Here is a 111,578-nt window from a genome sequence, read left to right as displayed (position 1 = left end):
TCCCAGGTATTGCCCAGGTTAATCCCACGTCCCAGCCGCTGGTTGATAACTGCTGCAGATGCAAACTGCCTTTCCGGTGGTTTTGGGTTATCAGGTACCTGGGCCACTGTGTTTTTATTACAGGCATAACTATTTAAAATTACCGGCAGCAAGTAAAAAACAGCAAATATCTTTTTCATTTCGGGGAGGGCATTGTTTGTTTTGTAATTTAAATCGTTTTCGCCGAAATTTTCCGGTATTATTTGATCGGTTTTCCAAGGCCACTCATCTGCAATACTTAATAACCCGTTGTAAAAACAGTATTTATTCGCCCTTATTTTATCTATTTTTGGCGCATGCAATCATTTGAGGATTTATCAAAGAAGTTTTCGGCACATTTCAGCCGCTCCCATTTCCCGGAGCAGCCCGCGAGCCTGTACGAACCTAATAATTATTTTCTGTCTTTGGGCGGAAAACGTTTCAGGCCTGTTTTGTGCCTGATGGCTAATGAGCTATTAGGGGAAATACATCCGGATGCCTGGCATACGGCCACTGCCATCGAACTGTTTCATAACTTTACGTTGATCCACGATGATATAATGGATAGGGCGCCTTTGAGACGTGGCCAGCCAACCGTTCATAGTAAGTATAATGAGCCTACAGCCATCCTTGCCGGTGATGTAATGCTGGTAAAGGCGTATGATTATATAACCAAACTCAATCCTGAATTTATTCCACGCATTCTTACGCTCTTCAATAAAACGGCTGCAGAAGTATGCGAGGGGCAGCAATACGATATGGATTTTGAGCTGCGCGATAATGTTTCTTATGAAGAATACCTGCACATGATTACCCTTAAAACATCGGTTTTGCTGGCTGCCAGCCTGCAAATGGGTGGTATATTAGGGGGCGGTAGTCTGGGTAACCTGGCTTTATTGTACGAGGCCGGCAAAAGATCGGGCTGGCCTTCCAGATGCAGGATGATTACCTCGATGCTTTTGGTGACCCTGAGAAGTTTGGCAAGCAACCGGGCGGAGATATTCTTTCGAACAAAAAAACCTTCCTGCTCATTCAGGCGCTGGAAGTGGCCAATGCGGCTCAGAAGCAAGAGCTGCGGGAATTGTTAAATGGGAATGCTGCTGATAAGGTAGCCCGGGTATTGCAATTATACCGCGACTGTAAAATAGATGAATGGGCCATCGCTCAAAAAGACCTGTTTCTCAATGACGCTTTGGGTTATATTGAAGAAATTGCCGTACTGGCCAAACGTAAACAACCGCTGAAAGACCTGGCATTGTTGCTGGTGAAGCGTGACTATTAAAAGTTCGAATTAAGGTGTAGTTTTTTTAACTTCAAACCTAAAACCAAAAACTTTAAAGCATAACAATGTCTATACTGCGAAAAAAGAAAATAGAGAATATATTAAAAGATGCGGCAGATGGGTACGGTGATGGACATGATGCCGGGTTGAAAAAGATACTGGGCGTAAAAGATCTTACTTTTCTGGGCATTGCAGCGGTAGTGGGCGCCGGTATTTTTTCTACCATCGGCGGTGCTGCTTTTAATGGGGGGCCGGGTGTTTCGGTACTTTTTATTATTACAGCTATTACCTGTGGTTTCTCTGCGCTTTGTTATGCCGAATTTGCCAGCAGGGTGCCGGTTTCAGGTAGTGCCTACACCTATTCTTATGTGAGTTTTGGAGAAGTAGTAGCCTGGATCATCGGCTGGGCCCTGATCCTGGAGTATGCCATTGGTAATATAGTGGTAGCTATTTCATGGAGCGGCTATTTTAATAACCTGCTTGAACATGTGTTTAATATTCACCTGCCTGACTGGATGCTGGTAGATCCACAAACGGCTATACAGGCCTTTAACAAGGCTACCACCGAGCTGCAGCAAAATGCGGCCAACCTGTCTCCCAAAGACATTGCCAGCTACCAGTTCGCCATTAAAGCTTATAACGAAGCGCCACGCTTTGCCGGTTCACCTGTATTTTTTAACCTGCCTGCTTTTATCATAGTTTGCCTGGTTACCTGGCTGGCCTATATAGGTATTAAAGAGAGTAAGCAATCAGCCAATTATATGGTCATCTTCAAGATCGCTGTGATCATTTTTGTAATTGTAGCAGGTGCTTTTTTGTAGATACTAATAACTGGACACCCTTTATGCCTAATGGTTTTGAGGGAGTGCTAAAAGGCGTTTCGGCAGTGTTCTATGCTTATATCGGTTTCGACGCCATCTCTACTACTGCAGAAGAGTGTAAAAATCCCCAGAGGGATTTGCCGCGTAGTATGATTTACTCCCTGGTGATCTGCACCGTTCTTTACATTGCCATAGCATTAGTATTGACCGGTATCGAAAGCTACAGTAGTTTTGACGGGGTAGATGATCCCCTGGCTTTTGTATTTGAAAAACGAGCGCCCTGGATCGAAAAGATCATTTCTGTAAGCGCGGTAGTGGCCACCACGTCGGTGTTACTCGTTTTCCAGATCGGTCAGCCCCGTATCTGGATGAGCATGAGCCGCGATGGCTTACTGCCCAAAGTCTTCCAGAAAATTCATCCTAAATACCAAACTCCTTCGTTTTCGACCATTATTACCGGGGTAATTGTAGGGGCAGGGGCCTTGTTCCTACAGAGCGGCCTGGTAACAGATCTCACCAGTATCGGTACCTTATTTGCGTTTATATTAGTATGTGGTGGGGTGCTTTTGTTGCCACCTATTGCTAAAGAGCCCGGAAAGTTTAAGATCCCGTACATTAATGGCCGGATAATTATTCCGGCTTTGTATATACTATTTGTGTACCTGTTCAGGGAGCGGTTAATCAGTGCTGTAGAGAACATAGGCACCGAAGCCTACCAGGAAATATTGTTTTTGGTATTTCTGCTGATAGCGCTCATTATTACCATTAAAACCGTTCAGAAACAATATTCATTAATACCTGTTATGGGTGTATTAACCTGCATGTACCTGCTAATAGAAATTCCGGCCATTAGCTGGTTCTGGTTCTTTATATGGATGGCATTAGGCCTGGTGATCTACTTTTTATACGGGTACCGGCATAGCAAGCTGGCCGGAGAGAAATGATTTTTTTGAGATTGAAAAGTCTACTAGTAGCCATACTTTGCAATTTTGTTGCTTATGTGCTTTTTGTTTTAACAAATGGCAATTCTTTGTTGACGTTTTTCAAAGGCGTTTTAATGAATTTTCCGGACTCTGTTGCTTACCTGCTTCCGTTTCTGCTATTCCCATTAGTGGTGCAAATACCGTTTGGCCTGGTGTTTACACGTTTGGGTATAGTTGGTAAAGTGATTGCTGTATTATTACTTTTTGTATTGAATGTTTACATTACATACATAGGTTACGGCGCTCCCAATTTTGATGGTCGGGTATTGATGATCAGGGTTTTTGCAGATGTAATATTCACGGGATTTCTTTTCGGAAGGGCGTTTTTATAAAATCAAGACAATAACAAATTTGCTATCGTATTTATTCATTCAGAAGCATTTTTTAACTCAGACAATACAAGTGTGTATTAATAGTTCCGGACAGCCTTTACATCATTAATTGGTGCATTCGTGGCCATAACTGATGTGCTGTCCTATTCATAGCAGCTTATTTCACTATGTACTTCTTAGAAACTGAATGCCTTTTACTGTTGTGGTGCGTATTCTGTAAATCCTGTTTATCGTTATAATTCAGCAGGATGAAACGAATTCTTGTAGGATTTATTCGGAACCAGGCATGTTGTTATCGCTGTGCCGCGTAGCGGTACCATATTGGTAGAATGATAGTTTCATTATGGAATACAGCCGCGTAGCGGCGACATATTATTATCTGCTGAACATCTGTTAAATACCCTGCCGTTCTGGTAGTCATTCTGTAAATCCTCTTTATTGTTGTAATTTTGCAGGATGAAATATCAGGTAGGCGATAAAGTATTAGTGCTTCATTCAGATGAAGAAGGAGAGATTGTAGAATTTATCAATAAAAATATGGCGATGATAGAAGTGCGGGGTGTTAAGTTTCCTGTACATCTCGACCAGGTTGATTTTCCTTATTACAAACGGTTTACACAAAAGAAAAAAACAACCCGCAACCGGCTCCAAAAAATACATAGACAATATCCGGAAAGAAAAACAAGATAAAGAAGACCGGGTAGAGAATGGCGTATGGCTTAATTTTTTGCCGGTAATGGATACTGATGAGTTTGGGGATGAATATGTAGAAAAGCTGAAAGTGTACCTGGTTAACAATAGCAAAGCTGTTTATAAATTTGATTACAAGCTCACTTTTTTGGAGACGCAGATTTCGAGCTCAAAAATACTATTCAGCCATTCGAGAATTTTTATATCCATGATGTAGATTTTTCTGATATGAGTGATAGCCCGGCCTTTGAATTCGATTTTTCGCTGCCGGTTGCAGAAAAGGGTAAAGCCGACCATTTTGAAACCAGTATCAAACTAAAACCCAAGCAGCTGTTTAATCGCATAGAAGAGCTGAAGAAAAAGAATGAAGCTTCTTTCTCTTACCAGTTACTCGACAGGTATCCTGATAAAGCTCCGGAGGAAATAAAATTGCCATTAGATAAACTCGCCAGCAGGGGATTTAAAATATACAATGCCAAAGAAGCTCGGAAGCATTTGGAGCCGGCAAGAAGCGTAGTTGACCTGCATATTGAGAAACTGGCCGACAGCCATGAGCGCATGAATAATTTTGAAATGCTGACACTGCAGTTAAAGACCTTTGAAAAGTTTTATGATCTGGCAGTGGCCCATATGCAGCCAACACTGGTCGTTATTCATGGTGTGGGAACGGGCAAGCTGAGAGATGAAATTCATGATGCTTTAAAGCTAAAGAAAGAGGTAAGCTATTTCGTTAATCAATACGATTCCCGTTACGGATATGGCGCAACCGAAATATTTTTTAAGTATTAGTTGCGTTGTTATTTTAAAGCACGTTCAATAAATAAAACAATGTTTTATGAAATATTGGATGGCTTTTACTGTAAGCTTGTTGTTTTTAACACAGGCCTGTAAAAAGGAGCGCTTTTACAGCAGCGATGCATTTCATCGGAGCTATAAGACCTGGCTCGATTTTAAAGCCGCTAACAACGACAGTTATTCGTATACACAAACCTGGAGCTCCTGGACGGGCTTCTCTTCATCGATGGTGGTACAGGTCAATAAAGGAAAGGTTACCAGCAGAACTTACAAAAGTGTGGGCCCGGATGAACAGGATAGAACTAAAATAAAACTATACGCGGAGTGGACAGAAAACAAAGAAACACTGAATACCCATGATGGTTATGACGCCTCTTTAACGCTGGACGAAATATATGATAAAGCTAAACATGTGTGGCTGCGCATGGATGAAGATGAAAACCTTATTTTTTTGAAGCTAACAATAAAGGCATGATTTCAACATGCGGGTATTTTCCCAAAAACTGCGCTGATGATTGCTTTACAGGCGTTACTATAACTGAAATAAAAAACTAGCTGCAGTTTAGAGATGCCATATATTCAATAGTACAAGTGAGTGACACAATACCGCTGATTGCTGCAGTTTAGCTGGCTAACAAATAACAACTATCTTTGCATCGTTACAAGCCGGGTTATCGCCTTTTTAAAAGGGAGGAAAGTCTGGACAGCATAGGGCAGCACACCGGTGAATAGCCGGGCTTCGTTTAACGCGGGGATAGAAAGTGCCACAGAAAATAACTACCTGTTTTTTACGGGAAAAGGTGAAAATGTGAGGTAAGAGCTCACGGGAATATTTAGTAATAAGTATTTTGGGTAAACCTTGTGTGCTGAAATGCCATGTAAACCCCGATTTTTTGCCGGCCCGGCAAAATGTTGCAAAACTATCGGGGAGGGTAGGCAGATTGATTCCGCAGAGTAATTTGCGGAACAGATAAATGATAACCACTTTGTCATACTGAGCTTGTCGAAGTATGACAGGGTACAGAATCCGGCTTACAGGCTTGTAACTTTATTTATTTTTAATCTTCGTTACCTCTTGATTCCCTTAGTTTTGTTCAAAACATATTTTGTGCGATCTCTCCTTTTTATAGCGGTATTTGCAACAGCTGTATGTGGTAGTTGTAATGTAGCAAAAAAAATACCGGCACTTCGGTTGAAGTTGCGGGTATAACATCTCTGAAGTTTTTAGATGAGTATGTAATCCCCCATGATCTGCATATACAAAACACCTGGGTAGGAGGTTTGTCGGGTATTGATTACGATGCTGCTGAAGGCAGGTATTTTGTTATCAGCGATGAACGTTCCGCCACCAGTGCTGCCCGGTTTTACACGGCGGCTATTGATATCAATAATTATAAAATCGATTCGGTAAGATTTCTTTCGGTGGAGACGCTTAAGAACGCTCAAAACGACACGTTCCCGGCGCTGAAAATCTTACCCGAGCATGCGGCCGATCCTGAATCCATTCGGTATAATAAAAAACAAAAACCCTTGTTTGGGGCAGCGAGGGCGATAAAGCTATTCGCAGTAACCGTATGGTATATCAAAATCCTTGGATCTATGAAATGGATTTGAAAGGCGGTTTTAAAGATAGTTTCCTGATCCCAGCTAACTTGCACATGTACGCGGGCGATAGTGGCGCCAGGAAAACGATGTTTTGGAAGGATTGAGCTTTTCAAGAGATTACCGGTATTTATGGGCCAGTATGGAAGGGGCTATTCACGAAGATGGCCCACTGGCAAGCGCTGCTTATGCCAATGCCCCGGTTCGCTTTACAAAGTTTGATGTTAAAAGTAAGAGGGCCGTGGGGCAATATGGTTATTTGCTGGACGCTATTGCTGCAGAGCCCATACCTAAAACTGCTTTTAGCATTAATGGTATCCCTGAAATATTGAATATTTCTAACAACCGGTTTTTAGTATTAGAGCGTTCCTTTTCAACAGGAGTAGAAAACTGCGTTATCAAAATTTACCTGGCAGATTTTTCACAGGCTACTAATGTGAGTACTACCAAAAGCTTGTACCGGAATACAAACTACAAGCCTGCCACAAAAAAGCTGCTTTTCAACTTCAATGCTCTCGAAAGATACATAGACAATGTAGAGGGTATTACTTTCGGACCGGTATTGCCTAATGGCCATGCCTCCCTTATTTTAATTGCGGATAATAACTTTAATCCCAAAGAAAAGCAGCAGGTGTTTTTGTTCGAAATTATACCCTAATTTTTCCTTAAAATCAGGCGGTTACTCATTTTCTTTCACATTTTTTTGCATTCCAACTGTAATCATTTTGACTGTTTTTGCGTCTAATAAATAGAAGCGTTTACAGATATAGCAAAAGAGTAGTTTGGTTTGGTAGTTATAAGCAAGAGCCCCCGTTTTCGGGGGCTTTGCTATTAAATAGGGTTGACTATCGCTCAGTAAGGGCTGATCCCTCGAATTGCACACCATCCCATCCCGATTTCATAAATTGCCTGATGTTTTGATGATTTGTGGCCTCTGGCGTTCCTAATACATCATCGTAGTGTTCGGCAAATAATTGAAGCGTTTCTTCCTCAGACAGGTTATTAGCCTGCGCGAAGCTCAATACCTTGGCGCTACCCTGGTTTTCTGTAGCGGCATTATGCTGTTCTCCGTTTTTAAAAGCTGTTCCCGTATGCGTATAGTGCGCTTCAATAAATTGCAGCACTTCCGAAAACTTAATTTCTTTTTTGTTTAGTTGCGATAGGAGATTGTCTACCTCTTGTTTTTGTATAGCCATGCCTGTTTGTGTATTGTTATGTAGTTGTTTTTTATTTTGAATTATTTCTTTTGGCCTCCAGTTCTTCCGTTGCTTTTCGCAGGTCGTATCCCGCTGCAGCAAGGTAATTATTGGCACGTCCCCTGAATTTAATAAACCATTCTGCCCGGTTTTGTGCCGTGGCCGCATTCATTGCGTTTTCCTGGCTTCTTTCAAATACGCCGTTATCTGCAGTTTTTGCTGCGCCGACAGGTTGGGTAACAAGGTGAGATAATGATTATACTCGCGTTGTAATCCGTTTTCAGTCATCTGGTCTTTCAGCATTTCTGTTTCATCAAGGCTAAGCAAAATAGATAATTTACCTAAAAATGCTGCATATAATTTATTCAGCTTTCCATTGGCTGCGTCCCAGGCGGTTCGGGCCCTGCTATCCGCCAGTTCCTTACTACCGGCAGTTTCAGCATTTTGCATTTCCTTTTTCCGGTTGTCAAAAATAGTTTGAAGTTCTTTCAAATGATCGGTAAGTAAAGACTGCGTTTGTTTGCGTTTATGTTCGTCTTTGATATTCAGTTTACTTACGATTGCCGCAGCCCGGGTTGTATGGCTGTCATCTTTTGTGGCTATCATTTCAGCGGAAGTATTGGTTTGGCTGATGGACGGCTGTGTAACGCTCAGCGCAAAAAGGAGCAGACTAGTGTATTGTTTCATTTTTCGTAATTAATGGCATCTTCCTGTTAAAAGAAGCATATCGTTTTTAAAATAGATGATCACGAATTTATTTCGAAAATGGTTGTATGTCTTTCAGGAAGTTGAATCTTATATCAGATAGTAAAATTGTACATTTGTAAAAGAGCTGTTGGAGGTGAATTTCTAAGAGGGTCGCGGGTTCGCGTCCCGTCCGGTCCGCAAAAAAGGATCATCAGCAATGATGGTCCTTTTTGCTTTTTACCTCACTTTACTTTTAAGGGGCTGATTTTCAGTTTGTAATAACAAATCACACAGCGAATCCTTACTACCTTTAAAACAGCTTAACAATTTTAAAAAGTAGGCCAAAAGTAGACCTGATTTCAGGCTACTCGAGTCGATTAAAATTGTTCAGGTTATGTCCCTTCCAATTAAGCTAATTTGTCGAAAAAGCAAAGCACTCACTGATGATAATTGCCCTGTTTACATTCAGCATTGCTGTGATGAAAAACACAAACCTCTGTTCGGCACAGAAGTTAGAATTCCGCTCAATTACTGGAATAAGAAAAAGCGGTGTCTGTCTTCTCAACTTCCCAAAGAGTATGGTGATTATAAAGCAATCAATGACGAGTTGATAAGGCGTAAGAAAATTGTCGAAGATCTTGTTTCCTACGCCCTTTTAAAGAAAGTCCAGAATCGCGTTGAATTTGTAAAGAGATATTATTCTCCCGCTTTTGATATCAGCGAAATCGAAACAAAGGAAAAAGAAATCGCAGCACAACAAGAGACAGAAAAGAAAAACAAGCTTAGTGTCTATTATCAATTTGATGAGTTTATAAAATCGAAAGAGCGGAAAGTAAGTAAAGCCACCCTTACTGTTTATGGAAATGTAAAGTCACATTTGCTGGCCTTTGAAGAGTTCCAGAATCAGGAAATCACCTTCGATAGTTTTGATTTTAACTTTTACGAAGACTTTGTGGACTACCTGTCTTTTGAGCATGTGCACATGCGCCGCAAAACGTTGCTGGCTGGGCTTAAATTAAATACCATTGGGAAAACGATTAAGCATCTTCGGGGATGATATATTCCAGGAAGAGCTAATGGTTCATTTTATAAAATTCAGGCCCATTAAGTGTAATAGTTAGTACTTGATCGTACAGTCAGGGGCTAATTTTTAAATTTTCAAAAGGGATACAGATTAAATTAATTAGGCTGCTGGACTCACTTGATCCAGCAGTTTTTGTTTGGCTAAGGTAAGCGATTCTTTAAAAGTTTGCAGTGGAGTTTTACCAAAGCAAAATCTGCCACTGTGAGGTCGCTCATTGTTGTAATGGTCCAGCCACTCGTCCAGATCATTTTGTAAAGTTTGAAGATCCTGGTAGAGCTTTCTTCGGAAGGCGATTGCATAGAACTCATCCTGCATGGTACGGTGTAAGCGTTCGCAAATTCCATTACTTTGGGGATGGCGCACTTTCGTTTTGCTGTGATCTATACCTTCAATCTGTAGATATAATTCATACTCATGATTTTCGGGTCTTCCGTTAAACTCAGTTCCTCTATCAGTAAGTATTCTGAGCATTGGTATTTCATGTTCGTCAAAGAATGGAAGAACTTTATCATTGAGAATATCTGCCGATGTAATAGCATGTTTGCTTGTATAAAGCTTAGCAAAAGCTACCCGGCTATAGGTGTCAATGAAGGTTTGTTGATAAATCCTACCTACACCTTTAATTGTGCCAACATAATAGGTGTCCTGGGAACCTAGATAACCAGGATGCTCCGTTTCAATTTCCCCATGGGCTTCTTGCTTTTCTTTTTTCGTTCCATCGCTATAACCTGGGCTTCCGTAAGGATCAAACCGTCCTGAGCTACGCGAGCCTCCAGAGCCTTGAGACGTTTTTCAAAAATCTCCAGATCATGCCGTTGCCACACACAACGAACGCCAGCTGCTGAAATAAAAATACCCTGCTTGCGAAGTTCATTGAAGCTCTGGATTGGCCATAGGCTGGAAAATCGAATGCCATTTTAACAACAGCATTCTCAACTGCTGGGTCTACACGATTTTTGGGAATGGGTTTACGGCGACTTATTTCTCTGAGAGCCTCTTCTCCTCCAGTCTCATAGAGTTGTTTAAGACGGTAAAAACTGTCACGGCTAGTACCCATTAATTTACAGGCACGAGTCACATTGTTCAATTGTTCGGCTAAATTGAGTAAGCCAACTCTGGATTTGATTAACTTAGTTGCAGAATTCATAATCTGACTTTTGGGGTTATTAATTTAGTTTGTCGTTACTCTAAATTAACCCCAACTGTCAGATTAAGTCTTAACTTCTACACATTAAGCCTAGAGTCCACATCTGAATGGAAAGGTCGAAAGATCCCAACTCACAGATAAATCAGAGTTTTATTCAACCATTAATCGTAAAGAAAGAACTCTCGATCTTGCTATGAAATTACTTGAATGGCAAAATTTCTATAACTACAAACGCCCTCATGCATCATTGAATGGTAAAACCCCAAACGAAAAACTTCTTGAACTGGAACACCTGATACCTATTCAACCAGATGTAACAACAAAGTATTGGGAAAAGGAAGTCGAAATAATACCAAGAAACAGCAAAATGTACTACAGAAATCGATAGGCATTTTGTCTCACATGTCTTGAAATATAACATATTAAGATAGTCCCTTAATATGTTATATTTCTGACAACTTGAATTACTTGTTTTTCCTGTGTGCAAATTCGCTAAACCCCAAATCAGATTCAATATAGTTTAAGATATTGCACATGATCTTTGCATCCGGAATATTCTTATTGCCAAATGGATCTATCAATTCATAGCTTCTTTTGTCATCTTGAAATACATATTCAACCCGAACTTCATCTGCATCCGTTGGCAAATAGTAATTTTTAATTTCCTGATAACTCTTTAATTTCAATACGCCAAAGGATAATAGCGCATTAGCCTTGGTTTCCCATTCGTCTTTTTTAACCGGCAAATTAACATTTTGGGGAATGTAGCGTGCTTTTTCATCTTTATCCCATTCCAATATATTTAGTGAAGCAGCGAACCCAACCCATTTATTATTTAAATCTTTTTTATAACAAAAAGGTCTATTCCATCATTCTCCAGCCCGTGACTTCTAAATATTCTTATTTCAACATTTGAAGAATCAGCTGAGAGCGTTTCTAAATGGAAAGCATCATCAAAAAAAACGTTTACATTATGAGAATTTGGTACATGAATACGTTCTATTGTATCAGTTAAAACCACTTTTCCATTCATTGCAACGTATTCGGTTTTTCCATTACATCCCACGACCCAAAAAATATTGTAACAACAGTGAATGCTTGGAGCTTCATTACTTAATATTTTAAGCTTGATTTTTATTAAAGTTGAAGAAGTGAACCTAAAGAACGTGAATTTAGCAAATTTTTTGTTTTTTTCTTATCTCCTCTAAATTTCTCCTGTACGCTTCTCCTATTAGAGTAAAATCCTGAGACAATACGTGTATCCCTATCTTCATTTGGATAACTCCGTTCTTCAGGTTTTCGTCTCACATATAAATCCCCAAAAGTTCCAATTACATAAAAGGCCAATCCATCTCCAGCTATATCCATCTGTCTTTCATCACCGGAATTGTTGATTTTCCCACTGAACGACTCGTTTGTTGCCCCATATCCTTGAGGGTGTAAATGTATATGTCCTTCCATTTCTGCACCATCAGGAAGAAGGGGTTTTAACTTTTCAAGTCCTTCTCCTGCCGGACCTGGCGATTTATTCTCTCGACCTTGATCGTCTTTAAGCCCGTTAGTGAAAAAGAAATACTTAACCCCGTTGACTGTAATGCTATATATTAAAGAAGAGTATTCAACATTTTTGTCTTTTAAAGATTTTTTTGCATATATATGTCCCCAATAAGCAGCAGCCTCGTCTCTTGACCTAAAACCGCCTCGCTGAGCTGGTTCTTTTTCCTCTGAGTGAGGCCGGGAAGTTCTTGCTGATTTCAAAAATTCCTCTATTTCGTCAGGTTTATTTGTTGTCCAATTTCCATTAACATCATAATTCCACATTCCATCGGGGTCTATAAATCTTAGCGGGTTATTAAAAGCATAGTTATAAGGGCTATGCCTGCGCATCTGCTCCGCCAACGGGTCTACCACATGCCACCTGCCAACTACCGGATCATAGAACCTAGCCTCATAATCATACTGTTCTAATTCCTCCTGTTTTTCTTTGCCATTATATTTGTAACGATTAGGTATTGCCTGGTAGCGACCAATCTCCAACCCAAACGGTAAATAATCCTGTTGCTGAATAGCAGCTCCTGAAGTGTTAAGCACTACTCTTGTATTACCTAGATGATCTTTCAGGTAAAAATCATAGAGATAAAAACCTCCTCCAAAATGGCGTATCATCCCTTCTTCTGCATGTAAAAGATCTATCGTGCTCTCGTTGTATTCTAAACCGTCTAGATAATGACGTGTTTCACTAACCGTTTGTTTCGTCAGCTTTTGACCATCGGCATTGTAAGTATAGTCAACTGTACCTATCGGCGTCCCTGTTACCTGCCTGGGCAAATTTAATTCATTATATGCAAAGCTCAGTGTTCCGTCGCTTACTACACTACCATAATTGTTATACGAGTAGGTTTTGTTATAACCTCCGCTTACCGACTGCAACTGATTCCCATTATAAATATAATTTAATGTTCCCAGTCCCGGCATGCCAGCAGGTCCTTGCCGGGTCAGCGTCGTTATATTGCCCATTTTGTCATAACCGATACCTGATTCATTATAGTTCTCATCACTCAGTCCTCCCGTAAGACGATTGGCCTTGTCATAACTATAATCATAACTATGAATCTGGCCATTGGTGGCCCAAACCTGACGAGCTATATTACCATTATACTGCGCGCCCTGCGTGGTTTCATCATATGTTAGTTGAAGCGTAAATCGTATACTGCTTTGTTGAGTCAACCACCCTCTTGGATTGTAGGTGTAAGCGGTCATGTGGCCCCCGGCAACTTTTGTTGATAGCTGACCTACCTCATCATAGCTAAGAGTAGTAACAGCAATATCCTGGCCATTTACAGTTTCTGTAGTCTTTGCTTTTCTGCCAGCATGATCATATTCAAATGCGCTGCCATAAGTTAGCGCCAGCGCATTATCTTTATAGTGTTGCCGGGTACTGGATATTACTCCTCCGGCAAAATTGTATGTATTGCTCGTCACATCTACACCCCCAAGATGATGCTGTTTAACTACTTTACTTACCTGGCTCTTTTTATCATAGTAGGTAGCCTCCCATAACAAATTGGCAGTCCCTAAAATATTAGTTGCTGTAACCGTAGGAAGACTATGGGTCTGTTGACTTTCTGTAACTGTTCCTGAGGGTTGAACAAAATACTCCGGATAAGGATTTAAGGGTTTGGTAAGCACACTATAATCATCGTAATAATTGATAGTGAATATCTTTAAATTCACCGCCTCAGGAAAGGTGTGAGTAGTCGTATAGCCATAGGGCTGATTGATATCCACATCTTCAAATAGCTGCACCGTACCAGCAGTCTGAGTTGATGTTACATAAGCCTGAAGATCAGAACGTCCAAGATTGTTCGGATCTTCACCCGTCATAATTACCCGGTTCAGGGCATCGTATTTTATAAACTGCCAGGTTCCCCGGTCTCGCTGTTCAGCGTTCTGAGTATAAATAGGTAAATCACGTATGTTATAGACTGTCTGAGCCCATCCTTTGCCAGGCACTTTCTTTTCGATCAGCCTTTGGCGACCGTCATAATGGTATGCATAAATAAAAGCTCCAAAATTATGGTCGGTTTCTGTAAAGCTGGCAATTCCTTCCACGGCCGGAGGAACTACATAAGCCAGTTGTCCAAAATCATCATAAATATAATCAGTCACCATAAACGTCGGTGCCTGTTCCGTGCCTCCATCCTGCACTTTCTTACATACCACATTACCAGCTTTATCCTTATACTCTATTACCTGGTTCCTGTTCTCGTCTTTTGTTACATTTTTATTTAATTGACCAGCGTCGTAATATCCAGGATTTGTAGCACCTGTATTAACTGTACCGTTATTGTATACATTCCACAGCCTTACCTCCCCGCAACATTGATATCATAAGCTATTGTAATAGTGTGCCCTCCACCTAAAGCCCAGCTTTGTCCTGGAAATGCTTGTTCCAAAGGGCGGTTTAACGGAGATGCTTCAAATGCGGTCTGGGAAAAGGGATTACCAGTGGATGTAATAGGGGACGGTGCGGCAAGGTAGAAAGCAGACTGGTCTGACAGCGCTGTTCCTTTATAATCTCCCGACCCACTAGCAGCATAAGGTAAATACTGTTTATCCTGACGACCCAAAGCATCATAAGTTATCGGGATTATAATATCTTTTCGATCAGGGGAAGCCTGTATACTTATGGCCTGTAAGGGTCTGCCTAAGCCATCAAAATACTGTACACTAGCCCTTACATCTGAAGGCGTTAATGTTTGAAGATCAGCGGGCGTCTTTACACCTTTTTTACAATCACACGCTCATAAATAAAATTTTGACTGCTGGTAGGTGTGTGCTGTGCATAGATGTCACTGCCTGTCCAAAAAGCTAGCAAAATCGTCAATAACAGGCCCAAATTATGGTAGGATGATTTTCTCATAGTTTGCATTTTTATTGGTTACAATCCGCTTGCTGTCCCATATAGTTATAACATGTCTTTTTGACGATATTACCTTCATTATCCCTAATTATGTTCAATCTGCCGAAGCTGTCATACTCATAAAAAATAGTACGGCCCGTAGCATCCGTTTCTGATGTTATACCAATCAAAGGCTTATAGGTATAAGTATTTACTTGTGCTTTCGTTGTTGCCAGACCGTCTCGAATTTTTTCAATTCGGTTTGTATTTGTGCATCAGTGTATTGATGGGCATTATCAAGCATAGTTTGGTTAATAAATGTGCTCACTGTATTATAATTGCTGCCAATAACTTTTGCAAGAAGATATCGCCCACTATAACCATATACAAAACAAATTACGGGGCCATCGTTGTTTTGCATTTCCAGTATATTCCCGTGACTGTCGTAGGTATTATATCTCGATCGCTCTTCAAATTGTGCGGATACCGCATTAAAAGACTTTATAGCCCCTAAAACCGGAAAACCATAAACAGATGTAGTGTATTCATTCATTTGACCTTTCGACTTCCCGTTCATTTTCTCCATAAAAATTATGGGCTTACCAATTATATTTTTTGAAGACATTAACTGATATACCCCAAGAGGGTCATTTGACGCTTGTACCATATCCTGTGGATACTTCATCTCCTGGTCAACAAAACCTCCTTTACTTCTGGTACTGGCAATTCGGGTAGCATATTTATGACTTGGATTATCATAATAATGGAAGCTCTCTGCGATATAAGAGCCGCCTTGATTATCAAAGTACACTTCACTTTGACTTTCCAATCGCATCCATTTAGCTCTACGGACGCTTTTAACAACAAAGCCTGGTTGGTAATTTAAACAAGGGAATGTCGTATAACCGCCATTATCACTTAAATTGATATTTCCCAGATAGGGTGGTAAAGGTTCATATATGTTCGCGCCATCCTGCTGGTTTATTACCGGTTGATAATTATAGCTCTCCGATTTAACCTTTACACCACTGACAGGGTTACCATTATAAAACTCCCTACCGGTTAATACCGGTTGAAAAACATACTCTTCTAAAGGTTCATTGGTCGCATAAGGATTGGGGTCATCGTAAAATTCCACAGTAGTGCTTTCTTTTCCATCTCCGATCTCTTTAATCGTTACTTTTTTATAGAAAAAATTTGCCGGTAAGTGAAGTTGTTGAAATGTGTTTTCCGAAGAATAGCTAAAGCACTGTGGTGCACCAAACAAAGCCGGATCTACCGGATTCTCCAGCATTGCATAGTCCGGGAATTTGATCTTAAGTCCTTCTAACTGTTCATACCCGTAAATTTTAGTATTTACAACGTTACCATTTTGATCAAATAGTTCCACTTTATCGACTTTCAGGCCTGGTGCATAATAGTCTCCAGATTGATTCACAGAAGTGTATAGCCTAATTCCTCCTGAAGTAGGATAAGTAATCTGCCGTAAACTTCCCGCCTTTGTATAAACTTCATTTACCTCCCTCTTAGAATTATGATAACTTTCCGCCGTAATATTCGGAGGTATTATTGTTTTTAATAAAGTTGTATTATTGTCATAGCCATTGTAAAATCCAAAAGCATCCTTACCCATCGTATTTACCAAAGGCATGTTCTTTGTCTCATCATATTGAAATGAATAAACCGATTGTCCCTGACCGCTTGTCGCTTCGAAAATCAGTCTTAATAATTTAAGTCTTTGATCACCGTTAAATAAGGAATATTCGAACCTGATTTTTTTACAATTTCCCCATTTTTATTTTTAACCTCTATCCTGTCCAGTTTCCTCTTCCAGTTAGACGCATTAAGTTCATCCGAATAGAAAAACATTACTGTCATATCCTGTGAGGTTACGCTACTAATAAGTTTATTTGTATTGTTTATGTTGGCGTAGGTTGTAGAAAATATAGTTTTTTCATCAAAACAATTACCGGCATTCCCTACATTTATTCCTGCTATACGATAAAGGGAGTTTGAGCTGGGATATAAATAGTCTGTTGTATAATCTACATATGAAAAATTTATCTTTTTATCGTACATTGTTGAAACTTCACTTAGCTTCCAGGCCGTGGCTCCATACACTGAGCCGTTAAACGATGAAGTTACCTGAGTAGAGTAAGAGGAATTACGGGTATTTTCTTTAACATCGAATTTAAATGTGTTGCCGTAACCATCTTTAGCCAAAAAATAGTTCAGATATTTGGAGTCGTATGAAAAAAACAATTTATTATCATTGAGCTCTTTAAGCTCAAGTTGATTATTAAAGAAAACTCCTCCAGAAAAATTCAGAAAATTATATGAGTAATTGTCCTGATTAATATCTGAATGATTATCTGCAAAGTCTTTAAGCACAGATTGATTTTGCACTGTTGCCTGATTGGAAAAATTGGCCATATAATCGGACATATTATATAAAGGTGACAGGAAAGTAGATATGTTGTGAGCGGCGTATTCGTCTGGGAGGCCATTTATACTCCTGTAAATCCCTCCTCCAACATTTAATGACCAGCCTAATCCAACCGACCCTGACAACTCTGTAACTTTGATACCTGAAGTTTGGTAGGAGAGTGAGATGGGAATTTTTATATCATCACAGATGATTTCATAAAGGGGAATTTCTATAGGAATAGTACCTGTTGCCGAAACCGACGGTGTCAAATAGTAATTAGCAAACTTAGCTCCTTCAGGAGCGAAAGGAACTGTCTGATCAAGCTTAAATGATTCATTAATTTGAGCGTAAGCATTAGAACATAACAATATCCAACACCCAATTGTAAACCCTAAACGTCGTTTATTTAAAACTTTAGGCCAGAAAGTTCTGTGGCAATCTGTTCCAGTTGTAATCATAGGTTTAATTTATTATAGTTTCATAAATGATTTTTCAGGTCATAATTAGATTCTCAACATCCCTTTCGATATTGAGTTTGCAATACTATTAGTGATATTAATATTAGTGAAAGAATAGCGGTGCTATTACTCCGAGCAATTATCCTGCTCCCATTGAATCGTAAGAATATCGCGTTAATCGTTGCTCTCCCAATTGACCTCTTTGTAATAAGCTGAGCTGGATTTTTGCAAACAGTCTCTGGCTAATACATTATTTGCGGAACTCATCTGTGAATAGCGCTTCTCTTATAGCAGTAAGAAATCCCAATATTCTAATGATACCAATCTTTACTTTCAATTTGCGATTCCTAAGGGATAAATACTTTATTTCATTGGTTAAAAAATTATACAAATAGGTTTATTTTTAATGTATCGTATATATTCTATACTTAAATTAGGTACTTTAAGCGATGGGTATTTTTCTTATACTTTTCATAAATTATCTTTCTTAAATAGATATTCTCCTTTCATAAATTTTTAATTTCCGATCGACATAATTATTTCCACAAATGAAAATTAAAATATTGGTTAACCTATTCTCACAATAGCGTGATACCAAAAATACATCTAAACAACAATAAGAAGTTCAATTGCGTAAACGTTTGCACAATTGAAAAGTCGTCGAAACATTTATAACTATAGCTTGGAATTGTTGACTTAAAGTATGTTGTATTTTTAAACATCGTGAATAGCATTTATATCTTCCTAAACCCTATCAGCATGTCTTCTTTTATAGTCCTAATGAATTTTGCTGTTGCCATATTTTAACGATCTCGTTATTCTTTTCGATTTGCTTTTTGATGTTTTGGAGCGATAAGCGCATGTCGCTGCCTTTTATTTTCACGCCCTTGTTATCGACAAAAGAAATTCCACGGCCTTTAATGATTTCATATCCATGATCTTTTACTTTTTGCTGAAGTACCTGGGTTTTTTAACGCCGCGGGTTGCCGCAGGCTTTGGGGTCATAGCGCAAAAAGAGAAGGATGCCTTCCGGCTGCTTCAAAAATCGTATTGCGCAGCGAGGTATGACGAAGGTTTTGAAGTAGGATTTAAAGAGTTGGAGATAGTACGGGAAAAGCTGTCTGCATTAATAAGCCTGGCGCATGCAGGCATTGAAGTTGTTTAAACTTTTTGAAATATCAACTTGTCCCGACCGTTCGGGATAGGTACATAGCTTTTTCATACTATTAAGAGAACATAGCTTATAATAGCTTTCATCGAAGATGGAAAAAAACTATGATGTGCTACTGCTATTCTCAAAAATCCATCATTTCTATGTGTCTATGTGGTTATCGAGCCAGGTAACGGAAGATCTTTTTGAAAGTTTACAAAATGCGGGGTGGTTGCAATGGCAGTGAGTATGGTGTTTGAGGCGGTTTCCCTGGTAAACCTATTTTAAAGCTAAGGTGATGCGCTTTGTGTTAACGGGCAAGCCTGAGGCCGTTTGCCAATTCAATGGGTAGTACACTTTCTTCCAGCGCTTTTGCAGCCTTTTCAATATCATATGCAACCCGCCTGAACGCTACATGAACGCTGTTGGCATCCCGGGCTGAGCTGTTTTCATGTATGGTAAACAGTACATAGCAAGCCCTGGGGTCTCCGTCTTTCGGCTTGCCAACAGAGCCGGTATTGATCACATGCTTATAATTGCCTTCAGCAGTTTGAACTACCCGGTGATAGGGTTTGTGAGAATGACCTACAAATAAAATATCTGCCCCCGCTTCATTCATCATATCCAGCACATGTTGCTGATCCGTGTCAGCCAATACATACTCATCCACCCTGCGCGGGCTTCCGTGCGCCAGGTACAGCTTTAGCACCTCGTTGTTGAGCCGGTATTCCAGCTTTATATAAGAGGGCAAAGTTTTCAGGTAGTCGCGGGCCATATCCGCTATAATATGATAAGCGTAGTTTTTCCCCGGCTGTTGCAGGTCTTCCGGGTTGGTGTGCAGCCCCGTCACTTTTATATCATGATTGCCGGCAATGGTTGTAATCTTACGCTTACGTATTGCTGCAATTACTTCATTGGGCCATATATGGTATCCCACCAGGTCGCCCAGGCAATAAACAGCATCAGGCTGCTGTTGGTCCATATCCCGTAGCATAGCCTCCAATGCGGGAAGGTTGGCATGTACGTCAGAAAAAAAGCAATGGTCACTTTTATGTTTTTATCAATTTATGTTATGGTATTGCTTACGCCGGTTTGTAATACTTGTTCCGCAGCCAAAAAGCCAGGTTCACCAATGCAATAAGGGCCGGTACTTCTACCAGCGGCCCAATAACGCCTACAAAAGCCTGCCCGCTGTTGATGCCAAATACGCCGATAGCAACGGCAATGGCCAGCTCAAAATTGTTGCCGGCAGCGGTAAACGCAATAGCGGCGTTTTGAGAATAGTTGGCTCCCATACGCTTGCCGGCAAAAAAACTTACCAGGAACATGATGGCAAAGTAAATAACCAGCGGAACGGCAATACGTACAACATCCATCGGTATCTGAACGATGAGCTCGCCCTTCAGGCTGAACATTACAACAATGGTAAAGAGCAGTGCAATAAGCGTAACAGGTGAAATAAAAGGAATATATTTATTTTGAAACCACGCTTCTCCCTTAAGTCTGATTAGGGCATACCGGCTCATTATACCTGCTGCAAAAGGAATACCCAGGTAAATGCCAACGCTTTTGGCAATTTCGCCAATGGTAATAGGTATCTCCAGGCCTTTAATACCAAACAACCGGGGCAATACGGTAATGAATACATACGCATAAACACTATATAGCAGCACCTGGAAAATACTGTTAAGGGCAATTAAGCCGGCAGCATATTCCCTGTTTCCTTCAGCCAGCTCATTCCACACCACAACCATTGCAATACAGCGCGCCAGCCCAATCAGTATCAGCCCTACCATATATTCCGGGTAGCCGTGCAGGAATAAAATGGCCAGGGCAAACATTAGTATGGGCCCCACAATCCAGTTCAGAAAAAGGGAAGTGCCCAACACTTTTGTGTTTTTAAACACCTCGCCCATCTTTTCATACCTGACTTTGGCCAGTGGTGGATACATCATTAGTATGAGGCCGATGGCCAGGGGAATATTTGTGGTACCGCTGGAAAAGGAATGAATAAAAACGGGCGCCGAAGGAATAAAATACCCAATGGCAACACCAACGGCCATTACCAGGAATATCCAAAGCGTTAAATAGCGGTCTAAAAAGAAAGTTTCTTACGTTGGTATGCGGGAGCGCAATGGTCTGCAGGCATTATAAGTTGGTTTGAACAAAGTTTTGAGCATAGTCTTTTATCATATCCCTGACTCTTGCAAATTCCTGTTCGGTAGCTGCTTCCGTTCCCTGGAATTTTGCAGGATCAGGAAAATTATAATGGAATTTTACCGCGTTAGTAGGGAAGAAAGGGCATCTTTCTTTAGCATGGTCACATACGGTAATTACGTAGTCAAAATCGATATTGCTATACTCTGTAACGTTGTTAGAAGTATGGCCCGAAATATCAATGCCATCGGCCTCCATAGTAGCTATGGCTTTGGGGTTAACGCCATGCGTTTCTACACCGGCGCTATAGATCTCTGCCTTATCCCCGGCAAAATGCCTTAAATAACCTTCTGCAATCTGGCTGCGGCAACTGTTACCTGTACAAAGCACTAAAACTTTTTTCATGTATTTTTTTGTTTGGATTCAATGATTTTTTATGATGTCAACCCAGGTTGTTATGTTTAACAACATCCGCCTCCGGGAGTGCAGGAGCTTTCAGTATTAACCGGTAATTCTTTTAAAGATAGTTTTTGCTTTTGGGGCGGTACGCCACAGTTGTCTTTGCAAGGCAATCGGTAACGGTAGATACCAAAACAAATGATACCCCGTCAAAATCCAGGGCATACTTACCAACGGTGTCGCCCTGGTATTCCACTTCCACCTCCAGGTTGTCGTTAATGGAGAGTTTCTGCTCGCAGAGGCTGATAATATGTAGCAATTTGCCGGGCTTTAAACGGTTTTCGTAGTCATTGGCATTCCATAGCTGAAAGTTCACTTTGGTTTCGTAGCGGGTGGTTCCGCCACAATCTATAAAGTGTTTATTTACAATTCCCACTTCCGTTACATGAAAATGTTCCGGCACCTGGGTGCCGTTGGGTAACAGAAATGCTACAGTATCCAGGCCCGGCAATATGCTTTTAATTTCAGACAGCTTCATAATTGTTTGTTTTATTGTTTATAATATTGCATTATTACGATGAATGAGCTTAAATTTTTTTAACAGCAGCTTTTTACAGGAGTAAATGAGGTAAAGAATCCTGACAGTTCCTTGCTTACCTGTGCCCACACTTTTTCATCAATACAATAGCAGATACTGGTTCCCTCAATACTCCCCTTAATAATCCCGGTATTTTTTAACTCCCGCAGGTGTTGGGAAATAGTGGCCTGTGCCAGGCCCAGTTCTTCCACAAGGTCATTACAAATACAGGCCTGTGATTTAATAAGGTGCTGAAGGATGGCAATACGCGCCGGGTGAGCCAGCGCCTTTAAAATGGTGGCTAGCCGGTTCTGCTGTTTATTAAATATCTCAGTTTTTGTAATGCCCATATTTTAACTATTAATTGCAATATTACGATAAAGTAGTTGTAAAGAAAAATATATAATATTGAATTAAGGAAAATAGTGATTTTATATTGGTGGCCTCAGGGTTTTGAAATACTAGTGGTGGAAATAAAAATGGGAGTTTCCGATATGTTGATGGAAACTCCCATTTTGGTAGCGCGTACGGGAATCGAACCCGTGATTCCTCCGTGAAAGGGAGGCGTCTTAACCCCTTGACCAACGCGCCTTGTCCGATTTGGGGAGTGCAAATATAAGAAGCTGATTTGAAGAGTGGCGCTAATGAATAAAATTTATTCGTAGCAAATGCCATATTTCAATTTCAATCCCTGATTTTAGTAATACTATGATAATGGTAGCCGAAAGCTGTTGTGGCGCGAGGCTGCAGTCTTAAAGTGGGGGTATTAAAAAAGCCAGCTGAAAAGCTGGCCTTTGTAGCGCGTACGGGAATCGAACCCGTGATTCCTCCGTGAAAGGGAGGCGTCTTAACCCCTTGACCAACGCGCCTTGTCCGATTTGGGAGTGCAAATATAGGAAGCTGTTTTGTCATCGCCAAAACTTTTTCGAAAAAATGTTTTTCCACTTTTATACGTGAACAAAAAATAAGATGTATCAGGTACACTAAATGCCATAAAATCGTTAACTTCACGCCTCCAAAAAAGTACTTATAAATTAAATTACTAAAAAATCATGAGCACAGTAAAAGTAGCCATCAATGGTTTCGGTAGAATCGGACGTTTAGTTTACCGTCAGATCTACAATCAGCAAGGCATTGATGTAGTAGCCATTAATGATCTTACAAGCCCCGCCACACTTGCACACTTATTAAAGTACGACTCTGCACAGGGCCCTTTCAATAAAAATGTTTCTCATACAGAAAACTCTATAACTGTAGAAGGTGAAGAAATTAAGATCTATGCACAAAAAGATCCTGCTCAAATTCCATGGGGTGAGCATGATGTGGATGTAGTATTAGAGTGCACTGGTTTTTTTACAGATAAAGATAAAGCACAGGCACACATTACTGCAGGTGCAAAACGCGTTGTAATTTCAGCTCCTGCTACAGGCGATCTGAAAACAGTTGTATTCAACGTTAACCACGATATTTTAGATGGTAGCGAAACAATCATTAGCTGTGCATCTTGTACAACTAACTGTTTAGCTCCAATGGCTAAAGTATTAGATGATACTTATGGTATCGAAATCGGTATCATGACTACCATCCACGCGTACACTAACGATCAGAACACTTTGGATGCTCCACATCCTAAAGGAGATCTTCGTCGTGCACGTGCAGCTGCTGCTAACATCGTTCCTAACAGCACTGGCGCAGCTAAAGCAATTGGCCTGGTATTACCTAACTTAAAAGGTAAATTAGATGGTAGCGCTCAGCGTGTACCAACCATCACCGGTTCTATCACTGAGTTGAACGTGATCCTGGGTAAACCAACTACTGCAGCAGAAATCAACGCAGCAATGAAAGCGGCAGCTAACGAAAGCTTTGGTTACAACGAAGACGAAATCGTAAGCAGCGATGTAATCGGAACCAGCTATGGTTCTTTGTTCGATGCTACTTTAACTAAAGTAATGACCGTTGGAGACAAGCATATTGCTCGTACTGTATCCTGGTATGATAACGAAATGAGCTATGTTTCTCAGCTGGTTCGTACTGTAAAGTATTTTGCAGGATTGATAAGCAAATAATAGCGATAACAAATTGAAGAGCGGAACCTTTTGTTCCGCTTTTTAGTTTATAAGGCCCGCCACAGGATCGCACAGCATCTGGTTTGCCTGCCCGTTGGGTACAGTCGGGCGTTGCACTTTTGTACTCAGGTGCATGGCCGGGCAATATTTCTTGTCAACTATTCAACTTTAAACTTATCAACTTATTATTATGTCAAAGTTTTCAGAATATAATTTTAAAGGGCAGAAAGCCCTGATACGCGTAGACTTCAACGTGCCTTTGAACGAGAGCCTGGAGATTACTTCTGATGCACGTATGAAAGCCGCGGTACCCACTATCAAAAAATATTGGCTGATGGTGGTAAAGTAATATTAATGTCTCACCTGGGCCGTCCTAAAACCGGTCCTGAAGATAAGTTCTCATTAAAGCACCTGGTAAAACATTTAAGCGATCTGCTGGATGGAGCGCGGTGTTATTTGCCAATGATTGTGTGGGAGAGCAAGCCTACCTTACTGCTGATATGATGCGTGAAGGTGAAGTGTTATTGCTGGAAAATCTTCGTTTTTATAAAGAAGAAGAAAAAGGAGATGAAGCTTTTGCAGAAAAATTAAGCAAACTCGGCGATGTTTATGTAAACGATGCCTTTGGTACCGCACACCGCGCCCATGCTTCTACTGCTGTAATCGCAAAGTTCTTTCCTTCTGAAAAAGAATGTTCGGCTTGCTGATGGAAGCAGAAGTGAACAGCGCACAGAAAGTATTAAGCAATGCTCAAAAGCCTTTTACAGCTATCCTGGGAGGAGCAAAAGTTTCTGATAAAATACTGATCATCGAAAACCTGATGGATAAAGCGACTGATATTATTATTGGTGGCGGTATGGCTTATACCTTCTTTAAAGCAATGGGAGGTAATATAGGTTCTTCTCTTTGTGAAGAAGAGCGCCTGGACACAGCTAAAGAAATTTTAGAAAAGGCCAAAGAAAAGAATGTATGCATTCATTTACCTGGTGAGAGTTTGATCGCCGATAAATTTGCGGCTGATGCTGATACTTCAGAGGCGCCCAGCAACAATATTCCTGAAGGTTGGATGGGACTGGATATTGCCGGCGAATCGAGAGGTCAGTTTGCTAATGTGATAAAAAAATCAAAAACTATCTTATGGAATGGTCCAATGGGTGTTTTTGAAATGGAGAAATTCCAGGGCGGTACCAAAGCTATTGCAGATGCAGTGGCTGAAGCTACAGAAAATGGTGCTTTCTCTTTAGTAGGCGGCGGCGATAGTGTGGCTGCAGTTAACAAATTCGGATATGCGGAGAAAGTAAGCTATGTGTCCACCGGCGGCGGTGCGATGCTTGAGTTTTTGAAGGTAAAACACTTCCGGGTATTGCAGCAGTAAACGAAGCGTAAGAAGCAATAAATAAACTTTGAAATGCGAAGCCTTGTGTTTCGCATTTTTTTATTCTTCTATATTTGAGGGATAAAAATGTACAACGAAGGGACTAGATATTGGTGGCGAAAATCGGTTTACGAATATTAAGCCTCGTAGAGGCGGCATATTATCATTTAGTCTAAAAGTTTAAACAAGTTCAATGGGTAAAAGGATTTTTATATAGTTATAGCCCTGCTCATTGGCGGAATTCCAACGCTTTCTGCACAAAAGATTACCAATGAGCTGCATGGCTATTTTAAGGCCAGTTCCGATACCGCGATGTACGAATATTTTGCTTTTGATGGTAATGGCAGGGTAGATATTATGGGAATGGGAAATGGGTATTATTTTCAAAAAGACGATAGTCTTATTGTGTATCCGGATAAGAGCATCTTCAAATTTGTTATTAAAGGCGATAAGCTATACGGTGCTTCAGAATGGGTAAATGGCTATGTTTGGGAAAAGGTAAAAGACACTACTGTTGAAACCTTACGTACCGATCCCGGGGCATCTGACAGGGTAGCCGGTTTGTTGTACCAGTACTATAATATCAAAAAAGGAGGTAGTGAGCTTTCCTTACTTTTTGAAGGCCCTGATAGCAGCTATGAAAATACACTGAAAAATTTGTGTGATAGCGGACTATCAAAAGCTTGCCTGGATTATGCCGGTTTGAAAACCCTGGAAGACATGGGTGGCATAGCCGCATTGTATAGTTCCCAAAAACAAATGAAGAAAAGGGCGCCCAATCAGGAAATTTTAGATATCATATATCGTGCTATTGAGTTGGGGGATACCAATGGTTATGAAGTCTTGGGTGGCTATTATGCAGCAATTGGGGATATTGAGATGGCCCGCGAATCTTTTGAGTTAGGCGAAGAGTTGGGCTGTGGAAAGTGCAGTATGGCTCTATTTAGCTTGAATTTAGAAGAAGAAACCAAAAGACTGGAAAAAAAGCAAAAGCCGGCGGCTGCCAGGAAATAACAACAGTGCTGTACCGGTTACCTGGCGGGCTTAAAATCCAGTGGCAGCATTTTATCCGTTTTTTCATACGACCAATATGCTCCTGTAATAAAACTATAGGTGCCCGTGTAATATCCATCAGGGAAGATCATAACAGGCTGCGGGCCGGTCATACTAAGTGTGGATTCCTGGTAGCCCGAGTCATTATTTTGTAGTGCATTTTCTTCAATGTATTCCTTGTCCTTGCGTTCTCTTGTATAAGTGATTTGCCAGGTATCGTTAAATTGAAGAAATTTTTTGTCACCCGTTTTAGTGACAAATTGATTAGTGTTCAGCGGCCGGGAGTAAAAGAGTTTTACTTTCAATTGTCCACGTTGATAAGGTGTAATACTCTCATAGCCACTGATCCTGTTCAATGCTTTTTGATCGGGGATAATTGTGCCTGCCGTTTCCCATTGTATGTACCTGATAGCCGCTGTATCGCTTACATCAAACCTGTAAACAGCAACCTGGTCAGATACAACAGATCTTTTAATAAAGAAATAAACTTGCACAGTTCTGTCAGGTGCAGCAAGTGTAATAGTATAGGGCATCCTGTCCCGTTTACTGGCTAACCATTGTTCTGCTTTAACTATTTGTGATGCCGCCAATGCATTGTCTTTTTGAGCATACAGGCCGTTTATAAGTTTAACAATGGCCGATGGGCTATGAATGCTGGTGGTGTCAGTATATGCCGGTATGTAAAGGTTGAGATCTTGATAGGGGATTGTTTTAATGAGATTTACGACAAATCCTTCTGCTTCTGTATTTCCCGCATAAACAGATCGTATAAAATGCGTTAGGGATCCCTGGTACGCCATCAACCGGTTTTTATCCCATTGCTGCATTCTTCTTTTGCTGCCTTTCATTTCGGTAAACTGAGTATTACCTTTATAAAATACTACCTGTGTTGTAAACTGGTGTTCATACTCATTCAGCCAGTAAGTAAGCTCGTAGCCCAATGCATTATTTTTTATTTTCAGCGGTTCTTTCGAGTAGGCTTTTAAGGTATTGTCTTTTTTTATTCGTCTGAACCGGATTGCCGGATAATTAATGATCTCGCATTGTTTGGCAAATGACGAATAGCTAAGAAAATCCTTATTGAACGTGCTGCCATATTGTTTCCAGCCATTTTTTCTACAGATGCTGTTACTACCACCTCGTTCAATAAAGCAGCGTTCTTTTGCATTTGAATGTTTAATGGCGCTGTATTGCCTGCGTTATCAATACTACGGGCTTGTGTTTCGTAGTTTACCGCAGAAAAAATCAGTTCGAAATGCAACAAAGGAATATTAGTCAGCCGGAAACTTCCGTCTTTTTGGGTTTGCGTACTGTAAGTGGTGTTGTTAACATAAACCGATATTCCCTCCAATGCCAGGCCGGATTCTTTATCCGTTACCTTACCTGATACTGTTATTCCGTTCGACTGGCACATTCCTAAAAGGGCCCAAAAACTAAGCCCCAATGTAAGCAGGTACCTGTTAATATGATCCGTCATTTGCTGTCAAAATAAATCATAAATCGCGAATTAATTACTAAGTTTCAACACTTCGGGCAGCTTGTTTTTGTTTTATTCTGAAAAGGAATTTTAGCTTCAACTTCTAACGAAACAACAGGCTACTGGTTGTAATTGTTTAGATTTGTTGTTGATGGTGAAACTGTTGTCAATTAAGAAAATGCTGAAAAGCTTCGGCTACGCAGTCCAGGGTTTAAGATCTGTGGTCAGGTCCGAGCAGAATTTCAGGATACATATACTGGCTGGTGTGGTAGCCATTCTTTTGGGCTTTTATTTGGATATTACAAAGCTGGAATGGGTGCTGGTGATCAGCTGTATTACCGCAGTAATGGGTGCCGAAATTATGAATACGGCAATAGAAAAACTGTGTGATATTGTATCTCCCCAATACCATGAGAAAATTAAAATAGTCAAGGATCTGGCTGCTGCGGCAGTCCTGATTGTTTCTATAGGTGCATTAGTTACTGGTTGCATTATTTTTATACCCCGCATTATACATCAGGTTAGTACGTTTTAGATGAATTACCGCTTTAAATAATAATGAAAACACTTCGGGAAAGCTGCTGGTAAGCACTATTCCATACCCCAAAACGCTGATAAATACCAGTTTTTCTTCAATCAAACCATCGTTTGGTGACGCTAGTTTATTCACTAAATGTGCATAACTGTTAAAAATCGACAGTGCAGGATTGTAATTACGTTAGATAAGTTTAAATTCGCGCCTCAATATTTTAAACAATAATTAATAGGCAATGCAAAGAGTTTACAATTTTTCGGCCGGCCCTTCTGCTTTACCAGAAGAGGTTTTAAAGAAAGCACAAAGTGAAATGCTGTGCTATGGAACAAGCGGAATGAGCGTAATGGAAATGAGCCACCGTTCAAAAGATTTTATGTCCATTCTTGATTCGGCAGAAAGTTCATTGCGCGAGTTAATGCAGGTGCCCGATAACTATAAAGTTTTGTTTTTACAGGGAGGAGCTTCATCGCAGTTTGCTATGGTTCCTTTAAACCTGATGAATAAAAATAAAAAAGCAGATTATGTAAATACGGGCGCATGGTCAAAGAAAGCGATCAAAGAAGCAAAACGTTACGGTGCTGTAAACGTAATAGCCTCTTCTGAAGATAAAACCTTCAGCTATATACCTGAGCTGGATGCATCTAAGTTTGATAAGGACGCCGACTATTTCCACATCACCACCAATAATACGATTTACGGTACCCGGTTTGCGGAACTGCCTGATACAGGTAATGTGCCTTTAGTAGGAGATATGTCTTCCGATATCCTGTCTAAACATTATGATGTTTCAAAGTTTGGTTTGATATACGCGGGAGCTCAGAAGAACCTTGGCCCTGCCGGTGTAACGGTGGTAATCATTCGTGAAGACCTCGCAGGCAACGCAATGGACTTTACTCCAACTATGTTCAACTATAAAGAGCATATTGAAAATGGCAGTATGTACAATACACCGCCCACTTTTGGTATATACCTCATTGGGTTGGTATTAAACTGGCTGAAAGAGCAGGGTGGTGTTGCTGCAATTGAACAAACCAATATCGACAAAGCCAATACTTTATACAACTACCTGGATGAGTCATCGTTATTCAAAAGCACGGTAGCGGGTAAAGACCGTTCAGTAATGAATGTTCCTTTTGTTACCGGTAACGAAGAAATAGATGCTAAGTTTATCAAAGAAGCTACGGCGGCAGGTTTTGTTCAATTAAAAGGGCATAGGTCTGTAGGTGGCATGCGTGCCAGCATTTACAATGCTATTTCATTAGACGGTGTTCAGAAACTGGTTGATTTTATGAAACAGTTCGAAACAAATAATAAATAGTTTTTTGGACCATATTTACCATATTCTAGTAATATCTATTAGAATCTGGTAATATTTACTAATATATAACATGACGTACACAATTAAGACTTTAAATAAAATAGCTAAAACCGGTTTAGATAAATTTGGTGATGGTTATGCAATTATAGATGATGCTCCCAACCCGGATGGCATTTTGTTAAGAAGTGCTTCCATGCATGAAATGGAGTTTCCTGAATCGCTGTTAAGCATCGCGCGTGCAGGAGCAGGGGTAAACAATATACCTACTGATAAATGCGCTGAAAAAGGTATTGTGGTGTTTAATACACCAGGTGCTAACGCAAACGCTGTAAAAGAATTGGCTATTACTTCCATGTTGATCTCTTCCCGCAAAATAGTGGATGGTATCAATTGGGCTAACGGCCTTACGCAGGATGTAGCTAAAGAGGTAGAAAAAGGAAAGGCTCAGTTTGTAGGGCCAGAGATCGAAGGGAAGGTATTAGGTGTTATTGGTTTGGGCGCTATTGGTGTGTTGATCGCTAATGCAGCGGTGAACCTGGGTATGGAGGTATTAGGTTACGATCCGTTCATTTCTGTAGATGCCGCATGGGGATTGTCCAGAGCGGTTAAAAAAGCTACTGATCTGAAAACGATCTTTGAGAAGGCAGATTATATCACCCTGCATATTCCATATAATGCTCAAACAAAGGGTACATTAAATGCAGAAGCCTTTGCCCAAATGAAGAAAGGTGTACGTGTGATCAATTTATCCCGTGGCGAACTGGTAAACGATGATGATATACTGGCGGCAATAGAAGATGGAACGGTAGGTGGTTATGTAACAGATTTTCCCAACGAGAAAATGATCAACAGGCCTGGTGTAATTGCTATTCCTCACCTGGGTGCTTCTACTCCCGAATCGGAGGATAACTGTGCGCATATGGCGGCTATTCAAACTAAGATTTATCTCGAAACGGGTAATATCAGGAACTCGGTAAATTTCCCTAATTGTGAAATGCCTTTATCGGGTGTTCAGCGTATTACTGTAGCTCATAAAAATATTCCAAACATGGTAGGGCAGATATCTACCGCTTTGGCCGATGCACAGATCAATATCAAGGATATGATCAACAAAAGCCGTGGTGATTATGCTTATACTATTTTGGATCTGGAAAGCGTAAGCAGCGAAGAAAGTATCGCGAAAATAAGAGCGATCGAAGGTGTTTTACGCGTGAGAGTGATATAACTGATCTTGTTTTTAAGTTGTTGGAGCCGGTGCGAAAGTGCGGCTTTCTTATTTTAACGCGATTCGATAGTCGAAAAAAGCGGTATCCGGCTCCTGCTTTATAAAACCGATGGATTCGTAAAGCTTTTGCGCTGTATAATTGTCAACCGCGGTAGACAATGCCAGGTAACTAGCGCCATCATTCCGCGCGAAAGCCATAGCCGCTTCGATCAATGCTGCTCCAATTCCCTGCTTTCTTTGACCGGCTTCAACGTATAGGTCGTTTAGGATCCAGTTTTTTGAAACCCGCATGGAAGAATAAGTGGGGTAGAGCTGGGTGAAGCCTGCTGGTTGTTCGTTTATTATAGCTACAAAAATTACGGATTCATTATTGCTCAACCTTTCTTTGAGGAAAGCTTCTGCCAGGGGTATATCTGAGGCTTGTTTGTAAAAAATGCGATATTGGTTAAACAAGTCAGTCACCAGGTCAACCTGCTCTATTGTAATTCTTTGGATAAGCATAAAATAAGGAGTGTAGAAGTTGAAGGTAGATATATTGTCTGATTAATATTCAAATTTTCGCAATGTAGGCGCCTTAAACCAGGTAGTAGCCACAACAGCAACAGTCATACAGCCGCCAATAATGACGGACGGTATCACTCCAAAAGCGCGCGACATTACTCCGCTTTCAAATTGCCCCAGTTCGTTGCTACTTAGCACAAACATGCCACTCACACTACTTACGCGGCCACGCATATGGTCAGGTGTTAATAACTGCATTACGGTGCCCCGTACAACAACACTTACTCCGTCCAGTATGCCTGCCAGTACGAGTACAGAAAAAGATAGCCAAACCCATTTTGATAAGCCAAATAGTATAATGCAGGCGCCAAACCCTGCAACGGCCAGTAGCATTTTCCGGCCCTGGCCTTTTTTCATGGGCCATAAGGTAAGTATAATTACGATAAAGATGGCCCCGATATCTGTCGCTGCATTGAGCCATCCAAAGCCTTTGGGGCCTATTTTAAGTATATCACTTGCAAATACGGGGATCATGGCTACAGCACCACCAAACAGAACTGCAAACATATCCAGAGCCATAGCAGCCAGCAATGCCTTTGTCTGAAATACAAAGGATAGCCCTTCTTTAATACTTGCCCAGGTTTTCTTTTCCGGTGCTCTGGTAAAGCCTATGTCACTGTCTTCTATTGTAGTCTGTATGGGTGGTTTGGGCTTTAACTGGAAAAGAAACAAGAGACTTAAAAAGACAAGACAACTAATTACAATCAAAGTAGAAGAAATGCCCAGAAAGGCGATGAGAAAGCCTCCTGTAGCATGCCCTGTTACTGAGGCGGAAAGCCATGTCCCCTGGTTCCAGGTAGTCGCGTTTTGCAAAAGGTTTTTAGGAACAATAGTAGCTATCATTGCGCTAAAGCAAGGTCCCACAAAAGAGCGCAGGATACCGGTAAAAAAGAAAACACCGTAAATAAACCAGGAGATATGGTTGGTGTGCAGGAAATGTTGGGTTCGTGAAGTAGATAGTATAAATAACACTAATGCTGCAACACAATAGCCCACAACGCCTTTTAAAATGAGTTTCCTCTTATCATTCGTATCCACCATGTGACCGGAATATAAGGCCAGCATGAGCGCCGGTATGACTTCTGAAAGGCCGATCATACCTATCGCCAAAGGGTCTTTCGTTAATTGATAGATCCACCAACCTACTACTGTGGTAATCATTCGCATGGCCATCACAAAAGTGAAACGGCCAACCATCAGGTTTCGGTATTCCGGAATTCGAACTGCTGCAAAAGGGTCATTAACGATCTGTACTTCGGGGGTATTTGCGCTTGCCATTAGGTGAGCAAAGGATGAGTAATCAATGGTGAGTAATAAACGCGTTTCCTATGGCGATGGAATCTTTTAATCAAACGTACAGCGCTATTGTCTGTGAACTATTATTTATCATCCATCAACTATCATCTGAAAACCTTTTAAGGCAATGCAATCGGATGTAGCCCTGGTTCGTAGTGCTGCTCAAGCGCATCGTAAATAACCCGTAAATGTTTATCGTTACTTAAAAGTCTGCATTGGAGGCATCTACAAATAATACAGGCAGATTGAGTTGTTTGATGTATTGCAGGTAGGTTTCCTGAATGCTATGCAGGTATTCATCAGGGATCTTTTGCTCGTATGCCCTTTGTCTTTTTTTATATTTTGCTGTAGTCGCGAAACCGGCGCATGAAGATACACCAGTAGCTGCGGGTGGATAAGCTGTTGCTGTACGATCTCGAACAGCCGCTGATAAAGCTTATACTCGTCTTCGCTTAGCGTTACTTTGGCAAATAGCAACGACTTGGTAAAAAGGTAATCGCTGATGGTTAGCTGGTGAAACATATTTTTTGTACCAGCATTTCCTGCAACTGCTTATAACGTTCTGCCATAAAAAACAGTTCGAGCGGGAAGGCGTACTGTTTAGGGTTTTCGTAAAACTGAGGCAGGAACGGGTTGTCCGCAAAAGCTTCTAATACCAGTTTGGCATTATAATGCCCGCTGAGCAATGTAGCCAACGTAGTTTTACCGGCTCCAATATTCCCTTCTATGGTTATAAACTCGTAACGCAAATCCAATTTAAATAATAATACTTCTTCCAGGCAATCAATAAACGATGGTGCCTGTGTTGGGGCAAATATAGTTCTAGCGATCTTTTGAAATCGTTTTTTTACTCCCAAATGATCCTTGCCGGCCTTCCAGATTTCAGATATAGTTTGATGCATCAGCGGATGAACCAGGTGGGGCGCAATTTCAGCAAGGGGTGCCAATACAAAGTTGCGTTCAACAATCCGCGGATGAGGAATGACTAACCGGTCGGTATCTATAACGATATCCTCAAAAAAAGAATGTCAATATCTATGACTCTTGCTCCGTAACGCTCAGCCCGCACACGGCCCATGTCTTTTTCGATCGCAAGCGTAGCTTCCAGCAGCGCTAAAGGATCCAAAACGGTGCTCACTTTCAATACCTGGTTATAGAAATTAGGTTGATCGGTCAAGCCCCAGGGCTCTGTTTCATAAATAGATGAGCAGTCTGTTATGCTGCCAATACGGTGCCCGATTTCCGTAATAGCCCGTATTAAATTGGCCTGCCGGTCGCCTAAATTGGTGCCCGTTATTAAATAAGTTTCCTTTAGTGGTTGATCCATAAAAACGCTATATACTTTTAAGCGGGGCAACAAATTTACAGAAGCGTTCAATAAAAGGAACAGAATTATGTAGTGAAGGACGTAATACTATGGCTATCCAAAAATTGCATAGGAAATATCTTTAATTTTGACGATATTAAAAGGTAGCCGGTAAATAAGCCCGCGCCTTGTACAAAAAGTCAAATATTTTCTTATGAAATCCTTTTTAAAGATATTTCTCGCATCTTTCCTGGCGTTGATCGTGTTTTGTTTTGTTATGGTTTTCTTTTTTGCAGGCCTTGCGGGAAGCGCCATGTCCAAATCAGTGCCTATAGTGGCCGAGAAATCGGTGTTAGAAATCGATCTGAGCACCAAGTTTGATGAAAGACCCATCACCGATTTTCAATCGGTAATACAGGTTGGAGCGTTGGAAGAAACACCTTCTTTTTATGACCTGATCCGTTTGATTGAGAAAGCAAAGGATGATAAAAATATTGAAGGTATTCTTTTAAAAGCTAATGGTAATGCAAATGGATTTGGTAACAGCGACGAGATAAGGAACGCACTGATCAGTTTCAGGTCGTCAAAAAAATTTATTATAGCTCATGCCGATGTAATGTCGCAAAATGCTTACAGCATAGCAAATGTGGCTGATAAAATATACGTTACACCCAAAGGATTTTTTGAATGGACGGGCTTTAGTGTTAATTACATGTTTCTGAAGGGTACGCTTGAAAAACTGGAGATTAAGCCACAAATATTCTATGCGGGTAAGTTTAAGAGTGCTACCGAGCCTTTGCGCGCAGAAAAAATGACTGACGAAAACAGGTTGCAAACAACCGTTTGGGTCAATGATATTTATAACGACTTCCTGTTAAAAACAGCAGAAGCCCGTAAAACCGACACTGCTACTTTGCATCAGCTGGCAGATGCAGGAACTATCCAAACTCCTGAAGATGCCACAAAGCATCAGCTAATTGATGGTGTGAAGTACGATGATGAAATAAAAGATGAGATCAAAAAGCGTTTGAAGATTGATGCAGGTAAAAAAATCAACTACGTAAGTGTGGAACAATATGCGGCAACCAATAGAGACCTGGGTGGTAAGGGTGATAACATAGCCGTGATACATGCCTCCGGTAATATTGTAGATGGCAAGGGGCAAGAGGACGAGATAGGTAGTGCCGATTATATAGATCTGTTGCGAAAAGCACGGTTAGATCAATCGATTAAGGCGATAGTGGTGCGCATTAACTCTGGAGGTGGCAGCGCACTGGCAAGTGAAAATATATGGCGCGAAATGTTGTTAGCTAAGAAAGCAAAACCACTGATGGTAAGCTTTGGAGATGTGGCTGCTTCGGGTGGATATTATATTGCGGCTCCTGCCGATAGTATTTTTGCTTCTAAAAATACCATTACCGCTCTATTGGAGTATTTGGTATTGTGCCGGATATGAGCACTTTCTTTAAAAATAAGCTGGGGGTTACTTTTGATGGCGTGAAAACAGGGCCTTTAGCAAATGCAGGAAACGTAGATCACCCTATGACCGAACAGGAAAAACAGCTGGTACAGGTAAGTATAGAAAAAATATACGCTGATTTTAAGCAGCGCGTGGCTGAAGGACGTAAGAAGGATACCGCTTATGTTGAAACTATTGCCCAGGGACGCGTTTGGACGGGCCTGAAAGCTAAAAATATAGGATTGATAGATGCCTATGGAGGGCTAACCACAGCAATAGCAGCCGCCGCAAAAAAGCCGGGCTGGATAGCTATGAAGTAAGAGAGTTTCCCAAATCTGGGAGTTTGATAGAAAGATTACTGGGGATAGATAAAGCAGAAATAGCCGGAACAAGAATGAAAACAGAATTAGGCGACAATTACTATAACGTTTACAAGCAACTGTTACAGGTGAAGCAAATGACGCAGGGCGCACAGGCTAAGCTACCTTTTGAATTTACCATTAATTAGCCTGAACTTCGGTCTCTCAATCCATTATTAAATTTAGCATCAGTAAATGTCTTATAGTCAGTCAAGAGCATTGTGGGCGATCACCAAAGCGAGCTTTAAAGCTATTTTCAGTCAGCCTTCGGCATTGTTTTTTAGTTTTCTTTTCCCAATCATTTTTATACTCATCTTTGGGGCGTTCAGTGAACGTCCTCCCGAGGCTTATAAAGTAGCGATCAACCCGCAAAGTGATACTACAAGTGTATTATTTGATAGTCTGAAATTGAACCCCAGGATTAAAATAGTTCCTTACACAGATACTGCCAGGCAAAACGAAGACCTGATTAAAGGCAATATTTCGGCAGTTTTGACTATGATCCCTTACCAGATTGATTCTTCAAAATACTATAAAGTATTGCTGTTGTCAAGCGAAGCCAGCGGGGAGCGGTCTATAACCTGATGCGTACGCTCGATTACCAGGCGCTTAAAATTGAGCTCGATGACGCGCATAAACTACATCGCGAGTATGCATTTATCCCCCAAATCGTTCCTGGTAAAAAATACAGGCAGATTGATTTTGTATTACCCGGGCAGTTGGGCTTTTCAATTTTGTTCGCCACCATGTTTGGAATTGCTTTTGTTTTCTTTAACCTGAGAGAACAGCTGGTGTTAAAAAGATTTTATGCATCTCCGGTTAAAAAAGATCAATATCCTTATCGGAATAGGGGCAAGCCGCATTGTTTTTCAATTGATCAACGTTATTGTACTGATCCTCTTCGGGCATTTCTTTTTAAAGTTTACCTTGATCAACGGGTTTCTCACATTTATAGAGATGATCATTCTCACAGTGTATATGCTGTTTCTGTTGATGGGGGTAGGCTTGATATTTGCCAGCCTCGCTAAAACGGATACCAGCATACCATTACTGATCAATCTTTTTGGTTTCCCCAGATATTATTGTCGGGAACCTTCTTTTCTATCAACGTTTTTCCTCCATGGCTTCAGAACCTTTGCCAGGCTTTACCACTTACCCAGTTTAATAATGCCATGCGTAAAATATCTTTCGAAGGGCTGCATTTGTTCGATTGCTGGAAAGAGATCGGGATACTGGGCATCTGGATCGTTATTGTATACCTTATTGCGATGAAAGTGATGAAGTGGGAATGATAAATGTGTAAAGTTGTATATTTCGGGTTGAATACACACACGCTTAATTATCTTAAACTCTTAATGTTTCATTGGTTAATGGTTTTATTTTTGAACCTGGTTAAAATTACTAATAAATAGTCCCTACCAGTCAAGGTTGTTATTGAATTTGTGTTTTAATTGAACTTTAATTATTTGTTTATTCCTTCATGCGATATATTAAACTCATATTGATCAGCGCTGTTGTTTTTTTGCAATGGCCTGTGTAGTGGCATTTTTATCCCATCCCGTATAAGGGTTTTTAGAATGACCAGCCTTGCTAATGATCGGGACAGTGTTTTAAACCAGGTGAGAGACCTTGCTCAATGGAAGACATGGTATCCTGATTTTGAAAATGTGATACTACGCGATGAGCTGGTAAAAGATGGAAGAGTAGTAAAAGCTAATGCTAACGGCATCCTGCTGACCGTCAGCGAATCAACAGACAGCAGCGTAGTCGTACTCATGCAGAAAGGATCAAGTCCTGTTATCAGTGGCTGGCAGATCAATAAAGATGACCGCAACGATTCGCTGGCATTACAGGGATACATGGATTTTCAATTGAAATGGTACCCATGGGAAAAACTTTCCAGTTTAATGCTGGATAAGAGCTATGGCGACCTTATCAGTCGTGGCCTTCAGGATCTAAAAAAATGATCAGGTGATTTAGGACCGAGTTGAATATTTAAAGTTCCACTTTTTTCTGCGCCTCCCTTTCTCTGTGCGTTTTGGTAGAAACATTACCTGCCTGGAACAGCAATTACCTGATAAAAACGCGTGCAATATTTAAGGTTCCATTTCTCCGCGCCTCCATAACTCTGTGTACTCTGCGGGAAACACTACCTTGGCAGAACAGCAATTACCTGATAAAAATGCATGCAATATCTAAAGTTCCATTTCTCCGCGCCTTTATAACTCTGCGGGCTCTGTGTGAAACATCGGATATTCCTGGTTATTCCTGCCTGATGAAATTCAGGTTTCTCTGAATACCTTTAAACTTGCTTCTTTTTAAAGGAGAGTGTTTGAATATTTTCCGGAAGCTTTCTTCCGTCATTTCCTGCCACTCACTGTTCGACAGATTTAATATTTCAGGTATTGGTGTAAAAGCCGGTTCTGTATGAGGTTTGCTAAACCGGTTCCAGGGGCAAACATCCTGGCAGGTATCACAACCGAACATCCAGTTGTCAAACTGGTTACTCATACCTTCTGGTAAAAGCAACTCTTTTAATTCAATGGTAAAATAAGAAATACATCGACTCCCGTCTACAACCTTATTCGGAAGGATCGCATCAGTAGGACAGGCATCTATACAGCGGGTACAGGAACCGCAGAAGTCTTTCGCAAAAGGATCATCATGATCTAATTCGAGGTCGGTGATGAGGGTGGCTATAAAAAAAAAGATCCATTTTGCCGGGTGATCAGGTTGCCACTTTTCCCCACCCATCCTATACCACTTCTTTTGGCCCAGCTACGTTCCAGCACAGGTGCAGAATCTACAAAACCACGGCCTTGTATATCGCCCAGTTTTTCACGGATTATAAAAAGAAACTCATTGAGCTTGGCTCTTATTACTTCATGATAGTCATGGCCGTAAGCATATTTAGCTATTTTAGAGCATTGTTGCTTTGTTGCTGAGCCGGAAAGTAGTTGAGTAAAAGGGTGATGACAGATCTTGCTCCGGGTACCAGTTTGGTAGGATCAACCCTCAGTTCAAAGTTGTTCTCCATGTACTTCATCTGTCCATGCATACCCTTATTTAACCAGGCCTCCAGCTTACGCGCATCCTCATCCAGCGGCTTCGCTTTGGCAATGCCACAATGTTCAAATCAAGCTGTGCTGCAGTTTGCTTAACAAATAAAGTATGTGCCGATTGCTGTAACAAGCCGCAAAGTTACGAACTCTGGTCCCTGTTGTCCTCATGCTTTTTTACCAGTCCTTTTTCCAGAACAAGATACATCAACAAGCTCCTGACTTATGCTCTTTATTGATTTGGAGTCTTGAAATGTATAAGAAGTTACTATCAGTCGATCCATTGCAGGCAAACCGGCGCGGGTACCCTAATACGTTGTTGAGTATCTGTAAGTAAGCCAGTACGAATATCTCTTTTAAAGATGGTAATGTCGTTTGATTTCTGGTTGGCTGCCAACAGGTATTTCCCTGAAGGATGGAGGGTGAAGTTTCTCGGGAAATTACCATTGGTGGCTTGTTCTGCAACAAAACTGATGCGTCCGGTTTTTGCATCTATTTGATGTATCTGTATAGTGCTGTTGCCGCGGTGCGAAGTATATAGAAAATGTTCATCCGGTGATAGGTGAATATCAGCGCTGGCACCATTATATTGAGCGGGCAGGTTATTAATTTGTTGAACAATAGTGTGCTGCAATCCTTTACGCGCAACTACGGTAATTGCTCCGGACAATTCTTCAATAATATAGCCGAACTTTCCGTTTTGGGTAAATACAATATGCCGGGGACCACCACCTGCCGGTATAATAATGGCACTGCTTTGATCTGTGTTTAACCTTCCTGTTTGCGCATCAAATGGATAGATCATCACCTTGTCGATTCCAAGGTCGGGTGTATATAAAAAGCGGTTATCGGGCGATACGTACGTGCAATGTACATGGGCCGATTCCTGGCGGTTTTTATTGGGCCCGTTTCCTGTATGCTGCACTGTTTGCTGAATAGGGCCGATGCTTCCGTCGGCAGCAATAGCATGCACGGTGAGGTTGCCGCTGCTATAGTTGCCCGCAAACAGCCATTTTCCGGTTTTATCAATGCTTACATAACAGGGAGCGCTGCCATTATTAGGTTGCTGGTTAATTAACGATAGAGACCCAGTTGACGGATCGTACTTAAAAGCAGATATTTTGCCTTCATCGCTTTCATTAACACTGTAAACGAAATGTCTCCTGTTGTCAACAGCCTGGTAGGAGGGGTTGCCTGCTTTAACAGAGCTTAGTTCTTTTGCTTCACCGGTAGCAGCGTTAAAATCATATAGGTAAATGCCTTTGCTCGCGTTGTTATTAGTGTAGGTGCCAATAACCAGGCGCTGCGCTGATGAACTTGGAGTGTAAAGCATAAATCCAACGCTAAGGAGTGAGAGAATTACTGATTTCATATAATCGTTGATCATTTTTAGAATAATGATGGGCTGTTGGCATAAATTTTATTATAAGTTTTTTAACAATGTGCTACAAACCCCGGGCTTTTTTAATACTCTATATATCAAACAAGCAAACAATATTAATTAAAACTACTAAACTTATAAAAATGAAAAGAATTATTTCAATATCGCTGGTGCTTTTTGCCGGAATTGTATTATTGGCAAGCTGTACAAAAAGAGATTATTATGATGACAATCAAAACAATGATGAATCTGGAATAGTAAGATATATTTCTGAAGTTAATTCTCCTTATTCAGTGGTGAAACTGGATTACGATGGTCAGTATGCTATAGTATACAGCGTTGATAATGATACAAGGTTATGGCCGGAGTTTAATGATGTTCTGATTGGTGATTTTTCAATCGGTGGCAGCAGATCGGTATATAATAAAACTTATGGAAGAAGTATACGACTGGAGATAGATGAATTTTTCCGGTTCGAAAATGATGCAATTAACGCAGTTATACGCAGAGAAGATAGCGAAGGATATGTTAGCGCCTTCAAAAAGAATGCTATAAAGTTGCAAAGGCGTACTCCGGTAATCAAATAGTTAGTTTATCCGTTCTCTATAAAACAGGGCCGCAAATTTTGCGGCCCTTGTTCTTAATATCTGCTTAATGCTTGAGAGATCTTTTCTACCTGCTCTTCCTCATTCACTTTTTTGGGTTGAAATGCTTCGCCAATTACCTTTTCATATAGTTCGATATAGCGGTTGGAAATGGTGTTGATCCATTCTTCTTTCATTTCAGGAACCTGTTGGCCTTCCTTACCCATAAAATTGTTTTCAATTAACCACTCCCGTACAAACTCCTTACTCAGCTGCTTTTGCTTTTCGCCCGCCTGCTGTCGTTCTTCAAAGCCTTCGGCATAAAAATACCGGGAGCTGTCAGGTGTATGTATTTCATCCATTAATACAATTTCATCTCCCAGTTTACCAAACTCATATTTAGTGTCCACCAGTATCAGTCCTTGCTTTAAAGCCAGCTCCTGTCCGCGTTTAAACAAAGACAAAGCTAGTTGTTCCAGTTGCTGCCATTCGCTTGCTGTAGCCAGGCCCTGCTCAATAATTTCTTCCTTACTAATGTCTTCATCATGGCCCTCGCTGGCTTTGGTACTCGGGGTAATGATGGGTGTAGCGAATGCATCATTTTCCTTCATTCCCTCTGGAAGCATTACACCACATAAGATTCTTTTACCGCTGCTGTAAGTTCTCCAGGCATGTCCTGTTAAATGCCCGCGCACTACCATCTCTATTTTAAAAGGCTCGCATTTTTGTCCTACAGAGCTATTCACCGTAGGTGTTTCCAGCAGCCAGTTTTTACAAATGTCCTGGGTTGCATTGAGCATGTATGCAGCGATCTGGTTCAATACCTGTCCTTTATACGGAATAGGTTCCGGTAATATTACATCAAATGCCGATATACGATCAGAAGCAATCATCACCAGCAACCGGTCATCTATAGTATATACATCTCTTACCTTACCACGGTAGAAATTAGTTTGTTGGGGAAGTTCAATTCAGACATGGCGCGAAATTAATAAGAATCAGCTGATAATAATATACAGGCAATAAATAGCTGCAAGTGAATGATGATAAATTGCTAATAACAATAATTATAAAGTGCATTTCCGGGTCTTTGGATTGTGTATTTTCGGCTGGACTTTTACCATATTTCAACTGCGCGCTAAATAATCCAGGAGTTCTCGCACCCGTTACCACCTATCTGTATGGAGTAACATTTTATTTTGAAATTAAACTAACAAGTGTTATTTTAACAGAACAATTGTCCAAACAAATCAGTAATTTATGAGAATTGCATTAAGATTGTCCGCCATAACCGGAATCCTATGTCTTGTCGTAACCTTTTCTTTTGCTCAAACTATTAAAGGAGTCGTAAAAAATGTTGAAAACGGAGACGGCATTTCTGCCGCTTCCATTGTTTTAAAAGGCAGTACCCAAGGAGTAGTGGCTAATGAAAAAGGAGAGTTTCAGATCAATGTATCCTCTTTACCTGCTACTTTAACGATCACGTCCGTAAATTTTGAAGCGCAGGATATATCGGTTACAGGCACAACGTTTTTAACGGTGTCTTTAAAGCCAATGCTGGGCCAGGAGATTGTGGTATCAGCTTCCAGGTTTAGCGAACGCTTGCTTGAGTCGCCTGTTACTGTGGAGCGGGTGAGCGCTGCCGCTATTAAAAATGCTCCCGCGGCCAGTTATTATGATATCATTGGTAAGCTAAAAGGTGTAGACGTAGTAAATGCTTCACTAACCTTTACATCTCCCACCACACGCGGATTTGCGGGTAGCGGTAATACCCGGTTTAACCAACAGGTGGATGGCATCGACAACCAGGCGCCCGCATTGAATTTTTCAGTAGGAAGCGTAGTGGGCTTGTCTGAACTGGATGTGGAAAGCATGGAATTGCTACCTGGCGCTTCATCGGCGCTGTATGGTTCGGGCGGCATGAACGGTACCTTACTCATCAATAGTAAGAATCCGTTCAAATATACCGGCTTATCTTTCCAGGCTAAAAGTGGTGTAATGAATGTGGGTAATGATTACAGGGGCACTTCACCTTATTATAATTTTTCTGCCAGGTGGGCTCAGAAGGTGTCTGAAAAATTTGCGTACAAAATTACTTCAGAATATATACATGCAAGGGATTGGCTGGCCAGGGACTACCGCAATTACGGGAGGGTAGGAACTAATGGCGCCATAAAAGACGGTACGCGTGAAACTGATCCTAACTATGATGGTATAAATGTATATGGCGATGAAACCACCATCAATTTACGATCTCTGGTATTAAATGCTATCGGCGCCCAGGTTCCTTTTTGGCAATCTTATATCAGCCAGATGCCCGAAAATATTCCTGTTTCAAGAACAGGTTATACAGAGAATGAGTTAGCAGACCCTAATACCGTTAATTTTAAAGTAGGGGCTGCTTTACATTACAAAATCACCCCTAAAGTGGAAGCTTCATTAATGGGGCAGATGGGAACTGGTAATACCATTTATACCGGCAGCGATCGTTATTCATTAAAAGACCTTAGGATTGGACAGTATAAACTGGAGTTTAAGTCTGATAACTGGTTTCTGCGGGCGTATACCACACAGGAAAATGCAGGCGAATCGCATAACCTCACGGCTACTGCACGACAGTTTAACGAGTTGTGGAAGCCAAGTGCACAATGGTATCAACAATACGGGCTGGCTTACATGAACGCAAAAATGGCTGGTATTGGCGATATAGAAGCACACAATATGGCCAGGGCAACAGCAGATGTGGGACGTCCGCAGGCAGGTTCTGCTGAGTTTACTAAATTATGGGATGAAGTTCGGCTAAAGCCTATTTATCAGAACGGTGGGTTATTTCTCGATAAGTCCGATCTGTATGTAGCAGAAGGGCAGTATAACCTGTCGCCATTGGTTAATAATGCGGTAGAGTTATTGGTAGGAGGAAACTGGAGGCAGTTTGTGTTGAACAGCGAAAATACACTGTTTCATGAAGTAGATGGCCCGATCAAAATAAATGAAGTAGGCGCTTATTTGCAGGTAGGAAGGGAGATAATTAAAAACAGGTTGAAATTGACAGCCTCCGGCCGGTACGATAAAAATGAATATTTTAAAGGAAAGTTTACCCCGAGAGTGACTGCAGTAATTAAACCTGCCGAAGATCATAATATTCGCCTTTCGTACCAGACGGCCTATCGTTTCCCCAGTACGCAGCAGCAATGGATAGACCTGACAGTAGGAAGCGGAACATTGATTGGGGGCAATAAGGTAATATGGGAGTCCTACGATCTGATCAACAATCCTGGTTTATCGGCACCCGAATTTATTGCCAATCCCGCCAATCGTATACCCGTAACTTATAAAGAAGTAAAACCAGAAAGTGTGGTGAGTTATGAACTGGGATATAAGGCCCTCATTGCTAAAAAATTATTTGTGGATGCTTATGTGTATACCGGCGAGTATGAAAATTTTATTGGCCGTCGCGATGTGGTGCAGTTTAATGATCCGGCAAATCCTGCTGCTTACAGGGGTATTTCTGTTGTGGTAAATTCAGATGTGAAGGTGAAGACTTTCGGTTGGGCGGTGGGTCTTGACTGGAGGCTTCCGGCTAATTTTTCGGTTAATGGTAGTGTGTCTTCTGATGAGATCAGGGATATACCGAATAATTTTCGATCTTCCTTTAACGCCCCCAAATACAGAACCGTACTGGGTTTGAGCAATTCTGGTTTTGGTCCTAAAAACCTGATGGGTTTTAACATCAACTGGAGATGGCAGGATAAAGTAAACTTCGAGGGAGATTTTGCTTCAGGTACTCTGGATCCCATTCACATGGTAGATTTTGCATTGCTTTACAGGCTGCCATTGATCAAATCACAATTGAAGCTCGGTGCAAATAACCTGTTTAATCAATACTATACCAACGCAATTGGTAATCCAAGTATCGGGGGATTGTATTATGTTGCATATACTTTTAATTTACTGTAAATTTTTAATGCTTATCCTAAATATCGCAGATATGACTGTTATCAATAAAATATTCAAAAAGAGTACCCTCAAGCTGCTGGCCGCCTTATTTTTCCTGCAAGCCTGTAATAAAGAATTACCAGAGGCAGAACCAGTAGAGCCCGTGCCGCCGGCAGATACAGAAACGATCTTGCAGAAACTGAACGCATCAGACTATTCTATTTTAAAAACTGCGGTAGAAAAAGCCAGTACGTTTACCAGTACAACGGGAAAACTGTCGGATATCCTTGGCAATCCATCTGGTGAAATGACCTTCTTCGCACCTGATAATACAGCAATTTTGCGATCGTTTGCTGCATTGGGCCTACCTGCAGATGCTTCATCATTGAACGTCTTCAGAGCAGGGCAGTTAGATTCAATGTTGAAATACCATATTATCGGCGGATCGCAACTAACCATCAACCGAGTTAATCCGGTTACTCCCGCATTCAATATGTATTTGCAAAGCGCGTTAGTGCTGGCTCCACCTTCTGCTGCATTGCCGCCCGGCTACCGGATGCCGATCTTTTTGGGTAAACAGGGTACTTCAGGTTTCGCCAATAATATACCTATAACGCAGGCTGATATTGCAACAGCCAATGGCGTCATGCATAAAGTGTATGCCGCCCTGTTGCCACCCGATAAAGTGTTATGGCAAACAATAGCTGCCGATGCAGGAGGTACCTACACTTATTTTAAGGCTGCCATAATTCGTGCCGACGGAGGCGTAAATCCCGAGGGTCTGTTTCAAAAAGCGTTAAGCACAGCTAATGCTAATTTTACGGTGTTGGTACCCACCAATACAGCTTTTGAGCAAACGCTGGTACAACTGATAGCCCGTGCGGCCATGAACAGTCAGGGTTTGCCCCAGGCTGAAGCATTGCTATTTGCCCAGGGACTGGTAACTACCTACGGTGTTACCATTATCTCAGATCCGTCATCCATACCGTTTTACGGGGCTTTATTGGCCCAGGAAATAACGCCGCACTTTTACAGGGAGTGGTGGCGTATCATATAGTAGGAAAGCCCGGTCAGGCTAAAACAGACACTACTCCGGAAATACCCACAATAGGCTATAGGAACTTTACGGTAAATTTTCCAACACAGGCCACCAATCTTCCTACATTAGTAAATGCATTTTTGCCAACGCATCCAGGCTTGACTTTTCAAATGACCAATGCTACTACTTTTACCATAAAAGGCATAGGTAATACTACTGCAGCTAAGGTTGTTTTAAGTGCTGCACCTGGTGTTACTAATGATATTAACCAGATCAATGGTGTTATTCAGCGCATCGACCAGGTATTGTTGGCGCAATAATTTTTGAATAAGTACGGATAAAGAAGATGCCATCCCGATTAAGGATGGCATCTTCTTATATGTAATTTTTGTGACGGTCTTATTTAGGAAAAGCAGCATCCGCTTTTATAGCTAAGATCTGTGCGGTATGGCGCCTGGTATGCGCGGTCAAAAATAACAAAAGTTGGTAGGCGTCTACTGTACCTACCGGTGTTTGAGCAAAATGATTTCTTAAATCATCTTTGGTAGATTGTATATACTCATCAAGGCGGGCGCTTTGCTGTTTGAATGTGTGCAGTGCCTTTTCTGTATTACCCAGCTTGCCCATTGGTTTTAATGGTTCGGGCGCCTTGGCTTTATGGTCGCGGCTCTCAATCATGGCCTTAATCTGGTCATCCGTATTTTTTACCTCCGCTCTTTTCGCCGGGTCAGCAGTTTCTTTTAAAGTGCCCATGGCCCAGTCGTAGATGGAATTTTCTGTTAGTGTTATATGCTCAATACAATTAGCAATACTCCAGCTTGAATCATTAGCCTTCCAGTTAAGCTGCTTTTCAGTAAGGCCCTTAACGGAGTTTAATAAGGTCGTTTCGGCAGTCTTTCTATAAGCAAGCAAATCTTTCCTGTCTTTGCCGGAAATAGGGTCTTTGATGGTAAAGCTGAAAAGCGTTACCAGTGTCGCTACGAAAAATAACTGTTTCATTTTGTTGTGGTTTATGTTTGAAATAAAAGCAAAACGCGTTGTTCTATACCTTGTAAAGATACATAACAACGCGTGGTACTATTGATATTATAGCGGTCTGCTACGGAGTGTTTACTTCTTTTTAGGAGCTGCTCTTTTCTTAGCAGTCGTCCCGGCAGACTTTTTCTTTGCTGCTGCTTTCCCGCCTGCGGAACGGGCAGGCTTAAGGGGCTTATCAAAAGCTCCGGGCTCTTCCGCAATGATCATTTTTTTAACGTCCTCCAGAGAAACATTGCTAAGTTCGTCAGCAGAGTACTTTTCTCCGTCTTCTTTTCTTCCCAACTTGATCATTTTTTTGCCAAACCGGATAAAAGGCCCCCATCTGCCATTTTCCAGTGCAATTTTTTCTTCGGGCCATTGCTGAATAAAACGATTGGCTTCTTTTTCCACTTTCGTTTCTATCAACTCGTTAATGTCCTGTGCCGAAAGATGATCGAAATTATATCGGCGGGGTACATTAATGAACATATCGTTCCATTTAATAAATGGTCCAAATCTCCCTTTACCCTTTGTTACAGGTTTTCCTTCAAACTCTGCGATAGGTGCATCCGCCTGCTGTTTCTCTTTGATCAGGGCGATAGCCCTGTCCAGGTTTACACTAAAAGGATCTTCGCCTTTGGGAATGGATATAAAGTCTTCCCCGAGTTTTACATAAGGACCAAACCGGCCAATGTTAACAGAAACTTCCTTCCCTTCATATTCACCCAGTACAGCCGGCAATTTAAACAGGTCTAATGCTTCTGCAAGTGTAATAGTTTCTATGCTCTGGCCTTTTTGCAGTGATGCAAAACGAGGCGTTTCTTCTTCTTCTGCACTTCCGATCTGTACCATAGGACCAAACCTGCCCATACGGGCTATAACGGGCTTGCCGCTTTGCGGATCAGCGCCGAGCTCTCTCTCGCCTTTAATCCGCTCAGCTGTTTCAATAGTTTTATCTACATCTTCTTTAAAAGGACTGTAGAAATCATCGATCATTTTGTTCCACTGCAATTTACCTCCTGCTACATCATCAAACTCATTCTCAATACGGGCAGTGAACCCATAATCCATAATATCATCAAAGTATTGCTTTAAAAAGTCTGTCACCACCAAACCAAGATCGGTAGGGAACAGCTTGGCCTTTTCAGCTCCGGTATTCTCTGTAAGCGTGGCTTTAGCAATTTGCTCATTTTTTAAGGTGAGCAACCTATAGTTACGCGAAATCCCTTCTTTATCTCTTTTTTCTACGTATTCTCTTTTAACAATGGTGGAAATCGTTGGAGCATAGGTAGATGGTCTTCCAATGCCCAGTTCTTCCAGTTTTTTACCAGCGAAGCCTCTGTATATCTTGGAGAAGCTCTGGTGAATCTTTCAGTGGCCGTCATCTGCACCAATGGCAGATTTTGTTTTACCTGTAAAGGAGGTAACATGCCCTCATTAGATTCATCTTCGTTGATATCTTCTTCGTCTTTATCCTCACGATAAACCTTTAAAAAGCCTTCGAATTTAATTACCTCTCCTGAGGCGGTAAGTTGTTCTTTATTGGTGGAAATATCTATAGACGCTACTGTTTTTTCCAATTGAGCATCTGCCATCTGGCTCGCCATCGTTCTTTTCCATATCAGCTCATACAACCTTTTCCATTCAGGGTTTTCAACGGTCGTATTGTTCATGTAAGTGGGACGAATAGCTTCGTGCGCTTCCTGTGCGCTCTGGTTCTTGTTTTTATAGCGGCGAAACTGGTGGTAGTTCTCACCATACATTCCCTTTACGGTATTGGTAATATCACCCAGTGCAGTGTCACTTAAATTAACGCTATCTGTACGCATGTAAGTGATATGGCCATTTTCATACAACTGTTGCGCCACCAGCATTGTTTTACTAACACTGTAACCCAGCTTTCTGCTCGCTTCCTGCTGAAGGGTAGAAGTGGTGAAAGGTGCTGCCGGCGTGCGTTTGCCAGGTTTTACCTGTATGTCGCTCACCGTATAGTTGGCGCCGATACATGACTGTAAAAACTGCTCGGCACTTTGGCTATCATTATATCTTTTACCTTCTGCTTTGAAATTAATTTGCCTGCCGCCGGTATCTGTCGAAGAAAAAACGGCTTCCAGTTTAAAGCTGCTCTGTGTTTCAAAAGCATTAATTTCTCTTTCCCGCTCAGCAATCAGCCTAACTGCAACACTTTGCACACGCCCTGCACTCAAATTGTTTTTTACGCTTATTTTACGCCATAGTACAGGGCTTAACTCAAATCCCACAATACGATCTAATACCCGGCGTGCCTGTTGTGCATTTACCAGGTTCATGTCTAGTTTACGTGGTGTTTCAACCGCAGCCCTTATAGCAGGTTTAGTGATCTCATGAAAAACAATTCTTTTAGTCGTTTCAGGATTAAGGCCTAAAACTTCACAAAGATGCCAGCTTATCGCTTCTCCCTCACGGTCCTCATCCGTAGCCAGCCAAACTTCTTCGCTTTTTCCGGCCAGTGATTTCAGTTCGCGCACCACTTTTTCTTTCCCATCACTAACTACATACCTGGGTTTAAACTGGTGTTCTATATCAATGCCCATTCCGGCCTTCTCCAGATCGCGTATATGTCCAAAGCAACTTTTTACCTGAAAATCCTTACCGAGGAACTTTTCTATTGTTTTGGCCTTTGCAGGGCTCTCCACTATCAGTAAATTCTTAGCCATTTATTAAATTCTCTTAATTATAGTTTTTGGACACAACCGCTTACACGCCGGATATTCTACCCTTCGCCCCAACTGGCAACTACTGTATCCGGGGTAAAATAAACGTATTTCAGCCGGTTTTTTGGGAACAAGATTAGTACATTTTTTATAAATGCCCGTTTATTTATAAATATATACAGGTTTTCGCCCTTTTTTACAAAAAGTTAATAATGGCTGAAATTGACTCCTTGTCTCGGTAAATACGGCGATGACCAAGGTCGGAAGTGAATAAAAACTGAAAATTCGCCGGCTGTGTTTGCTGAATTGCTAAAGCATCATCTACAGGAGTAACAGTATCACCTGTATCGTGTATCCAGAGAACAGGACCATTGATAGCATTAACACACCTTGCAAGGGAGAACCATTCAATATCTTTACCGCTGAGGCGATGAATATTGGCGTAAAAGTGGTTACGTACCTCCTCATCCCTGATACGCATTTCTTTAAAAAGAACTCGATGAGCTGCCTGGAGTTCGCTGCCGGGGCAACCAATACGGTTTTGATATTGGTATTTTCGCTGAGCTCGGCCAGGTTCATACTCACAGCCAATCCTCCAAAAGAGTGAGCTAGAAAGGCACCAAAAGGGCCGTAGTGGTCGTGCAGGGCAGTAATAAAATCCTTATATTCTATAGCATTAAGCCTTTTTCCCTCACTTAACCCGTGTGCTGGCGCATCAAAAGCCACAATTTCATAGCCCTTTTGTATGAGTGGAGCTGTAAAATGAAGGAAATTAGCAGAAGCAGATCGAAAACCATGTACAATAAGCAGCTTTTTACGGTCGCCCCTGTTCCAGCGGTAACCAATTGTATTTGCGGAACCAAATTTAAAAGACAATCGTTCGGAACCTTTAACCTCACTTTCTTTATAAGCCATACGAAAGTAGGGCGTGCAAAAAATACGAAAAGCCTCATTGCCTGCTCTTTTTTTAGAGAGGGTTGCGAGTAATTGTAATCTTCCACGAAAGATCTTAATGATAATACTTTGTACACTCATGCCGCTACGAAGTTAACAGTTAGTGCTTCCCCTTGCAAATGGCGGCGTTAAATTGATACAAGTCAAAACATATCGCCCTACAGCTGAATAGTTAACTATTTCTCAATAACCTAAACGCTATTGTAAATGAGAAAGTTTTGTCTTTCTAAGTGGTATCTTTATGTTATGAACATTGTAATCATTGGGTCGGGTAACGTAGCAGCCGTATTGGGGAGGAAATTCGTGGCAGCCGGTCATCATATTTTACAGATATTGAGCAGGAATGCAAGTGCCGCATCAGAATTAGCGTACGAGTGGAATACCGAGTCTGCCAATTATTCGAGCCTTATCAATAAAGAGGCCGATGTATACATTGTAGCGGTTGCTGATGGTGCAATAGAAGGTGTTGCCAATGATCTGAGATTGCCGGGAAAGGTTGTGGCACATACGGCTGCCGCCGTTAAAATGGATGTGCTGAAAGAGGTTACAGAGAATTATGGTGTTTTTTATCCGCTGCAGAGTTTACGCAAGGAGCAGGAGCAAATACCGGAGATACCTATATATATTGAGGGCGTTAATGAGCAAACCAACAATGTCTTAAATAAGCTGGCCCGGTCGGTGTATAAAGAAGCATGTTATAGTGCCGATTTTGATAAACGCACCAAGCTCCATATTGGCGCCGTATTGGTAAATAATTTTACCAATCATCTATTTTCTCTGACCGAAGCCTATTGCAAAAAGGAAGGAATTGAATTTACAGAGCTGCTGCCCTTGATTGATAATACCTTCTATAGGCTCCATGATGCGGCTCCTTCCAGCCTGCAAACAGGGCCTGCAGCTAGAGGAGATATGGAAACAATTGACAAACACAGGGCCTTGTTGGATAAGCATCCACAGCTACTAAAATTGTATGAATTTTTAACCGGGAGCATTTTAGGCCGTCCGTTAACCCCGTTAGATTAATGTTTGGCATTGGTCATTCGCCTACATTTGCATGCGCGAAACCCAATATACTTCGTAGTAAATCAACAAAGTATTGGTTATTAAAAAGTCTCTGGCCGGAAGTAAACAAAAAATGTGCATGAATATTTTGAGCAGTTTTAAGCAGGTTACTACTTTTATTTTTGACGTAGATGGTGTATTGACGGATGGAAGAGTACTGGTGTTGGAAAGTGGAGAAATGGCACGTACTATGAACGTAAAGGATGGCTATGCATTGCAATTGGCAATAAAAAAGGCTATAAGATTTTTATTGTAAGCGGCTCTTCCCGCAGCGCTGTCGAAAAAAGAATGAATTACCTGGGTATTCGGGATGTTTTCTTTAGCGTAAAAGATAAAGGAACATTTGTAGCAGATTTGGCTGCTCACCATGGCTTCGATTTATCCTGTTGTTTGTTTATGGGAGATGATATGCCCGATTTGCCGGTGTTTGATAAAGTAGGACTGGGTTGTTGCCCGGCAGATGCGGTTACAGATATTAAAGCCGTAGCTCAATATATTTCTTCAAAAAATGGGGGAGATGGTTGTGTGCGGGATGTTATTGAAAAGGTTTTAAAAATAAACGGGCATTGGGACGCCGCATCGTCGGTTGCTTCAACCTAAGATGCTGCGGTAACTTGCCGGTAATTAATAAATATCTATGGCGCTTATAAAGCCATTTTTTAAACTCATACGATGGCCTAACCTGGTGTTCATTATTTTGACACAGGTAGTGTTTGAGTTTTGTATTTACCGGCCCATTTATGCAGGAAGTATTCCCGAGCATAACACTTTTCAGTTTGTTCTACTAGTAGCGGCTTCTGTTTTTATTGCGGCAGCCGGGTATATTATCAATGATTATTTTGATATCAATATTGACCTGGTAAACAAGCCTGATAAAATGATATTAGACAGGAAGCTCAGTCGTCGATGGGCGCTGGCCTGGCACCTGGGTTTAAGCGCTGCCGGTATTATCTGTACTGCGCTGGCTGTAAATGTGTTTGCCCGATGGTACCTGGTTGTGGCCAACCTTGTTTGTGTGGTTTTACTGTGGTTTTACTCCGCACGGTTTAAAAAGGATCTTTTAATAGGTAATATTATTGTATCCTTACTAACTGCCTGGACCATCATCATTATCTTTCTTTCCAAATATTCTCTTCAGCATGCGTTTAATCACAATGATCCCGGTCAGATACGGTTGTTCAGGTTTGTGATTTTATACGCAGGATTTGCTTTTATTATTTCCCTGATTAGGGAAGCAATTAAAGACATAGAAGATATGCCGGGGATCAGAAATTTGGATGTAAAACCATGCCCATCGTTTGGGGTATTAATGCGACCAAAGTATATGTTACGGTGTGGTTAACTATTTTGATCATTATGCTGCTGGTGATACAGTTTTATGTATTGCAGTTCAGGTGGTGGTGGGCAGTAGTTTACTGCTTTGTTGCTATTGTTGTACCACTGTTATTTATTTTTACGAAATTGATTAAGGCCCAATCAACGTCAGACTATCATCAGTTAAGCAGTCATACGAAAATGGTGATGCTTACCGGCATCTTATCGATGTTGCTTTTTTATATTTATTTATAATTTTTATGACCGATACAATTATACTGGCATCTTCATCACCCAGAAGAAAACAATTGCTGGAGTGGGCCGAAATTCCCTTCGAAATAATAGTAAAGCCGGTAGATGAAACTTTTCCTGTGGGTTTGAAGAGTACGGATGCTGCAATACACATCGCATTGAAAAAGCAAATGCGGTACAGGAGCAAATCGGTGACGACAGGATAATAGTGGCTGCAGATACTGTTGTGGTCTTAAACGAAAAAATAATAGGCAAACCGGCAGGTAAACAAGAGGCGATCGATACATTAACTCAATTGCAGGGAACTACACATGAGGTTATAACCGGCGTTGCTATGCTAAAAGGAGCCAAACAAGTACTTTTTGCCGACGTAACGGAAGTGGTATTTAATCCACTGACAACTGAACAGATACTTTTTATGTGGAGAAGTATCAGCCTTACGATAAAGCGGGTGCCTACGCCATCCAGGAATGGATAGGTGTAGTAGGTATACAATCGATAAAAGGAGATTTCTACAATGTAATGGGACTGCCCGTTAACAGGGTTGTTCAGGCATTGGCCAAAATTTAATATCTTTATAGGGAGAACACTCACCTATAAAAGATACCTATGAACGAAAACCTGCTGCAGTTTATATGGAGATTTCAGTACTTCAATAAACGAAACCTGTTTACAGTACAGGGCGACCCCGTAGAGATCATTCACCCGGGAACACTTAATACCAACCAGGGACCTGACTTTAGTAATGCGAGAATTAAGATAGGCAGTACCTTGTGGGTTGGAACTGTGGAACTGCATATCAAAACTTCCGATTGGTTAAAGCACGGTCACAGCCAGGATGACAACTATAAAAATGTTATTCTACATGTAGTTTACGAAAACGATATAACTGGCAATGAGTTACCTCTGCTGGAACTCTCAGGGCTCATACCTGGTATTCTTATCAATCGTTATAATAGCTTAATGCTAACTCAAAGGTTTATTGCCTGCGAACAACTGATAGATAAAGTGGATGCTCTAACAATAAGCAGTTGGAAAGACCGGTTAGTGGCGGAGAGATTACAGCGTAAAGCAGTTTTGATAGAAGATTATTTATCGTGCAATAAACATCATTGGGAAGAAAGCTTCTGGTGGCTGCTGGCACGAAACTTCGGAACAAAAACCAACGCTGAAGCTTTTGAAGCCATTGCTAAAAGCATTTCAATAAAACTCTTAGGACGGCATAAAAATAACCTCATACAATTAGAAGCTTTATTGCTGGGACAAGCGGGACTTTTAAGTAAGTCAAAATACCAGGACAAGTATGTGCTGTTGCTGGATAAAGAATATACTTTTTTAAAGGCAAAATTTAAGCTAAGGCCGGTTGTTTTCCCGGTGCATTTTCTCAGGATGCGACCGGGCAATTTTCCAACCATCCGTTTGGCCCAGCTGGCTGCTTTGATACACAATTCGGCCCATCTTTTTCCCATATTCTCGAAGAACCCGACGTTGCCCTGGTGAGGAAATGGTTCCGGGTTATGCCCAATGATTTCTGGAGTTATCACTATACTTTAATTGATGACCCGAAGTTTTTGAAAAAGCCGATAGGAGAGGATATGGTTAATAACATCATCATCAACACGGTAGTGCCCATGCTATTTGCTTATGGCAATAAACATCATAACGCACCCATTAAAGAGAAGGCATTACAATGGCTGGAAGCGGCAATGGCCGAAGGAAATTCCATAACAAGAGGTTTTCAGCAATTGGGTGTATTGAATAAGAATGCATATGACTCACAAGCGTTCGTTGAATTGAAAACGCAATACTGCAGCTTGAAAAAATGCCTTCATTGTGCAATAGGGAATGCTGTAATAAAAACAGCATAGCAAAAAATAAGTAATTGACTGATAGATTTCGAATAATTTTTTGATGTCTTGTATGGCACGATAAGGGCTTTTGTTTTGTCATTAATGCAACCATATTGGCACGGCATTTGTCTAAATATGCGAAATCTGTAGTAGCAATGAAAGAATGATATTCTCTTCAGAAAAAATGAATAACCATTGTTACGCAATATTTGAAAACTAAAAAGTACACTGATGAACACAGGAAAAGCAATTTTAATGGGAGCGGCTCTATTATTTACAACAGCAGCAGTACACGCACAAAGCATGAAGAATACAATCAAAATAGGTGCGTTGGCAGGAGCATCGGTTCCTTCCAATAATTCGGCAGCCGCCGCTGGTTTGGATGTAGCCTATCAAAACCTGGTAACACCTCATTTTGGACTAGGTGTAGCCACAGGATATCAGCATCATTTTGGAAAAGAAAATGATTTAAACGGTACCAAATTAGATAACAATAGCTTCGGTGTAGTACCCGTAGCCGCTTTGATAAGATATTATCCTAAAGCGGAGGGTATTTACATTGGAACTGATTTAGGTTATGGGGTTGTTACCGGTGACGAGAAAGTTGCAACGAATGCAGCAGTAGCGCGTCCGGATGGTGGTTTCTATCTGAAGCCCGAGGTAGGTTATCATAATCGGAACTGGAACATATTTGCTCATTACTCGAAAGTATTTACCGGCGATAAGGGAACGATCAATGTAGGTAATGCCTCCCAGAAATACAACACGGGTATTATTGGCGTAGGCCTGGCTTACAATATCGGTCTCGGAGCAGGACGATAACAATAGTTTTACAAGTACCAAACCATATCTTATCCTTAGTCCGGCTGTTAACCACAGCCGGATTTTTTTAACCAACCAAACGCTGATAGTGGGTGTTAGGAGCTTTATATAGCTTGCGTAATCAGGCGTGCAAAATCAATATAACTATTGTAAGAATGGTGTTGACTAAGTTTAAACCTTCCTTCATTTCAATTTTCATCAGTACTTTTGCGCGATGCGAAAGTTAAGTATGGAGGAACTGGGCCGCAAATCGGTAGACGAGGTTAAAGCGTCTGCTAAAATTCCCATTATTGTAGTACTTGAGAATATACGAAGCGCCTATAATGTAGGGAGTGTCTTCAGAACCAGTGATGCTTTTTTGGTAGAAGCTATTTACATAACCGCTATTCGGCCAAACCACCTCATAAGGAAATTAAAAAAACCGCTCTCGGTGCCGAAGATTCAGTAAGCTGGAGTCATTTTGCTAATGCTACTGATGCAATAGCCGATTTACGCGAAAGGAATTACAGGGTGTACGCAATAGAGCAGGTGGAGAATAGCACCTACCTGCATGATTTAATCTGGACAACAGATGAGCCAATAGCCATCGTTTTCGGCAACGAGGTAACCGGTGTAGAACAAACAACTATCGCTTTGTGCGATGGTTGTATCGAGATTCCCCAACTCGGCATGAAACATTCATTAAACATTGCAACAGCCGCAGGTGTTGTGCTTTGGGAACTGGTCAGCAGAATAATAAAAAAGAAACAGATGTCAACGGCTAAAAAATATTTAAGTCTGATAAAATTTTCGCATACCATTTTTGCGATGCCCTTCGCGATCATTGGGTTTTTTTGGGAGTGATGTGGTTACAATCACCTGGAAATGGTAACGCGGTTGGCATTTTTTTAAAGAAAAATGGCACCTTTTTTGCTGGTAATTCTATGTATGATCTTTGCCCGCAGCGCAGCCATGGCTTTCAACAGGTATCTCGATAGGAGTTTTGACGCTAAAAACCCCAGAACTGCTGTAAGAGAAATTCCCGCAGGAATATTAAAAGCAGATAGGGTTTTATGGTTCACTATCATCAACTCTGTGTTGTTCATAGTGTGTACTTATTTCATTAATTCCATTTGTTTTTATCTTTCTCCAATTGCTTTGGCAGTTGTATTGGGTTATAGTTATACCAAGCGGTTTACCCCGTTATGTCACCTCGTATTGGGCTTAGGACTGTCTTTAGCGCCAATAGGGGCCTACCTTGCGGTTACAGGGCGTTTTGATTTGTTGCCCGTACTTTTTCTTTTGCCGTTATCTTTTGGGTAAGTGGCTTTGATATTATTTATGCACTGCAGGATGAAGAATTTGATAAAAACAATGATTTATACTCCATTCCCTCTGTGTTGGGAAAGAAAAAAGCTTTACGTGTCTCAGAGTTATTACATGTGCTAAGTGCTACCTGTGTTATTATCGCAGGTATTGCCGGTAACTTCGGATGGTTGTATTGGGGAGGTATTGCAGTTTTTACCGGCATGCTTTTCTATCAGCACAGTATTGTAAAACCTAACGATCTTCGGAGGGTAAACCTGGCGTTTATGACTGCCAACGGGATTGCTTCGGTAGTTTTTGCGGCTTTTGTGGTGATAGATTTATTTGTACATCATTACCAGACCATAAATCCTTAATTCAATGGCCAGATTGCTTTGTATTGATTATGGTTTGAAGCGAACCGGAATAGCGGTAACAGACCCGTTTAAGATCATTGCTACCGGGCTTACCACTGTAGAGTCTAAACAACTGATCCCTTTTTTAAAAGATTATTTTGCAAAAGAGCCGGTAGAAAAGATCATTATCGGGATGCCTAAAAACTGGGATGATACGGATACGCATGCCACGCCGTTAGTTCAAAAGGCTATTAAAGAGCTGAAGAAGCAATTTCCGCAAATGCCGCTGGAGACTGTAGACGAACGTTATACTTCCAAGATGGCAAAAGACGCGATGCTGGAAATGGGGCTTAAAAAAATGCAGCGACGCAATAAAGCCCTGGTAGATGAAATTGCCGCCACCATTATGCTACAGGAGTATCTTGCAAAATGGGGTTGAATCACTTACTTTTTAAATAGTTTTTTAACCCAGCTGAAGATTTTCGCTGGTTCTTTCTGCTCGAAATAGCCGTCCATAAGGGCAACTGCATCGCCATAGATAAATTTTATACCAAACTTTTCGCTGAGGTATTCCAGCAATGAATCAGAGCATTTGATCTCCCCTTCAAAATAATTAGTCCAGCCAAATCTTATCTGTTCAGCTCCCTTTGATAATATCAGGAAATCATTGTCAATGCCGGCATCAATACCGGCATATTTTGACCTTACTTTCCATCCATCCCTGGTTAATGTTCTAATAATCCTGTTCCAATCTTCTGTTTTTACGCCAGTTGCAACTTTCATTGTCTGATATTCTTTAGTAAAGTAAGATTTTTCAGCCAACATAGATCGTGTAGTTTTTAGTACCTTTGCCGGCATGATTCTCCCAATAGTAGCTTACGGCAATCCCGTTTTAAGAAAAGTAGCAGAAGAAATAGGGCCTGATTATCCCGGTTTAAAAGAGTTGATTTCCAATATGTGGGAAACCATGTATGCGAGTAACGGAGTAGGTTTGGCGGCTCCTCAGATTAATAAATCTATCCGTTTATTTGTGGTAGATTCTGCACAGATCTTCGAAGCAATGGAAGACGAAGAAGAAAAGCAGGAGTACCCGGGAGATGAGGGGGCAAAAAAGGTATTCATAAACGCTCATGTAAAAGAACTGAATGGAAAACCCTGGGCTTATAACGAGGGGTGTTTAAGCATACCTAAAGTTAGGGAAGATGTGACACGCGCCGAATCGGTTACTATTGAATACGAAGACGAAAACTTTCAAACACATACCGATACCTATACCGGTATTACCGCAAGGGTTATTTTACACGAATACGATCATATCGAAGGTAAATTGTTTATCGATCATTTACCAGCCCTGAAAAAGCAGTTGCTTAAGAGAAAACTCAATGATATCTCTTCAGGAAAAATCAAGGTAGACTATAAAATGTCTTTTAGCCGTTAGTTATAGCAAGCCGTCGTCGGCAAAGCTATAATACCCGGCGTCGCTTACGATAACGTGATCCAGCACTTTAATATCAAGAAAAGTAGCAGCCTGTTTGATTTTTTCGGTCAGGTACTCATCAGCTTTACTTGGCTTCAGGCTTCCGGAAGGGTGATTATGGCTTAAAATAAGGCTGACAGCATTTTTCTCCAGCGCATGTTTTAAAATAACCCTGGGGTCGGCCACTGTTCCGGTAATCCCACCGGTGCTGATAATATCAAAACTTATAATTTTATTAGACCGGTTAAGGTAAATAACTGCAAATACCTCTTGCTGGTAATCCTTGAGTCGCTCTTTTAGAAAATCCGCCATCTCTTTAGATGTAGTAAAACGTTGCTTATCGGGCATACGGCCCATTTGTCGTCTTCGGCCTAGTTCCATTGCGGCTGCTATAGTGATGGCTTTGGCTTCCCCAATTCCTTTTACCGAGGTTAACTGTTTGATGCTGATAGTGCCCAGTTCGTTAAGATCGTCATTGCCGAGCTTCAGTACGTCTTTGGCCAGCGTTAATGCAGATCTTTCTGGTGTGCCATTATGAATAAGTATTGCTAAAAGCTCCGAATTGCTCAGGTTATTAGCACCAATGGCTGTTAGTTTTTCCCGAGGCCGGTCATCCTTCGGCCATTCTTTGATGGTGTTTTTCTGTTCCATAAGTTAACCTAAAAATACGAAATTTTTAAGTAGTGTATCTTTCTAAGAAAGAGTAATTTGTATTTTAATCACAATAGTTAATTTGTAATAAGGTGGCAACCAGTGTTCTAATATAAAAATGAGTCGCCATAAAATCCGCTACTCAAAAAAAAAGGCTTTCAACCTCATAAATTGAATAAAAAAATATCTTCGCCGCTCATCCACGAACACAATGCATAAAGCTCAATCGATTCCCCATGCTGCTAAAATATTTTCGGGAACAGCATCCGAAGCACTGGCAGTAGAAATAGCAAAACATTTTGGCTGTGACCCCGGAAAGCTTAGTATTCAACGCTTTGCCGACGGCGAGATTTCTCCCAATTACCTGGAAAGTGTAAGGGGCGATTACATCTTCCTGGTTCAGAGCACCTATTCTCCCGGAGATAATCTAATGGAATTATTGCTCATGATCGATGCCGCCAAAAGGGCCTCTGCCTATAAAGTGATAGCAGTTTTGCCTTACTATGGCTATGCCCGGCAAGACAGGAAGGACCGCCCAAGGGTAGCTATTGGCAGTAAGCTGGTAGCTAATATGCTCACAGCAGCCGGAGCAGACCGTATAGTGACTATGGATTTACACGCTCCGCAGATACAGGGATATTTTGATATCCCGGTAGATCACCTGGATAGCCATGCCGTGTTCATTCCCTATATTGAGCAGTTACAGTTAAAAAACCTTACCTTTGCGGCCCCTGACGTGGGAGCAACCAACAGGATCAGGGAAATTGCGAGTTATTTTAACGCTGATATGGTTATTTGCGACAAGCATCGCAAACGGGCCAACGAGATAGCAAGCATGAGATTGATAGGTGATGTGGAAGGCAGAGATGTGGTGATAATTGATGATATCTGTGATACCGGTGGTACTTTGGCTAAATGTGCTGCATTGATTAAGGAGAAAGGAGCCAGGAGTGTGAGGGGCAATGATTACGCACCCTCTGTTGAGTGGTAATGCGTATGAAAATATAGAGAGCAGTGTGTTAGAAGAATTGGTGGTATGTAACACCATTCCGTTGAAAAAGAAAGCCCTAAGATAAAAGTTATTTCTGTGGCAGAGCTATTCGCAGTAGCCATTAAACACGCTTTCGAAAATAAGAGTATTACAAGTTTATTTGTACACTCTAATTTAAGAACCAGTTAGTAAATATTAAAACAACATACAAATGAAAACAATTACAATCGAAGGACAACTGAGGACCGAGTTTGGCAAGTCAGCCACCCGCCAGGTTCGCTCTCAGGGAAATGTGCCTGCTGTAATTTACGGGGTGCTAAAGAAGTAAACTTCAGTGCGTCTAGTGCAGCGTTTAAGCCTTTAGTGTATACACCTAACTTCCAGATAGCAGAAGTTAAAGTGGATGGAGCAACTTACAGATGCATTTTGAAAGATCTTCAGTTTGATAAAGTAACTGATGCTTTAATTCACGTAGATTTATTAGAGCTGGTAGAAGATAAAAAAGTTATCGCTACTGTACCTCTTAAGTACACAGGTACTTCTAAAGGTGTAAGAGCTGGTGGTAGATTTGTTTCTAAGATCAAATCGGTTAAAGTGAAAGCTTTACCAAAGCATTTGGCTGAAACAATCGAAGTAGCTATCGACAATCTTGAGATTAATGAAAATATCAGAATCGAGGATATCGTAGCTCCGGATATGGAAATCCTGAACTCTCCTCGTATCCCTGTTGCTTCTGTAGTAATGACAAGACAATTAAAACAAGAAGAAGCTGCGGCTGGTAAGAAATAATTATAGCAAAAGCTGTGAAATAGGCTGTCTCATCAGAGGCAGCCTATTTTTTTGCCCAAAATTTGCTTTTATAGTGTTACAGTTAAATCAGATAATTTGAATATCTTCTCTGTTATTTAATAAAAAGGATCTTTATGCGAATTGAGTATGAAATTAAACTGGGATTTAAAGACGTGATGATACGCCCAAAACGTTCTACATTAAAAACCCGTGCAGATGTTGAGTTGAACAGGGACTTTACTTTTTACATTCAAAACAGGTTTGGAAAGGCGTCCCTGTTATTGCCGCCAATATGGACACTGTAGGCACTTTTGATATGGCAATAGCCCTCTCTGCAGAGAAAATTATCACAGCTATTCACAAGCATTATTCTATAGAACAGTGGAGCGCTTTTTTGGAGGGTATCGACGATGAGACCTATCAGTATATAGCGGTAAGTACTGGCACCGGTCTTTCCGATGCCGACAAGCTAAAAACATTACTGAGCAGCTATCCTAAACTTAATTTTATCTGCATTGATGTAGCTAATGGTTATTCCGAACATTTTGTGGCATTTGTAAAGCAAACGCGCACATTATACCCCGATAAAACAATTATTGCAGGAAACGTGGTAACCGGAGAGATGGTAGAGGAGTTGCTGCTAGCCGGCGCAGATATCATTAAAGTAGGTATAGGCCCTGGTTCGGTTTGTACCACCAGGGTAAAAACAGGGGTAGGATATCCTCAGTTATCAGCTATTATTGAATGCGCCGATGCCGCGCATGGCCTGGGCGGACAGATTATTTCAGATGGTGGTTGTAAAGTGCCGGGTGATGTGGCCAAAGCATTTGGAGCGGGGGCTGATTTTGTAATGTTGGGAGGCATGCTAGCTGGCCATGACGAGAGTGGGGGAGAAGTGATTGAAGAAAAGAACGAGAAGTATAAGCTGTTTTACGGAATGAGTTCGAAGACAGCAATGGACAAGCATGCTGGTGGTGTAGCTAATTACAGAGCTTCCGAAGGCAAAACGGTTAAAATCCCATATCGTGGTCCGGTAGCTGATACGCTAAAAGATCTGCTAGGTGGTATTCGTTCAACCTGCACTTATGTAGGCGCTGCCCGGTTGAAAGAGCTCACCAAGCGCACCACCTTTATTAGGGTAGCTGAACAACATAATGAGGTATTTGGAGCTTGATGGTGTGTCCTTTCTGCTATCTAGCACCTAGCATCTAATATCCAGTATCCAGCATTCTTTTTTATATAACTAGTTGATAATTAGCGTTTAGCGACATGTAATTTACGCACGATGGCTTGCGGTTCATGTTTTATTATGGTTATTTGGATATTTTTTAAAATAAAAGTGGTAAAAAGTTTTGTGGTGTTGTAAAGAGTTCTATATTTGCAACCCGTTAGCGAATAGCGTAGTTCTTAAAGTGTTGTAAATGTTTGGTAATGAGTTGTTTGAGAAGATTTATCAAAAATAAATTTGGTGAGTTAAAATAAAGCTTTTACATTTGCATCCCGTTTGAGAGTTAAAGACGGAAAGAAGTTCTTAGAAAAGCCCTTAGGGTACTGAATAACAAATTAATAATGAATGACTTATTTTAAGCATTCCGCTTATTTCCCACCTTGTGTAGTTGTAGCTACGGTCTTCGAAAAAAGATTAAAAAAAGTTGGTTAAGTTTTGAAAGTTTTCCTTATCTTTGCCGTCCGAAAATAATTGATCGGGTAGTTCTTAGAGAGGTTTTTGAGTGAGTTTTTGAGATTGGTTCTTGGAAATAAATTTGAAAAAAGTTTCGAAAAAATTTGGCAGATTAAAGTTGAAACACTAGCTTTGCAATCCCAATTAAAAACAACGGTTACGAAAGTTGTTTAGTTCTTCAGAAAGTTACAGAAAAGATGATAGGAGCGTTAGAGGCGCTTGAGTGGTAAAGCCCGCAGATGTAGATGGATCGGGATAGTATTTTACGCTCTGAAAGTTTAGAAATTAGTTCTTTAGATATTTGATAATGACATTTGGTCTGATGGTTCATAACCATAATTATCGCTTTAATCATTAGCATATTAGCACATCAGCGAATTAGCTAATTGGTTGTAAGTTCTTTGAAAGTTTGGAAACAATAGCACAATCAACTACTCTTAATTGAGTAACACGAAAGGTAAGTCAAAAAGCAAATAACATTCGATTTTTGACACGTTAATTTTTCTTCTTGAGAATTTTTAATAGTCAGCAATCAAACTCATTTACAACGGAGAGTTTGATCCTGGCTCAGGATGAACGCTAGCGGCAGGCTTAATACATGCAAGTCGAGGGGCAGCGGGGTAGCAATACCGCCGGCGACCGGCAAACGGGTGCGGAACACGTACACAACCTTCCTTTTAGTGGGGGATAGCCCAGAGAAATTTGGATTAATACCCCGTAACATGATGATGAGGCATCTTATTATTATTATAGTGGCAACACGCTAGAAGACGGGTGTGCGTATGATTAGGTAGTTGGCGGGGTAACGGCCCACCAAGCCTTCGATCATTAACTGGTGTGAGAGCACGACCAGTCACACGGGCACTGAGACACGGGCCCGACTCCTACGGGAGGCAGCAGTAAGGAATATTGGTCAATGGAGGAAACTCTGAACCAGCCATGCCGCGTGGAGGATGAAGGTCCTCTGGATTGTAAACTTCTTTTATATGGGACGAAAAAAGGGCTTTCTAGCTCGACTGACGGTACCATATGAATAAGCACCGGCTAACTCCGTGCCAGCAGCCGCGGTAATACGGAGGGTGCAAGCGTTATCCGGATTCACTGGGTTTAAAGGGAGCGTAGGTGGGTTAGTAAGTCCGTGGTGAAATCTCTGAGCTTAACTCGGAAACTGCCATGGATACTATTAGTCTTGAATATTGTTGAGGTTAGCGGAATATGTCATGTAGCGGTGAAATGCTTAGATATGACATAGAACACCAATTGCGAAGGCAGCTGGCTAAACATATATTGACACTGAGGCTCGAAAGCGTGGGGATCAAACAGGATTAGATACCCTGGTAGTCCACGCCCTAAACTATGGATACTCGACATACGCGATAAACAGTGTGTGTCTGAGCGAAAGCATTAAGTATCCCACCTGGGAAGTACGACCGCAAGGTTGAAACTCAAAGGAATTGGCGGGGGTCCGCACAAGCGGTGGAGCATGTGGTTTAATTCGATGATACGCGAGGAACCTTACCTGGGCTAGAATGCGAGTGCCGTACCGTGAAAGCGGTATTTCTAGCAATAGACACAAAGCAAGGTGCTGCATGGCTGTCGTCAGCTCGTGCCGTGAGGTGTTGGGTTAAGTCCCGCAACGAGCGCAACCCCCATCACTAGTTGCCATCAGGTAACGCTGGGAACTCTAGTGAAACTGCCGTCGTAAGACGTGAGGAAGGAGGGGATGATGTCAAGTCATCATGGCCTTTATGCCCAGGGCTACACACGTGCTACAATGGGGAGGACAAAGAGTCGCAACACGGTGACGTGAAGCTAATCTCAAAAACCTTCTCTCTCAGTTCAGATCGTAGTCTGCAACTCGACTACGTGAAGCTGGAATCGCTAGTAATCGTATATCAGCAATGATACGGTGAATACGTTCCCGGACCTTGCACACACCGCCCGTCAAGCCATGAAAGCCGGGTGTACCTAAAGTCGGTAACCGTAAGGAGCTGCCTAGGGTAAAACTGGTAATTGGGGCTAAGTCGTAACAAGGTAGCCGTATCGGAAGGTGCGGCTGGAATACCTCCTTTTTAGAGCAAGCACTTACCGTGCTGTTGTTTCCTTTTCTTTCAATATTATTGAAGTCTATAGTCAATGGTCGATGGACCATGGTCTGCAGCAAAAGTTCTTTACATAAGACCTGATGGCCAAATTTGAGTACGGCAATCTAAAGCCAGCTGATAATTATCATTTATCATTAGCATATTAGCTAATTATCAAATTGGCCCATTAGCAAACAGATCCGTAGCTCAGCCTGGTTAGAGCACTACACTGATAATGTAGGGGTCACCAGTTCAAATCTGGTCGGGTCTACAAACTGGTAATTAGTTGGCTGGTTGACTGGTTGATAAGTTATTTGCTTGTTAACTGATTAACTAATAAACTAATCAACCTTAACCTGGGGGTTAGCTCAGTTGGCTAGAGCATCTGCCTTGCACGCAGAGGGTCATCGGTTCGACTCCGATATCCTCCACAAAGTAGAAGGTAAGGCGTTACGCCTCACAGAATAGTTCTTTATATAAGATGATAGTGACTTAAAAATAGTTTTAAGGTCTGATGGTTCGCAACCATATTATCAACTAGATCATTAGCAAATTAGCACATCAGCAAATTAGCTAATTGATAGAAGTTCTTTGACATATTGAAAAAATATTGTTAGGAGAGTACCTAACATAGTTTATCGATCATTTTTTGAAATATCACCAATTTATTGGTTGGTCTGAAGAAATGTGGTCGGGTAACAACTACAACAAACTAAATAAAAAGTCCAGTAGAGATACTGGCCTCATATTAATTAAGTTTTATAAACTTTTTTAAAGCAATTAAGGGCGTATGGTGGATGCCTTGGGTCTGAGAGGCGATGAAGGACGTGGTAAGCTGCGATAAGCCAGGGGGAACTGCACACGAGTATTATATCCCTGGATTTCCGAATGGGACAACCTGTTACGTTGAAGACGTATCACTCGAAAGAGAGCCAACCCGGAGAACTGAAACATCTAAGTACCCGGAGGAAAAGAAAATAAGTCAATGATTCCCTAAGTAGTGGCGAGCGAACAGGGAAGAGCCTAAACCGGCTTCGCGTGCGGAGCCGGGGTTGTAGGACCACATTTAGAAAGCATCATCAAGCTGAATCATCTGGAAAGTTGAGCTATAGGGCGTGAAAGCCGCGTAAGCAGAAATTGATGTGGACGAGTGGTATCCTGAGTAGGGCGGGACCGGAGGAATCCTGCTTGAATCTGCCAGCACCATCTGGTAAGGCTAAATACTCCTCAGACACCGATAGTGAACCAGTACCGTAAGGGAAAGGTGAAAAGCACCCTAAATAAGGGAGTGAAATAGTACCTGAAACCGTACGCCTACAAGCGGTCGGAGCATCTTTATGGTGTGACGGCGTGCCTTTTGCATAATGAGCCTACGAGTTAGTCCTCACTGGCGAGGTTAAGTTTTAAACAACGGAGCCGTAGCGAAAGCGAGTCCGAATAGGGCGCTTAGTCAGTGGGGCTAGACGCGAAACTTTGTGATCTATCCATGGGCAGGTTGAAGGTGTGGTAACACACACTGGAGGACCGAACCCGTTGACGTTGAAAAGTCTTGGGATGACCTGTGGATAGGGGTGAAAGGCCAATCAAACTGAGAGATAGCTCGTTCTCCCCGAAATGTTTTTAGGAACAGCCTCGGTTTATAAAGTCTGTTAGAGGTAGAGCTACTGATTGGGCTAGGGGCTTCACCGCCTACCAAACCCTGACAAACTCCGAATGCTAACAGATGTTTACCGGGAGTGAGGCTGCGGGCGCTAAGGTCCGTGGCCGAGAGGGAAATAACCCAGAATAGCAGCTAAGGTCCCCAATACATAGTTAAGTTAATCAAACGATGTAGAGCTTCAATAACAGCCAGGATGTTTGCTTGGAAGCAGCAATTCATTTAAAGAGTGCGTAACAGCTCACTGGTCGAGAGGCTCTGCGCGGAAAATAATCGGGTATTAAACTATGAACCGAAGCTCTATGATCGGCGCTCAAGCGCATGATCGGTAGGGGAGCATTCTGACTGCATCGAAGGTGTACGGCGACGTATGCTGGAGCGGTTAGAAAAGAAAATGTAGGCATAAGTAACGATAAATAAGGTGAAAAACCTTATCGCCGAAAGTCTAAGGGTTCCTGATCAACGTTAATCGGATCAGGGTTAGCCCGGTCCTTAGTCAAACCCGAAAGGGGTAGACGATGGAAAGCAGGTTAATATTCCTGCGCCCACTATGCATTAAAAGTGACGGAGAATGCTAGCACTACAGGCTGACGGATTAGCTGAGTGGATCCTTCGGGTGAAGCGCAAGTGTGAAAGTTCTTCCAAGAAAAGCGAGCATAGCGGCCGGTACCGCAAACCGACACAGGTAGACGGGATGAGTATTCTAAGGCGCTCGGGTGAGCCGTGGAGAAGGAACTAGGCAAATTGATGCTGTAACTTCGGGATAAAGCATACCACTTTCGGGTGGTCTCAGTAAAATGGTTCAACCAACTGTTTAACAAAAACATAGGGCCCTGCAAAATCGAAAGATGACGTATAGAGCCTGATACCTGCCCGGTGCTGGAAGGTTAAGGAAGGATGTTCGGCGCAAGCCAAAGCTTCTGACTGAAGCCCCAGTAAACGGCGGCCGTAACTATAACGGTCCTAAGGTAGCGAAATTCCTTGTCGGGTAAGTTCCGACCTGCACGAATGGTCTAATGAGTTGAACGCTGTCTCCTCCACGAGCCCGGTGAAATTGTAGTATCGGTGAAGATGCCGGTTACCCGCCACGGGACGGAAAGACCCCGTGAACCTTCACTATAACTTTGCATTGATTTTGAATTACGGATGTGTAGCATAGTTGGGACGCTATGAAGCGGTGGCGCCAGCCATTGTGGAGCGGTCGTTGAAATACCAACCTTCTTTGATTTAGGATCTAATCCCTAGCGGGAAACAGTGCATGGTGGGTAGTTTGACTGGGGTGGTCGCCTCCTAAAGAGTAACGGAGGCTTGCAAAGGTTCCCTCAGTACGGTTGGTAATCGTACGCAGAGCGCATTAGTATAAGGGAGCTTGACTGTGAGGCAAACAGGCCGAGCAGGGACGAAAGTCGGCTAAAGTGATCCGGCGGTTCTGTATGGAAGGGCCGTCGCTCAAAGGATAAAAGGTACTCCGGGGATAACAGGCTGATCTCCCCAAGAGCTCATATCGACGGGGAGGTTTGGCACCTCGATGTCGGTTCGTCACATCCTGGGGCTGGAGAAGGTCCCAAGGGTTCGGCTGTTCGCCGATTAAAGTGGCACGTGAACTGGGTTCAGAACGTCGCAAGACAGTTCGGTCCCTATCTGTGGTGGGCGTTAGTAAATTGAGAGAACATGACCTTAGTACGAGAGGACCGGGTCGTACGTACCGCTGGTGTATCAGTTGTGCCGCCAGGTGCAATGCTGAGTAGCTAAGTACGGACAGGATAAACGCTGAAAGCATCTAAGCGTGAAACCTATCTCAAGATGAGTTTACTTTTAAGGGCCGTAAGAGACTATTACGTTGATAGGCTACAGGTGTAAAGGTGGTAACATCAAAGCCGAGTAGTACTAATTGCCCGTACGCTTTAATTTTATTTTGTTAGGTACTCTTCTAATTTTTTCTTTTTCCAATATGTTATCTTATTGTTGGTTTACTGGTTTATTAGTTGATATGGATTGGTTCCTGTTCAACAAGTAAACAAATCAACCAATTACCTTTTATGGTGGTTATACCAAGGGTGTTCACCTCTTCCCATACCGAACAGAGAAGTTAAGCCCCTTAAGGCCGATGGTACTGCACAACAATGCGGGAGAGTAGGTAGCTGCCATTCTTTTTAGAAAGCCTCACAGTTTTGTGAGGCTTTTTTATGCACAATACCAGCCTGAACTACCCGCATCATCTAAATCAGAAGTTTGTAGCCACCAGCCATAACACAGAAGATTAGCACCTCAAGCCCGGCCCTATAACAATACTTTTTTTTAAAATCCCATCTGCCGGGCTCCTGTACCATACATTAATCTTTCTTTTTGCTGTTAAAACCAATATCAAGCTTGATAATTGAACAAAATTTTCCAAAAGAAATTCTGGTTTGTAATTATGTATCGTATTTTTGACGTAAGTTGCTATTTTACAGTTATTTTGTAATTTTGATGGTACAACATGAAGTTTTTAATCGTCGGACTGGGAAATATTGGCAACGAATACGCACATACCAGGCATAATATCGGATTTGATGTAGTTGCTGCATTCGTTCAAAAGCATGGTGGTAGTTTCAGGCAGGATAGATTGGCTTTTGTTGCCGATATAAAGTGGAAGGGAAAGCTATTTGTTTGTGTTTGCCCTACAACTTATATGAACTTAAGCGGGAAAGCCTTTAAATACTGGATGGATAAAGAGAAAATAGCGCTTGAAAATACTTTTACGATCCTGGATGATCTTTCTTTACCCATCAATAAAATAAGAATCAGGGGGAGTGGTAGTGACGGGGGACATAACGGTTTGAAAAGTATACAGGACTCAGTGGGATCTATTGCTTACCCGAAGCTTCGGTTTGGCATTGGCAATAACTATCCTAAAGGTATGCAATCTGATTTTGTGTTAGGAAAGTGGACCAAACAGGAAGATCCGGTAGTAAAGTTCAAAATAGATAAATCGATAGAAGCAATCGAAATATTTGCTACTCAAGGATTAAATGCAGCTATGAACACTATTAATAATCTGGAGTTTGATTAAGATTTTGATCTTGTAGAAAAACCCTTATATCATGAAAATTTTTGTATCGGAAGAAATTATGCGGCACATGCTAAAGAATTGGGTAATGAGGTACCTGAAGAGCCCGTTATTTTTCTGAAGCCCAAAACCGCCCTTTTAAAGCCACATTTACCTTTTTATTATCCCGAGTTTACAAACGAACTGCACTATGAGTGCGAATTGGTTTTACGCGTTTGCAAAAATGGTCGTTACATTAATAAAAGGTATGCTCATCAATATTACGACGCTATAACTCTTGGAATAGATTTTACGGCAAGAGATATTCAAAATGAGCTCAAACAAAAAGGACTTCCTGGGAAAAGGCAAAAGCCTGGGATAATTCTGCTGTTTTGGGCGATTGGAAACCGCTCAGTGATTTCCCTAATCTAAAAGATATCAATTTCGGCTTTTACAAAAACAACGAATTGGTTCAGCAAGGCAATTCGGGCAATATGATTTATAGCTTCAATACGCTCTTGGTCAATATTTCAAAGTACTTTTCTCTGAATATAGGTGATGTTATTTTTACCGGTACCCCTTCTGGTGTTGGGGAAGCACTTCCTGGAGATGATCTCGAAGGTATATTGGAGGACAGTATTGTGCTGAATCTAAAGGTCGAGTAAGACTTTTTTACGAGAAGTTTTCATTTGCGGATATTTAGTTTTTGAAAGTGTTATATTTGCAACATAGTTTCAATTTGCAAAGAGTATTTCGTATACGACAAATTTTAGCCGTAGCCCTGCTATTGGCTTTCGCAATAGGCGTTACACCTAAGCTGTATTTTCATGAACTATTCGCCAACCATACAGACAACAATTGTGTAGATCATTACTCAGGAAAAACTCAGTTTTCTACTTATAAGTTTAATTGCGGGTTGGTTAATATGGAAGGAGTATCTCCCTTCCTGGAAGCAAAGCAAACCTATCCCGCAAGTCCCGATATTTTTCTTCAATGCTATCCTGATATTCCCATAAATGATTGGGTGCAGCTGCAACCAGAACGTACCCAACATCGCGGCCCGCCTGCATTATCCTGATTTAAGAGTTAGTTTATTCGCTTTTCTGGCAAACTCTAAAGAGTTAGCTGTTCTATTTCTATACATTACAGTGTAGACTTCGTGTTTACATGTATTCAAATTATTCAGGTTATGCAATTCAGATATATTTTATCCATGTTATTTTTACTAGCCACTCACGTATTGTTGGCCAATGATGAAAAGGCAGGCTTATCTGGTGTGGTAACAGATGCTACCACTCAAACTTCGTTAGCTGGCGCTACTATTTCAATACCCGATCTTAGGTTGACTACTACTACCGATGCTAATGGCCGGTATGAATTTAATGCGCTTACGAGTGGACGATTAACGATACAGGTATCCTATGTAGGTTACAAGTCGAAAGTAGAGATGGTTACAGTTCAGGGACAGACGACCCAGAACTTTTCTCTATCTCCATCAGTGGTTGAAAATGAAAATGTGACAGTTACCGGTGTTTCTTCAGCAACGCGTTTAAAATCCACACCGGTTCAGGTGTCTATTATTTCTAAAAAAGATATTCAACAATCGGTAGGTAATAATCTTTTAGACGTGGTGGCCAAAGAGGCGGCGTTTCTATAGTTACTACAGGACCCGCAATAGCGAAACCATTTATACGCGGACTTGGTTATAATCGTGTAGTAACTATTAATGATGGTATGAGGCAGGAGGGACAGCAATGGGGCGATGAACATGGCCTCGAAGTAGATGAATATAGTGTGCAAAAAATAGAGATTTTGCGTGGGCCGGCTTCACTGATGTATGGCAGCGATGCGATCGGAGGAGTAATTAATATACTAACCAATACCCCAATAGCTAATAATACAATACAGGCTAATGTACAATCTACGGTGAACGCGAATAATCGCATGTTTGGACAGTACGCAAACGTAGCAGGTAATGTCAATGGTTTCAACTGGAATGCTTATGGGAGTATTAAAACAGCGGGAGACTATCGTAATAAATACGATGGCAATGTGTTAAACAGCAGGTTTAACGAAAAGAATTTTGGTGGTTATATTGGTATTAATAAGCGATGGGGATTTTCGCACCTGATCTTTTCTCATTTTGACCAGCATATGGGAATGGTAGAAGGTGAGCGTAATGAAGCTGGCCAGTTTCTTTATGAGGACGCGTTACCGTCAAATAGTATCATTAAAGGTAGAACACCATTAGATCCTAACCAGCGGGTTCAACATGCAAAATTAGCGTTAGATAATAGCTTTTCCCTGGCAAATGGTGGCAGAATCACCGCTTTGATTGGTTTTCAACGCAATCAACGCAGGGAGTTCGGGCATGATCATGAGGAGGAGCATCACGACGAACATGAGCATGAAGACCACGATCATGAAGAGGAGTCAGGAGCGCCCTCAGCTTACTTTGATTTAAAGACGATCAATTATAGTATCGCCTATCATATTCCGGAGTGGAATAACTGGAAAAGCAGTTTTGGTGTAAATGGAATGGGGCAGCAAAATCAGAATAAAGCGGCCGAAGCCATTATACCCGACTACAGTTTATTTGATGGGGTGTATATGGTGTTGCTTCCAAAACCTGGAATCAAACAACAGTGAGCGGCGGACTACGGTATGACATCAGAAGCATTAACAGCAAAATGATGTTGGGTGAAGAAGGCGGGGAGAGGTTTCAGGCATTTTCTAAAATCTTCTCCAATGTTTCGGCTAGCCTGGGAGCTACACATGCTATTAGCGACCATGTATCTTTAAAAGCTAATATTGCCAGGGGATTTAGAGCGCCTAACTTATCGGAATTGGCAGCTAATGGTGCACATGAGGGAACCAATCGTTATGAGATAGGAGAACGGGGGCTTAAAAGCGAAGTGTCTACAGCGGTTGATGCCGGAATAGAAATCACAACCAATCATATTGATATTAGTATAGCACCTTATTTTAACCACATCAGTAATTACATTTTTTATAACAGGTTACTGGGTAGCAATGGAGCTGATTCATTGATAGATGGTGTACCTGTGTTTCAATTTAATCAGCAAAATGCAAGGCTGATGGGTATTGAAGCCCGTTTCGATGTTCACCCGCATCCACTGGATTGGCTACATTTCGAAAACACTTTTAGCTTTGTTAGAGGAAAATTTGTTCAGCCGGTTGATGGTTCGCATAACTTACCGCTGATAGCTCCGGCCAGTGTTTTAACAGAACTGAGGGGAGAGTTTGCAGATGTATTGAAGCTGTTCTCTAATTTATATATAAAAGTAGAAATGAACGCCGTTGCAGCTCAAAACGATTTTTTTGCTGGTTACGAAACAGAGACTGCTACAAAAGGTTATGTTTTATTCAATGCCGGAATTGGTGCCGACATAAAAATTGCCAATAAAAAGCGGTTTACCTTCAATGCAGGATTACAAAATATTGGAGATGTTGGATATCAAAGCCATTTGAGCCGGTTAAAATATGCAGATGCAAATCCGGTTACAGGAAGAGTAGGTGTATTTAATATGGGACGTAGTTTTACGGCCCGTATAATTATACCATTTGAATGGAAATTATGATACCTGAAAAATGAAGCATAACGTCACCCTCTGCCGGTGAGGTTTTTTTATGTTTATACTTTAACTTTATAGGAATCGATAAAAACTATGGAGTCTGCAAACGAGTTTATTCAACTGGCCAATTCTTCCAGGTTTAAGTTTTTTCTGTTAAGGAAACTGCCTTCCGCATATTTCAGCGGAGTGCGCTTGAAAACTTTATCGGAAGATGCCTGCTTGGTTACTGTGCCGTTTAAGTGGTTTAGTCAAAATCCATTTCGCTCTACCTATTTTGCATGTCTTGCTATGGCTGCCGAATTGAGTACGGGCGCATTGGCAATGGCACAGGTTTATAAAAGAAAACCTGCTGTTTCGATGCTGGTTGTAAAAATGGAAGCAGCGTATTTTAAGAAAGCAACTGAGTTGACAATATTTACTTGTAATAATGGTGCCGAATTCAAGAAGTCAGTAGCCGATGCCATCGAAACAGGCGAATCACAGGCCTTAACTGCCTATTCAGAGGGTCGAAATGCAGCAGGTGAACTTATTGCCCGCTTTAGTTTTACCTGGTCGTTTAAAGCAAAGCTGCCTAACGCCGGATGAGCCGGGTTGTTTACAGCAATTCTTTTACTTGTTGCGTGAAAGCATTGAGCTCTTCGTTTTGCTGAATGATAAAAGTATTGCTTTCAAATGATCCTAACACACTTTCCATCTCTTCCTTTGTATCATACACCATATTCTTAAAAGTGTTTTTATAATCTTTTTCCTTCGAACTGGATACACTTTGGTAATCCACTCCTTAGTTTCAGGGTTTGTTGAAAAAGACTTTTGAGGAAACTTTTGTCAATTTGCTCGAATGATACATTTTCGCTTCTTGCTAATAAGAATAGGGCATGTAGCATTTTTTGAGTATCGTACTGCTGTCCCTGTTCCTTGTAAAATTGGTGTATTTCTTCCCAGCCTTTTAGTACACCGTTTCTTACCTGATCAAGAAGGTTATCTACCCGGTCTTTCGCTATCAGCTGACCTCCTATATTAATCCACTCCTGTAAATCGATGTTTAATTTACCTGCATGAATCAGTTCGAAAAAGCGATCGTAATTGTTTGCACTAATGTATTTAATTATTTCACTTCCGGCATAAAATGACAGCATACGCTTGTATACATTGTATGCTTGTTGAACTTTAATGATTTGTACTTCCCTTTTAGAGTTTTCAAAACCAGAAGCGGTCACGTTTAGTTTAGTTACCAGAGGCGAATTATGTTCTAACAAAGACTTCCCCTTAGCTGAAAATTCAGCGTCGCTTCCCACTATTTCGTTGTCCTTGTAAAAAGCTCTGCCGGTAAATAATTCTAACAGCCGAAGTGATTTGTAGATCTCGTTCGCCGTATCGGGCGCCAAGCAATTAAACTCCAGCTCTTGCTGCTTGTTGATTCTCTTATCTCTCTCCGAAAATTTCCTTTCATTTCTTTGAATGGCATACATATTATACAGAAACCAATACGCAGGCATGATAACGAGCTTATTGTTGCTTTCTTCATTACTTATGAGTGCAAAAGGAAAAGGGATATCCAGTTCCGCTGGATAATTACCTTTCGCTATCATGGCAAATGATGCAAACCTGGAGTTGTGTTTAAGGCTTACACATAGGCCCGGCCAAAAGCCCCGGCCTGCCTGTAGTTCACCATCAGCACCCCTTGAATTGTGGTTGGAACCAATGGTCGCCCCAGCTGCCATATTACTTTGTCCCATTACCAAGGCTGCGCACAGAAAAGAATTATTATTATGATGTTGTTCGTGTGCCGGAAATATCAATGAGTTTAAAACCTCGCAGCAGGATACCGTGGCATTCTCACCCAGATAAGAGTTGATAAGCCGGGCTCCATACTTTAATTGCGAAAAGGGAGATAGGATAAAACGTACGGCCTTAACACCATAAAAGGCACGGCTTCCAACTCCCATAATACCATTTACCATTTCGCATCCTTCTCCAATTTGCGACTTAGCTTCTTCGTTGGAATTAATGGTGAGGTTTTTTAGTTTATTGGCCCCTTTAACATACGCATCTGTCCCCATCTTAACGTCCTTGATGATATGGGTGTTTTTAATTACTGTTCTCTTGCCCACCTTACCATAATATCCATGTATGGCATCAAACTTTTTTCAGTGAACTGCTGAAAGGCATGCATCAGTTTTTCATCACCCCTGTACTTTGTCCATAGCCAGGCATCTCCTGCTAACATACCATCAAAGGGTAATACCTTTCTGCCTCCGTTTTCATTGCACAACTCCATCCATATCCGAACACTTTCTTTCTCGCCTTCTTTTAATATCCCATTGCCAAATTTTGCGTGGGAGGTACAACTCATTTCATTGACGTTGGCGATAATAACATCGTCATCAATAATATAATGACCAAGGAATTTTACATTACTGATAGAAACATTGTCACCAATATCGCAACTTACAATCTGGCTGTGATAGAGCCCTACCGGGAATTTCACTTCGCTGAACTCCAGGAAGTATTGTTCCAGTTTTCCAATACGAACCAGTCCGTAAAAAGTACATTCTTCTATCAAATGTATATCTATACCATCTCTCACCCATACATCATCCCAATTGCCCGACCGGTTGCGGTTTGATTGAAGAATAGTGATTTCCTGCTTGGTCAGTGGCCGGTAGTCATTTGCCGGATTCTGTTGAAATCTCAAATAGTATTCATCTTTACCTTCCGGTAAAAATGCTGCCGGTATAAAATTATATCCCAGTTGGTCTGCTTTGTGTTTTTTATCTGATTCATTGATCTGCGGCAGAAGGTTATTTGAGTAGGGAATTATTTATTTGGAAAGTTGGCAAAACCTTATTCTACGGTAACGCTTTTAGCCAGGTTACGCGGCATGTCTACATTGCAATCCTTGGCCACCCCAATATAATAGGAGAGCAGTTGTAATGGAATAACATTGATCAAAGGTGCAATTACTTCGTCGGTTTCAGGGACGATCATCACATCATCGCAGATACTTGTTGACATTTCATCGCCCTCTGTTATAACCGCTATGAGTTTTCCTTTACGGGCTTTGATCTCCTGCATATTGCTTACGACTTTTTCATGATAAGCATCTTTTGTTGCTACAAACACCACGGGCAAATGTTCATCTACCAGGGCAATGGGACCATGTTTCATTTCAGCCGCAGGATAGCCTTCTGCATGTATATAAGAAATTTCTTTGAGCTTCAATGCTCCTTCCAAAGCAATGGCAAAATTAAAACCGCGGCCCAGGTACAGAAAGTCGCGGGCGTCTTTATATTTTTCTGCTATGGATTTAATATGTTCATGATGGTTTAATACCCACGCAGCTTTTTCAGGAACGGCGTCTAATTCATTCAATAGTCTTCTATATTTCTCATTCGATAAAGTACCTTTCATGTATCCTACTTTCAAAGCGATCATCATCAACACTGTTAGCTGTGCTGTAAAGGCCTTGGTTGAAGCAACGCCTATTTCCGGGCCAGCATGGGTGTAAGCTCCGGCGTGCGATGCACGGGCTATGGAGGAGCCCACTACATTTACTACACCCAGGATAATGGCGCCTTTTTCTTTGGCGCTTTCTATGGCAACCAAAGTATCAGCTGTTTCTCCACTTTGGCTTATTGCAATGATAACGTCTCCCTTGTTAATTACAGGATTGCGATACCTGAACTCTGAAGCGTATTCTACTTCAACATTGATCCGGCAGAGATCTTCAATAATATATTCTGCTACCAAACCTGCATGCCAGCTGGTACCACAGGCAATAATAACAATTCGGTTAGCGTTAATAATTTGTTCGGCGTATTGTTGTATACCAGCCATGGTAATGGTTCCGGCAGTAGCATCCAGTCTCCCACGCAGGCAGTCGTAAATAGTAGTGGGTTGCTCAAAAATCTCTTTCAGCATGAAATGGTCATAACCGCCTTTCTCTATCGCAGCCAGCTCAAGGTCTAGCTTTTGCACGTAGGGAGTGATTTTTTCATTACCCAGGTTCTTTAAAATAAGCTCATCAGGTTTTACTATAGCCAGCTCATAGTCGTTTACATAAACAACTTCCTTGGTATATTCCAGCATCGGAGAAGCGTCTGAACCTAAAAAATGTTCACCCTTGCCAACGCCAATAACCAACGGGCTTCCTTTGCGCGCTGCAATAATAGTATCTGGGTTTTCATTGTCAATTAATAATATAACGTAAGCTCCTGTAACACGTTTTAAAGCAATCCTTATAGCTTCCTCCAGGGTGCATTCGTTGTTTGTTTTAATCTCTTCAATGAAGTTTAAAAGCACTTCTGTGTCAGTGTCACTTTTAAATGTGTATCCCTTTTTAGAAAGTTCGGATTTTAGTTGGGCGTAGTTTTCAATAATGCCATTATGTATCATGGCTATATTACCGCTCGCCGAATAGTGTGGGTGGGCATTTTTGTCGTTGGGTTCTCCGTGGGTAGCCCAGCGGGTATGGCCAATACCTGTAGTTCCGGCCACATTGTTGGTTCCAATGCTTTCTTCCAGGTCAGCTACTTTTCCCTTCTTTTTATAAATAGTAACATCATCTTTTTGCTGAAGTGCTACTCCCGCACTATCGTATCCACGATATTCTAATCTTTTCAGTCCTTTTATAATAACGGGGTAAGCCTGCCTTGTACCCGTATAACCTACAATGCCACACATAGTATAAAGTTTTTAGGAAGGCGAAAATAAGGTTTTTAAAATTCTGCGCAACCGTTTGCACAGAATGCCTCAGTTCCATTACGTTATGTGTGTAAAATAGTTTGCTGCTAATTAGAGAAGTGTACCCTTTAACAACATGAAAGCCATAGAGAAGTAGATGATCAGTCCTGTTACGTCCACCAGTGTTGCAACAAAAGGTGCAGAGCTTACGGCCGGATCGGCGCCCATTTTTTTCAAAAGTAAGGGAAGCATGCTGCCCGATAAAGTACCCCAGAGTACCACTCCGAGTAAGGTAGAGCCTAGCGTAAAAGCAAGCGGAAGCCAATGTTCACCATATAAAGTGGGGGTTACCAGGTGAAAGATGTAGATGCGTAAAAACCAATAACTCCCAAAACAGTACCCAGTAGAATTCCTGAAATAATTTCGCGGCGCATTACCCGCCACCAGTCGCTGATATACACTTCGCCAACAGCCATTGCCTGAATGATCAGTGTTGAAGCCTGGGAACCGCTGTTGCCTCCACTACTGATAATTAAAGGAATAAACAAGGCCAAAACTACTGCACGGGCAATTTCATCTTCAAAAAAGCCATAGCTGTAGCAGTTAACATTTCTCCCAGGAATAAAACTACCAGCCAGGGAATACGTTTTCTGAAAAGTCTTAATAAAGGGATATCCAGGTAAGGTTCTTCAAATGCCTGTGTCCCCCCATTTTCTGCATATCCTCGCTATATTCTTCTGTAGCAACCCAAAGTACATCATCTATAGTAACAATGCCCAGTAGTTTATTGCTTTCGCTTACAACAGGTAATGCCACCCTGTTATTCATCTTAAAGATCTCGCTGGCTAATTCCTGGTCATCGTAAGCTTTCAGCGATATCACTCTTTCGTCCATCAGCTCCGATACTTTGGTACTGGGAGAGCTTAATATGAATTCACCTATACGGATATCATCCAGTAATTCTCCGGTTTGGTTAATAACATATATAACGTTGATCGCCTCACTGTTTTTGCCGTATTTCCTGATAATACCAAATACTTCCTCTACCGTATTATGGGAATAAACGTATACATAATCAGGGTTCATTAAGCGCCCGATGCTGTTTTCAGGATATCCCAGTAGCGACAGGGTAACCCGTCTCTCTTCAGGATCGAGCAATTTAATAAGCTCTCTTACGGCATTGGAGGGAAGTTCTTCCAAAAAATCGGTTCGGTCATCTGCGGGTAATTCATTTAAGAGGGCCGCAGTATAGCTGGGAGGTAACTCTTGTATCACACTTTTTTGCTCCAGAACCTCCAGTAGCTTGAAGACATTCACGGCACGGTGAACAGACATGTTGGCTATAATCAGCGCCTCATGCTCCGGAAATTCGTATACCAGGTCAACAACATCGCTAATATTCTGGTCATCAAGAAATTCCTTTATTTCAGATTTCTTGCCTAATTCCAATATCGCTTCAAATTGTGCCGGTATGGATATCTCGTCTTCTTCCAATTGCATTCGCCAAATTTACGAACTTCGATTATGCAGGAAACTACATATAGGTATTTTTTGATAAATTAATATTGAAGTCATCCGGGGCCAATTAAACAGATGCTGCATGTTTTGAAAAAGCATGGCGTTCTTTGTTTGTAATAACCTTATTGAACAATTACTTTTGTCCGAAAATCAATCGACTTGATAGCTCATTGTTTATATATAACAGAAACCGAAGAGATGGGAAAGGGTGTTTTCACCACCGAAGATATTGCAAAGGGATCGGTTGTGGAGATAGCACCGGTTTTAGTAATGTCTGCTGAAGAACGGATGCTGTTAGATAAAACCCTGCTACACGATTATATTTTTGAATGGGGCGAAGATACCGGTCAGTGCTGTATGGCTTTGGGGTGGGTGCCTGTTTACAATCACTCTTATAATAGTAATTGCGATTATGAAATGGACTACGACCAGAATACTATTACGATAAAAACGGTAAGGAAGATAATAGCAGGCGAAGAATTATTTATCAATTACAGTGGTTCGTGGGATGCAACAAAACCTGTTTGGTTTGACGCGAAATAAGCTTTAAAACAAACGATTGTCCAATCCGTATGGTTTACTTCGTTCAATAATGATTTTCTTGAAATCTTTATGGGCCGGGTTCAGCAAATAATTATTTTCTTCCGGTATTACAGCTGAGGGGATTTTTAGAACAAGGTCAGATCTGGATTGAAGAAACTCATCTCCTATATATTTTGTATAATCCATATCCTTACTCCATGTTTTTTTCAATACAGAGCGGTCTATTTCGATAATTTCACTATCAGGAACAGATAGTTCCACAAGATGATAAGAGGGAAGGAGTGAAGCGGTGGTTCTGTCGTAGTTTACCACAATTTCTAAAACGGCAAGGGAAATATGTTCTGCTCCATAGAGCGCGTATTGCCCCTTGTTGTTCCAGCGACCTCCATATAAAAATGCACCGTATCCCGAAAGATCATCCTGGTATTCTGAGCGAACAAGTCTGTAAATAATCATTATGCCGATATACCGTGTTGAATTCTTCCCAAAGTATCTATTACTTCCTGGATACCATTATGAGTAGCTAATTTATTTTTCACTGCTTCTCCGTTGAGTGAGAATGGTTTGCTTTGCAACCAGCTTTTAAAGCCCTCCTGGCCGAACATTTCATTTCCTATATCAATCAAGACCTCCAGCAATAGTATACGTTCTATTTGTAACCCGTTAAAGCCTCCATCATCTTTTGCGTAGCGGTGCAGGGTACGCTCGCTCATAAAGAGCATCTCAGACCAATCTCCTAAAGTAAATGGGCTTTTAGCAAGTATTTTTTAAAATCTTTATAGGTGAAATCTTTAACCAATACCTCTACCTGGCTGGATTTTGGCGTAATTTGGTAGACCGCTGCGGGCTCTTCTACCTGGCTGATAGATATGTTAGGAATATATTTTTTGATACTTTTTTCATATCATGTCATTTGTCACAAATATACATGTTTTTTGTCTGTTTTTAAACACTTTCTTTTCTTTTTCGTTCAACAGGTTTGACTATCTCTGCTTTATATTTGCTTTATTGGAACAGGAAATAATAATGTATACAGATGGTGCATCGAGGGGGAATCCGGGACCAGGTGGTTACGGAGTTATTCTTATGTACAAAGGGCACGGTAAAGAGTTGTCTGGCGGGTTTAAGCGTACTACTAATAACCGCATGGAGTTAATGGCTGTTATTGAAGGATTAAAAGCACTGAAAACCAACAATATACCCATTGCCATTTATTCTGATAGTCAGTACGTTGTCAACTCTATTTCTAAAGGATGGTTACGCAATTGGATTAGAACAGATTTTAAAGGCGGGAAAAAGAATAAAGATCTGTGGTTACAGTATAATCAGTTGGCGAAAAACTTAAATATTAAAATGCATTGGGTGCGTGGGCATGCGGACAACCCTTTTAATAACCGGTGCGATGAATTGGCCACAGCTGCCGCCGATGGCAAAAACCTGAAGATTGATATGGGCTTTGAGCAGGAAGCTGGTTAATAGTTTTAATAAAAAATGTAGCAATAATGAAAAAGCATTGTCTTACTGTTGATCTTAAAAATGATGCAGATTTAATTGCAGAATACGAGCAGCAGCATAAAGAAATATGGCCTGAAATTGAATCGAGTATTCGTGCTGCCGGCATAGAGAATATGGAAATATACAGGGTGGAAAATCGTTTGTTCATGATCATGGAGGTTAATGATGATTTTTCTTTTGAAAAAAGCAGGCTTCAGACGAGGCTGATAGTAAAGTGCAGGAATGGGAAGCGCTTATGTGGAAATACCAGCAGGCCCTGCCTTTTGCCAGGCCCGGCGAAAAATGGGTATTGATGAAAAAAATCTTTCAGCTATAATTGAGTCAGGAACGACCTATGAATCTTCGGCAACTTTCGTATATATTATTAGCATCCTCTATTTTGTCGTCCTGTTATGTGGCGAAAGCCTATCGCTTTAGAAAGTTTGAATTAAAGGACCTGGGAAAGTTTAAAGCCACCACTTTGCAAAAAGCGATCGGCCGTTTCGGTTTTTTCATGCAGATGAAAGCCGTTTCCCGTTAAAGTCGTACCTCGATTCTAATTTACAGAATAGCCTGACTTATGGCTTCCTGGTTATAAGAAATGATAGTATTTTATATGAAAAGTATTTTGGAGAGGTGGATTCATCGGCTATCTTTCCCTCTTTTTCGGTTGCCAAATCTTTTGTAGGCACCTTAGCACAAATTGCTCACCAGGAGGGGAAAATCAAATCTTTAAATGACCCCGTAACTCAATACCTGCCCTGGTTATCTAAAAGTGACCAGGCCTGGAGTAATATAACAGTGCAGAATGTGCTGGATATGCGAACCGGGGTAAAGAGTGATGAAACTTATAATAGTCCTTTTAGTGATGTAATTCAATTAGGTTTTACGCGAAATGTGATGGCAACATTAAAGAAGGTAAAAATAGCTTCTGATTCAAAGGCTTTTGTTTATAAAAGTGTAAATACGCAATTGTTGGGTGCTATAGTAGAAGCTGCCACCGGAGAAAAGTTGGCCAGTTATTTACAGCAGAAATTATGGTTACCCATGGGTATGGAAAGTGATGCGGCCTGGCAAACTGATGCCCACGGCACTGCCCGGGCTTTTTGTTGTTTAAACGCTACGTTAAAAGATTTTGCAAAACTCGGCCGGCTTTATTTAAATAACGGAAATTGGAACGGTAAACAAATTCTTTCAGAGAATTGGGTGCAAACTATTTTGAATGCAGATACCATGCGGGTGTACCAGGGTTATAAAAATCATTGGTGGAGCAGCCGGAATATAAAAAGATTTAGCGATTCACTGCAGGCAACTCAATTTATTGCAGCACAAAAAGAGCGCTGGTACCTGGGGCAGGGTGTACGAAATGGAAAAGTGTTTTTTAGTGCTTATAACAATTTACCTGCAGTATTTGCTCAGGGAATGTTAGGGCAATTTGTTTATATCAATCCCGGTAAAAATCTGATTATTGTTAGAATGGGGCATAATTGGAAACATAAGGACTTTTACGCGCAAAGGTTTATTGAAAACCTGGCGGGGATGATATCAAATAAAAAGCCACTAAAATAGTGGCTTACTAGTTCTATTATAAATTTCTTAGTATTCGTCTTCGTTGAATAGAAAATCCTCCTGGGTAGGATAATCAGGCCAGATGTCTTCGATAGTTTCATAAACATCTCCTTCATCTTCCAGTTCCTGCAGATTTTCTACAACCTCCAGCGGGGCTCCGCTACGGATTGCATAGTCAATCAACTCGTCTTTGGTAGCCGGCCAGGGGCATCCTCAAGGTAAGAAGCTAATTCAAGTGTCCAAAACATAGTATAATCGGTTTTCTATAATTAACGTTAATAAGCAACAAAGAGTTGCAAACTGATTTAAAAAATTTGTGCAAAAGTAACTGTATTACTGAATTTTCCAAATTGCTTTTTTTAAACCCTTTTTAAACATTTTTGACGTTATTTCAAATGCAAAACTTTTACATTTGAAAGGATTATTTTTATCAGCATAACTCTTCTTAATGATATACGGAAAAGACATTCATAAGGCTTACGGAACGATACAGGTGTTAAAAGGGGTGGATGTGGAGGTCGGAAGGGGAGAAGTGGTGTCTATCGTGGGGCCATCGGGCAGTGGTAAAAGCACCTTGCTGCATATTTTAGGTACGTTGGATAAGCCCGATCGGGGGCAGGTGACAATGAATGATGTTCGTATAGACTGTCTGAATTCCAGGAAATTAGCAGCATTTCGAAATAAAAATATTGGCTTTGTTTTCCAGTTTCATCATTTGTTGCCAGAATTTTCGGCTCTTGAAAATGTATCAATTCCTGCCTGGATCGCCGGGCGTAAGAAAAAAGAAGTAGAAGAACAGGCAAAAAATTTACTGCAAATACTGGGCGTTGCACACCGCTTAAACAATAAACCTGGAGAATTAAGTGGGGAGAGCAGCAACGTGTTGCAGTTGCGAGAGCATTGATCAATCAACCCTCGATTGTTTTTGCTGATGAACCTACCGGTAACCTCGATACGGCCAATGCGAGAGAATTGCATGAACTTATTTTTGATCTGCGCACCAAATTTTCTCAGACTTTTCTGATTGTAACCCATAATGATGACCTTGCCCGCCTGAGTGATAGAGTATTACAAATGAAAGATGGCCTGATAGTGTAAAACTAAACAAACTTGCCCTATATTTATAGGCTAAAGCATACAATGCTGTTTGGGGTGCCATAAAAGCCCAATAGCAACCAATTGTATATAATTTATTAAGCCCATAAAACCATAATTACGATTGTATGAGTAAGAAAGGCGAAGGAAGTGTTATAACGCGGGTAATTGCAGCGTCGTCTCTTGGCACCATGATAGAATGGTATGACTTTTATATTTTTGGCATGCTCGCCAAAACAATTTCTACTGAGTTTTTTCCTGAAGGTAATGCTACAGCTGCTTTATTAAGCACCCTGGCGATATTCGCTGCCGGTTTTATTGTAAGGCCTTTTGGAGCCCTGGTGTTTGGGAGATTGGGTGATATTTTCGGAAGAAAATCTACATTTCTGTTAACATTGGTGTTAATGGGTGGTTCTACTTTTTTAATAGGATTGGTGCCTGGTTATAAAACAATTGGCCTGGCAGCACCGCTGCTTGTTCTTTTATTAAGATTGATTCAGGGATTAGCCTTAGGCGGTGAGTATGGTGGTGCCGCTACTTATGTAGCCGAGCATGCTCCTGCAAACAGGCGTGGATATTTTACCAGCTGGATTCAAACAACTGCAACATTAGGGCTGTTCCTGGCTTTGGGTGTTATTATGCTGGTTAAGATGAATATGAGTGATGCCGCCTTCAATTCCGAATGGGGTGGATGGCGTTATCCGTTCTGGTTTTCTATTTTGCTGGTGGGAGTATCTGTTTATATAAGGATGAAGATGGAAGAGTCTCCTTTATTCTCCAAGTTAAAGTCAGAAGGAAAGACTGCCAAGAACCCATTAAAGGAAAGTTTTAGTAACAAAGCCAATTTCAAAATGGTTTTACTGGCTCTTTTCGGAGCAGTTATGGGGCAAGGTGTTGTATGGTATACAGGCCAGTTTTACGCACAAAGCTTTTTGGAAACCAAGGCCATGCTCGATTTTGAACAGAGCCGCACCATCATGCTTTGGGCCATTCTTTTTGCAACGCCCTTTTTCATTTTCTTTGGTTGGCTTAGTGATAAAATCGGCCGTAAATGGATCATGCTTTTGGGTATGCTTATTGCAATTTTAACCTATCGCCCTATTTTTAGCTACCTCCTTGAAAACTCAGATACAAAAGCCTGGCAAGGACAAGCCATCACATCGGGTGCTGTAGAAATTACTAAAGGACTCCTGCCGGGAATGCCGGCGATACACTGATAACCACTGTTCAAACCATGCATTACGCTTCTGGTGCAGCGTATAAGCAGGAGCGGGTAGATACACTTGTTGCGGCTACGCAACAGGTACAAATGGGTAAAGCCATTATAAAAGATAAAGTGCTGCCATCAAATCTGTATTGGAAGTTCATCGGATTGTGTTCCTGCTCATTTTATACGTAACCATGGTTTATGGGCCAATAGCTGCATTTTTAGTAGAGCTCTTTCCTATACGGATACGTTATACGTCCATGTCTTTGCCTTATCATATTGGTAATGGTGTATTTGGAGGTTTAGTGCCTTTTATTGGTGTTTTGCTGCAAACTACTTTTACCAACGATCCGTTGATTGGTTTATGGTATCCCATAGCAGTTGCTGCATTATGTTTTATAATAGGCGCCATTTATCTTAATAATAAAATTGATGAGGAGGTTAACGATTAATCGTTGCCTGTTTATTCAACTTTTATTAATCAATAAATTTAACATTTAAAATATAAGCGATGAATGTTATTAAAAGAATTTTAGGAGTAATTTGGTTTTTATTGGGACCGGCAGTTACGTTCTTTTTAATTGCGGGTGCAGTAAAAAATATTGACAGTTCAGGCAACAAAGACATTAATAATCCTGTTATATGGGTGATCATTATTGCGATATTTGTTCCTATTGCAATAGGGCTGATGATCTTCGGTTGGTATGCCATTAAAAATGAGTATGAGCATTTACCAGAGGACTCGGATCATCTCAATTTTGAATAAGAATTAATTCAAAGGATTTTAATCTCAATCTAATTTAAAATAAGAATTTCTTATATCTTCGCCAGCGTATATGAATAGGTTATTGGGTTACATATCGGCCGTTGTTTTAGTAGGGTTACTGTTCCTGCTTACAATTGGCTTGCCCATAACCTATAGTTCAGTACAAGCCGCAAAGAATAGTGTGGCTCAGGGTAATGCCTGCGACAAGAATCCCTATTCTAATACTACTGAAGAAAAAACACCATCGGGTACTGTAAGTGTGAGTGAAGAATATGTTCACGAAACACGCCACGACCTGCATTTGCCACCTCACCAGATAAGCATTGCCTATATCCACGCGCATGAAGCCACCTATGTAGCTTATCATGGAGAGCAACATTGTCCTCCCCCAACACAGTAGCTTAACTTTTCATTATTCTTCTTGTGTTTACGTTGCGATATCCATTTAATGATTAAATTGGGTAGGCTTACAATTATTAAATTTTTTTATGACAAACAAACCCAGATCGACAGGTTATATAAAGTCGCTTGCAAATGATTTGCCGGCATCTATCGTTGTTTTTTTAGTAGCATTACCCTTATGTTTAGGTGTAGCTCTTGCGTCAAATGCTCCTTTGTTTAGTGGTATTATTGCGGGTGTATGTGGTGGTATAGTAGTAGGTATTTTTAGTGGTTCGCAGTTAAGCGTTAGCGGACCAGCTGCAGGTTTAACGGCTATTGTGGCAGCTGCAATTACCTCATTGGCTTCTTTTGAAGCGTTCTTATTAGTAGTGGTTTTAGCCGGCGCCATGCAAATGGTGCTTGGTTTTTTAAAGGCAGGTGTTATTGGTGACTATGTGCCTAATAGTGTTATTAAAGGCATGTTGGCCGCTATTGGCCTCATCCTTATTCTTAACCAGTTTCCTCATTTATTAGAGATAGCTCCTCTGCTGAAATTGATGAGAATACGCCCAACCCAGACAAAGGCAACATATTTGTTAACTTCTTTAAAGCATTTGGCCGCATTAATTCCGGCGGATTCATTATTGGAGCCGTTTGTCTGGCATTTTACTTTATTTGGGAAAGCTTTGTAGCAAATAAAAAGGGCTTTATTAAACTGCTGCCAACTCCGTTATTAATTGTATTTATTGGTGTTGGCTTAAATGCATTATTTGGTTCAACAAGTTTTGTTCAACCTCTTTCAGAGGACCACTTAGTGAGCATGCCTGTAGCAAAGTCTGCAAGTGATTTTTTATCGTTTTTCTCAACGCCAGACTGGAGTATGATTGGTAATGTTCAGATATGGACACTGGCATTAACTATAGCCTTGGTTGCCAGCCTCGAAAGTTTATTGAGTATTGAGGCGGTGGATGATCTGGATCCTTATCAAAGAGTCACGCCAACAAACAGGGAGTTAAAGGCCCAGGGTGTTGGTAATTTGCTGTCAGGCCTTATTGGTGGCATACCCGTAACAAGTGTTATTGTGCGTTCTTCCGCCAACGTTAACTCCGGGGCAAAAACAAAGATGTCAACCATCTATCATGGTATTTTTCTTTTGCTGTCAGTAGCATTTATACCAGTGGTTTTAAATCTTATACCTAAAGCTTGTTTGGCTGCTATCCTTATTTTTACAGGGTACAAGTTAGCAAAGCCATCGCTTTTTAAAGCGTTTTATAAGAAAGGATGGGATGTGTTTTTGCCTTTTGTGATCACTATTGCAGCAATACTGGCTACAGATCTGCTAAAAGGAGTAATACTTGGGATCATTGTAGGGTTGTTCTTCTCTTTCAGATCTAATTTCAGGAAAGCCGTTTTTGTAGTGAATGATGATACGCGCTATTTATTCAGACTTCGGAAAGATGTTTCGTTTCTTAATAAAGCGATCATCAAACGCAAGCTGGAAGAAGTACCTGAAAATGCCCATGTGATCATTGATACTAAGAGAGCAGATTATATAGACAGGGATGTAGTAGAAACAATTGAGGACTTTACCTTACATGCACCGTTAAAGAATATAAAGGTAGATTTATATACCAGCGGTTTTGTGGATCATGGATTTTCGTATAAAGTACTGGCCAATAATAATGATGACGCATCGTTGCAGAGGAATTACGAAGAAGTTATTGAGTCGGTTCTTCATGGAAATAATAACAATAATGCTAAGAATAAAAATTAATTAACCTTAAAGATTGAAAGCAAAATGAAATCGTACACAGAATTGTTAGAAGCAAATAAAGAGTGGGCATCACAGATGCTATCAGTTGACCCTACTTTTTTCGATGACCTGGCGAAAACGCAAACTCCGGAATTTTTATGGATTGGTTGCAGCGATAGCAGGGTACCTGCCAACCAGATTACCGGTACAAATCCCGGGAAATTTTTGTACATAGAAATATAGCCAATCTGGTAATACATACTGATGTTAATATGCTGAGCGTATTAGAGTATGCGGTAATGCACCTGAAAGTAAAGCATGTTATCGTTTGTGGTCACTATGGTTGCGGCGGTGTTAAAGCTGCCATGGGAAACAACGACTTTAACCAGATATTAAATATGTGGTTACGTGTTATTAAGGATGTTTACAGGCATAACAGGGGAGAGCTGGAAGCCATTGAAGATATTGATGAAAGGGCAGACAGGCTGGTTGAATTGAATGTAAGAGAGCAGGCCGAAAAATTATGCAAAACTTCTATCATTCAAAGAGCCTGGAAAGATCGCCAGGGGCCAGAGATACATGGCTGGGTATATGGTTTGAAAGATGGTAAGTTGAAAGAAATTATCAATATTAAACCGGGCGAAACTGTAATTGACCCCATTTATGTTTACGATAATATCTAATTGAATATTTATGTATTGCGTAAAGCACAGCTCCCGGGCTGTGCTTTTTTAATTATATTAGTATAATGAACCGATTCATCCTCTTCTTAACTGTTTCTTTTTTTATTGCAGGTTTTTGCAGCCAATTATCTGCCCAGTCATTCGATCAAAATATCCGGCAGATAATGGAAAAGCATAAAGCTGTAGGAGTAGCGCTTGTTGCCATTAAAAACAATAGAATTGTTTACGACAGCTCGTATGGGTTTAAGAATATTGAGTCAGGGGCATTACTGGGCAAGGCGGATATTTTTCGTATTGCTTCTATATCGAAATCCTTTTCAGCTACTGCTATCATGCAATTGGTTCGTCAAAAAAGCTCTCGCTCAACGACGATGTGAGCGATCTTATAGGTTTTGAAGTGCTTAATCCGGTATATCCGCAAATACCCATTACCCTTAAGATGTTGCTCTCACACCGTTCCAGTCTTAATGACAGCCGTGGTTATTTTGCTCTTGATTCTGTCAACCCTTCAAAAACACAAAACGCGGCACAATGCTACAACAAGTACCAGCCGGGAAGCAGGTATCAATATTGTAACCTTAATTTTAATATGGTGGGTACTATAATCGAACGTGTGTCCGGCGAACGGTTTGATCAATATGTTAAACGCCATATTTTAGATCCGTTGGAGCTGCATGGAGGCTACTGTATCGATAGTCTTGACAAAAAACTATTTGCAACGCTTTATGAGTATGATATGTCGAAAGAGAGTTTTACAGCAGCACCGGATGCTTACAACCCGAGGAGGGAGCAGATCGGCGATTACATAATGGGATATAGTACGCCGGTTTTCTCGCCAACAGGTGGCATGAAGATATCAGCCGGGGATCTTGCCCGATACATGATGATGCACATGAATGGCGGAAAAGGTAATGGTAAGCGAATTATACCTGAAAAGTATGCAAAGCTGATGAGGCAACCATTGTCGGAGGAGGAAGGATATGGATTGGCGTTAACGAATGTATCCGACCTTATAAAGGGTGTACATTTAACCGGTCATACCGGTTCCGCGTATGGGCTATATAGTGCTATGTTTTTCAATCCTAAAGAAAAATTTGGATTTGTTGTTATTACCAACGGCTGCAAACCAGGACAAACAAAAGGAATAACCAATTTATTGGCCGACTGTGTTAACCTGCTATACCAGGAGTTTGTTGCCCGTTAGCTAGGCGGCCTCCATTTTAGAATGGGTTTTCCACACCTGTGATTTACTTTTTCTAATATTTGTGTATTAGATACGCAAAGTATTAATTAAATTGCGCCACAAATTGAATAACATACATCTTAAACAGATAATTCATGAGTTACATTTCAGAAGTCTTCGCAAGACAAATATTAGACAGTCGTGGTAATCCAACCATTGAGGTGGATGTAATTACAGACGAAGGCGCTTTAGGGCGTGCTGCTGTGCCAAGTGGAGCCAGCACCGGTATACACGAAGCTGTTGAGTTGCGTGATGGCGATAAAAAGAAATACCTGGGTAAAGGAACTTTGAAAGCCGTTAAAAACGTAAACACTGTAATTGCTCCTGCTTTATTAGGTTACGATGTAGCTGATCAGACAGGTATTGATCAGTTAATGATTCAATTAGACGGAACACCTAATAAGGCTAAATTAGGTGCTAATGCCTTATTAGCAGTAAGTATGGCTGCTTCAAAAGCTGCTGCAGAAGAAGCTGGCTTGCCTTTATATCGTTATATTGGCGGAACCAATGCTAAAACATTGCCTATCCCCATGATGAACATTTTGAATGGTGGTGCGCATGCTGATAATAAGATCGATTTTCAGGAATTTATGGTGATGCCCGTTGGCGCATCTACTTTCAGCGAAGGTCTTCGTTGGGGTGTAGAAATTTTCCATGCTCTGAAATCGGTATTAAAGAAGAAAGGATATAGCACTAACGTTGGTGATGAAGGTGGCTTTGCTCCTAATATCCAAAGCAATGAAGAAGCGATTGAAACAGTGTTAGACGCCATTGGTGCTGCTGGTTACAAAGCTGGTTCACAAATTGTTATTGCAATGGATGCCGCTAACAGTGAGCTTTGGGATGCTAAAAAGAAAAAATATGTTTTCCACAAAAGTTCTGGTAAAGAAATGACCAGCGAAGAGTTGGTAAAATATTGGGAAAGCTGGGTGAAGAAATATCCAATCGCCAGCATCGAAGACGGTATGGCTGAAGACGACTGGAAAGGCTGGAAATTATTGACAGAAACAATTGGCAGCAAATGTCAGTTAGTAGGCGATGATTTGTTTGTAACCAATGTGGAGCGTTTACAACAAGGTATTGATAAGAATACTGCTAATGGTTTGTTGGTAAAAGTAAACCAGATTGGTACTATTACTGAAACGATCAATGCCGTAACCCTGGCACAGCACAACGGCTACAACACTATCATGAGCCATCGTAGTGGTGAAACAGAAGACACTACCATCGCTGATCTGGCAGTAGCATTAAATTGCGGACAAATTAAAACAGGTTCTGCGAGCCGTACTGACAGGATTGCCAAGTACAACCAGTTGATCAGAATTGAAGAATTATTAGGTGATAGCGCGATTTATCCGAAAGGAAAGATCAAATTTGGTAAATAATTTAGTTGGTAGTTTCGGATTTAAGGTTTAACTGCGAACTTTGAACCTGGAACGATAAAACTTCAAATATTTGCATGGAACAGTTTGTCGATTTTGTAACGGAAAAAGAGCCGGTTTTGCCGAAAGCGCCCAGGAAAAGAAGAGCGCTAAGCAGGATCTCCCGTTTTCTTACCAATAAATATTTTATTGCTTCGGTTGGGTTTTTAGGTGTAATGTTATTTTTAGATAAAAATGATCTGATTACAACTATGGACCGGAGAGAAGAGTTGCAGAATCTCAATCAAAGTAAGGAGCATTATCTCGAAGAACTTTCTGAGTTGCGAAAAGTAAAAACAGATCTGGAAAACGATCCGGTGATCATTGAAAAGCTCGCACGGGAAAAGTACCTGATGAAAAGAGATAATGAAGATATTTTTGTCACAGAAGACAAAAATAAATCGGTTACCGCTCCCCAGTAGCAATACGCATTGATAACTAAACTAAACAATAAAGCCAGGCATTTGCCTGGCTTTTATAATGTACAAAGGTCTGTAAAGTAACGTTACTCTTTCATCATCTCAATTAAAGCAGCAGCTACTTCTTCGGCATTGGGTTTACTAAAGTAGTCTCCGTCGCTTCCATAAGCAGGTCTATGCTCTTTAGCAGTTATGGTTCTGGGTGCTACATCCAGGTAACGATATCCGCCCTGTTCCTCCATCACTTTATTAAACATAAAACCTGCGGCGCCACCAGGAACATCTTCATCAACAAATAAAATTCGGTTGGTTTTCTTTAACGATCGCAGGATCAGATGATTCAGGTCAAAGGGGAGAAGTGTTTGGACATCTATCAGCTCACAGCTTACACCATGTGGCTCTACCAGTTTCATAGCTTGCTGCACAATACGGATTGTAGATCCATAACTCACTATAGTAATGTCTGTTCCTTCTGTCAGTATCTCCGGAATACCTAAAGGAACTGTAATGTCACTGAGGTTCTCCGGTAGCTTTTCTTTCAAACGATAACCGTTCAGGCTTTCAATAACGATGGCCGGACTGTTGCTTTTTAATAAGGTATTGTACATGCCCGCTGCCTGAACAAAATTTCTTGGAACACAAACATACATACCCCTAACCGCATTAATGATCATACCCATGGGTGAACCGCTGTGCCAGATACCCTCAAGGCGGTGTCCCCGGGTTCTTACAATGATGGGGCAACTTTGCTTGCCACCGCTTCTGTAAAAAGTGAAGCCACATCGTCAGTAAGCGGCTGAAGCCCATAAACCAGGTAGTCGAGGTATTGTATTTCGGCGATAGGTCTCAGCCCCTGAGAGCCAGGCCAATACCTTTGCCCATAATAGTTAACTCCCTGATACCGGTATCAAAGATCCGGTCGCTACCGTATTTCTTTTGCAAGCCGGCAAATCCCTGGTTTACATCGCCTATCTGGCCAAGGTCTTCCCCAAAAGCAATTACTTTAGGGTTGTTTTGAAAAACACTGTCAAAATACCGATTGATGATCTGGTACCCATTCAGGCTGGGAGAAGGTTCTTTAAAAATGGGCGCTATGGCCTCCACTTTTAAAGCGCTTTTAGGGCCATCATCATATAGCAGACTATTGTAAATGGCAGCGCTATCTTTTTGAAGCTCTTTATAATAATCCAATGCTTCGTTGGTGGCTTTGTCGCCGCAAAGCAATAATGCTTTATATACGCTCTGTAAATTACTTTTACGAAGTGGTTCACGCAGGGATCTCAGGTCTTTAGATATTTTCCTGAGTTCGTCCTCATGTTCCAGGTTATCCGGAATGAGCGCTTCCACTATCTCACTGCTCTTTTGTGTAAGCTCTTTTAAAGGCGTCTGGTACTCTTTCCAGGCTTTATCTTTAGCTTCTTTTACATTATTACGTGCATCATTTTCTATTCTTCTCAAAGTGGCTTCATCTGCCAGGGCATTTTCAAGTATCCAGGCTTTCATTTTTACCAGGCAGTCTCTTTCTTTTTCCCACTGTAAGCGATCACTCGTTTTATAACGTTCGTGGCTGCCAGATGTGCTGTGCCCCTGCGGTTGCGTTAATTCTTCAATGTGGAAAATAACGGGAGTATGGGTTTCCCGGGCAAGGCTGATCCCTTCATTAAATACTTCAACCATGCTCATATAATCCCAGCCTTTAAGGGCAGCGATATAAAACCCGTTAGTGCCTTCCTCTTTTTCAAAACCTTTCAAAGCTTTTGATATAGATCCTTTGGTGGTTTGATATTCCCGGGGTACGGAAATGCCATAACCATCATCCCATACAAAAATTACCAGCGGCACTTGCAAAACACCCGCTGCATTCACGGCCTCCCAAAAGTGCCCCTCACTGGTAGAGGCGTCACCTATGGTACAAAAACAAACCTCGTTGCCGTTGTCAGATAAGTGTTTGAATTGTTTTAATTCATCCACATCCCTGAACAATTTAGACGCCAGGGCAAGACCCACAGCCCTGGGCATTTGAGAGGCTGTTGAGGACATATCCGTACCAGTGTTCTTAATCTCAACCAGGTTGGCCCATTCGCCATTTGGAAGCGTATTAGCACTGGTATAATGACAGTTCATTTGACGGCCATGGCTGAAAGGCTCGTGTTGAGGATTGGGGTCGGCGTATAACTGCGCGAAATACTGGTTAGGATTCGATTCTCCAATAGCAAACATCATGGTCTGATCGCGGTAATAGCCACTGCGCCAGTCTCCCGGCTGAAAAAATTTAGCAACCGCCACCTGTGCTACTTCCTTACCGTCCCCGAAAATACCAAACTTGGCTTTTCCCGTAAGCACTTCTTTTCGGGAAAGTAAACTGGTTTCTCTGCTTAAACATGCGATATAATAATCGTGCAAAACTCCATCTTTAAATTTCTCAAAAGACAGCATTTCGTTTTGCTCTGCAAATCCGGAGTTAAGTATATCCATTCGACAAAAATAGGTGAGAAGCTTTAATATGTCAATATAACGAATTAATAAGCATTTTAGTGTGATGGTTATGTGTACAAAATATGTATAAGCCAATACTTTTAAGTTACTTAAGCACTCAGGAGGCCGTAAAATGTTTTAATGCAACTTTAGCATAGCTAATTCCATCTTTTTAAATACTTTTGTAATCCAATTTAGTAATTAAGAAATTTTTTGTATGAAGAAAATCAGTTTGATCCTTTCCTTACTATTTGTAATGTCTGTTAATTGGGCGGGTGCGCAATCAGCCAGTGTAAAAACTGCGCCTGTGGGTGCTGATGCGGCTATTAGCATGGTAAAAGAGAAGTATGATATCGGTAAAGTTACGCAGGAGACCCTGTTACTTTTTATATGGAGTTTGTTAACCAGACTAAAAAGCCTTTAGTGGTAAAAAATGTAATGGCTGGCTGTGGCTGTACAGTACCTGAGAAGCCAACTGAACCAATCATGCCTGGGAAAACAGGAAAAATAAAAGTTTCTTATTCTGCGCCTAGCGCTGGACCTGTAAATAAAGACGTAGAAATTTACCTGGCCGGTTACAACGAGCCTAAAATCGTGTACTTCACGGGCGAAGTGGTTGCAAAAAAATAAAAAGATTTCATCCGATTTTTTTAAACCCCTTCAAAGTTGAAGGGGTTTACTTTTAAATATAAACTAACAAATAGTAGTATGCTTACAGTATCGAAACGTGGTGTTGAAATGCCGGCTTCGCCCATCAGGAAGTTGGTTCCTTATGCTGATGCGGCAAAAAGAGGGGAGTAAAAGTGTATCATCTTAATATAGGGCAACCCGATGTGGAAACGCCGCCGTCCATTATGGATGCGGTAAGAGGGGTGAAGATGCCGATTCTGGAATATAGCCATAGTGCAGGTAACGAAAGCTATAGGAAAAAGCTGACTGAATATTACGCGAAAGCGGGTATACAGGTTACTAAGGATGAAATACTGGTTACTGCAGGCGGTAGCGAAGCGATCATGTTTGCATTTTTTGCATGTTTGGATGCTGGCGATGAGGTAATTATTCCCGAGCCGCTCTATGCGAATTACCTTGGTTTTGCCTGCCAGACAAGCGTCAAGGTAGTGCCGATAAGGTCGGCTATCGAAACAGGTTTTGAATTGCCACCACTGAGCGAATTTGAAAAAGCTATTACCCCCGCACAAAGGCTATTTTAATATGTAATCCTAATAACCCAACCGGGTATTTATATAGCAGGGATGAAATGCTGGCCATTGGTGAAATCTGTAAAAAAATAACCTGTACCTGTTTAGTGACGAGGCTTACCGGGAATTTTGTTACAGTGAAGAACCGCATACCAGTGTAATGAACCTGCCCGGTTTGGAAAATAATGCGATTTTGATTGACACCATCAGCAAAAGATACAGTGCCTGCGGCGCCCGTATTGGCGCATTGGTGACAAAAAATAAAAAAGTGTACGATCTGGCCATCAAGCTGGCGCAAACCAGGCTGAGCCCACCGGGCCTGGAGCAGGTTTTAGGAGAGGCTGCAGTTGACCTGCCGGACAACTTTTTCGATGAACCGAGGGCTGAATATCTACGACGCAGGGATTTATTGGTAAGTCGGCTTAACCAAATGGAAGGGGTATACTGCCCCAATCCTGGTGGAGCGTTTTATGCAATAGCCCAACTGCCTATTGACGATTGTAATAAGTTTTGCCAGTGGTTGCTGGAAGAATTTTCTTATAATGGTCAATCGGTGATGCTGGCGCCAGCAACAGGGTTTTATGTAACGCCCGGCCTTGGTATAAACGAGGTGAGACTGGCTTATGTCATTAACCTGGAGGCCATTCACAATGCCATGAACTGCCTTGAGGAAGCCTTAAAGGTATACCCGGGTAGAACGATTAATTAGCGTATTTGTTTAGTATGTTTTCTACAGCCGAGCGATCCAGCTCCGGGTATGGTATGGGCGCTGGCGGAATCGAGTCATTTGGTTTTGCCAGCGTCAACTGCCACCATCCTACGTCACACCATTTTCCGGCTTTGTACCCTACATTTTCATAAGTTGCAAACCATTTGAAGCCCATTTTTTCGTGAAAACCAACACTTTGTGGATTGGGTACCGTAATAACTGCATAAACCTGGTAAATTCCCTGTAAGCGCAGTATGTCGAATAGAGCCCGATACAATTTTGCCGCTATCCCTTTTTTCTCTGGTCGGCATGCACGTAAACCGAACATTCCACTACCCACTGGTAAGCCACCCGCTCCCGGTAGGCAGAGGCATAAGCGTAACCCAATACTTTTCCATCCTCTTCCATAACCAGCCAGGGATATTTTTGGGTATACTGCCTTATTCGTTCTTCAAATATTTCTGTATCAGGTACTTGGGTTTCAAAAGTAACAAACCCGTCCCGTACAAAGGGTGTGTAAATATCTCTTATTTCTCCTGCATGAGCTGTTTTTCCAATGGATACTTTCATATTAGTAATAAATATATTTGAAAATAATTGTCAATAATGCAATTTATTTTGATGTTAAATATATAATTTTGGATTGCATACAACCAATATTAACTATTTGTTCATTTATTATTATTTTTTATCACATTAAATTTTTTCATTATGCACATGACCAAAAAACTAGCTATTGTTCCCTTTCTTCTGCTCGTGTTAGTTACTGTTCTCAGTCTTTTTATGGGCCACAATCCTGTAGCAAGTCCAACTGATCCTGCAATAGATACCGGGGACACAGCCTGGCTTCTTACTTCGGCGGCATTGGTATTAATAATGACACCGGGTCTGGCTTTCTTCTATGGTGGCATGGTAAGAAAGAAAAATGTGATCTCCACAATGTTACAAAGTTTTATTTGTATGGCCATTGTGTCGGTATTATGGGTGGTTTTCGGTTTCAGCCTTGCTTTTGGTGAAGACATAGGAGGGGTGATCGGTAATCCTTCCACTTTTATGTTTATGAACGGCGTTTTGGATGGTAAACCTTGGTCGTTAGCACCAACGGTACCTCTGGCCGTTTTTGCTTTTTTCCAGTTGAAGTTTGCCATTATTACGCCAGCGCTGGTTACTGGTGCTTTTTCTGAAAGAGTTCGTTTCACCTCTTATATTTTATTTATCTGCCTGTTTTTCATTTTTATCTATGCTCCTCTGGCGCACATGACATGGCATCCTGATGGTCTTTTGTTTAAGTTAGGTGTTCTGGATTTTGCAGGTGGAACAGTAGTACATATGAGCGCAGGTGTTGCTGCTCTTGCCAGCGCAATGTATTTAAGAAAAAGATCTGACCAGGAAATGAAACCTGCACGTATTACATATGTATTATTAGGTACAGGTTTGCTTTGGTTTGGATGGTTTGGTTTTAATGGTGGTTCAGCAATGGGCGCTAATAACCTGGCAGCTATCGCATTGGCTACAACTGCTGTAGCATCAGGCGCTGCTGCTTTCGCATGGATCATTTTCGACGCTTTAAGAGGCAAAAACCTTCTGCCATGGGTACCAGCATTGGTGCAGTAGTAGGGTTGGTGGCTATCACTCCGGCAGCTGGCTTCGTAAGCTTACCGCATGCGCTGGTAATTGGTGTTGTAGCTTCATTGGTTAGTAATTTAATGGTAGAGTGGAGAACAAGAACCAGCCTTGATGATACTTTGGATGTATTTCCTTGTCATGGAGTTGGTGGTTTAGTAGGTATGATCCTTACAGGTGTATTTGCCAGCCCAGGCATTAACTCAGCGGTAGCTGATAAGGGCTTATTCTTTGGCGAAACCAAATTATTCACAACTCACGTTTTAGTGGCTCTGGGAGTTTTGGTAGGTGTATTTGTTATGTCGATGATCATTTTAAAAGTAACCGACCTAATCACTCCTTTACGTGTTAGCGAAGAGGAAGAAGTAGAAGGGTTGGATATAAGTCAGCTGGGAGAAACTTTGTAAGTATTTTTTGAGGTTACATATAAACGGTGCAAACAGGTAAAATTGTTTGCACCTTTTTATTGCTGCTATCTGGCCATACGTTATTTCTTAAAGTCGGGGGTCTTTTGGTTTTATTTTATTATTTTCCATAAAAATTAATGCTAATGAAGAAATGGCTTTTGGGAGCCGGGCTCTTATTGGGTTTGGCCGAGCTTCGCGCCCAGGTTACTTACCCTGTAAATGGTATTGCCGATGAGCGTAGCCGTTATTATGCCTTCACCAATGCCACTATTGTAAAAGACGGCAACACATCACTTTCCAATGCTACACTGGTTATAAAAGATGGTAAAGTGGTCGCGGTAGGGAATGTTTCAGTTCCTGACGCATCCGTTGTGGTTGATTGTAAAGGCCAGTTTATATACCCTTCCTTCGTGGATATTTACAGCGACTATGGCATTGCAGTTCCTCAGAGACCAGGCGGTGAGGGTTCTTTTTTGGTCCTCAGCAGTTATCTACCAATACCAAAGGACCATTTAGCTGGAACCAGGCCATCAGGAGCGAATTGAATGGGTATGATCTTTTTAATACGGATACTAAAAAGGCAGAAAGCTTAAGAGAGCAGGGCTTCGGTGCAGTGGTGTCACATCAAAAAGATGGTATTGCCAGGGGTACCGGTGTGGCAGTTGTTTTATCCGATCGTAAAGAGAACCTCAATATTTTAAAGGACAGAACTGCTGCCTTCTACTCGTTTAGCAAAGGCACTTCTACGCAGTCTTATCCTACTTCTATGATGGGTAGCGTAGCCTTGCTCAGGCAAACCTTTATAGACGCCGACTGGTACGCAAAGAATAAGCCGGCAAAAGAAGGAACGAATAAATCACTAGAAGCATGGATAAATAACAGATCACTGCCCCAGGTATTTGATGCGGGTGATAAGTGGAGTGACCTGAGAGCAGACAGGATAGGTGATGAGTTTGGTGTACAGTTTATTATTAAGGCTGGCGATAACGAGTATCAGCGCATAAAAGAAATAGCGGCTACCAAAGCTGCTTATATTCTGTCGCTGAATTACCCGGAAACACAGAATGTTGAAGATCCGATGGATGCAAGGTTTGTTTCCGTAAGTGATATGGCGCACTGGGAGCTGGCGCCAGGTAATGCCGCAGCATTTGAAAAAGCCGGTATTCCCTTTGTTATTACTGCAGCCGATCTGAAGGATATAAAAAGCTTCTGGCCTTCGCTTAGAAAAGCCATTGCATACGGTTTAAGTCCTAAAGCCGCATTAGCCGCTTTGACAACCGTGCCTGCATCGCTCATGAAAATTGACGACAAAGTTGGCAGTATTGAAGCGGGAAAAGTGGCCAACTTTTTAATAACAACAGGCGATCTGTTCGCTGAAAAAACAAGTATTGTAGAAAACTGGGTGAACGGGGAGCGTTATGATGTAAAAGCCAAAGCGAGCAAAGAACAGGCCGGGCAATACAAGCTGTCTATATCCGGAGCCGCCGGCGTTACCGACTATATTCTGGATGTAAAAAACAACAGCCAGGCCAACCTGATTGGAAAAGATACGCTCACAACCAGGTTTAAATCAGACGGTACATTGGTCTCTATCAATTTTTCTCTGAAGCCTTCGGGGAAACCAGCGACCGCTGAGAAAAAGATTCTACTTTTTCTATGGCCCAGGCCGGATTTTTATATAGGCTGAGCGGGGTTGATTATGGTAAAAGCTGGCAGGGTGTGGGCTCCGACAATAACGGTCAGCCGGTTACCTGGATAGCTACATTTACTAAAGAAGGTACATTGAAAAAGGATACCGCAAAAAGTAAATCAGAGAAAGCGTTGGCGAAAGTGAATTTTCCATTTTCTCCTTATGGTAATGCTGTAGTTCCTGGTACAGAAAACATACTAATAAAAAATGCTACGGTATGGACCAACGAAAAAGAAGGGAGGTTAGAGAATACAGATGTATTACTGAAGGATGGAAAGATCGCTTCAGTTGGCAAAAATATTACTGCAGCCGGCGCCAAAACGATTGATGGAACCGGCAAGTTTTTGACCCCGGGCATTATTGACGAACATTCGCATATTGCCGCTTTTTCTATTAATGAAGGAGCGCAATCGGTAACCTCTGAAGTTAGGGTAGGCGATAATCTGAACCCTGATGATGTGAATATATACAGGCAGTTAAGTGGCGGTGTAACTACATCTCACATACTACATGGGTCTGCTAATACTATCGGCGGACAAACACAATTGATCAAACTACGATGGGGTGCTGATGATGAAGGGCTGAAATTTAAAGGCGCTGATCCCTTTATTAAATTTGCTCTAGGAGAGAATGTAAAGAGAACTGCGCAGTCGCAGGGTAATATCCGTTTTCCGGATACGCGTATGGGAGTACAGTCTGTATTGGCAGATGCATTTCAAAGAGCAAAAGATTATGAAGCTAAAATAAAAGCCGGTGATAAAACCGTTCGCAGAGATCTGGAGCTGGATGCATTAGTGGAGATATTGAATAATAAACGGTTCATTACCTGTCATAGTTATGTGCAAAGCGAAATACTGGCATTGTTAACAACTGCCGATGATTATGGATTTAAGGTAAACACATTAACACACATATTAGAGGGATATAAAGTAGCTGATGCCATTAAAAAGCATGGTTCTCACGTTTCTACATTCTCCGATTGGTGGGCTTATAAAACAGAAGTACAGGATGCAATTCCCTATAACGCAGCTATCATGCACAAAATGGGGTTAAATGTTTGTATTAATAGTGATGATGCTGAAATGGCACGTCGCTTAAATCAGGAAGCAGCCAAGGTCGTAAAGTATGGAGGGGTGAGCGAGGATGATGCCTTTAAAATGGTAACGCTCAATCCTGCAAAAGCACTTCATATTGATAGCCGTGTGGGAAGTATTAAAGTAGGCAAAGATGGGGATGTAGTACTATGGGATCAAAATCCGTTAAGCATATATGCAAAAGCATTGTATACAATTGTAGACGGTACCATATTTTTTGATCGTGAAAAGGACCTGGAGCAGCGGAAGCTTATAAGTATGGAAAGAAACAGATTGGTTCAAAAAATGCTGGCTGACGCAAAGGGAGGAACACCTACTGTACCAGTAAAACCAACCGCCCAGGTTATTTTGCATTGCGAGGATAATGAACAACATACGGGTATCCTGGAAATAGATTCTTACGAAGAAAAACTGTAAACTATGCTAAAAAAATTATAACACTTGCTGTGATCGCCACTATTGGTAATGGTTTACAGGCACAGGATAATGTTTACCCGGCTGGTCCGCAAAAGGGAACGGTTATTATCAAAAACGGCAATATTTATACAGCGGCGGGTAACGTGATCAATAATGGATCTATCACCATAAAAAACGGAAAGATTGCTGAAGTAGGTACCTCGGTGCCGGAAGAAGCGGGCGCTACCATCATAGATGCCAGGGGCAAAAATGTATACCCCGGCCTGATATTGCCGAACACTGATCTGGGTATTAGCGAAATAGGAAGTGGCGTTCGGGGTAGCAACGATTATTTTGAACTGGGGGAGTATAACCCTTCTGTCCGTTCTGTTGTAGCTTATAATACAGACTCTAAGATTATCAATACCCTGAGGGCGAATGGTATTTTGCTGGCTTGCGTAGTACCGCAGGGGCGATTGCTTACGGGAACTTCCTCGGTGGTGCAGCTGGATGCCTGGACCTGGCAGGATGCCATCTATAAAGCAGATAACGGGTTGCACCTCAACATGCCTATGTTAATGCGTTCGCCGCGCAGGTCTCTTAGAGGAACAGACGCCTCCGATCCGGTAAAAACGGGTATACAGACTATCGAAGAAGTGGAGTCCTTTTTTCTGCAGGCGCAGGGGTATTTGAAACAACCTAAAAGGAGGATGTTAATCTGAAATTTGAAGCTGTAAGACCTTTGTTTGAGAAAAAACAGAAGCTTTTTGTACATGCTGATATTGCCCGCCAGATACTGGTAGCTGTGGACTTTGCAAAGAAATTTAATATTGATGTAGTGTTGGTAGGCGGCTCAGATAGCTATTTATTTGCCGACCTTTTAAAGCAAAATAATATTGCTGTTATCTTGAATGCCTTGCATAGTCTGCCCACCATGCAGGACGATGATATTGATCAGCCATTTAAAACACCGGCCATTTTGCAGAAAGCAGGCGTGTTGTTCGCTATTAATGATAACTCGGACAATGCCCGTTATCGAAACCTTGATTTTAACGCAGGCACCGCCGCAGCATTTGGACTCACCAAAGAACAGGCGCTGGCCGCCATTACGATCAACCCTGCCAAAATTCTGGGTATTGATCAGCAAACGGGATCCATTGAAAAAGGGAAAGACGCCAATATTATTATTTGTGAAGGAGATGTGCTCGACATGCGAAGCAGTGTTGTGACAGAAGCTTTTATACAGGGCCGGAAAATTAACCTGGATAATAAGCAGCAGCAGCTATACGACAGGTATAAGCATCGATACGGAATTAATTAAGTGTAAAGGAAATGTTGATCAATGTCAATATTTCCTTTTTTATTAAAAATAAAATTAAACAAATGTTTGATTAGTTTAAACGTTTGTTTAATTTTGTACCCGCAATGACAAAAAAGAACATATACTGGAGAAGGCTGAAGGGCTGTTTTCTGAAAAAGGGTTTGATGCTACATCGGTAAGAGACATTTCTAAAGCAGCGGGGATTAATATAGCTATGATCTCCTATTATTTTGGGTCGAAGGAGAAATTGATGGAAGAATTGTTCAAAATGCGCATGAGTGTTGGATTGGCTTCTGTGAAAGAGATTGCGGAAAGCAATGAGCTTACTACTATCGAAAAAATAGAAAAGGCGCTCACGGGCTATATCGACCGTGTTAAGAACAATAAATCTTTTTACAAAGTAATACTGGCCGAGCAGGCTACTAATAAGAATAAAAGCGTAATCAGGTTTTTAAGTAAGTCCAAGGAGTCTTATGCGCAGTTTTTCGCAACAGTGCTGTCTGAAGGATATGCTTCAGGAGCTTTCAAAAATAAAGTCGATCCTGTTTTATTTATTACTACGATCACGGGAACTATCATGCAATCATTATTGAATAAACATTTATATGCCACGCACTATGGTATAAAGGTTACCGAAGAATGGATCAGGGATGTTTATTTCGAAAAAGTAAAAGAACATTTAAAATCAATTACAAGAAACATTTTAGGATATGAATCGAACAGCTAAAGCGCTATTGTTTTTTTCAGCAGCGCTATTGTCTTATGCAGATATCAATGCACAGGACAAAAGGGGCTTAACGCTCCAGGAAGCCCTTGAATTGGGTATCGCCAACAGCAAAAATTTAAAGATTGATGACGCGAAAATAATAGAAGCTACCGCGGCAATCGACGAAGCAAAGAACCGGCAATTGCCCGATCTGAAAGTGAGTGGTAGTTATCTGAGACTAACGAATGCTAATATTAATCTTAAAACAGGTCAGCAATCTTCAGGCGAAGACGGTCAATCGCAAGGGTCTTCAGCTGCACCTAAGGTAAACCAGGCTATGTATGGTATTGCGAATTTCTCGTTGCCGTTATTTGCCGGGGGACGTATTAAGTACGGTATACAATCGGCTAAGTATTTATTGGATGCTGCTAAGTTGAGCGCCGGTAGCGATAAAAATGAAATTGCTTACAATATCAGCCAGGCCTATGTAAATCTTTTAAGGTTTCGCAGGTAGTAAATGTATTGAAAGAAAACCTGGGAGCTTCTCAAAAAGAGACGCGGATTTTCTCAACAAAGAAAACAATGGAATTATTGCACGTAATGATCGTTTGAAGGCTCAGCTGCAAACTTCTGATATTGAGCTTCAGTTGCTGGAGGCAGAAAATAATTACAATATAGCTAACATGAATATGAATCTGTTGCTGGGCTTGCCAGAGCAGACCATTCTGGAAGTTGATTCTTCATTTGTGAATATGCAGGTGGACATCAAAACTTTTTCTGACTATCAGCAACAGGCATTGCAAAACAGGAAAGATGTGCAGGCATTAGGCTTTCAACAAAGAGCTGCTGAATTGTCTACTAAATCGGCTAAAGCAGAGAACTTACCCACATTGGCGCTTACCGGGGATATGTGGCTGCGAATATTCCTAATTTTTTAACCGTGACTAATGCCGTGAATGCGGGTGTGGGTATACAATATAACCTCGCAAATTTATGGAAGAGCAACGCGGTATTAAAGCAGTCCCGGGCCAGGGAAACACAGCTTTCAGCTTCAAAAGAATTGTTGATGGATGGAATAAAGCTGGAGATTAACAGGGATTATCAAAATGCATTTGTTGCTAAAAAGAAAATAGAGGTGTACGAGAAGTCTGAACGCCAGGCTGAAGAGAATTACCGGATCACTAAAAATAAGTTTGACAATAGCCTGGTGACTATTACAGAGTTGCTGGATGCGAACGTGGCGTTATTGTCTACCAAGATCAATGTTTTAAATGCCAAGGCTGATGCAGCGCTGGCTTATAGAAAGTTATTAGAAACAACAGGAGTACTTTATCAATAAAATATTAATTCATTAAAGATGGCAAATAATACAGTTACAGAAGCAAACGAAACGGCACCGGCAAAGGCGCCTGCTGCTAAAAAGAGAAGCCCTATATTTTTTATTATTCTTGGCGTTATGATAGTGCTGGGAGCTTACTTTGGCATATCAGGGTATATCCATGGTCAAAGCCATGAGGAGACCGATGATGCGCAGGTAGAAGCCAACCTGAGTCCGGTTATTTCAAAAATATCAGGCTATATTAACGAGGTTCGTGTTCGCGACAACCAGTTTGTAAATAAAGGCGATACTTTGATCATATTGGATAAAAGAGATTTAGCGATGGCGCTGCAACAGGCGGAAGCGGCTTTAGGAACAGCCAGGAGTAATCTTTCTTCTGCAGAAGCCAGCACGTCAGCAACCAATAAAAACGTAGGTACTGCCAACGCTGCTGTTGCTACAGCTAATGCCCAAATAGAAGCAGCCAAGGTAAACATCTGGCGTACTACAGAAGACTTGAAACGTTATGAAAACCTGGTAAAAGATCATTCTATTACACAACAGCAATACGAGCAGGCACTAGCCGCCAAGCAATCTGCAGATAAGCAGTTAGAGATATTAGTAGCCCAGCGTAATCAGGCAGCCGCTCAAACCAATGTAGTAAAAAGCCAGGTATCTGCCAGCTCAGAGCAGTCTGTTATTGCCCGGTCGAGCATCAGGCAGAAAGAAGTGGAAATTGAGAATGCCCGGCTGAACCTGAGAGTTATACGGTAATTGTTGCTGCGGAAAGTGGAGTGGTGTCGAAAGTGCCGGTACAGGTAGGGCAGTTTATCCAGGCAGGAGCTCAGCTGTTTAATATCGTTTTAAACAATGATAAATGGGTGGTGGCCAACTTTAAAGAAACGCAGATCTCTAAAATGGTGGAAGGGCAGAAGGTATCGGTAACGGTAGATGCATTTCCAAAACACGAGTTTGAGGCAAAACTAACCTCTTTTTCTCCGGCAACCGGTGCGCGCTTTGCATTGCTGCCTCCCGATAATGCCAGTGGCAATTTTGTAAAAGTAGTACAACGTCTGCCCGTAAAAATTGAGTTTACAGATACCAAAGACTCGCTGATTCAAAAGCTGCGTCCGGGGCTGAATGTAGTGGTGGATGTGCATCTGAACTAGTGAGTGATCGATAGTTAATGGTGAATAGTTAATGGTGAATGGCAGCGTGTTAATAATATGGTTCAGTGTAGTATAATCAAGTTGTGACCCGATAAAGTGGATACAAGTGATAATACGGATGAAATAGAGGTTCGAAGAACGATTGAGAATCAAACGACCCCGTTTAATGAGCGAGTTGGCAGGTTAGGATCTGGTTAGCAGCTGCTGAAATAATAATAAAATGGAAGATCAAAATTCGCTGGTGGAATATGGCTTTCGCCGGTTTATAGTAACCCTCACGGCCATTGTTTGTGCGTTGCTGGAAATTGTGGATACGACAATCGTAAATGTGGCGCTGAATGACATGAAAGGGAATATGGGCGCCACTTTGTCTGAAGTAGGATGGGTAATTACAGCCTATGCGATTGGTAATGTTATCATTGTTCCCATGACCAGCTGGCTTTCGCAACAATTTGGAAGACGAAATTATTTTGCGTTCTCCATAGCATTATTTACAGTCTGTTCTTTCTTATGTGGTAATGCTACAAACATCTGGGAACTGGTAGCGTTCAGGTTTTTGCAAGGTGTAGGTGGGGGTGCCTTACTGGTTACTTCGCAGACTATTATCACCGAGTCATACCCGGCTGAAAAACGGGGCATGGCCCAGGCTATTTATGGCCTGGGTGTAATTGTTGGACCTACTTTAGGTCCACCCCTGGGTGGTTACATCGTCGATAATTTTAGCTGGCCCTATATATTTTATATAAATATCCCTTTGGGAATTATAGCAATACTGCTAACCCTTCAGTTTATAAAAAGTCCTAAATATGCAGCTAAAACGTCAACCAGGGAAATTGACTGGTTGGGTATATTCTTATTAACTGTCACGGTGGGTTCCCTGCAATTTATCCTGGAACGCGGACACGAGGAGGATTGGTTCACAAGCCCTGTAATCTCCATTTTCACTGCATTGGCAGTATTTGGTTTATTCTTTTTTATATGGCGGGAGCTTACCTATAAAAACCCTATTGTAGAGTTAAGAGTATTAAAGAACGGAAATCTCGGATTGGTACCGGTATGTCATTTATTTTAGGCTTTGGGTTGTATGGGTCTACCTTTATTATACCATTGTATACCCAGAGTTTGTTAGGGTGGACTGCCTTGCAATCTGGTTTGCTGATGATCCCTGCAACATTGGCCACGGCATTTATGATGCCGGTTGTAGGCCGTTTAATATCAAAAGGGGTATCTCAGCAGTATATGGTGGCTGTAGGCTTGTTCCTGTTTTTTGTGTATAGTTTCTGGGGATATAAGATCATTACGCCCGATACTGGCAAGGACAGCTTTTTCTGATGCTGATCGTGCGTGGTGTAGGACTGAGTTTACTTTTTATACCTATTACCACTATGGCGTTGTCAACCCTGAAAGGACAGCAGATCGGACAGGGGGCCGCTTTTTACCGGCATGATGCGGCAGCTAGGAGGATCATTTGGTGTAGCCGCAATTACAACTTTTATGAGCAATAAGAACATGTCTTACAGGAATGATCTTATTTCCAAACTGGATGTTAATGACCTGGATGTGCAGCAAAGGGTAATGGCATTAAAGCAGGGTTTTATTGCCAAGGGTATGTCTCCGGATGTAGCTTTGAATTCGGCTTATAAGGCCCTGGATTTCACGGTTACCAAACAAGCCGCAGTGCTTTCTTATATGGATGTATTTCTCTACCTGGGTGTGCTCTTTTTGATATGTATACCTTTTATTCTCATGGTCAGAAAGCGAAAAGATAAAGAGGCGATAGATATGAGTGCTGCAATGCACTAAATGTATTAGAATTTTTCTAATTCGAACGATACATAGAAATGTATTATTTTACATTTCTATGTATCGTTTTGCATTTCTGGCTATTCTTGCTTTAACTATTTTATCGGGTTGTAAAACCTATGTGTATCGCGAGCGGCCGGCCAGACTTTACAGGGAAGTAACTGACAGCAGTAAAAGTTTTGATGTTGCGATTGTACCAGGCGTTCCATTTTATAATAATAAATGGGATTCTATAATGAAAGGCAGGGTGCTTTGGGCAGATTTCCTGTATAAGGAGGGAATAGTGCGGAATGTTATTTTTTCAGGAAGTGCCGTATACTCGCCTTATTATGAGGCCCGTATTATGGGTTTATATGCAGAACAGTTGGGTATACCTGCATCGAATATATTTTTGAAACACAGGCAGAGCATAGCACAGAGAATATATATTATTCCTACGAAATGGCGCGAAAGCTGGGTTTCAAAACAATTGCGCTGGCTACTGATCCCTTTCAATCTTTGATGATGAGCAGGTTTATTAAACGTCGCTTCGCTACTCCTATTGGGGATGTGCCATTTATTGTTGATACGATCAGAAAAATTAATGACGTAGAGCTTGAAATCAACCCCTCGTCTGCCTACGAAGCTACATTCAGGTCTATCGTTGACCGGGAAAGCAAGGAGAAGACTTCGTGGTACTTTGGGTGCATTTATTCCCTGGGAGAACAGGAAGGGTTTGAAAGCAGCTCCGTTATAAGGTGAGGTCTAATGGGTATAGATTACGTTTGGTCTTACCGGCAAATATTTTTTTATTACGAGAAGTTTGTTAAAATTTAATATAAGAAAATGCGGTAGTCGTATGAATAGTTGGTAGTAAAAATTAAAAAGGGATATTAGAATTTGAAGTGTGATATTTCAAGATTATGTGAGACAAAATGCCTATCGATTTCTGTAGTACATTTTGCTGTTTCTTGGTATTATTTCGACTTCCTTTTCCCAATACTTTGTTGTTACATCTGGTTGAATAGGTATCAGGTGTTCCAGTTCAAGAAGTTTTTCGTTTGGGGTTTTACCATTCAATGATGCATGAGGGCGTTTGTAGTTATAGAAATTTTGCCATTCAAGTAATTTGTAGAAGTTAAGACTTAATCTGACAGTTGGGGTTAATTTAGAGTAACGACAAACTAAATTAATAACCCCAAAAGTCAGATTATGAATTCTGCAACTAAGTTAATCAAATCCAGAGTTGGCTTACTCAATTTAGCCGAACAATTGAACAATGTGACTCGTGCCTGTAAATTAATGGGTACTAGCCGTGACAGTTTTTACCGTCTTAAACAACTCTATGAGACTGGAGGAGAAGAGGCTCTCAGAGAAATAAGTCGCCGTAAACCCATTCCCAAAAATCGTGTAGACCCAGCAGTTGAGAATGCTGTTGTTAAAATGGCATTCGATTTTCCAGCCTATGGCCAATCCAGAGCTTCCAATGAACTTCGCAAGCAGGGTATTTTTATTTCAGCAGCTGGCGTTCGTTGTGTGTGGCAACGGCATGATCTGGAGATTTTGAAAAACGTCTCAAGGCTCTGGAGGCTCGCGTAGCTCAGGACGGTTTGATCCTTACGGAAGCCCAGGTTATAGCGATGGAACGGAAAAAAGAAAAGCAAGAAGCCCATGGGGAAATTGAAACGGAGCATCCTGGTTATCTAGGTTCCCAGGACACCTATTATGTTGGCACAATTAAAGGTGTAGGTAGGATTTATCAACAAACCTTCATTGACACCTATAGCCGGGTAGCTTTTGCTAAGCTTTATACAAGCAAACATGCTATTACATCGGCAGATATTCTCAATGATAAAGTTCTTCCATTCTTTGACGAACATGAAATACCAATGCTCAGAATACTTACTGATAGAGGAACTGAGTTTAACGGAAGACCCGAAAATCATGAGTATGAATTATATCTACAGATTGAAGGTATAGATCACAGCAAAACGAAAGTGCGCCATCCCCAAAGTAATGGAATTTGCGAACGCTTACACCGTACCATGCAGGATGAGTTCTGGCGCAATCGCCTTCCGAAGAAAGCTCTACCAGGATCTTCAAACTTTACAAAATGATCTGGACGAGTGGCTGGACCATTACAACAATGAGCGACCACAGTGGCAGATTTTGCTTTGGTAAAACTCCACTGCAAACTTTTAAAGAATCGCTTACCTTAGCCAAACAAAACTGCTGGATCAAGTGAGTCCAGCAGCCTAATTAATTTAATCTGTATCCCTTTTGAAAATTTAAAAAATTAGTCCCTGACTGTACGATCAAGTACTAACTATTACAAGTAATTTCATAGCAAGATCGAGAGTTCTTTCAAATTATTCTTGTTGGGCTGTTCCATTGGAGAATTTTGATGATTACTTAGGGGATATGAAAATACTGTTCCTAAGAATGCTATTTCAGCAAATCCTTTAATTTCTTTCGTAGTTCATCGCCCCATAAATCTGTTGCAACTATAATACCTTCTCTGTTAATTAAAAAATTTGATGGATATTGTTTGACTCCATAAATTAACACAGCTTTATTTCTAACTCCCCTGAGATCACTAACATTTTCCCACGGAATTTTATCTCTTTATTGCCTGAAGCCATTCATTCTCTATTAGTGTCTGCTGCAACCCTCAAGAATTTCAAAACCTTTTTGATTGTACTCATTATAAATTGCAATTAATTCCACGTGCCCCTTTCCTACAGGGCAAACACCAGGACCCCCAAACTCAAGCAATACAATTTTTCCTTTAAATTTAGATAGCTGTTGATGTTCATTTTTGGCATTAGGTTGCCCAAAATCTATATATTTGTTGCCAACTTTTTCACGTTTTGATTTAGGCTGAAAAATTTTGAAGATTTTTACCATAAGATGAGTTTTTATATCATCAGATAATTTCTCGAAAAGCAGTAATATTGCCATCCATTTCCCAAGTCGCTGCGTGGTATCCAGTAGTTGTGCAATTTATGATAGAATTAGCGTGATTTTTAATAAAACTTCTATATATTCATAGGTTTCGTTTCCAGACAAATCAACTTTTTTTGCATATTTCCGCAAGTCTTGCGTTTTGATCCCATGAT

129 protein-coding genes, 4 tRNA genes, 3 rRNA genes, 1 other RNA gene and 19 pseudogenes (1 of these 156 running past the window's edge) are annotated in these 111,578 nt (G+C 41.3%); 109 read left to right on the top strand and 47 right to left on the bottom strand.

Translation table 11 applies throughout. From position 1 onward, the window contains the following. Positions 1-179 carry the 5' portion of a hypothetical protein gene (locus MKP07_RS36300; protein ID WP_240852898.1) on the bottom strand. The gene continues 148 nt to the left of window position 1, outside the view, so only the first 179 of its 327 coding nucleotides appear in the window; it begins with the start codon at positions 177-179; its stop codon lies beyond the left edge, outside the window. 156 nt (positions 180-335) lie between these two features. Between MKP07_RS36300 and MKP07_RS36295 the strand changes: the two are divergent. The 12 genes and pseudogenes from MKP07_RS36295 to MKP07_RS36235 all read left to right on the top strand — a co-directional run. Beyond that, positions 336-1,093, top strand: a pseudogene (locus MKP07_RS36295) (polyprenyl synthetase family protein); the annotation flags it as partial. 6 nt (positions 1,094-1,099) lie between these two features. Next, a complete protein-coding gene (locus tag MKP07_RS36285; RefSeq protein ID WP_240852963.1) occupies positions 1,100-1,300 on the top strand; it encodes a hypothetical protein in 201 nt (66 codons plus the stop codon). A 65-nt stretch (positions 1,301-1,365) separates the two neighbouring features. Continuing rightward, entirely contained in the window at positions 1,366-2,121 is a 756-nt protein-coding gene (locus MKP07_RS40710; RefSeq protein ID WP_262920226.1) for an amino acid permease, read from the top strand. 23 nt (positions 2,122-2,144) lie between these two features. Continuing rightward, on the top strand, positions 2,145-3,065 hold the full coding sequence (locus MKP07_RS40705) for an amino acid permease (RefSeq protein WP_262920225.1): 921 nt from the start codon (positions 2,145-2,147) through the stop codon (positions 3,063-3,065). Positions 3,066-3,178: 113 nt separating this feature from the next. After that, positions 3,179-3,436: a hypothetical protein gene (locus MKP07_RS36270; RefSeq protein ID WP_240852897.1), complete on the top strand. Its 258-nt coding sequence runs from the start codon at positions 3,179-3,181 to the stop codon at positions 3,434-3,436. 456 nt (positions 3,437-3,892) lie between these two features. Beyond that, positions 3,893-4,126, top strand: a complete 234-nt coding sequence (locus MKP07_RS36265) for a hypothetical protein (protein WP_240852896.1) — start codon at positions 3,893-3,895, stop codon at positions 4,124-4,126. Positions 4,127-4,172: 46 nt separating this feature from the next. Beyond that, positions 4,173-4,343 (top strand): hypothetical protein, encoded by a 171-nt coding sequence (locus MKP07_RS36260; protein ID WP_240852895.1) that lies wholly within the window; start codon positions 4,173-4,175, stop codon positions 4,341-4,343. Between the two features lie 11 nt (positions 4,344-4,354). Further along, positions 4,355-4,915, top strand: coding sequence for a Smr/MutS family protein (locus MKP07_RS36255; RefSeq protein ID WP_240852894.1), 561 nt, complete (start codon positions 4,355-4,357; stop codon positions 4,913-4,915). Between the two features lie 46 nt (positions 4,916-4,961). Next, positions 4,962-5,396, top strand: a complete 435-nt coding sequence (locus MKP07_RS36250) for a hypothetical protein (protein WP_240852893.1) — start codon at positions 4,962-4,964, stop codon at positions 5,394-5,396. 183 nt (positions 5,397-5,579) lie between these two features. Next, positions 5,580-5,972, top strand: an RNA gene (gene rnpB / locus MKP07_RS36245) — RNase P RNA component class A. Positions 5,973-6,202: 230 nt separating this feature from the next. Next, on the top strand, positions 6,203-6,535 hold the full coding sequence (locus MKP07_RS36240) for an esterase-like activity of phytase family protein (protein ID WP_240852892.1): 333 nt from the start codon (positions 6,203-6,205) through the stop codon (positions 6,533-6,535). A 91-nt stretch (positions 6,536-6,626) separates the two neighbouring features. Then, positions 6,627-7,181: an esterase-like activity of phytase family protein gene (locus MKP07_RS36235; RefSeq protein ID WP_240852891.1), complete on the top strand. Its 555-nt coding sequence runs from the start codon at positions 6,627-6,629 to the stop codon at positions 7,179-7,181. Between the two features lie 187 nt (positions 7,182-7,368). Here the strand turns inward: MKP07_RS36235 and MKP07_RS36230 are convergent, their stop codons facing one another. Both MKP07_RS36230 and MKP07_RS36225 read right to left on the bottom strand, forming a co-directional pair. After that, a complete protein-coding gene (locus MKP07_RS36230; protein ID WP_240852890.1) occupies positions 7,369-7,719 on the bottom strand; it encodes a HopJ type III effector protein in 351 nt (116 codons plus the stop codon). A gap of 31 nt (positions 7,720-7,750) precedes the next feature. Then, positions 7,751-8,325: pseudogene (locus MKP07_RS36225) on the bottom strand (DUF3826 domain-containing protein). A 475-nt stretch (positions 8,326-8,800) separates the two neighbouring features. Here MKP07_RS36225 and MKP07_RS36220 point away from each other — a divergent pair. Then, entirely contained in the window at positions 8,801-9,463 is a 663-nt protein-coding gene (locus MKP07_RS36220) for a phage integrase SAM-like domain-containing protein (protein ID WP_240852889.1), read from the top strand. 126 nt (positions 9,464-9,589) lie between these two features. Here MKP07_RS36220 and MKP07_RS36215 read toward each other — a convergent pair. Then, a pseudogene (locus MKP07_RS36215) lies at positions 9,590-10,637 on the bottom strand (IS481 family transposase). A 103-nt stretch (positions 10,638-10,740) separates the two neighbouring features. On the opposite strand from MKP07_RS36215, the gene MKP07_RS43440 reads away from it, so the two are divergent. Further along, the gene (locus MKP07_RS43440; RefSeq protein ID WP_394803774.1) at positions 10,741-11,025 is read left to right on the top strand and encodes an integrase core domain-containing protein; all 285 of its coding nucleotides are present in this window, start codon (positions 10,741-10,743) and stop codon (positions 11,023-11,025) included. Positions 11,026-11,101: 76 nt separating this feature from the next. Here the strand turns inward: MKP07_RS43440 and MKP07_RS36205 are convergent, their stop codons facing one another. From MKP07_RS36205 to MKP07_RS36180, 6 genes and pseudogenes are all read right to left on the bottom strand, one after another. Further along, positions 11,102-11,434 carry a hypothetical protein gene (locus tag MKP07_RS36205; protein ID WP_240852888.1) on the bottom strand — a complete coding sequence of 111 codons (333 nt, stop codon included), beginning with the start codon at positions 11,432-11,434 and terminating at the stop codon, positions 11,102-11,104. A gap of 38 nt (positions 11,435-11,472) precedes the next feature. Then, entirely contained in the window at positions 11,473-11,670 is a 198-nt protein-coding gene (locus tag MKP07_RS36200; protein ID WP_240852887.1) for a hypothetical protein, read from the bottom strand. Between the two features lie 104 nt (positions 11,671-11,774). Beyond that, on the bottom strand, positions 11,775-14,360 hold the full coding sequence (locus MKP07_RS41810) for an RHS repeat domain-containing protein (protein ID WP_240852886.1): 2,586 nt from the start codon (positions 14,358-14,360) through the stop codon (positions 11,775-11,777). A gap of 143 nt (positions 14,361-14,503) precedes the next feature. Continuing rightward, a pseudogene (locus MKP07_RS36190) lies at positions 14,504-14,908 on the bottom strand (DUF6443 domain-containing protein); the annotation flags it as partial. Between the two features lie 342 nt (positions 14,909-15,250). Beyond that, positions 15,251-16,690 carry a hypothetical protein gene (locus MKP07_RS36185; protein ID WP_240852885.1) on the bottom strand — a complete coding sequence of 480 codons (1,440 nt, stop codon included), beginning with the start codon at positions 16,688-16,690 and terminating at the stop codon, positions 15,251-15,253. Positions 16,691-16,761: 71 nt separating this feature from the next. Beyond that, positions 16,762-17,925, bottom strand: a complete 1,164-nt coding sequence (locus MKP07_RS36180; RefSeq protein WP_240852884.1) for a hypothetical protein — start codon at positions 17,923-17,925, stop codon at positions 16,762-16,764. Positions 17,926-18,859: 934 nt separating this feature from the next. Here MKP07_RS36180 and MKP07_RS36175 point away from each other — a divergent pair. Then, positions 18,860-19,090, top strand: coding sequence for a hypothetical protein (locus MKP07_RS36175; protein WP_240852883.1), 231 nt, complete (start codon positions 18,860-18,862; stop codon positions 19,088-19,090). A 295-nt stretch (positions 19,091-19,385) separates the two neighbouring features. Here the strand turns inward: MKP07_RS36175 and MKP07_RS36170 are convergent. The 7 genes and pseudogenes from MKP07_RS36170 to MKP07_RS36140 form a co-directional block, all read right to left on the bottom strand. Next, positions 19,386-20,102 (bottom strand): annotated as a pseudogene (locus MKP07_RS36170) (metallophosphoesterase family protein); the annotation flags it as partial. Between the two features lie 55 nt (positions 20,103-20,157). Next, the gene (gene arsB, locus MKP07_RS36165; RefSeq protein ID WP_240852881.1) at positions 20,158-21,138 is read right to left on the bottom strand and encodes an ACR3 family arsenite efflux transporter; all 981 of its coding nucleotides are present in this window, start codon (positions 21,136-21,138) and stop codon (positions 20,158-20,160) included. A gap of 85 nt (positions 21,139-21,223) precedes the next feature. Further along, positions 21,224-21,637 carry an arsenate reductase ArsC gene (locus MKP07_RS36160; protein WP_240852880.1) on the bottom strand — a complete coding sequence of 138 codons (414 nt, stop codon included), beginning with the start codon at positions 21,635-21,637 and terminating at the stop codon, positions 21,224-21,226. Between the two features lie 112 nt (positions 21,638-21,749). Further along, positions 21,750-22,169, bottom strand: coding sequence for a DUF6428 family protein (locus tag MKP07_RS36155; protein WP_240852879.1), 420 nt, complete (start codon positions 22,167-22,169; stop codon positions 21,750-21,752). Between the two features lie 59 nt (positions 22,170-22,228). Further along, positions 22,229-22,558 carry an ArsR/SmtB family transcription factor gene (locus MKP07_RS36150; protein WP_240852877.1) on the bottom strand — a complete coding sequence of 110 codons (330 nt, stop codon included), beginning with the start codon at positions 22,556-22,558 and terminating at the stop codon, positions 22,229-22,231. A 166-nt stretch (positions 22,559-22,724) separates the two neighbouring features. Further along, positions 22,725-22,799: transfer RNA gene (locus tag MKP07_RS36145), tRNA-Glu, on the bottom strand. Between the two features lie 206 nt (positions 22,800-23,005). After that, positions 23,006-23,077, bottom strand: a tRNA-Glu gene (locus MKP07_RS36140). Between the two features lie 183 nt (positions 23,078-23,260). On the opposite strand from MKP07_RS36140, the gene gap reads away from it, so the two are divergent. From gap to MKP07_RS36120, 5 genes and pseudogenes are all read left to right on the top strand, one after another. Continuing rightward, positions 23,261-24,274 (top strand): type I glyceraldehyde-3-phosphate dehydrogenase, encoded by a 1,014-nt coding sequence (gene gap / locus MKP07_RS36135; protein WP_240852875.1) that lies wholly within the window; start codon positions 23,261-23,263, stop codon positions 24,272-24,274. 190 nt (positions 24,275-24,464) lie between these two features. Continuing rightward, positions 24,465-24,778, top strand: a pseudogene (gene pgk / locus MKP07_RS43970) (phosphoglycerate kinase). Next, positions 24,745-24,981: a phosphoglycerate kinase gene (pgk, locus tag MKP07_RS43965; RefSeq protein ID WP_317236256.1), complete on the top strand. Its 237-nt coding sequence runs from the start codon at positions 24,745-24,747 to the stop codon at positions 24,979-24,981. The pseudogene pgk (MKP07_RS43970) and the gene pgk (MKP07_RS43965) overlap by 34 nt, the downstream one beginning before the upstream one ends. Then, positions 24,966-25,649, top strand: coding sequence for a phosphoglycerate kinase (locus MKP07_RS43960; protein WP_262920223.1), 684 nt, complete (start codon positions 24,966-24,968; stop codon positions 25,647-25,649). The genes pgk (MKP07_RS43965) and MKP07_RS43960 overlap by 16 nt, the downstream gene beginning before the upstream one ends. A 312-nt stretch (positions 25,650-25,961) precedes the next feature. Beyond that, positions 25,962-26,663 (top strand): hypothetical protein, encoded by a 702-nt coding sequence (locus MKP07_RS36120; protein WP_240852873.1) that lies wholly within the window; start codon positions 25,962-25,964, stop codon positions 26,661-26,663. A gap of 17 nt (positions 26,664-26,680) precedes the next feature. Here the strand turns inward: MKP07_RS36120 and MKP07_RS36115 are convergent, their stop codons facing one another. Both MKP07_RS36115 and MKP07_RS36110 read right to left on the bottom strand, forming a co-directional pair. After that, a complete protein-coding gene (locus tag MKP07_RS36115; protein WP_240852872.1) occupies positions 26,681-27,643 on the bottom strand; it encodes a hypothetical protein in 963 nt (320 codons plus the stop codon). A gap of 59 nt (positions 27,644-27,702) precedes the next feature. Next, positions 27,703-28,179 carry a carboxypeptidase-like regulatory domain-containing protein gene (locus tag MKP07_RS36110; protein ID WP_240852871.1) on the bottom strand — a complete coding sequence of 159 codons (477 nt, stop codon included), beginning with the start codon at positions 28,177-28,179 and terminating at the stop codon, positions 27,703-27,705. Positions 28,180-28,357: 178 nt separating this feature from the next. Here MKP07_RS36110 and MKP07_RS36105 point away from each other — a divergent pair, with 178 nt between their 5' ends. The 3 genes from MKP07_RS36105 to MKP07_RS36095 all read left to right on the top strand — a co-directional run bounded on the left by MKP07_RS36105 (position 28,358) and on the right by MKP07_RS36095 (position 31,257). After that, positions 28,358-28,714 (top strand): diacylglycerol kinase family protein, encoded by a 357-nt coding sequence (locus tag MKP07_RS36105; protein ID WP_240852870.1) that lies wholly within the window; start codon positions 28,358-28,360, stop codon positions 28,712-28,714. Between the two features lie 235 nt (positions 28,715-28,949). Further along, positions 28,950-30,032 (top strand): 3-phosphoserine/phosphohydroxythreonine transaminase, encoded by a 1,083-nt coding sequence (gene serC / locus MKP07_RS36100; protein ID WP_240852869.1) that lies wholly within the window; start codon positions 28,950-28,952, stop codon positions 30,030-30,032. 70 nt (positions 30,033-30,102) lie between these two features. Next, positions 30,103-31,257, top strand: a complete 1,155-nt coding sequence (locus MKP07_RS36095; RefSeq protein WP_240852868.1) for a phosphoglycerate dehydrogenase — start codon at positions 30,103-30,105, stop codon at positions 31,255-31,257. A 48-nt stretch (positions 31,258-31,305) separates the two neighbouring features. Here MKP07_RS36095 and MKP07_RS36090 read toward each other — a convergent pair whose 3' ends face one another. The 5 genes and pseudogenes from MKP07_RS36090 to folK all read right to left on the bottom strand — a co-directional run bounded on the left by MKP07_RS36090 (position 31,306) and on the right by folK (position 34,441). Continuing rightward, entirely contained in the window at positions 31,306-31,758 is a 453-nt protein-coding gene (locus tag MKP07_RS36090; protein WP_240852867.1) for a GNAT family N-acetyltransferase, read from the bottom strand. A gap of 42 nt (positions 31,759-31,800) precedes the next feature. Next, positions 31,801-33,096 (bottom strand): MFS transporter, encoded by a 1,296-nt coding sequence (locus MKP07_RS36085; RefSeq protein WP_240852866.1) that lies wholly within the window; start codon positions 33,094-33,096, stop codon positions 31,801-31,803. A 220-nt stretch (positions 33,097-33,316) separates the two neighbouring features. Further along, a pseudogene (locus MKP07_RS40685) lies at positions 33,317-33,636 on the bottom strand (deoxynucleoside kinase). After that, a complete protein-coding gene (locus MKP07_RS40680; protein WP_262920222.1) occupies positions 33,621-34,061 on the bottom strand; it encodes a deoxynucleoside kinase in 441 nt (146 codons plus the stop codon). The pseudogene MKP07_RS40685 and the gene MKP07_RS40680 overlap by 16 nt, the downstream one beginning before the upstream one ends. A 53-nt stretch (positions 34,062-34,114) precedes the next feature. Then, positions 34,115-34,441 (bottom strand): 2-amino-4-hydroxy-6-hydroxymethyldihydropteridine diphosphokinase, encoded by a 327-nt coding sequence (gene folK, locus MKP07_RS40675; protein WP_262920221.1) that lies wholly within the window; start codon positions 34,439-34,441, stop codon positions 34,115-34,117. A 193-nt stretch (positions 34,442-34,634) separates the two neighbouring features. Here folK and MKP07_RS40670 point away from each other — a divergent pair, with 193 nt between their 5' ends. The 7 genes from MKP07_RS40670 (at position 34,635) to MKP07_RS36050 (ending at position 38,205) form a co-directional block, all read left to right on the top strand. After that, a complete protein-coding gene (locus tag MKP07_RS40670) occupies positions 34,635-35,876 on the top strand; it encodes a S49 family peptidase (protein ID WP_262920220.1) in 1,242 nt (413 codons plus the stop codon). Continuing rightward, positions 35,873-36,199 (top strand): S49 family peptidase, encoded by a 327-nt coding sequence (locus MKP07_RS40665; protein WP_262920219.1) that lies wholly within the window; start codon positions 35,873-35,875, stop codon positions 36,197-36,199. The genes MKP07_RS40670 and MKP07_RS40665 overlap by 4 nt, the downstream gene beginning before the upstream one ends. Positions 36,200-36,222: 23 nt before the next feature. Beyond that, a complete protein-coding gene (locus MKP07_RS36070; RefSeq protein ID WP_240852865.1) occupies positions 36,223-36,387 on the top strand; it encodes a hypothetical protein in 165 nt (54 codons plus the stop codon). 46 nt (positions 36,388-36,433) lie between these two features. Then, complete coding sequence (locus MKP07_RS36065; protein WP_240852863.1) at positions 36,434-36,823, top strand: ABC transporter permease family protein; 390 nt, start codon at positions 36,434-36,436, stop codon at positions 36,821-36,823. Next, entirely contained in the window at positions 36,823-37,266 is a 444-nt protein-coding gene (locus MKP07_RS36060) for an ABC transporter permease (protein WP_240852862.1), read from the top strand. The genes MKP07_RS36065 and MKP07_RS36060 overlap by 1 nt, the downstream gene beginning before the upstream one ends. A gap of 54 nt (positions 37,267-37,320) precedes the next feature. Then, on the top strand, positions 37,321-37,530 hold the full coding sequence (locus tag MKP07_RS36055) for an ABC transporter permease (protein WP_240852861.1): 210 nt from the start codon (positions 37,321-37,323) through the stop codon (positions 37,528-37,530). A 285-nt stretch (positions 37,531-37,815) separates the two neighbouring features. Continuing rightward, complete coding sequence (locus MKP07_RS36050) at positions 37,816-38,205, top strand: hypothetical protein (protein ID WP_240852860.1); 390 nt, start codon at positions 37,816-37,818, stop codon at positions 38,203-38,205. A 295-nt stretch (positions 38,206-38,500) separates the two neighbouring features. Here the strand turns inward: MKP07_RS36050 and MKP07_RS36045 are convergent, their stop codons facing one another. The 3 genes and pseudogenes from MKP07_RS36045 to MKP07_RS36035 form a co-directional block, all read right to left on the bottom strand. After that, positions 38,501-38,992 (bottom strand): epoxyqueuosine reductase, encoded by a 492-nt coding sequence (locus MKP07_RS36045; RefSeq protein WP_240852859.1) that lies wholly within the window; start codon positions 38,990-38,992, stop codon positions 38,501-38,503. Beyond that, positions 38,935-39,275, bottom strand: a pseudogene (locus tag MKP07_RS36040) (epoxyqueuosine reductase). The gene MKP07_RS36045 and the pseudogene MKP07_RS36040 overlap by 58 nt, the downstream one beginning before the upstream one ends. Before the next feature lie 293 nt (positions 39,276-39,568). Beyond that, positions 39,569-40,669 (bottom strand): lactonase family protein, encoded by a 1,101-nt coding sequence (locus tag MKP07_RS36035; protein WP_240852858.1) that lies wholly within the window; start codon positions 40,667-40,669, stop codon positions 39,569-39,571. 152 nt (positions 40,670-40,821) lie between these two features. Here MKP07_RS36035 and MKP07_RS36030 point away from each other — a divergent pair, with 152 nt between their 5' ends. Then, positions 40,822-41,265, top strand: a complete 444-nt coding sequence (locus MKP07_RS36030) for a hypothetical protein (protein WP_240852857.1) — start codon at positions 40,822-40,824, stop codon at positions 41,263-41,265. Positions 41,266-41,318: 53 nt separating this feature from the next. Here MKP07_RS36030 and MKP07_RS36025 read toward each other — a convergent pair whose 3' ends face one another. Next, positions 41,319-42,233 carry a phosphoribosylaminoimidazolesuccinocarboxamide synthase gene (locus MKP07_RS36025; RefSeq protein ID WP_240852953.1) on the bottom strand — a complete coding sequence of 305 codons (915 nt, stop codon included), beginning with the start codon at positions 42,231-42,233 and terminating at the stop codon, positions 41,319-41,321. A 289-nt stretch (positions 42,234-42,522) separates the two neighbouring features. Here MKP07_RS36025 and MKP07_RS36020 point away from each other — a divergent pair, with 289 nt between their 5' ends. From MKP07_RS36020 to MKP07_RS36010, 3 genes are read left to right on the top strand one after another with little or no spacing between them, the layout of a single operon-like run. Further along, a complete protein-coding gene (locus MKP07_RS36020; protein WP_240852855.1) occupies positions 42,523-45,219 on the top strand; it encodes a TonB-dependent receptor in 2,697 nt (898 codons plus the stop codon). A gap of 31 nt (positions 45,220-45,250) precedes the next feature. Next, positions 45,251-46,255, top strand: a complete 1,005-nt coding sequence (locus tag MKP07_RS36015; protein ID WP_240852854.1) for a fasciclin domain-containing protein — start codon at positions 45,251-45,253, stop codon at positions 46,253-46,255. Then, positions 46,240-46,557: a hypothetical protein gene (locus tag MKP07_RS36010; protein WP_240852853.1), complete on the top strand. Its 318-nt coding sequence runs from the start codon at positions 46,240-46,242 to the stop codon at positions 46,555-46,557. Before MKP07_RS36015 ends, MKP07_RS36010 begins: the two co-directional genes overlap by 16 nt. A 79-nt stretch (positions 46,558-46,636) precedes the next feature. Here the strand turns inward: MKP07_RS36010 and MKP07_RS36005 are convergent, their stop codons facing one another. The 4 genes from MKP07_RS36005 to MKP07_RS35990 form a co-directional block, all read right to left on the bottom strand. Continuing rightward, positions 46,637-47,236: a DinB family protein gene (locus MKP07_RS36005; RefSeq protein ID WP_240852852.1), complete on the bottom strand. Its 600-nt coding sequence runs from the start codon at positions 47,234-47,236 to the stop codon at positions 46,637-46,639. A gap of 111 nt (positions 47,237-47,347) precedes the next feature. Next, positions 47,348-48,460 (bottom strand): topoisomerase C-terminal repeat-containing protein, encoded by a 1,113-nt coding sequence (locus MKP07_RS36000; protein WP_240852851.1) that lies wholly within the window; start codon positions 48,458-48,460, stop codon positions 47,348-47,350. 38 nt (positions 48,461-48,498) lie between these two features. Next, a complete protein-coding gene (topA, locus tag MKP07_RS35995) occupies positions 48,499-49,950 on the bottom strand; it encodes a type I DNA topoisomerase (RefSeq protein ID WP_240852850.1) in 1,452 nt (483 codons plus the stop codon). Positions 49,951-50,268: 318 nt separating this feature from the next. Then, positions 50,269-50,982 (bottom strand): alpha/beta hydrolase, encoded by a 714-nt coding sequence (locus MKP07_RS35990; protein ID WP_240852849.1) that lies wholly within the window; start codon positions 50,980-50,982, stop codon positions 50,269-50,271. Positions 50,983-51,147: 165 nt separating this feature from the next. Between MKP07_RS35990 and MKP07_RS35985 the strand changes: the two genes are divergently transcribed. From MKP07_RS35985 to ruvX, 12 genes and pseudogenes are all read left to right on the top strand, one after another. Continuing rightward, positions 51,148-51,924 carry a Rossmann-like and DUF2520 domain-containing protein gene (locus tag MKP07_RS35985; RefSeq protein ID WP_240852848.1) on the top strand — a complete coding sequence of 259 codons (777 nt, stop codon included), beginning with the start codon at positions 51,148-51,150 and terminating at the stop codon, positions 51,922-51,924. Positions 51,925-52,051: 127 nt separating this feature from the next. Continuing rightward, positions 52,052-52,219, top strand: a complete 168-nt coding sequence (locus MKP07_RS35980; RefSeq protein ID WP_240852847.1) for a hypothetical protein — start codon at positions 52,052-52,054, stop codon at positions 52,217-52,219. A 32-nt stretch (positions 52,220-52,251) separates the two neighbouring features. Then, positions 52,252-52,563, top strand: coding sequence for a KdsC family phosphatase (locus MKP07_RS35975; protein ID WP_240852846.1), 312 nt, complete (start codon positions 52,252-52,254; stop codon positions 52,561-52,563). Positions 52,564-52,600: 37 nt separating this feature from the next. Continuing rightward, positions 52,601-53,305, top strand: a complete 705-nt coding sequence (locus MKP07_RS35970; RefSeq protein WP_240852845.1) for a geranylgeranylglycerol-phosphate geranylgeranyltransferase — start codon at positions 52,601-52,603, stop codon at positions 53,303-53,305. After that, positions 53,296-53,532, top strand: coding sequence for a UbiA prenyltransferase family protein (locus MKP07_RS35965; RefSeq protein WP_240852844.1), 237 nt, complete (start codon positions 53,296-53,298; stop codon positions 53,530-53,532). Before MKP07_RS35970 ends, MKP07_RS35965 begins: the two co-directional genes overlap by 10 nt. A 5-nt stretch (positions 53,533-53,537) precedes the next feature. Beyond that, positions 53,538-54,099, top strand: a pseudogene (locus MKP07_RS43425) (Maf family nucleotide pyrophosphatase). Positions 54,100-54,138: 39 nt separating this feature from the next. Next, a pseudogene (locus MKP07_RS35950) lies at positions 54,139-55,397 on the top strand (DUF2851 family protein). Between the two features lie 213 nt (positions 55,398-55,610). Beyond that, positions 55,611-56,201 carry a hypothetical protein gene (locus MKP07_RS35940; RefSeq protein WP_240852840.1) on the top strand — a complete coding sequence of 197 codons (591 nt, stop codon included), beginning with the start codon at positions 55,611-55,613 and terminating at the stop codon, positions 56,199-56,201. Between the two features lie 214 nt (positions 56,202-56,415). Further along, complete coding sequence (locus tag MKP07_RS35935) at positions 56,416-56,649, top strand: RNA methyltransferase (protein WP_240852839.1); 234 nt, start codon at positions 56,416-56,418, stop codon at positions 56,647-56,649. Further along, positions 56,613-57,044 (top strand): TrmH family RNA methyltransferase, encoded by a 432-nt coding sequence (locus tag MKP07_RS35930; RefSeq protein WP_240852952.1) that lies wholly within the window; start codon positions 56,613-56,615, stop codon positions 57,042-57,044. Before MKP07_RS35935 ends, MKP07_RS35930 begins: the two co-directional genes overlap by 37 nt. Before the next feature lie 54 nt (positions 57,045-57,098). After that, positions 57,099-57,862 (top strand): annotated as a pseudogene (locus MKP07_RS43420) (UbiA-like polyprenyltransferase). A 4-nt stretch (positions 57,863-57,866) separates the two neighbouring features. Then, the gene (gene ruvX, locus MKP07_RS35915) at positions 57,867-58,280 is read left to right on the top strand and encodes a Holliday junction resolvase RuvX (RefSeq protein WP_240852837.1); all 414 of its coding nucleotides are present in this window, start codon (positions 57,867-57,869) and stop codon (positions 58,278-58,280) included. Positions 58,281-58,285: 5 nt separating this feature from the next. Here ruvX and MKP07_RS35910 read toward each other — a convergent pair whose 3' ends face one another. After that, on the bottom strand, positions 58,286-58,624 hold the full coding sequence (locus MKP07_RS35910) for a hypothetical protein (protein WP_240852836.1): 339 nt from the start codon (positions 58,622-58,624) through the stop codon (positions 58,286-58,288). A gap of 73 nt (positions 58,625-58,697) precedes the next feature. On the opposite strand from MKP07_RS35910, the gene def reads away from it, so the two are divergent. Then, a complete protein-coding gene (def, locus tag MKP07_RS35905; protein WP_240852835.1) occupies positions 58,698-59,279 on the top strand; it encodes a peptide deformylase in 582 nt (193 codons plus the stop codon). Here the strand turns inward: def and radC are convergent, their stop codons facing one another. Further along, positions 59,280-59,969, bottom strand: coding sequence for a RadC family protein (gene radC, locus MKP07_RS35900; protein WP_240852834.1), 690 nt, complete (start codon positions 59,967-59,969; stop codon positions 59,280-59,282). Between the two features lie 211 nt (positions 59,970-60,180). Here radC and MKP07_RS35895 point away from each other — a divergent pair, with 211 nt between their 5' ends. The 19 genes from MKP07_RS35895 (at position 60,181) to MKP07_RS35815 (ending at position 74,380) form a co-directional block, all read left to right on the top strand. Then, the gene (locus tag MKP07_RS35895) at positions 60,181-60,960 is read left to right on the top strand and encodes a ribose-phosphate pyrophosphokinase (protein WP_240852833.1); all 780 of its coding nucleotides are present in this window, start codon (positions 60,181-60,183) and stop codon (positions 60,958-60,960) included. Then, positions 60,932-61,045, top strand: coding sequence for a hypothetical protein (locus tag MKP07_RS43415; RefSeq protein ID WP_394803767.1), 114 nt, complete (start codon positions 60,932-60,934; stop codon positions 61,043-61,045). Before MKP07_RS35895 ends, MKP07_RS43415 begins: the two co-directional genes overlap by 29 nt. Positions 61,046-61,171: 126 nt before the next feature. Next, the gene (locus MKP07_RS35890) at positions 61,172-61,288 is read left to right on the top strand and encodes a hypothetical protein (protein ID WP_240852832.1); all 117 of its coding nucleotides are present in this window, start codon (positions 61,172-61,174) and stop codon (positions 61,286-61,288) included. A gap of 35 nt (positions 61,289-61,323) precedes the next feature. Beyond that, entirely contained in the window at positions 61,324-61,749 is a 426-nt protein-coding gene (locus MKP07_RS35885; RefSeq protein WP_240852831.1) for a 50S ribosomal protein L25, read from the top strand. A gap of 134 nt (positions 61,750-61,883) precedes the next feature. Then, positions 61,884-62,054: a hypothetical protein gene (locus MKP07_RS41800; protein ID WP_240852830.1), complete on the top strand. Its 171-nt coding sequence runs from the start codon at positions 61,884-61,886 to the stop codon at positions 62,052-62,054. Next, positions 62,030-62,923, top strand: coding sequence for a GMP reductase (locus tag MKP07_RS35875; RefSeq protein WP_317236263.1), 894 nt, complete (start codon positions 62,030-62,032; stop codon positions 62,921-62,923). The genes MKP07_RS41800 and MKP07_RS35875 overlap by 25 nt, the downstream gene beginning before the upstream one ends. A 1,051-nt stretch (positions 62,924-63,974) precedes the next feature. Continuing rightward, positions 63,975-65,502, top strand: a 16S ribosomal RNA gene (locus MKP07_RS35870). 208 nt (positions 65,503-65,710) lie between these two features. Then, positions 65,711-65,785, top strand: a tRNA-Ile gene (locus MKP07_RS35865). Positions 65,786-65,872: 87 nt separating this feature from the next. Then, positions 65,873-65,945, top strand: a tRNA-Ala gene (locus MKP07_RS35860). Positions 65,946-66,284: 339 nt separating this feature from the next. Then, positions 66,285-69,082: ribosomal RNA gene (locus tag MKP07_RS35855) — 23S ribosomal RNA — on the top strand. Positions 69,083-69,209: 127 nt separating this feature from the next. After that, positions 69,210-69,321 (top strand): 5S ribosomal RNA (rrf, locus tag MKP07_RS35850). The 16S, 23S and 5S rRNA genes sit together here with 2 tRNA genes alongside, the layout of an rRNA operon. Before the next feature lie 329 nt (positions 69,322-69,650). Then, the gene (pth, locus tag MKP07_RS35845) at positions 69,651-70,223 is read left to right on the top strand and encodes an aminoacyl-tRNA hydrolase (RefSeq protein WP_240852828.1); all 573 of its coding nucleotides are present in this window, start codon (positions 69,651-69,653) and stop codon (positions 70,221-70,223) included. Between the two features lie 78 nt (positions 70,224-70,301). Next, positions 70,302-70,631 carry a fumarylacetoacetate hydrolase family protein gene (locus tag MKP07_RS41795; protein ID WP_317236253.1) on the top strand — a complete coding sequence of 110 codons (330 nt, stop codon included), beginning with the start codon at positions 70,302-70,304 and terminating at the stop codon, positions 70,629-70,631. Beyond that, a complete protein-coding gene (locus tag MKP07_RS41790; RefSeq protein ID WP_317236252.1) occupies positions 70,592-70,864 on the top strand; it encodes a fumarylacetoacetate hydrolase family protein in 273 nt (90 codons plus the stop codon). The genes MKP07_RS41795 and MKP07_RS41790 overlap by 40 nt, the downstream gene beginning before the upstream one ends. A 74-nt stretch (positions 70,865-70,938) precedes the next feature. Then, complete coding sequence (locus tag MKP07_RS35835; RefSeq protein WP_240852827.1) at positions 70,939-71,277, top strand: hypothetical protein; 339 nt, start codon at positions 70,939-70,941, stop codon at positions 71,275-71,277. A gap of 135 nt (positions 71,278-71,412) precedes the next feature. After that, positions 71,413-71,856, top strand: a complete 444-nt coding sequence (locus MKP07_RS35830; protein ID WP_240852826.1) for a carboxypeptidase-like regulatory domain-containing protein — start codon at positions 71,413-71,415, stop codon at positions 71,854-71,856. Next, entirely contained in the window at positions 71,853-72,848 is a 996-nt protein-coding gene (locus MKP07_RS35825; protein WP_317236262.1) for a TonB-dependent receptor plug domain-containing protein, read from the top strand. The genes MKP07_RS35830 and MKP07_RS35825 overlap by 4 nt, the downstream gene beginning before the upstream one ends. Next, positions 72,845-73,801 (top strand): TonB-dependent receptor domain-containing protein, encoded by a 957-nt coding sequence (locus MKP07_RS35820; protein ID WP_240852825.1) that lies wholly within the window; start codon positions 72,845-72,847, stop codon positions 73,799-73,801. The genes MKP07_RS35825 and MKP07_RS35820 overlap by 4 nt, the downstream gene beginning before the upstream one ends. An 87-nt stretch (positions 73,802-73,888) precedes the next feature. After that, positions 73,889-74,380 carry a DUF4442 domain-containing protein gene (locus MKP07_RS35815; RefSeq protein WP_240852824.1) on the top strand — a complete coding sequence of 164 codons (492 nt, stop codon included), beginning with the start codon at positions 73,889-73,891 and terminating at the stop codon, positions 74,378-74,380. A 10-nt stretch (positions 74,381-74,390) separates the two neighbouring features. Here MKP07_RS35815 and MKP07_RS40650 read toward each other — a convergent pair whose 3' ends face one another. The 6 genes and pseudogenes from MKP07_RS40650 to MKP07_RS35795 form a co-directional block, all read right to left on the bottom strand. After that, positions 74,391-74,513 carry a hypothetical protein gene (locus MKP07_RS40650; RefSeq protein ID WP_262920218.1) on the bottom strand — a complete coding sequence of 41 codons (123 nt, stop codon included), beginning with the start codon at positions 74,511-74,513 and terminating at the stop codon, positions 74,391-74,393. 16 nt (positions 74,514-74,529) lie between these two features. After that, positions 74,530-75,906, bottom strand: coding sequence for a DUF4954 family protein (locus tag MKP07_RS35810; protein ID WP_317236251.1), 1,377 nt, complete (start codon positions 75,904-75,906; stop codon positions 74,530-74,532). Beyond that, positions 75,888-76,490, bottom strand: a complete 603-nt coding sequence (locus MKP07_RS40645; RefSeq protein WP_262920217.1) for a DUF4954 family protein — start codon at positions 76,488-76,490, stop codon at positions 75,888-75,890. The genes MKP07_RS35810 and MKP07_RS40645 overlap by 19 nt, the downstream gene beginning before the upstream one ends. 149 nt (positions 76,491-76,639) lie before the next feature. Further along, the gene (gene glmS / locus MKP07_RS35805; RefSeq protein WP_240852823.1) at positions 76,640-78,478 is read right to left on the bottom strand and encodes a glutamine--fructose-6-phosphate transaminase (isomerizing); all 1,839 of its coding nucleotides are present in this window, start codon (positions 78,476-78,478) and stop codon (positions 76,640-76,642) included. 111 nt (positions 78,479-78,589) lie between these two features. Beyond that, positions 78,590-79,026: pseudogene (locus MKP07_RS35800) on the bottom strand (magnesium transporter). A gap of 112 nt (positions 79,027-79,138) precedes the next feature. Then, complete coding sequence (locus MKP07_RS35795) at positions 79,139-79,978, bottom strand: magnesium transporter (protein ID WP_240852822.1); 840 nt, start codon at positions 79,976-79,978, stop codon at positions 79,139-79,141. Between the two features lie 216 nt (positions 79,979-80,194). On the opposite strand from MKP07_RS35795, the gene MKP07_RS35790 reads away from it, so the two are divergent. After that, entirely contained in the window at positions 80,195-80,539 is a 345-nt protein-coding gene (locus tag MKP07_RS35790; protein WP_240852821.1) for an SET domain-containing protein, read from the top strand. A 3-nt stretch (positions 80,540-80,542) separates the two neighbouring features. Here MKP07_RS35790 and MKP07_RS35785 read toward each other — a convergent pair whose 3' ends face one another. Next, positions 80,543-80,995 carry an RES family NAD+ phosphorylase gene (locus tag MKP07_RS35785; protein WP_240852820.1) on the bottom strand — a complete coding sequence of 151 codons (453 nt, stop codon included), beginning with the start codon at positions 80,993-80,995 and terminating at the stop codon, positions 80,543-80,545. After that, positions 80,995-81,252, bottom strand: coding sequence for an antitoxin Xre/MbcA/ParS toxin-binding domain-containing protein (locus MKP07_RS35780; RefSeq protein ID WP_240852819.1), 258 nt, complete (start codon positions 81,250-81,252; stop codon positions 80,995-80,997). Before MKP07_RS35780 ends, MKP07_RS35785 begins: the two co-directional genes overlap by 1 nt. A 313-nt stretch (positions 81,253-81,565) precedes the next feature. Between MKP07_RS35780 and rnhA the strand changes: the two genes are divergently transcribed. The 5 genes and pseudogenes from rnhA (at position 81,566) to MKP07_RS35755 (ending at position 83,602) form a co-directional block, all read left to right on the top strand. Continuing rightward, positions 81,566-82,015: a ribonuclease HI gene (gene rnhA / locus MKP07_RS35775; RefSeq protein ID WP_240852818.1), complete on the top strand. Its 450-nt coding sequence runs from the start codon at positions 81,566-81,568 to the stop codon at positions 82,013-82,015. Between the two features lie 26 nt (positions 82,016-82,041). Continuing rightward, positions 82,042-82,173 (top strand): annotated as a pseudogene (locus MKP07_RS35770) (L-rhamnose mutarotase); the annotation flags it as partial. 116 nt (positions 82,174-82,289) lie between these two features. After that, positions 82,290-82,370: a hypothetical protein gene (locus MKP07_RS35765; protein ID WP_240852949.1), complete on the top strand. Its 81-nt coding sequence runs from the start codon at positions 82,290-82,292 to the stop codon at positions 82,368-82,370. Further along, positions 82,371-82,574 carry a hypothetical protein gene (locus MKP07_RS35760; RefSeq protein ID WP_240852817.1) on the top strand — a complete coding sequence of 68 codons (204 nt, stop codon included), beginning with the start codon at positions 82,371-82,373 and terminating at the stop codon, positions 82,572-82,574. A 32-nt stretch (positions 82,575-82,606) separates the two neighbouring features. Further along, positions 82,607-83,602: a serine hydrolase domain-containing protein gene (locus MKP07_RS35755; RefSeq protein ID WP_317236261.1), complete on the top strand. Its 996-nt coding sequence runs from the start codon at positions 82,607-82,609 to the stop codon at positions 83,600-83,602. Between the two features lie 27 nt (positions 83,603-83,629). On the opposite strand, the gene MKP07_RS35750 is transcribed toward MKP07_RS35755, so the two are convergent. Next, positions 83,630-83,785 carry a DUF2795 domain-containing protein gene (locus MKP07_RS35750; protein ID WP_394803766.1) on the bottom strand — a complete coding sequence of 52 codons (156 nt, stop codon included), beginning with the start codon at positions 83,783-83,785 and terminating at the stop codon, positions 83,630-83,632. Between the two features lie 265 nt (positions 83,786-84,050). On the opposite strand from MKP07_RS35750, the pseudogene MKP07_RS35745 reads away from it, so the two are divergent. The 13 genes and pseudogenes from MKP07_RS35745 to MKP07_RS35690 form a co-directional block, all read left to right on the top strand. Next, a pseudogene (locus tag MKP07_RS35745) lies at positions 84,051-84,484 on the top strand (ABC transporter ATP-binding protein); the annotation flags it as partial. 18 nt (positions 84,485-84,502) lie between these two features. Continuing rightward, positions 84,503-84,700 (top strand): hypothetical protein, encoded by a 198-nt coding sequence (locus MKP07_RS35740; RefSeq protein ID WP_240852814.1) that lies wholly within the window; start codon positions 84,503-84,505, stop codon positions 84,698-84,700. A gap of 125 nt (positions 84,701-84,825) precedes the next feature. Further along, positions 84,826-85,914, top strand: a complete 1,089-nt coding sequence (locus tag MKP07_RS35735; protein ID WP_317236250.1) for an MFS transporter — start codon at positions 84,826-84,828, stop codon at positions 85,912-85,914. Between the two features lie 17 nt (positions 85,915-85,931). Then, positions 85,932-86,096 (top strand): hypothetical protein, encoded by a 165-nt coding sequence (locus tag MKP07_RS41785; protein WP_317236249.1) that lies wholly within the window; start codon positions 85,932-85,934, stop codon positions 86,094-86,096. 2 nt (positions 86,097-86,098) lie between these two features. After that, positions 86,099-86,356, top strand: coding sequence for a hypothetical protein (locus MKP07_RS41780; RefSeq protein ID WP_317236248.1), 258 nt, complete (start codon positions 86,099-86,101; stop codon positions 86,354-86,356). Between the two features lie 59 nt (positions 86,357-86,415). Continuing rightward, positions 86,416-86,670 (top strand): DUF6814 family protein, encoded by a 255-nt coding sequence (locus MKP07_RS35730; protein ID WP_114792838.1) that lies wholly within the window; start codon positions 86,416-86,418, stop codon positions 86,668-86,670. A gap of 70 nt (positions 86,671-86,740) precedes the next feature. Then, a complete protein-coding gene (locus MKP07_RS35725) occupies positions 86,741-87,070 on the top strand; it encodes a hypothetical protein (RefSeq protein WP_240852813.1) in 330 nt (109 codons plus the stop codon). 88 nt (positions 87,071-87,158) lie between these two features. Further along, the gene (locus MKP07_RS40640) at positions 87,159-87,743 is read left to right on the top strand and encodes a SulP family inorganic anion transporter (RefSeq protein WP_262920216.1); all 585 of its coding nucleotides are present in this window, start codon (positions 87,159-87,161) and stop codon (positions 87,741-87,743) included. After that, entirely contained in the window at positions 87,641-88,825 is a 1,185-nt protein-coding gene (locus tag MKP07_RS35720) for a SulP family inorganic anion transporter (RefSeq protein WP_317236260.1), read from the top strand. The genes MKP07_RS40640 and MKP07_RS35720 overlap by 103 nt, the downstream gene beginning before the upstream one ends. Positions 88,826-88,849: 24 nt before the next feature. After that, positions 88,850-89,487: pseudogene (locus MKP07_RS43410) on the top strand (carbonic anhydrase). Positions 89,488-89,552: 65 nt separating this feature from the next. After that, positions 89,553-90,691: pseudogene (locus MKP07_RS35700) on the top strand (serine hydrolase domain-containing protein). A gap of 134 nt (positions 90,692-90,825) precedes the next feature. After that, positions 90,826-92,115 (top strand): phosphopyruvate hydratase, encoded by a 1,290-nt coding sequence (eno, locus tag MKP07_RS35695; RefSeq protein ID WP_240852808.1) that lies wholly within the window; start codon positions 90,826-90,828, stop codon positions 92,113-92,115. Between the two features lie 74 nt (positions 92,116-92,189). Beyond that, positions 92,190-92,573: an FtsB family cell division protein gene (locus tag MKP07_RS35690; RefSeq protein ID WP_240852807.1), complete on the top strand. Its 384-nt coding sequence runs from the start codon at positions 92,190-92,192 to the stop codon at positions 92,571-92,573. 83 nt (positions 92,574-92,656) lie between these two features. Here the strand turns inward: MKP07_RS35690 and MKP07_RS35685 are convergent, their stop codons facing one another. Then, a complete protein-coding gene (locus tag MKP07_RS35685) occupies positions 92,657-93,250 on the bottom strand; it encodes a transketolase C-terminal domain-containing protein (protein ID WP_240852806.1) in 594 nt (197 codons plus the stop codon). Between the two features lie 166 nt (positions 93,251-93,416). Further along, positions 93,417-95,045 (bottom strand): thiamine pyrophosphate-dependent enzyme, encoded by a 1,629-nt coding sequence (locus MKP07_RS35680; RefSeq protein ID WP_240852805.1) that lies wholly within the window; start codon positions 95,043-95,045, stop codon positions 93,417-93,419. Positions 95,046-95,262: 217 nt separating this feature from the next. On the opposite strand from MKP07_RS35680, the gene MKP07_RS35675 reads away from it, so the two are divergent. From MKP07_RS35675 to MKP07_RS40630, 4 genes and pseudogenes are all read left to right on the top strand, one after another. After that, the gene (locus MKP07_RS35675; protein ID WP_240852804.1) at positions 95,263-95,469 is read left to right on the top strand and encodes a hypothetical protein; all 207 of its coding nucleotides are present in this window, start codon (positions 95,263-95,265) and stop codon (positions 95,467-95,469) included. Next, on the top strand, positions 95,469-95,675 hold the full coding sequence (locus tag MKP07_RS35670; RefSeq protein WP_240852803.1) for a DUF1573 domain-containing protein: 207 nt from the start codon (positions 95,469-95,471) through the stop codon (positions 95,673-95,675). Before MKP07_RS35675 ends, MKP07_RS35670 begins: the two co-directional genes overlap by 1 nt. Before the next feature lie 173 nt (positions 95,676-95,848). Further along, positions 95,849-96,256: an aminotransferase class I/II-fold pyridoxal phosphate-dependent enzyme gene (locus tag MKP07_RS40635; RefSeq protein ID WP_317236247.1), complete on the top strand. Its 408-nt coding sequence runs from the start codon at positions 95,849-95,851 to the stop codon at positions 96,254-96,256. Continuing rightward, positions 96,250-96,953, top strand: a pseudogene (locus tag MKP07_RS40630) (aminotransferase class I/II-fold pyridoxal phosphate-dependent enzyme). The gene MKP07_RS40635 and the pseudogene MKP07_RS40630 overlap by 7 nt, the downstream one beginning before the upstream one ends. Here MKP07_RS40630 and MKP07_RS35660 read toward each other — a convergent pair. Next, positions 96,946-97,523: pseudogene (locus tag MKP07_RS35660) on the bottom strand (N-acetyltransferase family protein). The pseudogenes MKP07_RS40630 and MKP07_RS35660 sit on opposite strands and share 8 nt — an antisense overlap. 147 nt (positions 97,524-97,670) lie before the next feature. Between MKP07_RS35660 and MKP07_RS35655 the strand changes: the two are divergent. The 20 genes and pseudogenes from MKP07_RS35655 (at position 97,671) to MKP07_RS35560 (ending at position 110,704) form a co-directional block, all read left to right on the top strand. After that, positions 97,671-98,567, top strand: coding sequence for an ammonium transporter (locus MKP07_RS35655; protein ID WP_240852802.1), 897 nt, complete (start codon positions 97,671-97,673; stop codon positions 98,565-98,567). After that, positions 98,543-98,983: a hypothetical protein gene (locus MKP07_RS35650; protein ID WP_240852801.1), complete on the top strand. Its 441-nt coding sequence runs from the start codon at positions 98,543-98,545 to the stop codon at positions 98,981-98,983. Before MKP07_RS35655 ends, MKP07_RS35650 begins: the two co-directional genes overlap by 25 nt. A 143-nt stretch (positions 98,984-99,126) precedes the next feature. Continuing rightward, positions 99,127-99,528, top strand: coding sequence for a hypothetical protein (locus MKP07_RS35645; RefSeq protein ID WP_240852800.1), 402 nt, complete (start codon positions 99,127-99,129; stop codon positions 99,526-99,528). Continuing rightward, positions 99,525-100,670, top strand: a complete 1,146-nt coding sequence (locus MKP07_RS35640; RefSeq protein ID WP_240852799.1) for an amidohydrolase family protein — start codon at positions 99,525-99,527, stop codon at positions 100,668-100,670. Before MKP07_RS35645 ends, MKP07_RS35640 begins: the two co-directional genes overlap by 4 nt. Then, positions 100,640-102,184 carry an amidohydrolase gene (locus MKP07_RS35635; protein WP_240851948.1) on the top strand — a complete coding sequence of 515 codons (1,545 nt, stop codon included), beginning with the start codon at positions 100,640-100,642 and terminating at the stop codon, positions 102,182-102,184. Before MKP07_RS35640 ends, MKP07_RS35635 begins: the two co-directional genes overlap by 31 nt. A 29-nt stretch (positions 102,185-102,213) precedes the next feature. After that, complete coding sequence (locus MKP07_RS35630) at positions 102,214-102,885, top strand: amidohydrolase family protein (RefSeq protein ID WP_240852798.1); 672 nt, start codon at positions 102,214-102,216, stop codon at positions 102,883-102,885. Between the two features lie 20 nt (positions 102,886-102,905). Further along, positions 102,906-103,484 (top strand): amidohydrolase family protein, encoded by a 579-nt coding sequence (locus tag MKP07_RS35625; protein ID WP_240852797.1) that lies wholly within the window; start codon positions 102,906-102,908, stop codon positions 103,482-103,484. A 121-nt stretch (positions 103,485-103,605) separates the two neighbouring features. Continuing rightward, the gene (locus tag MKP07_RS35620) at positions 103,606-104,211 is read left to right on the top strand and encodes a TetR/AcrR family transcriptional regulator (RefSeq protein WP_317236172.1); all 606 of its coding nucleotides are present in this window, start codon (positions 103,606-103,608) and stop codon (positions 104,209-104,211) included. Then, complete coding sequence (locus tag MKP07_RS35615) at positions 104,195-104,704, top strand: TolC family protein (RefSeq protein WP_240852796.1); 510 nt, start codon at positions 104,195-104,197, stop codon at positions 104,702-104,704. The genes MKP07_RS35620 and MKP07_RS35615 overlap by 17 nt, the downstream gene beginning before the upstream one ends. 94 nt (positions 104,705-104,798) lie before the next feature. After that, positions 104,799-105,128: a TolC family protein gene (locus MKP07_RS35610; RefSeq protein WP_240851943.1), complete on the top strand. Its 330-nt coding sequence runs from the start codon at positions 104,799-104,801 to the stop codon at positions 105,126-105,128. Then, the gene (locus tag MKP07_RS35605) at positions 105,101-105,529 is read left to right on the top strand and encodes a TolC family protein (RefSeq protein WP_240852795.1); all 429 of its coding nucleotides are present in this window, start codon (positions 105,101-105,103) and stop codon (positions 105,527-105,529) included. Before MKP07_RS35610 ends, MKP07_RS35605 begins: the two co-directional genes overlap by 28 nt. An 18-nt stretch (positions 105,530-105,547) precedes the next feature. Next, the gene (locus tag MKP07_RS35600) at positions 105,548-106,282 is read left to right on the top strand and encodes an HlyD family secretion protein (RefSeq protein WP_240852794.1); all 735 of its coding nucleotides are present in this window, start codon (positions 105,548-105,550) and stop codon (positions 106,280-106,282) included. A 23-nt stretch (positions 106,283-106,305) separates the two neighbouring features. Continuing rightward, on the top strand, positions 106,306-106,677 hold the full coding sequence (locus MKP07_RS35595; RefSeq protein ID WP_240852793.1) for an HlyD family efflux transporter periplasmic adaptor subunit: 372 nt from the start codon (positions 106,306-106,308) through the stop codon (positions 106,675-106,677). 220 nt (positions 106,678-106,897) lie between these two features. Further along, positions 106,898-107,749 carry a DHA2 family efflux MFS transporter permease subunit gene (locus tag MKP07_RS35590; RefSeq protein WP_240852792.1) on the top strand — a complete coding sequence of 284 codons (852 nt, stop codon included), beginning with the start codon at positions 106,898-106,900 and terminating at the stop codon, positions 107,747-107,749. Beyond that, the gene (locus MKP07_RS35585) at positions 107,734-108,009 is read left to right on the top strand and encodes an MFS transporter (protein WP_240852791.1); all 276 of its coding nucleotides are present in this window, start codon (positions 107,734-107,736) and stop codon (positions 108,007-108,009) included. The genes MKP07_RS35590 and MKP07_RS35585 overlap by 16 nt, the downstream gene beginning before the upstream one ends. Beyond that, positions 108,009-108,182 (top strand): hypothetical protein, encoded by a 174-nt coding sequence (locus MKP07_RS35580; RefSeq protein WP_240852790.1) that lies wholly within the window; start codon positions 108,009-108,011, stop codon positions 108,180-108,182. The genes MKP07_RS35585 and MKP07_RS35580 overlap by 1 nt, the downstream gene beginning before the upstream one ends. Next, positions 108,172-108,480 carry a hypothetical protein gene (locus MKP07_RS35575; RefSeq protein WP_240852789.1) on the top strand — a complete coding sequence of 103 codons (309 nt, stop codon included), beginning with the start codon at positions 108,172-108,174 and terminating at the stop codon, positions 108,478-108,480. Before MKP07_RS35580 ends, MKP07_RS35575 begins: the two co-directional genes overlap by 11 nt. Before the next feature lie 58 nt (positions 108,481-108,538). Next, the gene (locus MKP07_RS35570; RefSeq protein WP_240852788.1) at positions 108,539-108,982 is read left to right on the top strand and encodes an ElyC/SanA/YdcF family protein; all 444 of its coding nucleotides are present in this window, start codon (positions 108,539-108,541) and stop codon (positions 108,980-108,982) included. Then, positions 108,982-109,221 (top strand): hypothetical protein, encoded by a 240-nt coding sequence (locus MKP07_RS35565; RefSeq protein WP_240852787.1) that lies wholly within the window; start codon positions 108,982-108,984, stop codon positions 109,219-109,221. Before MKP07_RS35570 ends, MKP07_RS35565 begins: the two co-directional genes overlap by 1 nt. 450 nt (positions 109,222-109,671) lie before the next feature. Then, positions 109,672-110,704, top strand: a pseudogene (locus MKP07_RS35560) (IS481 family transposase). Between the two features lie 407 nt (positions 110,705-111,111). Here the strand turns inward: MKP07_RS35560 and MKP07_RS35555 are convergent. Continuing rightward, a complete protein-coding gene (locus MKP07_RS35555) occupies positions 111,112-111,420 on the bottom strand; it encodes a peroxiredoxin family protein (RefSeq protein ID WP_240852786.1) in 309 nt (102 codons plus the stop codon). Positions 111,421-111,578: the final 158 nt, after the last annotated feature.

The organism is Paraniabella hibiscisoli, assembly GCF_022512515.1.
Taxonomy (GTDB): domain Bacteria; phylum Bacteroidota; class Bacteroidia; order Chitinophagales; family Chitinophagaceae; genus Niabella; species Niabella hibiscisoli.
This window is presented reverse-complemented; position numbering and strand designations above follow the sequence as displayed.

Excerpts from the sequence above, each read along its gene's own strand:
- MKP07_RS40710 (WP_262920226.1), top strand. The coding sequence starts at position 1,366 with ATGTCTATACTGCGAAAAAAGAAAATAGAGAATATATTAAAAGATGCG.
- MKP07_RS40705 (WP_262920225.1), top strand. The coding sequence starts at position 2,145 with ATGCCTAATGGTTTTGAGGGAGTGCTAAAAGGCGTTTCGGCAGTGTTC.
- MKP07_RS36270 (WP_240852897.1), top strand. The coding sequence starts at position 3,179 with ATGAATTTTCCGGACTCTGTTGCTTACCTGCTTCCGTTTCTGCTATTC.
- MKP07_RS36265 (WP_240852896.1), top strand. The coding sequence starts at position 3,893 with ATGAAATATCAGGTAGGCGATAAAGTATTAGTGCTTCATTCAGATGAA.
- MKP07_RS36260 (WP_240852895.1), top strand. The coding sequence starts at position 4,173 with ATGGATACTGATGAGTTTGGGGATGAATATGTAGAAAAGCTGAAAGTG.
- MKP07_RS36255 (WP_240852894.1), top strand. The coding sequence starts at position 4,355 with ATGAGTGATAGCCCGGCCTTTGAATTCGATTTTTCGCTGCCGGTTGCA.
- MKP07_RS36250 (WP_240852893.1), top strand. The coding sequence starts at position 4,962 with ATGAAATATTGGATGGCTTTTACTGTAAGCTTGTTGTTTTTAACACAG.
- MKP07_RS36230 (WP_240852890.1), bottom strand. The coding sequence starts at position 7,719 with ATGGCTATACAAAAACAAGAGGTAGACAATCTCCTATCGCAACTAAAC.
- MKP07_RS36220 (WP_240852889.1), top strand. The coding sequence starts at position 8,801 with ATGTCCCTTCCAATTAAGCTAATTTGTCGAAAAAGCAAAGCACTCACT.
- MKP07_RS36200 (WP_240852887.1), bottom strand. The coding sequence starts at position 11,670 with ATGAATGGAAAAGTGGTTTTAACTGATACAATAGAACGTATTCATGTA.
- MKP07_RS36185 (WP_240852885.1), bottom strand. The coding sequence starts at position 16,690 with ATGCCTTTGGTAAATACGATGGGTAAGGATGCTTTTGGATTTTACAAT.
- MKP07_RS36180 (WP_240852884.1), bottom strand. The coding sequence starts at position 17,925 with ATGATTACAACTGGAACAGATTGCCACAGAACTTTCTGGCCTAAAGTT.
- MKP07_RS36175 (WP_240852883.1), top strand. The coding sequence starts at position 18,860 with ATGATCTTTTACTTTTTGCTGAAGTACCTGGGTTTTTTAACGCCGCGG.
- arsB (WP_240852881.1), bottom strand. The coding sequence starts at position 21,138 with ATGGCCGTTGGTGTTGCCATTGGGTATTTTATTCCTTCGGCGCCCGTT.
- MKP07_RS36160 (WP_240852880.1), bottom strand. The coding sequence starts at position 21,637 with ATGAAAAAAGTTTTAGTGCTTTGTACAGGTAACAGTTGCCGCAGCCAG.
- MKP07_RS36155 (WP_240852879.1), bottom strand. The coding sequence starts at position 22,169 with ATGAAGCTGTCTGAAATTAAAAGCATATTGCCGGGCCTGGATACTGTA.
- MKP07_RS36150 (WP_240852877.1), bottom strand. The coding sequence starts at position 22,558 with ATGGGCATTACAAAAACTGAGATATTTAATAAACAGCAGAACCGGCTA.
- gap (WP_240852875.1), top strand. The coding sequence starts at position 23,261 with ATGAGCACAGTAAAAGTAGCCATCAATGGTTTCGGTAGAATCGGACGT.
- MKP07_RS43960 (WP_262920223.1), top strand. The coding sequence starts at position 24,966 with ATGTTCGGCTTGCTGATGGAAGCAGAAGTGAACAGCGCACAGAAAGTA.
- MKP07_RS36120 (WP_240852873.1), top strand. The coding sequence starts at position 25,962 with ATGTACGAATATTTTGCTTTTGATGGTAATGGCAGGGTAGATATTATG.
- MKP07_RS36110 (WP_240852871.1), bottom strand. The coding sequence starts at position 28,179 with ATGACGGATCATATTAACAGGTACCTGCTTACATTGGGGCTTAGTTTT.
- MKP07_RS36105 (WP_240852870.1), top strand. The coding sequence starts at position 28,358 with ATGCTGAAAAGCTTCGGCTACGCAGTCCAGGGTTTAAGATCTGTGGTC.
- serC (WP_240852869.1), top strand. The coding sequence starts at position 28,950 with ATGCAAAGAGTTTACAATTTTTCGGCCGGCCCTTCTGCTTTACCAGAA.
- MKP07_RS36095 (WP_240852868.1), top strand. The coding sequence starts at position 30,103 with ATGACGTACACAATTAAGACTTTAAATAAAATAGCTAAAACCGGTTTA.
- MKP07_RS36090 (WP_240852867.1), bottom strand. The coding sequence starts at position 31,758 with ATGCTTATCCAAAGAATTACAATAGAGCAGGTTGACCTGGTGACTGAC.
- MKP07_RS36085 (WP_240852866.1), bottom strand. The coding sequence starts at position 33,096 with ATGGCAAGCGCAAATACCCCCGAAGTACAGATCGTTAATGACCCTTTT.
- folK (WP_262920221.1), bottom strand. The coding sequence starts at position 34,441 with ATGGATCAACCACTAAAGGAAACTTATTTAATAACGGGCACCAATTTA.
- MKP07_RS40670 (WP_262920220.1), top strand. The coding sequence starts at position 34,635 with ATGAAATCCTTTTTAAAGATATTTCTCGCATCTTTCCTGGCGTTGATC.
- MKP07_RS40665 (WP_262920219.1), top strand. The coding sequence starts at position 35,873 with ATGAGCACTTTCTTTAAAAATAAGCTGGGGGTTACTTTTGATGGCGTG.
- MKP07_RS36065 (WP_240852863.1), top strand. The coding sequence starts at position 36,434 with ATGTCTTATAGTCAGTCAAGAGCATTGTGGGCGATCACCAAAGCGAGC.
- MKP07_RS36060 (WP_240852862.1), top strand. The coding sequence starts at position 36,823 with ATGCGTACGCTCGATTACCAGGCGCTTAAAATTGAGCTCGATGACGCG.
- MKP07_RS36050 (WP_240852860.1), top strand. The coding sequence starts at position 37,816 with ATGACCAGCCTTGCTAATGATCGGGACAGTGTTTTAAACCAGGTGAGA.
- MKP07_RS36045 (WP_240852859.1), bottom strand. The coding sequence starts at position 38,992 with ATGGGTGGGGAAAAGTGGCAACCTGATCACCCGGCAAAATGGATCTTT.
- MKP07_RS36035 (WP_240852858.1), bottom strand. The coding sequence starts at position 40,669 with ATGAAATCAGTAATTCTCTCACTCCTTAGCGTTGGATTTATGCTTTAC.
- MKP07_RS36030 (WP_240852857.1), top strand. The coding sequence starts at position 40,822 with ATGAAAAGAATTATTTCAATATCGCTGGTGCTTTTTGCCGGAATTGTA.
- MKP07_RS36020 (WP_240852855.1), top strand. The coding sequence starts at position 42,523 with ATGAGAATTGCATTAAGATTGTCCGCCATAACCGGAATCCTATGTCTT.
- MKP07_RS36015 (WP_240852854.1), top strand. The coding sequence starts at position 45,251 with ATGACTGTTATCAATAAAATATTCAAAAAGAGTACCCTCAAGCTGCTG.
- MKP07_RS36005 (WP_240852852.1), bottom strand. The coding sequence starts at position 47,236 with ATGAAACAGTTATTTTTCGTAGCGACACTGGTAACGCTTTTCAGCTTT.
- topA (WP_240852850.1), bottom strand. The coding sequence starts at position 49,950 with ATGGCTAAGAATTTACTGATAGTGGAGAGCCCTGCAAAGGCCAAAACA.
- MKP07_RS35990 (WP_240852849.1), bottom strand. The coding sequence starts at position 50,982 with ATGAGTGTACAAAGTATTATCATTAAGATCTTTCGTGGAAGATTACAA.
- MKP07_RS35985 (WP_240852848.1), top strand. The coding sequence starts at position 51,148 with ATGAACATTGTAATCATTGGGTCGGGTAACGTAGCAGCCGTATTGGGG.
- MKP07_RS35975 (WP_240852846.1), top strand. The coding sequence starts at position 52,252 with ATGAATTACCTGGGTATTCGGGATGTTTTCTTTAGCGTAAAAGATAAA.
- MKP07_RS35970 (WP_240852845.1), top strand. The coding sequence starts at position 52,601 with ATGGCGCTTATAAAGCCATTTTTTAAACTCATACGATGGCCTAACCTG.
- MKP07_RS35940 (WP_240852840.1), top strand. The coding sequence starts at position 55,611 with ATGAACACAGGAAAAGCAATTTTAATGGGAGCGGCTCTATTATTTACA.
- MKP07_RS35935 (WP_240852839.1), top strand. The coding sequence starts at position 56,416 with ATGCGAAAGTTAAGTATGGAGGAACTGGGCCGCAAATCGGTAGACGAG.
- ruvX (WP_240852837.1), top strand. The coding sequence starts at position 57,867 with ATGGCCAGATTGCTTTGTATTGATTATGGTTTGAAGCGAACCGGAATA.
- MKP07_RS35910 (WP_240852836.1), bottom strand. The coding sequence starts at position 58,624 with ATGAAAGTTGCAACTGGCGTAAAAACAGAAGATTGGAACAGGATTATT.
- def (WP_240852835.1), top strand. The coding sequence starts at position 58,698 with ATGATTCTCCCAATAGTAGCTTACGGCAATCCCGTTTTAAGAAAAGTA.
- radC (WP_240852834.1), bottom strand. The coding sequence starts at position 59,969 with ATGGAACAGAAAAACACCATCAAAGAATGGCCGAAGGATGACCGGCCT.
- MKP07_RS35895 (WP_240852833.1), top strand. The coding sequence starts at position 60,181 with ATGCATAAAGCTCAATCGATTCCCCATGCTGCTAAAATATTTTCGGGA.
- MKP07_RS43415 (WP_394803767.1), top strand. The coding sequence starts at position 60,932 with ATGATTACGCACCCTCTGTTGAGTGGTAATGCGTATGAAAATATAGAG.
- MKP07_RS35890 (WP_240852832.1), top strand. The coding sequence starts at position 61,172 with ATGAAAACAATTACAATCGAAGGACAACTGAGGACCGAGTTTGGCAAG.
- MKP07_RS41800 (WP_240852830.1), top strand. The coding sequence starts at position 61,884 with ATGCGAATTGAGTATGAAATTAAACTGGGATTTAAAGACGTGATGATA.
- pth (WP_240852828.1), top strand. The coding sequence starts at position 69,651 with ATGAAGTTTTTAATCGTCGGACTGGGAAATATTGGCAACGAATACGCA.
- MKP07_RS35830 (WP_240852826.1), top strand. The coding sequence starts at position 71,413 with ATGTTATTTTTACTAGCCACTCACGTATTGTTGGCCAATGATGAAAAG.
- MKP07_RS35815 (WP_240852824.1), top strand. The coding sequence starts at position 73,889 with ATGGAGTCTGCAAACGAGTTTATTCAACTGGCCAATTCTTCCAGGTTT.
- MKP07_RS40650 (WP_262920218.1), bottom strand. The coding sequence starts at position 74,513 with ATGGTGTATGATACAAAGGAAGAGATGGAAAGTGTGTTAGGATCATTT.
- glmS (WP_240852823.1), bottom strand. The coding sequence starts at position 78,478 with ATGTGTGGCATTGTAGGTTATACGGGTACAAGGCAGGCTTACCCCGTT.
- MKP07_RS35795 (WP_240852822.1), bottom strand. The coding sequence starts at position 79,978 with ATGCAATTGGAAGAAGACGAGATATCCATACCGGCACAATTTGAAGCG.
- MKP07_RS35790 (WP_240852821.1), top strand. The coding sequence starts at position 80,195 with ATGGGAAAGGGTGTTTTCACCACCGAAGATATTGCAAAGGGATCGGTT.
- MKP07_RS35785 (WP_240852820.1), bottom strand. The coding sequence starts at position 80,995 with ATGATTATTTACAGACTTGTTCGCTCAGAATACCAGGATGATCTTTCG.
- MKP07_RS35780 (WP_240852819.1), bottom strand. The coding sequence starts at position 81,252 with ATGAGCGAGCGTACCCTGCACCGCTACGCAAAAGATGATGGAGGCTTT.
- rnhA (WP_240852818.1), top strand. The coding sequence starts at position 81,566 with ATGTATACAGATGGTGCATCGAGGGGGAATCCGGGACCAGGTGGTTAC.
- MKP07_RS35765 (WP_240852949.1), top strand. The coding sequence starts at position 82,290 with ATGTGGAAATACCAGCAGGCCCTGCCTTTTGCCAGGCCCGGCGAAAAA.
- MKP07_RS35735 (WP_317236250.1), top strand. The coding sequence starts at position 84,826 with ATGAGTAAGAAAGGCGAAGGAAGTGTTATAACGCGGGTAATTGCAGCG.
- MKP07_RS41785 (WP_317236249.1), top strand. The coding sequence starts at position 85,932 with ATGCATTACGCTTCTGGTGCAGCGTATAAGCAGGAGCGGGTAGATACA.
- MKP07_RS41780 (WP_317236248.1), top strand. The coding sequence starts at position 86,099 with ATGGTTTATGGGCCAATAGCTGCATTTTTAGTAGAGCTCTTTCCTATA.
- MKP07_RS35730 (WP_114792838.1), top strand. The coding sequence starts at position 86,416 with ATGAATGTTATTAAAAGAATTTTAGGAGTAATTTGGTTTTTATTGGGA.
- MKP07_RS35725 (WP_240852813.1), top strand. The coding sequence starts at position 86,741 with ATGAATAGGTTATTGGGTTACATATCGGCCGTTGTTTTAGTAGGGTTA.
- MKP07_RS40640 (WP_262920216.1), top strand. The coding sequence starts at position 87,159 with ATGACAAACAAACCCAGATCGACAGGTTATATAAAGTCGCTTGCAAAT.
- eno (WP_240852808.1), top strand. The coding sequence starts at position 90,826 with ATGAGTTACATTTCAGAAGTCTTCGCAAGACAAATATTAGACAGTCGT.
- MKP07_RS35690 (WP_240852807.1), top strand. The coding sequence starts at position 92,190 with ATGGAACAGTTTGTCGATTTTGTAACGGAAAAAGAGCCGGTTTTGCCG.
- MKP07_RS35685 (WP_240852806.1), bottom strand. The coding sequence starts at position 93,250 with ATGGGTATGATCATTAATGCGGTTAGGGGTATGTATGTTTGTGTTCCA.
- MKP07_RS35680 (WP_240852805.1), bottom strand. The coding sequence starts at position 95,045 with ATGGATATACTTAACTCCGGATTTGCAGAGCAAAACGAAATGCTGTCT.
- MKP07_RS35675 (WP_240852804.1), top strand. The coding sequence starts at position 95,263 with ATGAAGAAAATCAGTTTGATCCTTTCCTTACTATTTGTAATGTCTGTT.
- MKP07_RS35655 (WP_240852802.1), top strand. The coding sequence starts at position 97,671 with ATGACCAAAAAACTAGCTATTGTTCCCTTTCTTCTGCTCGTGTTAGTT.
- MKP07_RS35650 (WP_240852801.1), top strand. The coding sequence starts at position 98,543 with ATGGGTACCAGCATTGGTGCAGTAGTAGGGTTGGTGGCTATCACTCCG.
- MKP07_RS35645 (WP_240852800.1), top strand. The coding sequence starts at position 99,127 with ATGAAGAAATGGCTTTTGGGAGCCGGGCTCTTATTGGGTTTGGCCGAG.
- MKP07_RS35635 (WP_240851948.1), top strand. The coding sequence starts at position 100,640 with ATGGCCCAGGCCGGATTTTTATATAGGCTGAGCGGGGTTGATTATGGT.
- MKP07_RS35615 (WP_240852796.1), top strand. The coding sequence starts at position 104,195 with ATGAATCGAACAGCTAAAGCGCTATTGTTTTTTTCAGCAGCGCTATTG.
- MKP07_RS35600 (WP_240852794.1), top strand. The coding sequence starts at position 105,548 with ATGGCAAATAATACAGTTACAGAAGCAAACGAAACGGCACCGGCAAAG.
- MKP07_RS35590 (WP_240852792.1), top strand. The coding sequence starts at position 106,898 with ATGGAAGATCAAAATTCGCTGGTGGAATATGGCTTTCGCCGGTTTATA.
- MKP07_RS35585 (WP_240852791.1), top strand. The coding sequence starts at position 107,734 with ATGTCATTTATTTTAGGCTTTGGGTTGTATGGGTCTACCTTTATTATA.
- MKP07_RS35580 (WP_240852790.1), top strand. The coding sequence starts at position 108,009 with ATGCTGATCGTGCGTGGTGTAGGACTGAGTTTACTTTTTATACCTATT.
- MKP07_RS35575 (WP_240852789.1), top strand. The coding sequence starts at position 108,172 with ATGAGCAATAAGAACATGTCTTACAGGAATGATCTTATTTCCAAACTG.
- MKP07_RS35570 (WP_240852788.1), top strand. The coding sequence starts at position 108,539 with ATGTATCGTTTTGCATTTCTGGCTATTCTTGCTTTAACTATTTTATCG.
- MKP07_RS35565 (WP_240852787.1), top strand. The coding sequence starts at position 108,982 with ATGATGAGCAGGTTTATTAAACGTCGCTTCGCTACTCCTATTGGGGAT.
- MKP07_RS35555 (WP_240852786.1), bottom strand. The coding sequence starts at position 111,420 with ATGGCAATATTACTGCTTTTCGAGAAATTATCTGATGATATAAAAACT.